We start from the raw sequence: 113,681 nt of genomic DNA on the forward strand, positions 1-113,681 counted from the left end.
CGCATGTCGGGAAATCCGGATCGGCATGACGCTTTCATGCCAGCGCGCGCCGCTCTTCCTGAAGACCTGGCGGCCGACCCATTTGATGGGACGGGTGCTCCCGTCCGGAAGGGCAACGCGATCGCCGACGCGCAGGTCCTCGACGGGCTTTTCACCGCAATCCGTGAGGATCGCCGTCCCACGCAGGAAACACTGCGGGCCGCTGCCGCCGCCACCGCTTCCGCCAGAGCCTCCGTGCCCACCGGCGCCGCCGTGTCCGCCAGAGCCTCCATGTCCACCGGAGCCGCCCCGCCCCCACCGGCGCCCCAACGCATTCGCGGGAGAGGTGGAAATTGCCGTCGCCAATGCCGCAACGCCGGCAAGCCGGGCACCGGCCGCAGCGGCAACACCTAGAAAATGTCTGCGCGCGGTATTGCGTGGCAGCTTAGGATCTTGCGTGGATGACATGCTGGTGTCCTTCGATAACATTAACACCGGCCTATGTTACAAAAGGTTGTATCGCATTCAATTTCGCTAAATAGCGTTGAGGCCTACCGAAAAGGGAGTAGGCACGGTATGTTGGCCTGCCGAAATATGCTGTCGCCTGTACCAAAAAGCTGAGGAATTATCTGCTACTAAAACGCGAAATATTCAATCGGGCTGCTATCAGTACCGGTTGAGTTGTCAGAAAAAAGCAGTGTAGACAAGCCGCAAAGCGAGCCGGAAACGCCAGCCGTCCAAAGCCTGGAACGCGTCAGATCGTTCGACGGCGGACAGGGAAGCTTCAGCTGTGCGGCAGGCGGCGCATCGCCTCGTCGATCAGCAGGTTGGCGATCATCATGCGTCTGTTGGCATTGGCGCGGAAAGGCTCTGCGACACCATCAGGATGATTGGCCTTGGCGAAAGCGCGCCGTTTCTCGTTCAGCGTCTGTTGCGTATCGGCAGATGAAATCGACAGATCCGCGGCAATCTCTTCCGGCGCGATGCGGGCGAGGTGATCGGGCATGATCGGTTCGGGCGCCAGCGGGGGAGACTCCGCAATCGCGGGCTCGGGGCCGAGATTGTCGAAATAGGCTTGCCCGACCCGCTGCGAGGCAGCCGAAACACCCTCCATCACATCGAAGGCGAGGCCTGTCGGAAAGCCGGGAACGCGATGGGCGGCCGGCTCTTCCGCTTCTCCGGCCTCTTCCTCTTTCAACCGTTCGAGAACGGATTGGAATATCGATTGTCCGAACAGCATGCGCCTTCCTTTGCGAGCGGCGCATTAGACGGCGCCAAGTTGGCGCCGGGCTGGATTTCGATACACGATCCTGAGCCTGTCCCGGTCAGATTGAAGCATTCTGGTGGCCAGAGTAAATCTTGGCGTGGTGCCAGCCTGGTGGAATCCCATGCCTGGCGAACTGTCCGTTATGTATTGTGTCCAGAGCCGGTCGCCGCGACAGGGGCAGCATTGTGGACAAGGAAATGGGGGCGCGCATGATAGCGTGGAAGCGGACAGTAGAATGGACCGATTGGAACGGAGACGGACTTGAGCGTCTTTCCATCCTCCACAATGATGAGGGTGTGCTTGCGGAAGGTGTGGTGACCGGACAGTTCGAAGCCGGCAAATATGATCTGACCTACCGGTTGGTGATCGACCCGCATTGGCGGGTGCGCGAAGTCGGGGTTCAGATCGCCAAGGGTCCAAGACTGCACATTCTGTCTGACGGCCGCGGTCGTTGGGTCAACGGGAATGGCTCGGAGATTTCCGATTTGGCCGGGTGCATCGATGTCGATATTGCAGCAACACCCTTCACCAACACCCTGCCAATTCGGCGGCTTGAACAAAGAATAGGTGTCTCCGAGGACATCAACGCTGCCTATGTTTCCTTGCCGGACCTGATCGTCGAACCCGTCAAACAGCGCTATACCAAACTTGCCGAGCACCGCTTTCTCTATGAGGGCATATCAACCGGATTTTCCGCCGAACTCGAGGTCGACGGCGACGGCATCGTGCTGGACTACCCAGGCGTTTTCAGAAGATTGTCGTAGCATGTGCGTCGTTCAGTCCGGGTATCTTGAAGGCCCTAGTTCTCGGCCTGCCGGATGCTCTCTTCCAGAATGAGATCGTAGAGCAGCCGGGCGCTCGGCGGCAGGGCGCGCTCGCGGACGGTGATCAGGCTGTAAGGCTTGACGTTGATCTCGAAGTCGATCGGTAGGATGCGCACGTCGGAGGCGTTCGAGCTCTGCGAGGCGAGAAACTGGGCGACATCGACGGCGACGGGGGCAATGGCATCCGTCTCGCAGATGATCGCGCAAGTCAGCAGCAGCGAAGAGGTGTTGACGATGTTTTCCGGAAGCCGAACGGCGCGCGACAGGAAGATATCCTCTATCGTGCGGCGTAGCAGCGTGCCCGGCGGCTGGAACACCCAATCGTAATCCTTGATCTCCGACAGGCTGCTTGGGCTCTTCTTCTTTAAGAGGGGATGGCGGCTGCGCACGATCAGGCAGGCTTTCTCGACGCCGATCTCGCGGACCTCGAAAAGGCGCGGGTTGAGGTCATCGGGGATGCGGCTGATGATGAAGTCGTGGCGGGCGGCGAGAAGTTCGCGCGCCAGCACATTGCTGGTCTCGACCTGGATATTGACCTCGATGCCTGGAAAGGTCTTGCGCACCGTGTTGATGGCGGGAACGACGAGGCTCATGGCGGGCGCAGTGACCGCACCGATGAAGACCGAGCCGCCCTTGCCGCTCTTCAATTCGCCGATCTCGCGGCTTGCCTCACGCAGCTCCAGAAGGATCTTGCGCGCACGCCTGGCGAGAGCTTCGCCGAAGGTGGTCAGCACCACGCCGCGGGCAACCCGCTCATAGAGCGGAGTCTTCACAATCGACTCCATTTCGGACAGCATTCGGGAGGCCGCCGGCTGCGATATGTTCAGCACCTCTGCGGCAGCCGAAATCTGCCCGCTATCTTCGATTGCGACAATCATACGCAGGTGATTCAGCTTAAGTCCTGCACGTAGAAGGCCGTCATCGCCAAAATTGTCGCTGTTAATGTCGACATGTTCCAAAGAAAATGGCTCGGAGATAATCGTCATGGTTGCATCCTCCCCACTGCGCTCCATCAAAAGTAATACTTTTTAACGATATACCAAATTTGTTATGCACATTACCAGTTATTCTATTTGACAGTTATAGGAATCCATACCAGTTTGCCGCCGTGTGCTGGTTGGCACTCAACACGTGTGAGATCGTGGAGGAGACCTACTTCGTTTCTCACCATCTGAAGTAACTATCCAATACGGAACCTGCCACAGTTTCGGGGCGGGCGATTTTTCGTCCGCTAATCTTTAACAAGGGAGAGAGAAATGAAATCCATTATCTCATTGATGGCTGCGGCTGCTTTCGGCGTCGCATCGTTCGTTATGCCGGCTATGGCACAGGACAAGGGTCTGGTTGGCATCGCAATGCCGACGAAGGCTTCGGCTCGCTGGATCGACGACGGTAACAACATCGTCAAGCAGCTCCAGGCTGCCGGCTACCAGACCGACCTGCAGTATGCTGACGACGATATTCCGAACCAGCTTTCGCAGATCGAAAACATGGTCACGAAGGGCGCCAAGGTTCTCGTCGTCGCTTCGATCGACGGCACGACCCTTTCCGACGTTCTCCAGAAGGCTCATGACGCCGGCATCAAGGTCATCGCTTATGACCGCCTGATCCGCGACTCTGCCAACGTCGACTACTACGCCACGTTCGACAACTTCCAGGTTGGCGTTCTGCAGGCTGGTACGATCGTCGACAAGCTCGGCCTCAAGGACGGCAAGGGCCCGTTCAACATCGAACTCTTCGGCGGTTCGCCGGACGACAACAACGCCTTCTTCTTCTATGACGGCGCAATGTCTGTCCTGCAGCCCTACATCGACTCCGGCAAGCTCGTCGTGAAGTCCGGCCAGACCGGCATGGACAAGGTCGGCACGCTGCGTTGGGATCCGGCAACGGCCCAGGCCCGCATGGACAACCTGCTCTCGGCTAACTACACCGACGCCAAGGTTGACGCTGTCCTGTCTCCGTACGACGGTCTGTCGATCGGTATCCTCTCGTCGCTGAAGGGCGTCGGCTACGGTTCGGCTGGGCAGCCGCTGCCTGTCGTCACCGGCCAGGACTCGGAAATCCCGTCGATCAAGTCGATCATCGCTGGCGAACAGTATTCGTCGATCTTCAAGGATACCCGCGATCTGGCGAAGGTCACCGTTTCGATGGTTGATGCCGTCATGTCCGGCAAGGAGCCTGAAGTCAACGACACGAAGACCTACGACAACGGTGTCAAGGTCGTTCCGTCCTACCTGCTGAAGCCGGTCGCCGTGACCAAGGAGAACTACAAGGCAGTTCTCGTTGATGGCGGTTACTACAAGGAAGACCAGCTGAAGTAACATGAATGGCCGGAACCCGCACGATTGCGGGTTCCGGTCTTCGATTCTATGATCGCCGGGTCATTTCTGATCGCGGCGTTGGGTTTTTAGTCATGGAAAATACAATCCTCGAAATGCGGAACATCACCAAGACGTTCCCGGGCGTCAAGGCGCTCGAGAATGTGAACCTCAAGGTTCGTCAGGGTGAGATCCACGCATTGGTGGGCGAAAACGGGGCCGGCAAGTCGACCCTGATGAAGGTGCTCTCCGGCGTCTATCCGGCAGGAAGCTATGATGGCGACATCGTCTATGAAGGCGATGTGCGCAACTTCAGGGTCCTGAAGGATTCCGAAGAAATCGGTATCGTCATCATCCACCAGGAACTGGCGCTGGTACCCCAGCTTTCAATCGGCGAAAACATCTTCCTCGGTAATGAAAACGCCAAGAACGGCGTCATCAGCTGGGGCGATACATTCAATCGCACGAAGCAATTGCTCGCCAAGGTGGGCCTGGCGGAATCTCCGAACACGCTCGTCACCGACATCGGCGTCGGCAAGCAGCAGCTCGTCGAGATCGCCAAGGCACTGTCGAAGAGCGTTAAGCTGCTCATTCTCGACGAGCCTACCGCATCGCTGAACGAAAGCGATTCCGATGCGCTGCTCACCCTGCTGATGGAATTCCGCAAGCAGGGCATTACCTCGATCATCATCTCCCACAAGCTGAACGAGATCCGCAAGGTCGCCGACCAGATCACGGTCCTGCGCGACGGCATGACCGTCAAGACGCTCGACTGTCACAAGGACGAGATCAGCGAAGACATCATCATCAAGAACATGGTGGGCCGAGACCTCGCGGACCGTTATCCGCCGCGCTCCGTACCGATCGGCGAGACGATCTTCGAAGTCAAGAACTGGAATGCCTTCCACCAGCAGCATCGCGACCGCCAGGTCCTGCACGACATCAACGTGAATGTCCGCAAGGGCGAGGTCGTCGGCATCGCGGGCCTGATGGGCGCCGGCCGCACTGAATTTGCCATGAGCGTTTTCGGCAAGTCCTATGGGCACAAGATCACCGGCGACGTCTTCGTCGACGGCAAGAAGGTCGATACGACGACGGTGCGCAAGGCGATCGACGCCGGTCTCGCCTATGTGACCGAAGACCGCAAACACCTTGGCCTCGTGCTGGGCGAAACAATCGTTCACAACACGACGCTTGCCAATCTGGAAGCGGTGTCGAATGCCACCGTTATCGACAGTGTCAGGGAATCGCGCGTCGCCTCCGACTATCGGTCGAAGCTGCGCATTCGTTCCTCCAGCATCTTCCAGGAAGCGGTCAACCTGTCGGGCGGCAACCAGCAAAAGGTCGTTCTGTCGAAATGGTTGTTCTCGGATCCCGAAGTGTTGATCCTGGACGAACCGACGCGCGGCATTGATGTTGGCGCCAAATATGAAATCTATACTATCATCAACCAGCTCGCGGCTGACGGTAAAGGCGTTCTGATGATTTCATCGGAAATGCCTGAGCTTCTTGGTACGTGCGACCGCATCTACGTCATGAACGAAGGACGTATCGTTGCGGAACTGCCGAAGGGAGAAGCGAGCCAGGAAACCATCATGCGCGCCATCATGCGCTCAGGAGAGAAGAAACAATGACGCCGATCAATCAACCCATCACCGAGCAAGGGCGTGTCGTCTCCATCGGCGAATTTGTTCGAGGCAACATCCGTGAATACGGCATGTTCATCGCGCTCATCGCGATCATGGTGTTCTTCCAGATCTCGACCGGCGGCGTTCTCTTCAGGCCGCTCAACCTGACGAACATCATCCTGCAGAACTCGTTCATCGTCGTCATGGCGCTGGGCATGCTGCTGGTGATCGTTGCCGGCCATATCGATCTTTCGGTCGGCTCCGTCGTCGGTTTCATCGGCGCCATCGCCGCCGTCATGACGGTGCAGTGGCATATGAACTATGTGCTCGCGACGGTTATTTGTCTGGCCGTGGGTGCGCTGGTCGGCGGCGTTCAGGGTTATTTCGTCGCCTATCACAAGATCCCGTCCTTCATCGTTACGCTCGCCGGCATGCTGGTCTTCCGCGGCCTGACACTGACCGTGATGACGGGAGCCGGAACGGGCACCAGCATCGGTCCGTTCCCTCCGGCCTTTCAGCTGATCAGCATCGGCTTCCTGCCCAACCTTTTCGATATGGGCGGCATCAACTCGACCTCGATCATCCTGACCGTCATCGGCGCCGTGACCCTCGTCTATCTGGCATGGCGCGCGCGCAAGTCGAACGAAAAGCACGGCAACGACGTCGAGCCTCTGGGCTTCTTCATTGCGCAGAACGGCATCGTCGCTCTCGCCATCCTGGCGCTCGGCTATCAGCTGTCGATCTACAAGGGCTTCCCGAACGTGCTCGTCATCATGCTGGTGCTGATCACGGCTTACGCTTTCATCACGCGTCGCACGACGATCGGCCGCCGTATCTACGCGATGGGCGGTAACGAGAAGGCAACGAAGCTCTCCGGTATCAACACCGAGCGGCTGACCTTCCTCACTTTCGCAAATATGGGTCTGCTTGCCGGTCTGGCTGGTCTGATCGTTGCGCTGCGTCTCAACTCGGCAACGGCGAAGGGCGGCTTCGGCCTCGAGCTCGACGTGATCGCGGCCTGCTTCATCGGCGGCGCATCGGCACAGGGCGGCGTGGGCAAGGTGACCGGCGCTGTCATCGGCGCTCTGATCATGGGTATCATGAACAACGGCATGTCGATCCACGGCCTTGGCACTGACTCCCAGCAGATGGTCAAGGGTGCAGTGCTTCTCGCTGCCGTCTTCTTCGACGTCTATAATAAGAACAAGGGCTGAGTTTAGGCTCAGCCCCCGCATCGCAGTCATATGAAAATTGAATTCCGGCTCCGGATGGAGCCGGAGCGGCGAAGCTTTGTCATCGCCAAACGAAAAGGATGAAGACCGTGCTTATTTCGCAGATCAAGGGCGCAAACGGAGAGATCATCGTCGCCGTGCGCGAACCGGGTGCCGCCGCCAAGGCCGTCAAGGGTGCTGTGAGCGTCTACGCTCTGGCGATGGAAGCCGCAGATAGTGGCAAGTCGCTCGTTTCCGTTATCGAGGCTCGCGGATATGGCGAACCCGTCGATCTTGAAAAGGCCTATGCCGAGGGACGCTTCCTGCCGCCGATCACCCATCCGGATGCCGCGCATCTGCACCTGACCGGCACGGGCCTGACGCATCTCGGCTCCGCCGCGACGCGCGATTCCATGCACAAGAAGACCTCCGAGGCGGCAGAGGAAACGCTGACCGACTCCATGAAGATGTTCAAGATGGGTCTTGAAGGCGGCAAGCCGGCTGCCGGCCAGAAGGGCGTGCAGCCCGAATGGTTCTACAAGGGCAATGGCTATGGCGCTGCTGCTCCGGGCGCCCCGCTTGTTTCGCCGTCCTTCGCGCTCGACGGCGGCGAAGAGCCTGAAATGGCCGGCATCTATGTCATCGCCAAGGACGGCACGCCGTTCCGTATCGGCTTTGCCCTGTCGAACGAGTTTTCCGACCACGTCACCGAGCGGATCAACTATCTCTTCCTCGCCCATTCCAAGCTGCGTCCGGCAAGCTTCGGTCCGGAAATCCGCATCGGTGTGGCTCCAGAGGATATCCGTGGCACCTCGCGCATCAAGCGCGGCAACCAGGTGATCTTCGAGAAGCCGTTCCTGTCGGGCGAAGCGAACATGTCGCACACTTTCGCCAATCTGGAATATCACCATTTCAAATATGGCCTCTTCCGCGTGCCGGGTGATGTGCATGTACATATGTTCGGTACGGCGACGCTTTCCTTTGCCGATGGCATCAAGGCGGAAGAGGGCGATGTCTTTGAAATCGAGGTGGCCGAATTCGGCTTGCCGCTGCGCAACCCGCTGAAGGTTGCTGCCGAAGAAGAGATCGCCGTCAAGCAGCTCTGATTTCCAAGACCGGCCGCCATGCAAGCGGCCGGTCATTTGTCTAGAGGAGGCTCCAAGGCCCATGACCGTCCATCAGAATCTCATCGCCGGCGAATGGACCGGCACCAATGCCGCCGAGAATATCAATCCGTCCGACACGAACGAGGTCGTCGGCCTCTACGCTCAGGCGAGCGCCGAGGATGCCAAGGCTGCGATCGCCGCTGCCAAGGCTGCCTTTCCAGCCTGGTCGCGCTCCGGCATCTGGGAGCGCCACGTCATCCTGAAGAAGGCCGGCGACGAGATCATGGCGCGCAAGGACGAGCTTGGTGCTCTGCTCGCCCGCGAGGAAGGCAAGACGCTTCCCGAAGCGATCGGCGAAACGATCCGCGCATCGCAGATCTTCGAATTCTTCGCAGGCGAAGCACTGCGCCTTGCCGGCGAAGTCGTTCCCTCGGTGCGTCCCAACATTGGCGTCGAGATCACTCGCGAACCGCTCGGTGTCATCGGCATCATCACGCCCTGGAACTTCCCGATCGCCATTCCGGCCTGGAAGATCGCTCCGGCGCTCTGCTACGGCAACACCGTCGTCTTCAAGCCGGCCGATCTGGTTCCTGGCTGTTCCTGGGCGATTGCGGATATCCTGCACCGCGCAGGCCTGCCGAAGGGCGTCCTGAACCTCGTCATGGGCAAGGGCTCGGTCGTGGGGCAGGCCATGCTCGACAGCCCCGACATTGCCGGCATCACCTTTACCGGTTCGACAGGCACGGGCAGGCGCGTCGCCACCTCCTCCATCGAGCATAACCGCAAGTTCCAGCTGGAAATGGGCGGCAAGAACCCGATGGTCGTGCTCGACGACGCCGACCTGACCGTGGCCGTCGAGGCCGCTGCCAATTCCGGCTTCTTCTCCACCGGCCAGCGCTGCACGGCGTCGTCGCGGCTGATCGTCACCGAGGGCATCCACGACAAGTTCGTTGCAGCACTCACCGAAAAGCTGAAGACCGTCGTCGTCGACAATGCCATGAAGCCCGGCACCCACATCGGCCCTGTCGTCGATGCCCGCCAGCTTCAGACCGATACCGATTATATCAAGATCGGCAAGGAAGAGGGCGCCAAGCTTGCCTTCGGTGGCGAGCTCATCTCGCGCGAAACACCCGGCTTCTACCTGCAGCCGACGCTCTTTACCGAAGCGACCAACCAGATGCGCATCTCGCGCGAAGAGATCTTCGGACCCGTCGTTTCCGTGATCCGCGTGAAGGATTACGAAGAGGCGCTGGCAACTGCCAACGACACGCCGTTCGGCCTGTCTGCCGGTATTGCCACGACCAGCCTCAAGCATGCGACGCATTTCAAGCGCAATTCCGAGGCCGGCATGGTGATGGTGAACCTGCCGACTGCCGGCGTCGATTTCCACGTTCCCTTCGGCGGCCGCAAGGGCTCGTCCTACGGCCCGCGCGAGCAGGGCAAGTACGCCGCCGAATTCTACACAACCGTCAAGACCGCCTACACGCTGGCTTGAGACGAAGTGCGATAACCCTGATCGTACGAGGCGATCAGGGGATATCCTGAAGGACAGAAATTATGAAGAAGAAAGCAGAATGGCCGCGCAAGCTGAGGTCGCAGGAATGGTACGGCGGCACGAGCCGCGACGTGATCTACCACCGCGGCTGGCTTAAGAACCAGGGATATCCGCACGACCTGTTCGACGGCCGCCCGGTCATCGGCATCCTCAACACCTGGTCGGATATGACGCCGTGCAACGGTCACCTGCGCGAGCTTGCCGAAAAGGTGAAGGCTGGTGTCTGGGAAGCCGGCGGCTTCCCGCTCGAGGTGCCGGTCTTCTCGGCATCCGAAAATACTTTCCGCCCGACCGCGATGATGTATCGCAACCTTGCCGCACTCGCCGTCGAAGAAGCGATCCGCGGCCAGCCGATGGATGGCTGCGTGCTGCTCGTCGGCTGCGACAAGACCACGCCGTCGCTGCTGATGGGTGCTGCCTCCGTCGACCTGCCATCGATCGTCGTCACCGGCGGTCCGATGCTGAACGGCTATTTCCGCGGCGAACGCGTCGGCTCTGGCACGCATCTGTGGAAGTTCTCCGAAATGGTGAAGGCCGGCGAGATGACGCAGGCCGAATTCCTTGAGGCCGAAGCGTCGATGAGCCGTTCGTCGGGCACCTGCAACACGATGGGCACGGCCTCCACCATGGCATCCATGGCGGAAGCGCTCGGCATGGCACTCTCCGGCAACGCCGCGATCCCGGGTGTCGATTCCCGCCGCAAGGTCATGGCGCAGCTGACCGGCCGCCGCATCGTGCAGATGGTCAAGGACGACCTGAAGCCTTCCGACATCATGACCAAGCAGGCCTTCGAAAACGCCATCCGCACCAATGCGGCCATCGGCGGATCGACCAACGCCGTCATCCACCTGCTGGCCATGGCCGGCCGCGTCGGCGTCGACCTGACGCTCGACGACTGGGACCGCTGCGGTCGCGACGTTCCGACCATCGTCAACCTGATGCCGTCGGGCAAGTACCTGATGGAAGAGTTCTTCTATGCCGGCGGCCTGCCTGTCGTGCTGAAGCGCCTCGGCGAAGCCGGCCTGCTGCACAAGGATGCGGTGACGGTTTCGGGCGAGACTGTCTGGGACGAAGTCAAGGACGTCGTCAACTGGAACGAAGACGTCATCCTGCCGGCTGAAAAGGCGCTGACCTCTTCCGGCGGTATCGTCGTGGTGCGCGGCAACCTCGCGCCGAAGGGTGCGGTGCTGAAGCCTTCGGCCGCCTCGCCGCACCTGATGGTGCACAAGGGCAGGGCAGTCGTCTTCGAGGATATCGACGACTACAAGGCCAAGATCAATGATGACAATCTCGACATCGACGAGACCTGCATCATGGTCATGAAGAACTGTGGTCCGAAGGGCTATCCGGGCATGGCCGAAGTCGGCAATATGGGGCTGCCGCCGAAGGTGCTCAAGAAGGGCATTACCGACATGGTGCGCATTTCCGACGCCCGCATGTCCGGCACCGCCTACGGCACCGTCGTCCTGCATACCTCGCCGGAAGCCGCTGTCGGCGGCCCGCTTGCCGTCGTCAGGAACGGCGACATGATCGAGCTCGATGTGCCGAACCGCCGCCTGCATCTCGACATTTCCGAAGAGGAACTGGCAAAGCGTCTCGCCGAGTGGCAGCCGAACCATGATCTGCCGAAGTCCGGCTACGCCTTCCTGCATCAGCAGCATGTCGAAGGTGCCGATACCGGCGCCGACCTCGACTTCCTCAAGGGATGTCGCGGAAGTGCTGTCGGCAGGGACAGCCACTAACGGACGTATCCGATCGTGGATCGATGGGAGGCGGGGTGAGAACCCCGCCTTTTAGCTGAAATGTTCGCAAATATCTGTCGCGAAACGCCGGCTCTTGCGGGTGGTTTTGCGACAGAAATTTACGAGAAAGTTCGGTGCTGGCGGCTTTGTCTTGAAAGTCAGGAACTCCGCTGGAGGCTGAATGCGCGAAATGCCAACCGTCATTTTGACCGCGCAGCGCAATCGCCGATTTTGTCATCGACAATCGTCAGCCAAGGCCATCGCTGCAGGTACTGATTGCACTTATCCAGAAATAAGCCACGCTGAGGATTGAGAGGGTTCAGGCGCAGGATGCCGTTCCATATGTCATCCAAGCCATCGGGCGCATAAAGACTGCCGTCGCTAAGGCGAATACCGATCCTTGTGCAAAGGGTGAGGTAACGGTCGATGCCATCCTCCGCCTTTTGCAACGTCGGATAGTCCGCTCCAAACTTGTCCTTGTACCAGAGATGGACCCGGGCTTGGTTCTTGATCTCCACCTTTACAGGTAGATCGGCGACGGCCTGCTGCACCCGGCGAATGACGGCATCTTCGGCGTCCCATGACAGGTCGGAGTCGTCGAAGTAGAAGACGTCATAGTCCTTTATCCCGTGCTGAGGATCATAACCCGACTTTAGATTCCAAACCGTCTGCACGAGGCAGCCGGCGGTCAGAATGCCTTGAGGAATCCGGAGGAGGCCCAGCCGGCTTAGCAATTCGGCGTTTATCGGGTTCCGGCGGACCGACTCGATAAATTGCTGCTCGCTAAGCGACATAGCCTCTCCTATTGTCCAATAGCTTCCCCAAATCGGTTATCCCGAACCCCAACTGTGCGGGTTGATTGCTGGGCATTGGTGCGAAACCTTTAAAGCCCGCTGCCTTCGCAAATTCAGGCGCCTCGTCATGGAGCGAACTCTAGATTTGATCCAGAGAAAATCTGAATTCGGACGCTGCTTCGTAAACCAGGGCAGATGGTCTTTGGCCCGTCCGCATCAAGTGGTCGGCGACGAGCTGGAAACCCATTGAATATCCGAGCTGCCCCGGCAGATCGGACGTCCCGAAGAACCACGCCTCGTGGTCATAGCTGCGATTGCCCCACTCCTGCGCGGCACGGGTCACATATCTGCGGATTTCATCGCTGGATAGTTTTTCCCAGGGTTCAGGGGGACCACCGTAAATTTCCTGCGCAAAATGTCCCGCCAGGCCTTCAGAAACCAATGCTTCCCCCAATGAATTTCCGTATCCGGGTCCATTCCATCGGGCAGCGTGATGCAGTTCATGCACAAACATCCGCTCCAACGACGCATCGGCATTTGCAGCAAGAGCTGGATTGGCAGGATCGACCGTCAGATAGATCAAGCCCGGTTCTGGTGCATATCCAAGATGCCCCTTCTCGGACAACACGTGGGTTCCAGCTTTCACCACGACATCGACAGGTGCTGCTCGCAGTAGAGCGCTCCCTTTATCGAATGCATCGGACAGCCGCTCATTCAGCCAATCACGCAGCTCGGAAAGTGCACCGCGTGCGTCAAGAAAATGAAGGTTCATGCGAGACATGACTGTACCATAAGCTCATGCAGGGGATTTCGGCAAATGGCCGCCGGCACCGGATCGCCGGTCTGTGGAAGAAGGCGTCATGGAAGCCGATCGGCTGTCAACCGCTGGAGCGCAGGCGGTCTTCTTCCACCTCAAGCTGTTCGAAGAGCATACGGATCGCCGGCCATTTGCGGTGGAAGGCGGCGACGCAAGCCGGATCGAAATGCGTGCCGCTGCAGGCGATGATTTCCCGGTAGGCCTTGTCGATCGGCCATGCCTGCTTGTAGGGCCGCTCGGAGCAGAGCGCATCGAAGACATCGGCAACGGCGACGATGCGGGCCTCGATCGGTATCTGTTCGCCGGCAAGGCCCTGCGGGTAGCCGGTGCCGTCCCATTTTTCGTGGTGGCCGCCGATGATGGCGGTGGCGACGCGCGAAAGCTCGGCGGAACTGTTGCGCAGGATCGAAACGCCGATCGGCACATGCTCGCGCATCTTTTCGATCTCGTGCGGCTCCAGCTTGCCGGGCTTCTGCAGGATGGCGTCGGGAATGCCGATCTTGCCGATATCGTGCAGGGGCGCGGCGAGATAGATGTTGCGGCGCTGGATGCGGTCCATGCCGAGGCCTTCGGCAATCAGTTCGGCGATGTTGGCGACACGTTCGATGTGATCGCCGGTATTGCCGTCACGCGAGGCCATGGCCTGCGCTAGACACCAGACGATCTCCTGCTCGCGGATATCGGCTCGTTCGGTGGCACGGCGGAAAGCCTGATCGAGCGAGCGGGCACGGTCGACGAGGGCGAGCTGGGCGCTGCGCAGGGCGAGAAGATTGAGGATGCGGGCCTCGAGCTCCAGCGGATCGAAGGGTTTTGCCAGGAAGTCGGTGGCGCCGGCCTCCAGCGCTTCCAGGCGCACCGAGCGTTCCGTTTGGGAGGTTACCATCACGATGGGTACGGTTTCATAGCCGCGCTGGCTGCGCAGGCGGTGAATCACGGTGATACCGTTGAGCTCGGGCATCATGTAATCGACCAGCACGAGATCGAATTCGACTGTTCTCGCGCGCTCGAGGGCTTCCAGCGGATTGGTGAAGCTTTCGATCTCGCAGCTGGCGAAGCGGCGGACGGCGGTTTCAAGGGCAAGCAGGCTGGATTTGCTGTCATCGATAATAAGAAGAGACATAAAACGACCTACTGAAATCTCAAAACAGGCCGGCGCGCTGTGCGCCGGTGCCCACAAATGCGGGCCTTATGAGCGCACAGCTTCCGCCAGCCGGTTTAAGATCGGGTTAGCTCGAAGTAGAGAATTGGTTGCAACAGCAATTATTGCGTGTTTCGGCACGCAGAGAAGCCGCCGCAAATTGGCTGCTTTTGTCAGCTCTGGCTTTGGCTCTGCATCTGGTCGCTGTCCTCGACCTTTACGGTGACCGACAGTTTTTCACCTGGAGTGCCGATGCGCATGCCCGACACGGGAGCCGCATCGCGATAGCAGAGGCCGGAGGCCATGCGGACATAGCGGTCATCCGGGCAGATCTCGTTGGCAGGATCGAAGCCGACCCAGCCGAGGCCTGGAATATGCGCCTCGCCCCAGGCATGGGTGGCAGCCTGATCGACCTTTTCTTCCATCATCAGATAGCCGGAGACGTAGCGCGCCGGAATATCCAGGGCGCGCGCCGCGGTGACGAAGATATGGGCATGGTCCTGGCAGACGCCGGTCTTCCTCTCCAGCGCCTGTTCGGCAGTGGTTTCGGTGCTGCTGGTGCCGGGCTTGTATTCCACTGCCTCGTGGATCGCCGCCATCAACGCATGCATGCGGGCAAGATCGTTCTCACCGCTCACGCCCTTGGTCAGTTCCTTTACCAGTTTGCCTGCCTTGGTGAGCGGCGTATCGCGCAGGAAGAGCCAGAGCGGGGAGAAGCCGGTATGGGGGCCGGTCACGCCGTTGCGGTCTTCGGTCTCGATCTCGCCTTCGGCGACAATGCGCGTCACCTGCTGTTCGCCTTCCAGCGAGACGAGGTTCACATGGTTGCCGAACTGGTCGTCATATTCGACTTCCGGCTTGGCGCCTTCGACATGGAGGGACCAGTTGAGCACGGTCTGGCCGATCGCGGTCGGTGGTGTCAGGCGCAGCCGCTGCAGGGAAAACTGCGCCGGTTCGTCGTAGCGGTATTCGGTGAGGTGGCTGATCTTCAGTTTCATGATCTGACCCGCTTAAGCATAGAACCGGTAGCCATCGGAGATTTCGCTGCCGAGCTTGTTGTTTTGAGCGACGAAATCCTCGAGAAACTCATGCAGGCCCTGATCCATGACATCCTTTATCTTCAATGTCTGCAGCGTGGCGCGAATGGCATCCGCCGTATCATGTGCGGCCAGCCGCTCGCCGTAATCCTTGGCGATGTAACCGAGGTTGCTGACGATCTTCTCGTAGCTATAGGCGAGCGAACGCGGCATCTGACCGTTCAGGATCAGGAAGTCGGCAATGTTCATGGCGCGGTATTCGCCGTCATAGGCCCAGCTATAGGAACGGTGGGCGGAGACCGAACGCAGGATCGACTCCCACTGAACGTTGTCGACCGAAGAGCCTACCTGCGAGATCGAGGGCAGCAGCACGTAATATTTCACGTCGAGGATGCGGCTCGTATTGTCCGCACGTTCGATGAAGGTGCCGATGCGGGCGAAATTATAGAGCTCGTTGCGCAGCATCGAACCATGGAAGGCGCCGCGGATGAGGCCGGCGCGATGCTTGATGACATCGATGACCTCGGGCAGTTCTGCTGCCTTCAGTTTTTTCGACAGCAGTTCCTTGAGATCGATCCAGCATTCGTTGGTCGCTTCCCAGGTCTCCCGCGTCAGCGCGGTGCGCACCATGCGGGCGTTGTTGCGGCCGAAATCAATGCAGGACATGACGCTCGACGCGTTCTGGCGGTCGCGCAACATGTAGTCGATGACATCAGGACCGGTCAGCTTCGAATGGGTCTCGTCATAGAGTTCGCGCACGCCGGCGCTTTGCAGCACGCCGTCCCAATTGTCATCACCGGCGTCGCTGCGCGTCAGCGACATGCGCAGGCCGGCATCCACGAGACGTGCAATATTCTCGGCGCGCTCGATATACCGGAACATCCAGTAGAGCCCGTTTGCAGTTCTTCCGAGCATCAGTCCTCCAATACCCAGGTGTCTTTGGTGCCGCCGCCCTGGCTGGAATTGACCACCAGCGAGCCTTGCTTCAGCGCCACGCGGGTGAGCCCGCCCGGAATGATCTGCACCTTGTCGGAGACCAGCACGTAAGGGCGCAGGTCGACATGGCGGGGTGCGATACCCTTGTTGACGAGGATCGGAACGGTGGACAGCGAAAGTGTCGGCTGGGCAATGTAGTTGCTGGGTTTTGCCTTCAGCTTCTCGGCGAAATCGGCGCGTTCCTTCTTGGAAGCGGTCGGGCCGACGAGCATGCCGTAGCCGCCGGAGCCGTGCACTTCCTTGACGACCAGTTCTTCCAGGTGCTCCAGCACATATTTCAGGCTTGATGCTTCCGAACAGCGCCAGGTCGGCACGTTCTCGAGGATCGGCTTGCGGCCCGTATAGAACTCGACGATCTCGGGCATGTAGGAATAGATCGCCTTGTCGTCGGAAATACCGGTGCCGGGTGCATTGGCGATGGTGATATTGCCGGAGCGGTAGACATCCATGATGCCGGGAATGCCGAGGGCCGATTCCGGGCGGAAGGTGAGGGGATCGAGGAAGTCGTCGTCGACCCGGCGATAGAGCACGTCGATCGCCTCATAGCCGCGCGTCGTGCGCATCTTCACCTTGCCGTCGATGACGCGCAGATCCGAGCCTTCGACGAGCTCGACACCCATCGTGTCGGCAAGGAAGGAATGTTCGTAATAGGCGGAATTATAGATACCGGGCGTCAGAACGGCGACGCGCGGCTTGCCCTTGCAGCCGGGAGGTGCCAGCGAAGCCAGGCTCTGGCGCAGGAGATAGGGATAGTCCTCGACGCGCTGCACCTTGTTCTCATGGAAGAGCTCCGGGAACATCTGCATCATGGTTTCCCGGTTTTCCAGCATGTAGCTGACGCCTGAGGGCGTGCGGGCATTATCCTCCAGCACATAGAACTGGTCTTCGCCGGTGCGCACGATATCCGTGCCGACGATATGAGTGTAGACGCCGCCGGGCGGCCGGAAGCCGATCATCTCGGGCAGGAATGCAACGTTCTTTTCGATCAACTCGCGCGGGATGCGGCCTGCGCGGATGATTTCCTGCTTGTGGTAGATATCATCGAGGAAAGCGTTGAGCGCGATCACCCGCTGCTCGATACCCTGAGCGAGCTTTCGCCATTCGCGGGCAGAGATGATGCGCGGGATGATGTCGAAGGGGATAAGCTTTTCGGAACTGTCGGCGTGGCCGTAAACCGCGAAGGTGATGCCGGTTTTGCGGAAGATGTTTTCAGCGTCGCGGGACTTTGAAATCAGATGTGCCCGGTCTTGGCTGTTGTACCACTCAAAGTATTTTTCATATGGCGTACGGGGACTTTCGTCTCCGGTGATCATTTCATCAAATGCCAAAGGTGTGGCTCCCCTTTTTTCTTCATTTGAATACAACGCAAAAGGCAATGCAAGAACCATGCACAGTTCGCATGGAAGGTTCATAAAATCTTCTGCAGTGCGAAAAACCGGTGAAAAACTGGGCATTTATCAAGATCTGGCGCGAGGCGGATTCCTGTCAATCCTGGCGTCGCGCACAAAAGATGAGCAGGTGATTATTTCCTGCCCGGGCGACGGATCAAACTCTGCCCGTGCCGGTGACCGAAGGACGGCCAAAAGAAAAGGGCCGGATCGCTCCGGCCCTCACTGATATCACTAGCTTAAGCGCGTTCGCGACGCGGGCCGCCGCCATTGCGGCCCTTGCGGCGCAGGCCGCCATTGCCTTCGCGGCGCTGTTCGCCCTGCGGCTGCTGGTCGCCGTGATTGCGCGGCGGGCGGCCATGGACGTGCTGCTTGTTACCGCGATGATGACCGGTTGCCTCAGCCGGCTGAGCCGGGCGCTGCTGCTGATTGCGGGCAGGGCGGAAATCCGAGGTCGAAACCAGATCATTGTCCGGGCCGTGATCCGGCGCCTGCTCATTGCGGCGCTGGCCACGGAAATCCTGATTGCGGTTGTTGTGCTGAGGGCGGGCGCGGCGCTCTTCGCCGGCGCGCACTTCTGTGACGTCGCCATCGTTACGCGGACGGCGGTCACCATGGCCGGCGGGCCGGCCGCTGCCATTGCGGGTTTCGCTGCGTCCGCCTTCACGACGGCCACCTTCGCGACGCTCGCCACCTTCACCACGGCCACCTTCACCACGACCACCTGGGCCGCGCTGCTGGTTCTGGCCGCGGCCGCGATTGTTGCTACGGGGCGCGGCACGCATGTCAGCCGGCGGTTCGCCGCTGGCAACGGCAATGTCGATACCCATCAGCTTTTCGATGTCGCGCAGCAGGCGGGCTTCGTCGGGTGCGCAGAAGGCAATCGCAATGCCGTCGCGGCCGGCACGGGCCGTGCGGCCGATGCGGTGGACGTAGGCTTCCGCCACTTCCGGCAGGTCGTAGTTGAAGACGTGGCTGACGGCAGGGATATCGATGCCGCGAGCGGCGACGTCGGTTGCGATCAGCGTCTTGATGGCGCCGTCGCGGAAGCCCTTCAGCGCACGTTCGCGCTGGCCCTGGCTCTTGTTGCCATGGATGGAGGCGACGGAATAGCCGACCTGCTCCAGATGCTTGGCGAGCTTTTCAGCGCCGTGCTTGGTGCGCAGGAAGACGATGGCGCGGCCATCAGGGTTTTCGGTCAGCGACTTCTTCAAGAGAACCGTCTTGTCGTTCTTGCCGGGAACGAAGTGCACATACTGCTCGACCTTGTCGGCAGCCTTGCCCGGAGGCGTCACTTGGACCGTAACCGGATCGGTCAGGTAGTCGCCGGCGAGATCGGCAATCGCCTTCGGCATGGTTGCCGAGAAGAGCATGGTCTGGCGGCGCTTCGGCACCATCTTGGCGATCTTGCGCAGGTCATGCACGAAGCCGAGATCGAGCATCTGGTCGGCTTCATCGAGCACGAGGTAGCGCACAGCCGTCAGTGTAATGGCATTGCGGTTGCAGAGATCGAGCAGGCGGCCGGGAGTGGCGACGAGGATATCGGAGCCGCGCTCGAGTTGAAGCTGCTGCTTGTTGATGGAGACACCGCCGACGACGACGTTGATGCGCAGCGGCGACTTGCGGATGAATTTTCTGAGACTGTCGGCGATCTGGTTCACCAGTTCGCGTGTCGGAGCCAGGATCAGCGTGCGGACCGAGCGGTTGTCGGGACGCTTTTCTTCCTTGAGCAGGCGCTCGATGAGCGGCAGGCCGAAGGCGGCCGTCTTGCCGGTGCCGGTCTGGGCAAGGCCGATCAGGTCACGGCCCTGAATGAGGAGCGGGATAGCCTGTTCCTGGATGGGCGTCGGCGTTTCGATGCCGAGCTGGAACAGAGTGGCGACGACCGGCTTGGAGACACCGAGCGATTCAAAATTGGTCAAGTCATAACCTTTTAGGGCGCGCCAAACAAAAACGCCGGATCGCCGAATGCGGTCCGGTGTTAATCTGGCGTCAAGAACCCCGCGTGAAATGGGAACTTGTAAGTTGGAAAAAGCTTCCAGCGCGTCTTGCCGCTCTTGGGTGCGGCATTATCAGAATGCGCTCTATCCTTCTTCAGCGTCTATCGCAGTGGCACGCTCACGCGGCGGCCGGAAGGTGAAAGCTGAGCGCCATGTGGTCTATTTCCCACTGAAAGTCAAGGGGATCGGCCGACAATGACCTCTGAGGGCATGGAAAGGACGAAATTTCCCGAGGCCGTCTCGGTGCCGTTGACGAGAATGACGATGCGATGTTCGCCGGGATAGTAGCGCCGCGTCGTGATCGGCCGCATGGCGTGGCGGCGCTGCACGATATGGTCTTCGCCCGCTTCCAGCGTGACGGTCTTCCATTTGAAGACCTTGGGGGAGAGCGAGCCGTCGGCCTTCACGTGGTGGATGGCGTAGTCGATCATCAGGGATTGCGCGATATCGCCGGCATTACGCAGGCGGATTTCGAAATCCAGCCCTTCGCCGAAAAGCACCGCCGGGTTCGCGAGCAGCAAGTTGCACTCCAGCGATGCGGCCGCGCCGAAGCCAAAGTTGGCGAGCGCCCGGGCATGGCCCTTTTTCAGAAGGGTGCGGGAAGCATGTTTCAGCAGCCAGCGGCGCTCGGCAGACGCGCCTTCGATATGTTCGGCGATAAAGGCCGCGACGAGATCCGGATGATCCTTGGCGATATCGTTCAGGCTGTTTGCCACTGAACGGCGCACATAGTCTTCAGGATCGTCCATCAGCGCAGTCAGAATCGGCAGGATGGGAGAAGGGTCCTTAATCAGCTGCGGCAGTCGCATCGCCCACGGCAGGCGCGGGCGGGTGCCTTCGCTCGACAGCCGGCGGACATGGTGGTTGGCGTCATCGACCCAGCGAGCGATCGTCGCCAGCGCTCGTTGTTGATCCTGATGGATGAACTGGCGGATGCCGAACTCCGCCGTGAAATGCGGCGTCAGCGCTTTCAGAAGATCAAGAGCGATATCGAAATCTCTGATGCCGCGCGCGGCGATGAACTGGTTGACGGGCAGCAGCATCCAGCCTGTCAACCCAGTCTTGCCGGCCGCCGGCAGGCTTGCAGCGAGAATGGTTGCCGCCTCGGGGAAGTTTTCGGGCAGGGTCGCAAAGAGCGCGTCGCGGATCAGTGCTGCGCGCTCCATGAGCTCCAGCGATTCGATGCCATCAGTTGCAAGTGCGGTGAAGCGGTCGCGGTCGAAGAAGGGCGCGTTGGCGGCGATGATCTCAGCCATCGCGCGTACGAGCGCCGGGTGGAGAAGGTTCTTGAGTGGTTCCGGCATCATATTCCTCCCTCGGGTCATGCGATGCATGGCCCGATGCTGGTGGGAGGTCAAGCAGCGCCGGGAAAGCCCTCAGCGCCTGCAGACTTCAATGCGATAGGGCTGGCCCCAGCGATCGTAACGCCATTCGGGATGGCAGTAGCGCGGACCGTAATAGGCGGGATAGGCCGGATAGTAGGCATAAGGTTGTGGATAATACGCATAGGGTCCAGGGTAAGCGGGCCGCGAGGCGATCGCCCCACCCACAACGCCGCCGACGACACCACCGGCAAGGCCGCCCCAGAAGGCATTGCCGGAATGGGCGTTTGCGGTCCCGGCCGTTGCCAGCGAAGCGCCGGCAAATGTCAGTGCAATCAGGCCCGCCGCCATTGTCTTATGAAGAACGGACATGTCGAATTCCTTTCGTGGTAGGCTCGTCATTGAAGCCATTGCCAGAATCGGCTCCGATCGCGGCGCGCTGATGGTCGCGCAAGCCGCGTCGGGATTAAATTTTCTCCATGCTTGACCATTGCCGGGCCGGGATCTTCCCCGTGGCCCGGTGGGGTTATCCCCATAAATCTTCGAATAATTTCAGTTTCGTGCAAGCCTTGCCTGCCACTCTGATTCATCAACTTCATGAGCCGGCTTGGAATTTTTGCCAGTGGAATTTTATGGTTAACAGCTTGTTAAAAGCCTTGGCGTTATAGTTGTTCTAGGAGATATTTCGTTCATTGCGGGAGTGAAGATTTTTTGAATTTTACCGGGGAACTCTTGGAGCTGGCCTGCCGCCGGATCGCTGATCTGGATACCCCGGCCTATGTCAAAAACAGCGAACTCCGCTATGTCGCCGTCAACGAGGCCTATGCCCGCTTCTTCGGCCGCGAGATTTCCGATTTCATCGGGCGGCGCAGCCGCGAACTCTTCGACCGGCCGGAAGAAGAGGAGCGCGAGGATCGCGAACGCCGTGCGCTGGTGTTCGGTACGGAAGAGAGCGCCATTTCATTCGATGCCGCAGGCCTCAGCCATGAGCGCGTGCTGATCGAGAGCTTTTCGCCTTCCCAGGACCGGGCCTATGTGCTCGGCATTTTCGATGCACGCGAACCGCGCCGCGCCATTCCAGAGGTGGCGGATACGATGGCGACCGATCTCGGCCGCATCCGCGAGGCGCTCGAAAATCTCGATCATCCGATCGGCATCTTTGCCGATGACGGCCGGCCGCTGATCGTTAATGCCGCCTATCGGAGTGGCAGCAGGTATGCGCCTGATGGCAGCAGGTATGCGCCTGGTGGCAGCAAGCCTGCGCCTGTGGGTGAGACTGCCTGGCATGAAAGTGTGCGGGAGCGCGATCTGCTGCGCACCATCATGGAGGATCTTCCGGTCGCCGCCTTCGTGCGAGACGAGGACCACCGGCTGGTCTATGCGAACCAATATTACGAGACCTTCACCGGCCATGCCCGCTCCAAGGTACTCGGCCTGACCGAGCATGACATGTTCGGGCAGGAGGCGGGTGAGGCGATCTACCGGGAAAACCTGCGGGCGCTGAAAAACGGCGCGCTGACCGAGGTCGAGAGCTACCTGCCGAATACAGACGGCGAAATCTTCCAGGTCATCTCCCGTGTCAATCGGGTCGTAACACCTGATGGCAAGCACTATGTCGTCGGCTCCTTCTCCGACATCACGCCGCTGAAGGCGCGCGAGAAGGAACTGATCGAGGCGCGCAAGCATGAGGAAGTGCTGCATCAGGAAATCGAGAGCATCCTGCGCTCGCTTCCGGTCGGCGTGCTCATCCTCGACAACGACCACACCATTCTCTACGTCAATGACGAGTTCTACAGCATCTGGGAGCTGCCGCTCGACGACCGTTTCGATGGGCGGCCGTTCATCGATGTCATCAAGCGCAATTACGAACTCGGCCGCTATGGTGAGACGCAGACACCGGAAGAGATCTACGGATTTCGCAAGGGGCTTTTCGAGGCTGATAATCCGGAGCCGATCGAGCTTGACTGGGCCGCGGGCAAATCGGTCATTTTCGACAGCCGGCGCATTTCCAGCAACCGTATCCTGCTGACCTATTCCGATATTTCCTCGGTGCGTGAGCGCGAGAGGGAAATCCACGAGGCGCGTGCGGCGCTGGAAAACCTCGGCGAGATGATGCGCGATGCGACGCATGCCATGCCGCAGGGGCTTGCGATCGTCCAGGACGGCCTGATCAAGCTTTCCAATGACGGGCTAGCCGAGGTGCTGCGCATTCCGGCCGAACTGACGGAAGTTGGCCGGGAATGGATCGATCTCTTCCACTTCTGCGCCAATCGCGGCGATTTCCACGACCAGGCGGTCGAAACGCTGGAGGGGTGGCGTGCCAATATCGCCGCGCGTCAGCCGATCTCCACTGTCTTCCACGTCGGCGGCGAGCGCTGGGTGAACATGGAAGCCACCATCAGCGAACGGCAGCACTGGGTGGCGCTGTTTACTGACGTTACCGAGCTCAAGCGGCGCGAGGAGGAACTGACGCAGCTTCTGTCGCGCGCCGAGGCCGCAGACCGCGCCAAGTCGGAATTCCTTGCCAATATGAGCCATGAGATCCGCACGCCGATGAACGGCGTGCTCGGCATGGCGGAACTGCTTGCCAAGACCAATCTCGATACCCGCCAGAAGACCTTCGTCGACATCATCGTCAAGTCGGGCAATGCGCTGCTCACGATCATCAACGACATCCTTGATTTCTCGAAGATCGATGCCGGGCAGATGAAGCTGCGCAAGGCGGCCTTCGATCTGATCGAGGCTGTCGAGGATGTGGCGACGCTGCTTTCCTCGCCCGCTGCCGAGAAGGATATCGAGCTTCTGGTGCGCGCGGCACCCGATCTGCCTGCGGCCGTCATCGGCGATGCCGGGCGTTTCCGCCAGATCGTTACGAACCTCGTTGGTAATGCGGTGAAATTTACGGAGCGCGGCCATGTCTTCGTCGATATCGGCTCGGAGCAATCCGCCGGCGGCGAGATCATGATCAGCATCCGCATCGAGGATACCGGCATCGGCATTCCGCCCGAGAAGGTGGAAACGGTCTTCGACAAATTCTCGCAGGTCGATGCCTCATCGACCCGGCGGCATGAAGGCACGGGCCTAGGCTTGGCAATCACCGCCGGTCTCGTCGATCTCTTCGGCGGTTACATCGATGTTGAAAGCGAATGGGGCAAGGGTTCGGTCTTTACCGTCAAGCTGCCCTTCGCCATCGCCGCCGCCCGCATCGAGCCGAAGCCTTTGCCGATCAACGTGCAGGGTGCGCGCGTCCTCGTCGTCGACGACAATGAGGTCAATCGCCGGATCCTCACCGAACAGCTCGGCCTCTGGGGCTTTGACGGCGTTGCCGCAGAGGGCGGCGCCACAGGCTTTGCCATTCTGGAGGCTGCCGCTGATCTCGGCATCAAGGTCGATGCCGTCGTGCTCGATTATCATATGCCCGACATGAACGGCGCCGAAGTCGCCCGCCGCCTTCGCGCTGACAGCCGTTTCGTGGAGCTGCCGATCATCTTCCTGACCTCGATGGATATTTCCGGGACGGAGAAGGAGTTTGCGGCGCTGAACGGCCATGCGCATCTGATGAAACCGGCGCGCGCCAACTTGTTGCGCAATACGGTCGTCGAGGTGGTGCGGGCAAGCCGCGTCAAACAGGCCTCCGAGGCCGAGATTGCGCGGCTGCAGAAAGAGATCGAGGTGCCGCCGCCGGCACCCGCACCTGCTCCGCAAAGACGAGCGGCCGATTTCGTCGATGTGCTCGTCGCCGAGGACAATGAGGTCAACCAGATCGTCTTCACGCAGATCCTGCAGGGAACCGGGCTTTCCTTCCTCGTCGTCAACAATGGCGAGGAGGCTGTGGAGGCTTGGGAGCGTCATACTCCGCGGCTGATCATGATGGATGTCTCGATGCCTGTCATGAACGGCCATCAGGCGACCAGGCTGATCCGCGAGAAGGAACAGGGGCAGGGGCATCGCGTGCCTGTCATCGGGGTCACCGCACATGCGCTGGAAAGCGACCGCGAGCTTTGCCTCGATGCCGGCATGGACGATTATATGTCCAAGCCGATCAGCCCGGAACTTCTGGAAGACAAGATCCGCCAGTGGCTTGGTGGCGGCGAATTGCAGCCGGGTCGCTCCGGCTACTGAGGCTTTACCCCGCAGAGCATTTCCCGCTTGCCGGCAAACCCCTTGCGACGCTCCACGTCGAAGCCGGCGGCCGTGAGATTGCGGCGCACGAAACCCGCGGCCGCATAGGTCGCAAAGCTTCCGCCAGCAGCAGTCTTTTCGCAGACGAGACGCATCAGTTCTTCCGACCACATATCGCTGTTGCGCGATGGGGCGAAGCCGTCGAGATACCAGGCGTCGAATCCGGGAGCGGCTTCAGAAACCCCATCGATTGCACGGCCGCAGACGACGCTGAGCCTCGTCTGCTCATCCAGATCGAGCGAGACGATGCCTTTGGGAATATCCGGCCAGATGGCGGCGAGCGCCTGCCGCTCGGCATCGATTTCCGGCCAATGTGCAAGCGCGCGGTCGATTTCCGCGCGGCGCATCGGATAGAGCTCGAAGGACATAAAATGCAGATGCTGTCCGGGCTGGCGGTAGAGTTTCCATTGCCGCCAGGTCTCGGAAAAATTCAGCCCGGTGCCGAAGCCGAGTTCGCCAATGAGAAACGTTGGGTGGCCGCTCCATCGATCAGGCAGGCCGTTTCCCGAGAGGAAGACGTGGCCGCATTCCAGCCTTCCATCGGTCTGGCAATAAAAATGGTCGCCAAAGGCGGTCGAATAGGGCATATCGCCGTCGCGCCATTCGAGGGGCTGCGGCTTGCCCGCGCCGATCTGATCGGGATTGATGTCTGTCATGGAAAAAGCCGATAATCCCGCCCCGGCCTCGGGTCAATCATCGATCGATCTCCTCATTGTCGGCGGCGGCATTATGGGCCTGTGGGCAGCCGTGCATGCGGAGCGCAGTGGCATCAGCACTCTGCTTGTCGATGCAGGTCGGCTCGGCGGTGGCGCAAGCGGCGGACTGCTCGGTGCGCTGATGCCGCATATGCCGGATCGCTGGTCGGAAAAGAAGCAGTTTCAGTTCGATGCGCTGGTTTCGCTGGAGGCCGAGATTGCGACCATTGAGGCGGAAACCGGGCTCTCGGCCGGCTATCGGCGCTCCGGCCGGCTCATCCCGCTGCCGAAGCCGCATCTGCGCGAGATCGCCCTTGGCCATTCCAAGGATGCGGAGGCTCACTGGAGAGCGGGAGAGCGGCGTTTCCATTGGCATGTGCTGGATAGACCACCCGGTGAAGGCTGGATCGATCCGGCCGCTGGCGAAAGCGGTTTCGTGCATGACACGCTTGCCGCCCGCGTTGCGCCGCGTTCGCTGGTCGCCGCGCTCGAAGCCTTTCTGCGTCGCGCACGGCATGTGCGGGTGCTGGAGAATACGGAAATAGCAGAGATCGATGCAGCGCAGGGAACGGCCTCTATCGACGGCGGGACGATCGCCTTCGGCCGCTGCATCCTCGCAGCGGGATATCGCTCGTTTCCCTTTCTGGAAAAACTGACGCCCGGGTTGCGGAAACCTCTCGGGCAAGCCGTGAAAGGCCAGGCGGCCCTGCTTGCCGCCGATATCGATCCCGCCTTGCCGACAATCTTCCGCGATGGGCTTTATGTGGTCGCGCATGAGGGAGGGCACGTGGCTGTTGGTAGCACCAGCGAGAACAGCTTTGCCGATCCGCTTTCCACCGATGAGCAACTCGACGCGCTGATCGACGCCGCCCGTGATATGGCGCCAGTGCTGCGCGATGCGCCTGTCATCGAGCGCTGGGCCGGATTGCGTCCCAAGGCGATCGACCGCGATCCGATGGTCGGCGCGCATCCGGAGAATCACAATCTCATCGCCCTGACGGGTGGTTTCAAGGTCAGTTTCGGGCTCGCGCATCGGCTGGCGGAAGCGGCGATATGCATTGCAAGCGATGCAAATGCAGAATTTTTGTTGCCGGAAAGCTTTGCAATTTCAAACCACATCACAATCTCTTCACGTTAAACGTGAATTAGAAGCCGCTCCGCTTCGTTATTCTGTCATGCAAATCACCTATCTGCTTGCGCATCGACGGCGCGGGACGGGATCCCGCGCTCATTTCATCCGATGGAGGAAATCGCATGCGCTATGCCATTTGCTTCACGCCCCCCGCGAGCGATCCGCTCTCGCATGTGGCGGCCAATTGGCTTGGCCGCAACGTATTTTCAGGCGATATGGTCGAGCCCCCGGCAATCCGCGGCCTCGGGATCCATGAGATCGCCTTTCATACGGCAGTGCCGCGTCGCTATGGGTTTCACGGCGTGCTGAAGGCCCCTTTCCACCTCTCGCCCGAGGTTTCCGAATCGCAACTGCTGCGCGATCTGATGCGCTTTTGCGGGACGCTTTCGCCCTTCCAGATTCCGCGTCTGGAAGTTGCGCGCCTCGGCACTTTCTACAGCCTGTCACCGATCCGTCCTTGCGATCAGGTTCACTACCTCGCATCTGCTATCGTCCAGGAGTTCGACCGGTTTCGTGCGCCGCTCTCCGAGGCGGATATCGAGCGCAGCGATCCGGATGGACTGTCGGCCGCGCAATTCACGAACCTGCATCGCTGGGGTAATCCCTACGTGATGGACGAGTTCCGCTTTCATATGCCGGTCACAGGTCCGGTCAACGCGGTCGACATGCCGCGTATCGAGCAGGCACTGCGGTCACTGTTCGATCCGGTGCTTGCCGAACCGGTGACGGTCTCGAATGTCGCGCTGATGATCGAGGAGGGCACCGGCGGCCCGTTCCGTGTGCACTCGCTGCATCCGATGGGCAAGGTCAGCGCGCGCAAAATCGCCTGAGGCGGGCGCCTCGGGCCGAAGGCCAGTTACGCACTTTTACGGCTCGACATTCCGCTCACGGATGCTACCGTTTCACCTGTCTTTTCAAAAGGTGATTTGATGGTATCCGAGACCTATCCGCGCAATCTCATCGGCTACGGGCGCAATACGCCCGATCCGAAGTGGCCCGGCGAGGCACGCGTCGCAGTGCAGTTCGTCATCAATTACGAGGAGGGCGGCGAGAGCTCCATCCTCGACGGCGATCCGGCTTCGGAAAACCTGCTGTCTGAAATCGTCGGCGCGCAACCCTGGCCGAACCAGCGCAATCTCAACATGGAGTCGATCTACGAATACGGCTCCCGCGCCGGCTTCTGGCGGCTCTGGCGTCTTTTCACCGATCTCAAGGTGCAGGCGACCGTCTATGGCGTGACGCTTGCCATGGCCCGCAATCCGGAAGCGGTGGCCGCCATGAAGGAAGCGGGCTGGGAGATTGCCAGCCACGGCTACCGCTGGCTGGAATACAAGGATTTCCCCGAGGATCTGGAGCGCAAGCATATTCTCGAAGCCGTGCGCCTGCATACCGAGCTGACCGGTGAGCGGCCCTATGGCATGTATCAGGGCAAGCCCTCCGACAATACGCTGAAGCTGGTGCAGGAGGAGGGCGGGTTCCTTTATTCGTCGGACTCTTATGCAGACGATCTGCCCTATTGGGTGAAGGGCATCGACGAAAATCCCTTCCTCATCATTCCCTATACGCTCGAAACCAACGACATGCGCTTTGCCACGCCGCAGGGCTTCAATTCCGGTGACCAGTTCTTCACCTACCTCAAGGACGCCTTCGATACGCTCTACGAGGAAGGCAAGGAAGGCAGTCCGAAGATGATGTCGGTCGGTCTGCACTGCCGTCTCGTCGGCCGGCCGGGACGCGTGGCGTCGCTGAGGCGCTTCATGGAATATGTGCTGAAGCACGACAAGGTCTGGATCCCTCGCCGTATCGAGATCGCGCGGCACTGGCATGCGAACCACAAGCCGGAAACAGTCTGATGATTTCGCGCAACGAATTTGTGTCCCGCTTCGGTGGGGTGTTCGAGCATTCACCCTTCATCGCAGAACGGGCCTATGACGATGGTTTCGTCGGCGACAAGCTGACGGTGGATCGTGTGCACACGGAGCTCGTCGCCATTTTCCGCGCCGCGAGCAGGGAGGAGCGCCTCGGTGTCTTGCGTGCTCATCCCGATCTTGCCGGGCGGCTGGCGATATCGGGCGAACTGACTGAAGACAGCAAAAAGGAACAGGCCGGTGCCGGTCTCGACCGCTTGAGCCCTGCCGAGCATGCGCGTTTCACCGAGCTCAATTCCGCCTATACGCAGAAATTCGGCTTTCCCTTCATCATCGCGGTGAAGGGGCTGAACAAGGACGATATCCTTGCCGCTTTCGAAAAGCGGATCGACAATACCAGCGACGAAGAATTCGTGACTGCGGCAGCTGAGGTCGAAAAGATCGCGTTGCTGCGCCTGACATCCATGCTTCCGGAGACCTGAATGACCGCTACGACCGATACCAGCCTGCCAGCTTTCGCCACGGGCGCCATCAATCTTGCCTCGGCCCGTCTCGGCGCCAAAGGTCTCTACGCCACGGACGAATTCTTCGCGCCGCTGGAGCGCATGCTGCAGGATGTGCCGGCAAGCTTCGATCCGGATCTCTATGACGATAACGGCAAGTACATGGACGGCTGGGAAAGCCGCCGCAAGCGCGTGCCGGGCCATGACTGGGCGATCGTGAAGCTCGCCATGCCGGGCCGCATCTTCGGCTTCGATGTCGATACCAGCTATTTCACCGGCAACTATCCGCCGCATTGCTCGATCGAGGCGGCCTTCGTCGAGAGCGGCGATCCGACTGACGCGACCGCATGGACGGAAATCCTGCCCAAATCGCCGCTCGGCTCCAGCGCCCACCACTTCTTCGAGAATGCCGACAAGGAGAAGATCTGGACGCATCTTCGCCTGCATATTTACCCGGACGGTGGCGTGGCGCGTCTGCGCGTCTATGGCTCGGCCTATTTCGATTGGTCTAAGGTCGGCGCGGGCGAGGAGATCGACCTTGCCTATATCTTCAATGGCGCGAAGTCGCTTGCCTGGTCGGATGCGCATTACGGCCATCCCGACAAGCTGCTCGGCCCCGGCCGCGGCCTCAACATGGGCGACGGCTGGGAAACCAAGCGTCGTCGCGGCCCGGGTCACGACTGGGCGATCATCCGCCTCGGTCATGCCGGCACGATCAAGCGCGTGATCGTCGACACCGCCTTCTACAAGGGCAATTTCCCCGACACTTGCGAACTGTTCGGCGCCTATCTGCCTGATCTCGGCGATACGCTCTCGGAGGCCGATATTGCCGCTTCGGAAAACTGGAAGCCGATCCTTCCGCGCAGCAAGCTGCAGATGGATCACATCCATGAATATGGCAGCGATACGATCGCCGATATCGGCCCCATCACGCATGTGCGCTACGCCATGCATCCGGATGGCGGCACGATGCGCCTCAGGCTCTATGGGGTGAAGGCTTGAGTTCTTTCCTCTTTCAGCCACGTCCCTTATATTCGCGGCATCAGGGTTGACGCCGCGATGAGACCGTCGGAAGTGCTGGAAAAGAACAGGCAGGCGATCCGCGAAGCGACCAAACGCTTCAACGCGGCGAACCCGCGTGTCTTCGGCTCCGTTGCCCGCGGCGAGGATCGGCCGGATCTGGATATTCTGGTGGATGCGCTGCCAGGCAGCACATTGCTGACGCTTGGTGGTTTGCAGGATGCTTTGGAGCAGATGATGATTGGCACGTCGATCCACTTGCTGACCCCCGGCGATTTTCCTGAATCGATCCGGACCCGGGTTCTTTCCGAGGCCAAGCCCATATGAACGAGAGCCGTATCCCGTATCTTCTGGAGCGGATGCGCTCGGCGGCGGCCGATGCTCAAGCAATGATCGCAGATGTCAGCAAGCAGCGGTTTCTTGAGGATATCATTTTGCAGCGTGCCGTCGGGATGAGCCTCCTAATGGCATCGGAGACGGCTGCTCAATTGATGAGGATCCATCCTGAATTCGCTGTCGAGCACCCCGAGTTTCCCTGGGGTGCGATGCGCGGCATGCGTAACCGCATTGCCGATGGCTATTTCGACATTGATCTGGAGAAGGTCTGGGCGACAGCCAAAGACGACGTGCCTGATCTGCTCGACAGGCTTGATCTTGTCCGCCACTGGCGTGCGCAAGGCGAGTAGTCCCAATGTCCCGCTTTATTGACGTCTCTCGCCTTACCAAATCTGCCTTCGCCCCGTTCGGTGAGGTGATCGAAGCCGATCCCACAAGCATGCGGCTGATCAATGGCGGCAACACCGAGCGTTTCCATGCGCTTGCCACGCCTGAAGCTGCAGGCGAGGGCGCTCGTATCATCATCAATCTCTTCCGTGGCCAGCCGCGCGGTTTTCCCTACGAGCTCGGCATGATGGAACGGCACCCGTTCGGAAGCCAGAGCTTCTCGCCGATATCAGGCCGTCCCTTCCTCGTCGTCGTTTCGGAAGATGAGGGCGGTCGTCCCGGTCGTCCGCAGGCCTTTCTCGCGCGCGGCGATCAGGGCGTCAATTACAGGCGCAATGTCTGGCACCATCCGCTGATGGCGCTCGGCGAGCCGAGCGATTTTCTCGTTGTCGATCGTGACGGGCCGGGCAACAATCTGGAAGAATTCTTTTTCGACGAACCCTTCATCATCAAAGAGCCAGGCCTATGACCGGACTGACCACTCATGTTCTCGATACAGCACTCGGCAAGCCGGCACAGGGGTTGAGGATCGATCTCTTTCACATCGAGGGTGAGCTTCGCCACCTTATCAAGACGGTCGAGACCAATGCCGATGGCCGCGTCGATGGCGGGCCGATCCTCACCGGCGAGAGCTTTCGCGCCGGTACCTATGAACTGCTTTTTCACGCCGGAGATTATCTGAGGGCAAACGGGACGCCTCTGCCGCATCCTGCCTTCCTCGATCTCGTGCCGATCCGCTTTGGCATTGCCGATATCGCGGCGCATTATCATGTGCCGCTGCTGATCTCGCCCTATGGCTATTCCACCTATCGCGGGAGCTGACATGCGCTTTGCCGCTATCGCCGATATCCATGGAAACTACCCCGCACTGGACGCTGTGCTGGCTGACATCGCTGCTCAAGGGATTACAGATATCGTCAATCTCGGCGATTGTTTCAGTGGCCCACTGGAGGCGGGCAGGGTGGCCGACCGGCTGCTATCGCTCTCCATTCCGACCGTGCGCGGCAATCACGACCGCTATCTGATCGAAGGACCGCCGGAGGAGATGCATATCTCGGATGCTGCAGCCTATGCGCAGCTAGATGCAGCTCATTTCGATTGGCTACGGTCGCTGCCGGTCGACCTGATCTACAGGGATGAGGTCTATCTCTGCCACGCCACGCCCGAGGATGACAACCTCTATTGGTTGGACATGGCCGTTGCCGACGGCAGCGTGGTGCTGCGGCCGCAGGCAGAGATCGAAGCGCTGGCGGAAGGTATCGAAAGGCCATTGATCCTGTGTGGTCACACGCATATTCCGCGCATGGCAGCACTTTCAGGCGGCCGTCTTATAGTCAATCCCGGCAGCGTCGGCGGCCCGGCCTATGACGATGACAAGCCCTATCCGCACAAGGTCGAAACCGGCCACGCGATGGCGAGTTATGCGGTGCTGGAAAAATCGGCCAGTGGATGGACGGCACAATTCCGCAATGTCCGATACGACAACATGGCGATGTCGGTGCTGGCAGAAGCCAATGGACGCCCGGAATGGGCATCTGCGCTCGCGACAGGCCGAATGCCGTAACCTTACTGTCGTCCGGCGATGATGGAGGAATCGACGTCCTTGATGTCGCGCTTGCCGCACAGCGCCATGGTCATGTCCATCTCCTTGCGAATGATGTCTAGCGCCAGTGTCACGCCCTCTTTGCCCATGGCGCCGAGGCCATAGAGGAAAGGCCGGCCGATATAGGTGCCGCGCGCACCGAGCGCCACGGCTTTCAACACATCCTGACCGGAGCGTATGCCGCCATCCAAATGCACCTCGATGCGGTCGGCGACAGCATCGACGATCCTCGGCAACATGCTGATCGAGGAGGGGGCGCCATCGAGCTGGCGGCCACCGTGGTTGGACACGATAATGGCGTCGGCCCCAGTATCTACGGCCTGTTTTGCATCCTCGACATCGAGGATGCCCTTGATGATCAACGGGCCGCCCCACTGTTCCTTGATCCAGGCGACATCCTTCCATGACAGCTGTGGATCGAACTGTTCATGCGTGAAAGTCGAGATCGATGAGAGGTCGGTGACACCCTTGGCGTGGCCGAGAATATTGCCGAAGCTGCGTCGCTTCGTCTTCATCATGTCCATGCACCAGAAGGGGCGCGTCGCCATCTGCCAGATATGTTTCGGCGTGAATTTCGGCGGCGCTGAGAGGCCGTTGCGCAGGTCCTTGTGGCGCTGACCGAGGATCTGCAGGTCGGCGGTCAGCACCAGGGCGGAGCATTTGGCGGCCTTGGCGCGATTGATGAGATCGATCACGAAGCCCCTGTCGCGCATGACATAGAGCTGGAACCAGAAGGGTTTGGTCGTAACCGAAGCGACATCCTCGATCGAGCAGATGCTCATCGTCGAGAGCGTGAAGGGCACGCCGAATTCTTCCGCCGCACGCGCCGCCAGCATTTCACCGTCGGCATGCTGCATGCCGGTCATGCCGGTGGGCGCAAGCGCCACCGGCATCGACACCTTCTGGCCGATCATCGTCGTCTCAAGCGTGCGGTTGGTCATGTCGACCAACACCCGCTGGCGCAGCTTGATGTCCCGAAAATCGGCTTCGTTGGCGGCATAGGTCGATTCCGTCCAGGCGCCGGAATCCGCGTAGTCAAAGAACATCTTCGGGACGCGGCGCTGAGCCATTTTCTTGAGATCGGCGATGGTCAGCGGCTTGGCCATGAGCGAACTTTCACATCTGATGATGTGGTCGAATACCACGCTTTCTCAGTCTTTGGTATTTGATTTCAGAGGAGTTTTACCATCAGGCCATCGCCTTGCTAAAGCCCGCTTTTCATTGCGACGCCCGCCACATAAGTCTCCGCCACAGCGCGGTCGTCGCCCATGGTTTGCAGCAGGAACAGTTCCTCCGGAAGCGTCTTCACCACTTCCATCTTCAAAGCCATAGCAGGTGTCGCTGCGGCGTTGAGAACGACGAGGTCGGCGTCCGTGCCGGGCTCCAGTGAGCCGATTTTGTCAGCCAGCGACAGCGCCTCGGCATTGCCGAGCGTCATGTAGTAATAGCTGTCCAGCGGGTTCAGTCGTTCGCCCAGCAATTGCTGGATCTTGTAGGCCTCATCCATGGTCCGCAGCATAGAATAGCTGGAGCCGCCGCCAATATCCGTGGCAACGCCGATGCGAACGGGCTTCTCGCGGCGGGCGAATGCCTTCAGCGGGAAGAGGCCGGAGCCGAGGAAGAGGTTGGAGGTCGGGCAATGGACGGCGACCGCGCCGGTCTCGCTCATGGCATCCGCCTCACGCTCCGAAAGATGGATGGCATGGCCGAAGAGACTTTTTGGTCCGAGCAGGCCATAGCGGGCGTAGATGTCGGTGTAGTCGATCGCTTCCGGATAGAGCTCGCAGCTGAATTTGATCTCGTCGTGGTTTTCCGACAGATGCGTCTGGATGTGCAGATCGGGGAATTCGCGGGCGAGTGCTGCCGTCGCCTCCATCTGGGCGGGCGTCGAGGTGATCGCGAAGCGCGGTGTGATGGCGACGTGGTTGCGGCCCTTGCCGTGCCAGTCGGCAATCACCTGCCGGGTCTCGTCATAACCCATCTCCGGCGTATCGAGCAGGCCTTGCGGAGCATTGCGGTCCATCATCACCTTACCGCCGACCATGCGCATGTTGCGGCGCATGGCCTCCGCGAAATAGGCATCGGCCGAGGTCTTATGAACAGAGCAATAGGCAACGGCCGTCGTCGTGCCGTGGCGGATCAGCTCGTCGTAGAAATGCGTCGCGATCCTCTGCGCATGGGCGCTTTCGACGAAGCGGCATTCCTCCGGGAATGTGTAGGTATTCAGCCATTCCAGAAGGTTTGCGGCATAGGAGGCAATGACCTGCATCTGGGGAAAGTGAAGGTGCATGTCGATGAGGCCAGGCATGATCAGATGCGGATGGTGATCGATTTCGGCGACCTCGGCAGGTGCCTTGGCCCTGACGTCAGCATAGGTGCCGACAGCGGCGATGATGCCATCCTCAATCAACAGACCGCCGTCTGTCTCGTAGAGATAGCTCTCGCTATCGGCAAGGCTGAGCGGGGCACGGCGAAAGGAGAGCAGGCGCCCGCGCAGGAGTATCGTGGTCATTCTTGTTTGCCTTCGACTGCGCTTTCGAACCAGGCGACGAGCAGCTTGCGCTCATCGGGCGTAATGTCGGTCACGTTGCCCGGCGGCATGGCATGGCTTCGACCGGCCTGTATATAGATTTCGCGCGCATGTGCGGCAATTTCCGCGTCATTTTCCAGAATCACGCCGTTTGGTGGCCGGGCGATGCCCTCATAGACCGGTTCTGCCGCATGGCACATGGAACAGCGCGTGCCGATCAGCTGCTTCACGGCGGGAAAATGCGGATCGCCGGCAAATTGCTGGAAGGCGGGAGCGACGGAGGCATTCTGATCCTCGCCAGTCAGCAATTTGGGCACGGTCGACAGCCACATGATGAGGATGAAGAGCACGACCGTGACGATCCAGGTCCAGGTCGGTCGGCCCTTGCGAGCATGGGTGGTGTTGAACCAGTGGCGGATCGTCACGCCCATCAGGAAGACGAGTGCGGCGATCACCCAGTTGAAGGCAGTGCCGAAAGCCAGCGGATAGTGGTTCGACAGCATGAAGAAGATGACGGGCAGCGTCAGGTAGTTGTTGTGGAGCGAGCGCTGCTTGGCCATGTAGCCATATTTGGCATCCGGCGTGCGACCGGCGATCAGGTCGGCAACGACGATCTTCTGGTTGGGGATGATGATCATGAAGACGTTGGCCGACATGATCGTGGCGGTGAAGGCGCCGAGATGCAGGAAGGCGGCTCGGCCGGTGAAGACCTGCGTATAGCCCCAGGCCATGAAGACCAGCACGACGTAGAGGACCGCCATCAGGCCCCAGGTGTTCTTGCCGAGCGGCGACTTGCAGAGCAGATCGTAGATGATCCAGCCGCCGGCGAGAGACGCGAGCGAGATCAGGATCGCCACCGGCTTCGAGATATCGAGCACGTGGCGATCGATGAGGAACAGGTCGGCGCCGCCATAATAGACGATGCAGAGCATCAGGAAGCCGGAGAGCCAGGTGAAATAGCTCTCATATTTGAACCAGGTCAGGTGTTCCGGCATTTCAGCCGGCGCCACCAGATATTTCTGGATATGGTAGAAACCGCCGCCATGCACCTGCCATTCCTCGCCGTGAACACCGGCGGGTAGATGCGGACGTTTCACCAGGCCGAGGTCGAGCGCGATGAAATAGAAGGACGACCCGATCCAGGCGATCGCGGTGACGACATGGAACCAGCGCGCCGCAAAGGCCAGCCACTCCCAGGCTATTGCATATTCATACATTCAGTTCCCCTGTTCTTCTTCCCGACTCGTGAGATTGCGAGAAATTCCGGCGCGAGGAAAGGGGGCACGTGGGGTTTCTTGCCGCAGTGGAGATTGCAGGAAGAGCTTGCCGGGTGCGGCATTTGTGCTAAGGCATCGGCGACGACGCTAATAAGGAGCCGCTGAAACATGCAGATCGAAGTCCCTTGCCCGAAGTGCCGCAACACGCGCATGAAGTTTCCGCGCCCGCAGCCGATCGACAGCGACATCATCACCTGTTTCAGCTGCAATTTCGAACTTGGCACCTACGGATCGATCAAGACGAAAATGGTCGCGATGCTGAACCGCGTCACGGCTGCCGAACAGCAGCAGAAGAAGCACTAGTTTACGGTTTAGGCCGGTGCAGCTGTGCCGGCCGCGGCACGGGCCAGTTCACAGAGCGTGCCGGCCAGAACATCAGTCTCTTGCGGATGAAGGCCATTAGTCCGGCGGTCTGCGAATCGGCTGCGGCTGGGACTTTGGGCTCAGCGATACAATCGGCGACGTCTTCCAGCAGGCGGGCATCGAATGGACCGACAGACCGTGGGGCAGGAGCGAGTTTGCCCTGGTCGAGCGACAGGATCATCAAGGGCGATAACATCGGGACCTCCCAGAGTGCTGCGCTGTTTGCGCAATGAGAGGAGATTGCTCCGCCTGTATGCGTCGGGTCCTTTAGCGACAGCCTAAAAGATCCAAAGAATGACGAAAGATTCCTAAGCTTCCGGCAGGCCTGCCTTGCGAAGGCCGGTCAGGACAAGGGCCAGGCGCTCCGGGACTTTGGTTACCTGCCCGGCCGCGATGCTTGCCAGCGTGCTACCGGGCGCGATGCGCAACAGATGCTGCAGGAAGCGTTTTGCTTCTTCCTGCCGCCCGAGAAACATGTTGTCGGTGATCAGAATCCAGACTGTTGGATCGAAATTCGGGTTTAGCGCCAGTGAGCGCGACGCCCAGAGAAGCGATTGCTCGTAGTTGCCGCGGATCATCTCGATGTCGGCGAGACCGCAAAAGGTGATATGGGCGTAGGGATCAAGCGGGCTCAGGCGGTGGGCACGCATGAGATATTGCTGCCCCTGATCGAGATTGCCGCAATGAACGTGGGCAATTCCGGCTCTTACGACAACGCTAAGGCTATTGGGATTGAGATCGACAGCGGCCTGCATGATCGCCAGACCCCAATCATATTCGCGTCCGACCTGAATGAGCGACATGCCGCAGGTGGCCATGATCGTAGCGTCGCCTCTCGCCAGTTCGATGCCACGGCGCGCGAGCGCGACGCATTTTTCTGCATCATCCCGCCCAAAAGGCGGCCAGCCCATCGTTCTGCGATGTTCGAGCGTATAGGACGCGAGCGCCAGGATACGCGCATTGTCCGGCTCGCGCTCGAGCGCTGCAGTCAATAGCTCGTGGGCCTCGGCATTCTGAGTGGAGGTTTCTGCAAGAATCTTCGGCAGGGTCTGCAGACAGATGTCATAGACGGAAATGCTGCCCGGCCGTTCCCGACGTGCGCGTTCCAGCTCGGCTCGCTGGAGATGGGGCTCGATCCCTATGGCGACAGATTCGGTAATGCGGTCCTGAAATTCGAAGACGTCTTCGAGATTGCCGTCAAAGCTTTGCGCCCAGAGCTGAACATTGGCCGAGGCATCCACCAGCCGGGCATAGATGCGCAGTCTGTTGCCGGATTTGCGCAGGCTGCCTTCCAGCACATATTTGACGCCGAGTTCGATTGCGATTTTTCTGATATCGCCCACGTCCCGATAAACGAAGCTGGTATTGCGGGCGATGACGGCAAAGGATTTGAAGCGGCTGAGCGCCGTAATGATGTCATCGACGACGCCATCGGCAAAATATTGCTGCTCGGGATCTCCGCTCAGGTTTTCGAATGGCAGCACCGCGAGCGATGGGACGACCTGTTCCCCGATGTTCGCGAGCGGAGCCTGGTTCCTGAAAAGGCGATAGCCGAGGCGCGGCAGTGTCACGATCCATTCCTGCCCGTCCGGCCGCGGCCCGAGCGCCTTGCGCAGATGGGCGATCTGGACGGAAAGATTGCCTTCCTCGACCATCAGTCCCGGCCAGCCCGCTTCGATCAAAGCGTCTTTTCCGACCGGGCGTCCGTCGGCGTCGAGCAGCGCCTTGAGCAATGAAATCGCGCGCTGGCCGAGCGGGACTGGCTGGCCATCCCGCCGCAGCACGCCGCTGCCGGGGTCAAGCATGAAACGGCCGAAAGCATAGCGCTGCTCTTCCATCACAATACTTATATCCGCGCAATTTGAGGTGGCAATCTGGTTGATTGCTGTGCTGTCGGGCGGATGTGGCATTCGCATGCCTTAAAAAACATCAGATTTCTGCGACATTTTATCCACCGCGGGTGTTCCGATGTGGAGCAGCCGATTCCTTGAAATGTGAAGATCGGGTTACAGTTTTGAAACACAGGCCGCCGGGAAAGGGTGGAAACCGCTAAAGACCGGCGGCGCATTCATCGACGGAGAAGATGCCCATGCGCAGCATTCTGACATGTGTGATGATTGCCTATGCGTCGTTCGCGACAGCCCACGACGCCGGTACGGGGTGGAGTTACGACCCCTATTGTTGCAATGGAAATGCCGAAAACGGCGATTGCCAAATGATCCCGTCCAAGACTGTGGCCATCACGCCGGATGGCTATCGCGTGACGCTGAGGCCCGGCGATCACCGGCTGGTGACGCGGAGCCATGTCTTCCTGCTGCCGATGACCAGGGCGATGCATTCAGGCGATAGCGATTACCATATCTGCCTATTCCCGAACGAGGACACGCCGCGATGTTTCTATGCGCCCGAAATGGGCTACTGAGAGGATTTTAAGCCCTGTCGTCTTTGCGTGACATGTTCAGTCCTGCTCCACATCGAATTTCTGCAGCAGCCATTTCCGGAAATTCCTGATTTTCGGCACGTTCCGCCTGTTTTCCGGATAGGCGAGCCAATAGTCGCGTCCGTCATTGCCGGTCAGTTCGAAGGGTTGGTAAAGCCTGCCGGCGGCGACATCGTCCTGGAAATGGCCGGGATTGAGCATGGCGACACCGCCGCCGGCAATCGCGATGCTGGCATCGAGGATCTGGGTGCCGAATTCGCTTTTCGGATAGCGGGAAAGATCGGCATCCTTGACGCCGGCCGCGGCGAACCATTCTGCCCACCAGGAATCGCCGGCGCTGATCAGGAACAGTTTCAGAAGATCGGCGGGCTCGTGGATGCCGCCGATTTCGGCCGCGAGCTTGGGGCTCAGCATGGGGGAGTAGTCAAGTTTCATCAGCCGATGACTGATCAGGCCGGGCCAATCGCCGCGTCCCCAACGGATCGCCACGTCGGCAGCCTCTTTCTGGAAGTCGACGATCGTGCCTGAGGTGACGAGCCTGACGGCAATGTCCGGAAACTGCAGTTGGAAAGCGCCGATGTAACGCGAGAGCCATTGCTGGGCGAAGGTCGCCGTCGAATGGATCGTCAGCGTTTCCCCGGTCGTCTTGCGCATCGAGGCCATGGCTTCGATCAGAATGTTGAATGCTTCGGAGACCCTGGGGGCCAGATGTTTACCTGCTTCTGTCAGCTCGATCTGGCGGGGCAAGCGCAGGAAGAGCGGCTCGCCGATATTCTCCTCCAGAAGCTTGATCTGGTAGCTGACGGCCGTCTGCGTCATGCCGAGCTCATCGCCGGCCCGGGTGAAACTGCCGAGCCGGGCCACGGCTTCGAAGACGCGCAGCGCATTCAGCGGGAACTGCTTCGACAGTTTCATGGATAAGTTCTCTTTATGGATGCAGACGGTTGTTCGATTGGAATTGCAGCATTTTTCCCGGCAAACTGCAATCATCTCATCAAACCATCAAGGTGATGTCATGGATTGCCAAGCTATCGAAGAGAGCCGTTCTCCTGCAAGAGAGGCATTGTTCACTGTCATCATTCGCCGGCTCGCCCGGGGGATTGGCAGCCGGAGGCCGCGGCTGGATATCGACGTCACACCCGATCGCATCAAGCGCGATCTCGGTTTCCTGGATGGACGCGACCCGCGTTACGAGGATGACCGGTCGCGGTAGGCGACAAGTGCGGTCAGGATTTCGGCCGCTGTCATGGCGGCGATCACTTCGGGGCGTTTGTCCTTCACGAAGGAACCGCCAATCGGCAAGGTAAGGCGCTCCAGCCAGGAGCGTTCGCCGCCTGCCTCGCGGGAAAGCCAGCTCGCAAAGGTCGCTCGTTTGGTCGCCGAACCGATCATGCCGGTATAGGCAAGGTCGGTGCGGGCAAGTGCTTCACGGGCTATCAGGAAATCAAGGGCATGATCGTGGGTCAGGATGACGAGTGCTGCGCCGGCGGGCATGTCCTTCACCAATGCCTCGGGCATCGGCACCAATAGGCTCTTCGTCGAGACCGGAAGATTGGCGAGTTCATCCCGCCGGGTCTCGACGACGGTGATGGAAAGCGGTAGTGGCGCGAGCGCCGCTGCAAGGGCGCGGCCGACATGGCCTGCGCCGAAGACATAGACTTCCGGCAGGTGTTCGGCTTCACTTTCCTGCTTTTTCTCCAGGTCATCCCTGACGGCATCGGTCACACGGCGGAAACGCAGTTGGGTGCGGCCGCCGCAGCATTGGCCGATTTCCGGCCCGAGCGGAATATCCATGAGGTCATTGCCGCCGGTGCCGGCGAGCAATTCGCGGGCATTGCCGATGGCGATGAATTCGAATTGGCCGCCGCCGATGGTGCCCCAGAGGCTGCTTGCCGAAACCAGCATGAAGGTGCCGGTCTCGCGCGGTGTCGAGCCCTGCGTGCCTGATATCTCGATCAGGACCGCTTCCGGCTGGAGGGCCAGAAAGGCACCGAAGTCGCTGCCGGGCACAAAACCGGAAAGGATTTCGCGCCGCGTCATAGCTATACCCTCTTCATCCTCTCGACCGCCATCAGCACGCGTTCAGGCGTTGCGGGCGCATCGAGGTGGGGGCAGACGCGATAGTTGGCGACACTGGCGATGGCCATGGAGAGCGCTTCCAGCACTGAAATCGCCAGCATGAAGGGCGGTTCGCCGACGGCCTTGGAGCGGCCGATGGTGGCTTCCGCATTCTCGGACCATTCGGCGAGCCGCACATTGAAGATCTTCGGCCGGTCGGAAGCGAGCGGGATCTTGTAGGTGGAAGGCGCATGCGTGCGCAGGCGGCCCTTGTCATCCCACCAGAGCTCCTCGGTCGTCAGCCAGCCCATGCCCTGGACGAAGGCGCCTTCGACCTGGCCGATATCGATTGCCGGGTTCAACGAGCGGCCGACATCGTGGAGAATGTCGGTGCGGTCGATCAGATATTCGCCGGTCAGCGTATCGATCGTGACCTCGGTGCAGGCGGCGCCATAGGCGAAATAGTAAAAGGGCGTGCCGCGGCCGGCCTGGCGATCCCAGTGGATCTTCGGCGTCTTGTAGAAGCCGGCGGCGGACAGCTGAACGCGAGCGAAGTAAGCCTGCTTTATGAAATCGGGGAAGGGGATTTCAATCTCGCCGACCCGCACCCGGTTCGGCAGGAAGATGACTTCAGAGGCCGGAATGTTCCATTTCTCTGCCGCAAAGGCGACCAGCCGTTCCTTCAACTGGCGCGCCGCATCGTAGGCGGCCATGCCGTTCAGGTCCGAGCCGGAGGAGGCGGCGGTCGCCGAAGTGTTCGGCACCTTGCCCGTCGTTGTCGCTGTGATCTTCACGCGGTCGATATCGACCTGGAAGCTGTCTGCCAGCACCTGCGCCACCTTGGTATAGAGGCCCTGGCCCATTTCAGTCCCGCCATGGTTCAGGTGGATCGAGCCATCCTGATAGATATGGACGAGGGCGCCGGCCTGGTTGAAGGCGGTCATGGTGAAGGAGATGCCGAATTTCACCGGCGTCAGGGCGATGCCCTTGCGGATATAGCGGCTGTCGCGGTTGAATGAGACGATGGTGTTGCGTCGGGCGCGGTAGTCGGCGCTGTCCTCCAGCTCCTCGACCACGCGGGCGATGATATTGTCCTCGACTTCCTGATGATAGGGCGTGGTCGTGCGCCCCGAGCCTGGCTGGCCGTAGAAATTCAGCTTGCGGATATCGAGCGGATCCTTGCCGACGGCATAGGCGATCTCTTCGATGAAGCGCTCGGCGCCGAGCATGCCCTGCGGGCCGCCGAAACCGCGGAAGGCGGTGTTGGAGACGGTATGCGTCTTCAGCGGCTGCGAGGTCAGATGCACATGCGGATAGAAATAGCTGGAATCGGCGTGGAAGAGCGCACGGTCGGTCACCGGGCCCGACAGGTCCGACGAGAAGCCGCAGCGCGCCGAATAGGTGGCGTCGACAGCGTGGATGCGGCCTTCGTCATCGAAGCCGAGTTCATAATCGACGCGGAAATCATGGCGTTTGCCGGTGGCGCTCATGTCCTCGTCGCGATCGGGACGGAACTTGATGGCGCGCTTAAGCTTCTTGGCCGCGACCGCGGCGAGGGCTGCGAACTGGTTGCCCTGCGTTTCCTTGCCGCCAAAGCCGCCGCCCATGCGGCGCACATTCACGGTGACGGCATTCGAGGGAATATGCAGCACATGGCCGACGATATGCTGGATTTCGCTCGGATGCTGGGTCGAAGACCAGACGGTGACCTCGTCGTCCTCGCCTGGGATCGCCATGGCGATATGGCTTTCGAGGTAGAAATGCTCCTGACCGCCGATGCGCATACGGCCTGTCAGCCGGCGAGGGGCGTTTTCCATTTCGGTTTTCGCCTCACCGCGTTTCAGCGTCATCGGGGTGATCACAAGCGGGCTGCCGTTTTCGACGGCGCCGTCGATGTCGCTCCAGTGCGGCAAGTCGCGATATTCGATTTTTGCCATGCGGGCCGCACGACGAGCAGCCTCGCGGGTTTCGGCTATGACGGCGAAGATCGGCTGGCCGTGGAATTGAACCAGGGTTTCGGCAAGCAGCGGCTCGTCATGGCTGCCATTCGAGCTGACGTCGTTGATGCCGGGGATGTCCTTGCCGGTGAAGACCCAGACCACGCCGGGATGGGCCGCGACCTCCGACAGGTCCATCGAGATGATCTCGGCATGGGCGCGATCGGACATGCCGATAGCGCCGTGCAGGAGATCGGCGGGTTCGGGAATATCGTCGATATAGTCGGCACTTCCGGTGACATGCTTATGCGCTGAATCATGGCGCAAGGACACATGCATCTGGCCGTTGATGAGCTTGCGGTCTTCGAAGGTGGATTTGTCCATCAGGCAACCTCCTCGAACCGCTTCAGTTCGGCAGGTGCGCCGACGGTTTCGAGATAGAAGCGCGTCAGCAGGTTCTTGGCCGTCAACTGGCGGTATTCCGCCGTAGCGCGCCAGTCCGTCAGCGGCTGGAAATCGGCATCAAAGGCAGGGCGTGCGGCCTCTATGGTCGCTTCCGTCCAGGGTTTGCCGATCAACTCGGCTTCGACGCTGCGGGCGCGCTTCGGCGTTGCCGCCATGCCGCCGAAGGCGATGTGGATCTCGGTCACGCGCTCGTCCTCACCAAGCACCAGATAGAAGGCGCCGAGCACGGCGGTGATATCCTCGTCGCGGCGCTTGCTGATCTTGTAGACGGCGAATTTGGCGTCCGCGACCGGGTGGGGCACGAAGACGCTTTCGACGAATTCGCCCGGCCGGCGATCCTGCTTGCCATAGGCGATGAAGTAATCTTCCAGCGGCAGAGTACGGGCGCCTCCGGCCGAGCGCAGCGTCAGCTGCGCGCCAAGCGCAATCAGCGGCGGTGGGCTGTCGCCGATCGGCGAGCCATTGGCGATATTACCGCCGATCGTGCCCATGTTGCGCACCTGATCGCCACCGATGCGGGTGATGAGGCGGGCAAAGGCGGGGATCTTCCGGGCGATGGTGTCGAGCGCGCGGGTGTAGGTGACGCCGGCGCCGATCGCGATGCCATATTCACCTGCAGTGATCGTCTGAAGCTCCGCCAGATGATTGATGAAGACCACGGGGTTCAGGTGCTGCATCTGCTTGGTGACCCAGAGGCCGACATCGGTGGAGCCGGCAATGACGGTTGCGGTCGGCTCGGCCGCCAGCACCCGCGCAAGCGCATCGACGGAGCGCGGCACGATGAGGCGGCCTTCTTCTGACACAATCGAAATCGTATCGGATGCTTGCATGGCCCAGAGGCGAGAGATGATTTCGGCACGGGTCTTCTCGAGCGGATCGAAGAGGGTGCTCGGCCGCTGCAGGCTCACCTGTTCGGCGGCCTTGACGATCGGCTCATAGCCGGTGCAGCGACAGAGATTGCCTTGCAGCGCCTTTTCGATCTCGGCACGGTCCGGCTTCTCGTTGGAGAGCCAGAGGCCATAAAGGGACATGATGAAGCCCGGTGTGCAGAAGCCGCATTGCGAACTATGGCAATCGACCATGGCCTGTTGCACCGGATGCAACGTGCCGTCCTTGGCTGCCAGGTGCTCGATCGTCACCACATGGGTCGCGTGCAGCGAGCCGATGAAGCGGATGCAGGCATTGACGGATTCGTAGAAAAGCTTGCCGTCGATGAGCCGGCCGACCAGCACGGTGCAGGCACCGCAATCGCCTTCGGCGCAGCCTTCCTTGGTGCCCGTCAGCCGCCGCTTCAGCCGGAGAAAATCGAGAAGAGTCTCCGTCGGCCGGACCTTACTCAAGGAAACGTCCTCGCCATTGAGGATGAAGCGGATGCTGTCGTTCATGATATTCCCGGTTGTTTTTCTTAAAATGGTTATGCCGCCGTCCAGCCCCCGTCAATCGAGATATGCGTACCGGTTACCTGCCGGGCTTCCTCGCTTGCGAGGTAAAGCGCCAGCGCGCCGATCTCCTCGGCCTTGACGAATTCATGCGTCGGCTGCGCCTTGAGGATGACCTCGGTCTTGACCTGCTCCTCGGTCATGCCGCGCGCCTTGGCGGTATCGGGGATCTGCTTTTCGACCAGCGGGGTCAATACATAGCCCGGGCAGATGGCGTTTACCGTCACGCCGAATTCGGCAAGCTCCAGGGCAGCCGTCTTCGTCAGGCCTAATATACCATGCTTTGCCGCTACATAGGCAGATTTGAAGGGCGAGGCGACCAGGCCATGGGCCGAGGCGATATTGATGATGCGGCCATATTTCCTCGCCTTCATCAGCGGGATCGCAGCCCGCATCGTATGGAAGGAGCTGGAGAGATTGATGGCGATGATCTGGTCCCACTTCTCGATCGGGAAATCCTCGATCTTTTCGACATGCTGGATGCCGGCATTGTTGACGAGTACATCGACCGTTCCGAAGGTCTTGCCGGCAGTCTCGATCAGATCGGCAATCTCTGAGGGTTTCGTCATGTCGGCCGGATGATAGAGGGCCTTCGCTTTCGACGATGATTCAAGGCGTTCGATTATCGCCTTGATTTCGTCGTCCTTTCCGAAGCCGTTGATGACGACGTTGTCGCCGCTGGCAGCAAAGGCAGTGGCGATCGCAAGCCCGATGCCGCTGGTGGAGCCGGTGACGACGACTGATCTGCTCATGCTTCTTCCTCCCTGACTATGAGATGCTGCATTGCAGCGTCAAGGCGAGGTTATGCCCAAAGGCGGCGAGCTGGCAATCGGGAAGTGACTGAGGGGCCTGGCTGCCACTTACGCCCTTCCAAGCCAGGCGGACCTGCCCTATTGATTGCCACGACAACAGCATGCAGCGGGAGGAATCGCATGGGTGGATATGTTCTGGCGGTCGATCAGGGAACGACCTCGACGCGGGCGATCGTCTTCGACGGCGACATGAAGATCGCCGGCATGGGCCAGAAGGAATTCACACAGATCTATCCGCGCTCCGGCTGGGTGGAGCACGATCCCGAGGAGATCTGGGACTCGGTCGTTTCCACGATCCACATGGCGCTGCGCGAAGCCAAGGTGACGGCCAAGGATATTGCCGCACTCGGCATCACCAACCAGCGTGAGACCGTCGTCGTCTGGGAGCGCGAAACCGGCAAGCCGATCCAGAACGCCATCGTCTGGCAGGACCGGCGCACGGCAAGCTATTGTGACAATCTCAAGCGGCAGGATCTCGAGCGCACCTTCACGAAGAAGACCGGCCTTATCCTCGATCCCTATTTCTCGGGAACGAAGCTCTCCTGGATGCTCGCCAATGTGAAGGGCGCAAGGGCGAGGGCAGCGCGGGGCGATCTCTGCTTCGGCACGATCGACACGTTCCTCATCTGGCGGCTGACTGGCGGCAAAAGCTTCGTGACCGACGCGACCAATGCATCGCGCACGCTGATGTTCAATATCGCGACCAATGAGTGGGACGAGGATCTGCTCGATATCCTGCGCGTGCCGGCCGCCATGCTGCCAGAGGTGAAGGATTGCGCCGATGATTTCGGCACCGTCGATCCCGAACTCTTTGGTGCGGCCATCCCGATCCTCGGTGTTGCCGGCGACCAGCAGGCGGCGACGATCGGCCAGGCCTGCTTCGAGCCGGGCATGCTGAAATCGACCTATGGCACCGGCTGCTTCGCGCTGCTCAATACCGGCAGCGATATGGTGCGGTCGAAGAACCGGCTGCTGACGACCATCGCCTATCGCCTTGATGGTGAGACGACCTATGCGCTGGAGGGTTCGATCTTCATTGCCGGGGCAGCCGTGCAGTGGCTGCGCGACGGCCTCGGCATCATCGACAGGGCGTCCGATACGAACGACCTAGCGGAGAAGGCTGATCCGACACAGGACGTCTATCTCGTGCCGGCCTTTACCGGCCTCGGCGCCCCGCATTGGGATGCCAAGGCACGCGGTGCGATTTACGGCCTGACTCGCAACAGCGGCCCGGCGGAGCTTTCCCGCGCGGCACTGGAGGCCGTCTGCTACCAGACGCGCGACCTCTTGGAAGCGATGCAGAAGGACTGGAAGAACGGAACCGACGATACGGTGCTGCGCGTCGATGGCGGCATGGTGGCCTCGGACTGGACGATGCAGCGGCTTGCCGATCTGCTTGAGGCGCCGGTCGATCGTCCTGTCATTCTCGAGACGACGGCGCTCGGTGCGGCCTGGCTGGCCGGCAGCAGGGCTGGGGTGTGGCCGGACAGGGAGAAGTTTTCGGCGACCTGGAAGCGTGACCGGCGCTTCGAGCCCTCGATGGACGAGAAGACCCGTGCCGCTAAGCTCAAGGGTTGGAAGAATGCGGTGAAGCGGACGCTGAACGAGCTTTGATTGCTCAGTTTGGCGAGCTCATATGAGCATACTGCTTGCGGTATTCCGCCGGCGTCACGCCAAGATGGCGCGTGAAGGCGCGGCGTAGCGTATCGTCATCGGCAAAGCCGCATTCGCTTGCCACCTGTTTCGGCGCGTGGCCGCTTTCGAGCAGGCGACGGGCAGCCGTGATACGAGTGGATTCGACCCAGCTTGCGGGTGTCATCCCGACCTCTTCGCGAAAAAGGCGGGCGAAATGGCGGGGGCTCAGCTCCATCCGGCGGGCCAGTTCCGCCACACTGTGATCGGCAGCCGGATTGGCGGCGATCCAGCGCTGCACCTCCTGCAATGCCGAGCGTCCGGCGGGGGCGGCTTCACCCTTACGGCTGAATTGCATCTGGCCGCCGGGGCGCTTGAAGAACATGACGAGCTGGGCTGCGGTGCGCATCGCCACATCGCGACCGAGATCCTCTTCGACGAGGGAGAGGGCAAGATCCAGTCCTGCAGTGACGCCAGCCGCTGTCCTCAATTCTCCATCGGCTACATGGATGGCATCTTCCTCGACAGTCACCGAAGGGTAGGCCTCCCTCAGCCTCTCGGTGACGGCCCAATGGGTCGTTACTCGCCGGTCGTCGAGCAATCCTGCAGCGGCGAGCAGAAATGCGCCGCTGCAGACTGAACCGTAGCGCCGGGCGCGAGGTGCGGTCTCGCGGAGCCAATCCAGCAACCTTGCATCGGGTCTGATCTCAGCCGCATTCGGGCAGCCGGCGACGAGAAGCGTATCCAGCGGACCGATCTCATCTTCGATCGTGTAATCGGCAACCAGCCGCACGCCGGAGGAACTGCGGATATGGCCGTGGCTGCTGGCGATGACGACGGGGCGATAGGCTTCCATGCCGCTTTGCAGATTAGCTTCGGCAAAGACGTCGAGCGGGCCGGAGACATCCAGAAGCTGGACGCCGGGAATGGCGAGGATGGCGATGTTTCTGAGTTTCATCTGATGGCCTCATGTCCGCAGTAGAATGGTTTTGGCAGAAAATGACGGATATCGTTCATTCCAGCCATCGTTGGCAGCTTTTACTCTCCCTGACATCCACCAGCAAGGAGAAAGACGATGACATTGACGATTGGCGATATCAGTATTCCCGACAGCAAGCTGGCACGCGACATTACCGAACTGGTTCGGGACACCGAGTCGCCGCTGCTCTTCCACCACTCCAGCCGTGTCTTCTATTTTGGTGCGCTTGCGGGCAAGCGCCGCGGACTGCGCTTCGATCCCGAACTGCTTTATGCCGGCGCCATGTTCCACGATATGGGGCTGACGCATCAGCACAGTTCGGAGCGTGAGCGTTTCGAGGTCGATGGCGCCAATGCCGCTCGTGATTTCTTGAAGAGTTACGGTATCGCGCATGCCGATATCGATACGGTCTGGACGGCGATTGCGCTGCATACGACGCCCGGCATTCCGCAGCACATGCATCCGGTCGTAGCGCTCGTGACGGCGGGCGTGGAGATGGATGTGCTCGGCATCGATTATCATGGGTTCGGTGATGCCGATCGAGACGCAGTCGTCCATGCCCATCCGCGCACGCTGCATTTCAAGGAAGATATCCTCCAGACCTTCTATGACGGCATCAAGCACAAGCCGGAAACGACTTTTGGCAATGTGAAGGCGGATGTACTGGCTGATAAGGATCCGCATTTCCACAGAGGCAATTTCTGCAGCGTGATCCGCAATTCAGCCTGGATCGGCTAGAGTATTCGAAAAGTCCAGGCAGGCGGCTTCGGCGCCGCCTGCCTGCTCTCGTTACTTTTTCAGCCAGGGTGTCGCCGTGCTCCAGAAGATCACGTTGGCGCCGAGATAGTCCTGGGCGAAGGCGGTGAACTCTTCCTTGGTGAAGGGCTTCTTGGTGGCCGGGTTCTTGTAGGTCAGCGTCGGCTCCTGCACGGCGAAGCCGACATAGGAGAGCTTGCCCTTGTACTTGTTGAAGAAGGGATAAGAGTTCTTCATCTGCGCCTTGCGGTTCGGCACGATATCGGGGCCGCCGAGGCCGACATTGTTCTTGGCGGCGTAATCGAAGAGACGGCCGATGTAATTATGGTCGTTCTCCCATTCGCAGGGCCAGAAGTTCACGTACTGGACAACCAGCGACTTCTCGAAGGCCTTGCGGGCAAAGGCGAGGTTTTCCATCTCGGCGGAGAAATAGGCGTCGCACGAGAAACCCTTCGGCTCATGCTTCGGATCGAGGTCGATGGAGGTTTCCGGCAGGTTGATGCCGTAGACCTGGCCGTCGAACTTTTCAGCAAGCGCCTTCAGCAGCGCCTGGTAACGTTCGCGAACGGCCGGGTTCCACTGCTGGGCGACCCAGCCGGAACCGACCGGCTTGTTCTCGCCGGGATTGTCGAATTGTGGGGTCAGGCCGCCGTCATATTCCGGCTCGGTCAGCATGTAGTCTGGAATGTTGCGCGCCTTCGGATTGAAAAAGCGGTCCTGCACCTGGATAAACATCTTCTTGTTGAGGCTTTTGGCAATGGCCAGGTCCTGCTCGATTGCCGAAAAATCATACTGGCCCTTCGCCGTTTCCAGGCTCCTCCAGTTATAGACGACCTGTACGCCACTGATATCGGGCCGGGCGAGCCTCGCCTTTGCGGCCGCGAGGTCGCCGGAGCCCATATAGAGGAAGTTTTCCGGGGCGGAGGCGGCATGGGCAGCCCGCGTCGACAAGACGAGGGTGGCAAGCGCAACGAGAAGTCTCTGAGATTTGTTCATGGGTTCTCGAATGGAAAGGTGATGGAAAGCGCGCAGAGCTCTCTGGACCAAATTGGGCAACTCAATGGCGGCGATTGCAGAGCCCTTGTGGATAGTTAACCGCGCTGCATTCATCAGATTTACCAATTTTCCCATTCGTAATTTTTTGATGCGGCCTGTCGGCCAAACGGTTACTCATTCGTCATTCGGAAAGAGGAGCTACCGATGCTTTACGCAATCCTTTGCTACGCCAATGAGGAAACCGTTTTCGCCTGGACCGAGGAGGAAGAGGCTGCCGTCATGGGAAATCTCCATGCCGTGATCGAGCCGCTCGCCGCTGCCGGCAAGCTCGGCCCGACCGGCCGGCTGATGCCGACGACGACTGCAACGACTGTGCGCAAGGGCAGGGACGAGGCCTTCGTTGTCGATGGTCCGTTTGCGGAAACGAAGGAGGCGCTTCTCGGCTTCTATACGGTTGATTTCGAAACGCTGGATGAGGCGATCGGCTTCACGAAACAGCTTTCGGCGGTCAATCCTGGTTCCACCTCTTACGAAATACGGCCGTTCTACACCTTCAGGCCGGGAGAGACCGCATCATGACAGACATTGCCTGGATCGACCTCGCGCTTGCCTCGGCCCGGCCGAAGGCGCTCGGCGCGCTGCTGCGCTACTTTCGTAATCTCGATACGGCGGAAGAAGCGTTTCAGGAGGCGTGCCTGAGGGCGATCCGGACCTGGCCGGAAAAGGGGCCGCCGCGCGATCCGACCGCGTGGCTGATCTTCGTCGGCCGCAACAGCGGCATCGATGCGGTGCGCAAGCGGGCGAAGATCCAGGCGCTGCCGGACGAGGACCAGATTTCAGATAAAGAGGACGCTGAAAGCGACATCGCCGACCGGCTGGACGATTCCCATTATCGCGACGATATCCTGCGATTGCTTTTCATCTGCTGCCATCCGGACCTGCCGGCCACCCAGCAGATCGCGCTGGCCCTGCGCATCGTCTCCGGCCTGTCGGTGACGCAGATTGCCCGTGCCTTCCTCGTCTCCGAAAGCGCCATGGAGCAGCGCATCACTCGCGCCAAGGCGCGGGTGGCAAAGGCTGGCGTGCCGTTCGAGACGCCGAGCCCGCAGGAGAGGGCCGAGCGACTGATAATCGTCAGCACGATGATCTATCTGATCTTCAATGAGGGCTACAGCCAGGCTGATCCGGAGCAGGAGGCGGCAGCCTTCAGCGATGAGGCGATCCGGCTGGCGCGGCTGATACTGCATATCTTCCCCGCCGAACCGGAACTGATGGGGCTGCTTTCCCTGATGCTGCTGCAGATTTCCCGCCGGCAGGCGCGCTTCAGTGCCGAAGACGAGATCGTGCTGCTCGAGGATCAGGACCGCTCCCTCTGGAACCAGCCGTTCATCAACGAGGCGTTGGCGCTGCTCGACAAGGCGTTACGTCACCGAAAGCCCGGTCCCTACCAGCTGCAGGCGGCGATTGCCGTCGTCCATTCCCGCGCAAAACGCGCCGAAGATACCGACTGGGTGGAAATCGATCTGCTTTATCGCGCGCTCGAACGTGTCCAGCCTTCACCTGTCGTGACGCTGAACCGCGCTGTCGTCATTTCCAAACTTCATGGCCCGCAGGCGGCGCTCGACCTCATGGAGCCGCTCGGCGAAAAGCTCGACGGTTACTTCTATTATCACGGCCTGCACGGCAATCTCTTGAAGCAGCTCGGCCGAATCGCCCAGGCACGGATCGCCTTCGACCGCGCGATTGCACTTGCCCATTCGGCTGCGGAAGCGGCCCATATCCGCCGGCAGATCGACAAGATGCAGGAAGACGCGGGGCGGTCGGTGGTAAAGTAAGCCGTGTGTCCATGGGATACCGCGTCTTGCGACTCTCAGTGAATGGGCATCGAAATCATCGATACCCGGGTGTCGTCCGCCTGACGCGGCTATCAACTTTATCGAACGATCCGTTCCAGAATTTCCGTTTGCTCCAAGCCCTGCCGGACCTTATCTCAGGGGCAAGTCAAACAGGATGCCGACCATGGAATTGGGCCTTTATACATTCGCAGACGTCAATCCCAACCCGTCCCGCAGCAAGGGAGTGGAGGGGGCCGAGCGGATCAAGCATCTGATCGAAGAGATCGAGCTTGCCGATCAGGTCGGCCTCGATGTCTTCGGGCTCGGCGAACATCATCGGCCTGATTATGTGGCCTCGGCTCCGGTGGTTGTGCTTGCTGCTGCGGCGGCGAAGACGAAGAATATTCGTCTCAGCAGCGCCGTCACGGTTCTTTCCTCCGACGATCCGGTGCGGGTGTTCCAGCAATTTGCAACACTCGACCTGATCTCAAACGGCCGTGCTGAAATCATGGCGGGGCGCGGCTCCTTCATCGAATCCTTCCCGCTCTTCGGCTACAATCTCGAAGATTACGACCAGCTCTTTGAGGAGAAGCTCGATCTTCTTCTGGCGCTGCGCGATAACGAGGTCGTCACCTGGAAAGGCGAGCTTCGTGCGCCGATCCAGGGACGCGGCGTCTATCCGCGGCCGCTGCAGGATCCGTTGCCGCTGTGGATCGCGGTGGGCGGTACGCCGCAATCCGTTGCTCGCGCCGGTGCGCTCGGCTTGCCGGTGGCACTTGCCATTATCGGCGGTGAATATCCGCGCTTTGCGCCATTGTTGGATCTCTATCGGGAAGCTGCCCGCCGGGCAGGGCAGGATGCCGCGAAGCTGAAGACCAGCATCAACGTGCATGGCTTCATTGCCGATACGACTGAGGCTGCAGCAGACCAGTTTTACGGTCCGCAGGCCGAAGTGATGAACCGCATCGGCCGCGAGCGCGGATGGGGTCCGACGAGCCGGGCGCAGTTCGACATGTCACGCGGCCCGACCGGCAATCTCTTCCTCGGCGATCCCGAACTCGTGGCCGGGAAGATCATTGCCGCGCACAAGGTTTTCCGCAACGACCGCTTCCTGCTGCAGATGGCGATCGGCCTGATGCCGCATGACCAGATCATGCGCGGCATCGAACTCTACGGTACAAAAGTGGCGCCGATCGTCAGAAAGGCATTGACTGGGGCTCCCGAAGGCGCGAAAGCCACCGCTTGACGCAGAGCCTGTCGCTCTCGGGTAAAATCCGGAACGGTCTATGGTTATCGAGAACGACGAAGAACTTACTAAGCTCAAGGATATCGGCCGCATCTGTGCCAATGCCATACAGGTGATGGCGGCGGCCATGGAGCCGGGCATGACGACGCTGGAACTCGACCAGATCGGCCGCAAGGTGCTGGAAGATGCCGGCGCGCGTTCCGCTCCGGAATTCTGCTACCAGTTTCCGGGCGCGACCTGTATCAGCGTCAACGAGGAAATCGCCCACGGCATTCCCGGGCCGCGGGTCATTCGCCCTGGCGATCTCGTCAATATCGATGTCTCGGCGGAAAAGGACGGCTTCTTTGCCGATACCGGCGCTTCCTTCGCCGTGCCGCCGGTCAAATCGAGGATCGAGAGGCTCTGCCGGGACGGCAAGCGGGCGCTCTGGGTCGGTCTCAACCAGATCAAGGCTGGCGAGCCGCTAGCGAAGATCGGCAATGCCGTCGGTGCCTTCGCGCAGAAGAACCGCTATACGCTCGTCGCCAATCTTGCGAGCCACGGCGTCGGCCGCTCGCTGCATGAAGAGCCGGCCGAGCTTTCCACCTGGCCGGATCCCTCCGAACGGCGCATGATGACGGAAGGCCTCGTCTTTACCGTCGAACCCTTCCTGTCGCTCGGTGCCACCTGGGCGGAAGGCGGCGACGATGCCTGGACGCTTTATGCCGATCCCAAGGCCCCAACGGTGCAGTACGAACATACTGTCGTTGCAACCCGCAACGGGCCGATTATTCTGACATTGGCGGCTTGAGGGTTTTCCCCTCGCTGCCGGAGGCCGAGATGGCTGTTGCTTTTACCAAGGAAGAAAGTGCCGAAACCGCAGCGGAAACGCTGCTGCCCGATCGGCCAATCTCGTCTCATCCCAACCTCGTGACGGAGGTCGGGCTGAAGGCGCTTGAACTGCAGGTGCAGGAAGCGCGGCAGGCCTACGAGGCAGCAGGCGTGTTCGAAGATGTGAATGAGCGTCGGCGGCAGCAGGCAAATCCATTGCGCGACCTGCGCTATTTCGTCGAACGTGTCCGCACGGCGCAACTGGTTGCGGACCCGGCTTCGACCGAGGTCGTGGCCTTCGGAAGCACCGTTACCTTCAGCCGCGACGACGGACGGGTGCAGACATATCGCATCGTTGGAGAGGATGAGGCCGATCCGAAAGCCGGGTCGATTTCCTATGTCTCGCCTGTTGCCCGGATTCTCATGGGCAAGGGTGTCGGCGATGTCGTGACTGTCGGTCAGCAGGAACTCGAAATCGTCGAGATCGCGTAGAGCGCCGCGCGCTTTCGAGACGCGGCGCTCATCTCTGCGTCAGGCGGCCTGCGGCAGGCGGGCGATGACCTTGATCTCGAAATCGAACCCGGCAAGCCAGTTCACGCCGACTGCCGTCCAGTTCGGGTAGGGCGCTTCGCCGATTTCCTTCATTCTGATACCCGAAATTGCCGGCCACTGCGCCTCGGGATCGGTGTGGAAGGTCGTGACATCGATGACATCGTCGAAGGTGGCGCCGGCAGCGGCCAGCACGGCTTTCAGATTGTCGAAGGCAAGCTGGACCTGCTTCGCGAAATCGGGCTCCGGCGAGCCATCTTCACGGCTGCCGACCTGGCCGGAGACGAAGAGAAGGTCGCCGGAGCGGATCGCTGCCGAATAGCGGTTGATTTCATACAGTGCCTGCCTGCCGGCGGGGAAGATCGCGTCACGCTTGGTCATTGTTTTTCTCCTGTAGACAAAAGAGTACCTATCGCCGGACTCGCGTCCGTCGTGGGAGGTGAAGCATTCGTGGGTACGGGTCTCGTCCGTTATGCGGAACCGTAATTGATATACGCTCCGTATGTGGATATATTGGGGGATACGCCGCGTATGTCAATACGCATACGGTGCGTATGTTAACTTGGAGATGACGATGGCCGCAAAAAACCGGGCGCAGATGATGGAGGAGACGAGGGCGAAGCTCATTCAGGCCGCCCGGAAAGCCTTCGCGGTCAAAGGTTATGCGGCGGCGTCCATGGACGATCTGACTGCCGATGTCGGCCTGACACGGGGCGCTCTCTATCATAATTTCGGGGACAAGAAGGGGCTGTTGCAGGCCGTCATCGACCAGATCGACGGCGAGATGGTGGAGCGGCTGCGCATGGAGCGCGATCGTGCGGAGACGAGCTGGCTCGGGCTATTGGCGGAATATACAGCCTATATCGAGATGTCGCTGGAGCCGGAGATCCAGCGCATTATGATGCTCGACGGGCCGGCGGTGCTGGGCGATCCCTCGCAATGGCCAAGCCAGAATGCTTGCCTTCGTACGACGACCCAGACCATCCAGGCGCTGATCGATGAAGGTACTGTCAGATCCGTCGATGCGGAAGCCGCCGCCCGGCTGCTCAATGGAGCGTCGCTCAGCGCGGCGCTCTGGGTTGCCGCGGAGGATGATCCTCATGCTGTTCTGGCAAAGGTCGTCGATGCGTTCCGACGTCTGGCAAGCGGTCTTTTGAAAACTGACAACTGACGAGGGCGGCCACTTGAGCCGCCACTCGTTCAAGCGGAATTAGTCCTGCTGCGGGTCGGTCTTGCCGCCCTGCAGGATTTCCATGGCCGCTCGTTCCAATATCCCGGAAATCCTGGCAGCTTCGCTTGCCGACCAGGGATGGCGCATGCGTAGCGCCGAGCGCAGCAACTGGCGTGCGGCATGGACATTGCTGTGGTCGCGGCCGAAATCGTCGTCCTCTTGATCACGACGGCGGTGGCCGCGGCCACCACCACCATTTCCGCCGTGGGGCTGGTCAGGGTCGAACATACGATTGACGAAGGCCATGCCTTCGGCAATGCGCTCCAGCTTGGCAAGCGTCTCGTCGATCGCGGCGCGGTTATCTTCCACCTTCTGGCGGCCGGCCTCGGTGATCTTGTAGAGCTTTTTTGCGCCGTCGTTTTCGACTTCCGCCAGGCCGGTTTCTTCCAGATAGGTCAGCGCCGGATAGATGACGCCCGGGCTCGGCACGTAGAAGCCGCCGGAGCGCTCTTCCAGCGTCTTAATCAGTTCATAGCCGTGGCTGGGACGTTCTTCCAGAAGCGCCAGCAGGATCGTCTGCAATTCGCCTGCGGAAAACCTGCGGCCCATTCCCATGCGCATCGCCTCACCGACGAAACCACCTCGAAAACCTCTCATGACATGCTCCTTTATATCTGATGTATCGCTCACTATGTCGTAAAACATATATCGTAAGATATGTCGTTCAAGAGGTGAGCGCGAAAAATCTATTCGCGAAATTGAAGCACCCATCAGAATTACTCACTTGTGACACCTATGTTGCAGCGCGATAAACGGGCCATGTTGGCTCCAAATAACGACCGGCCGGTCAATCTCCTCACCACAGCGCTTGCAGGCGCCGTCGCCATGGCGGCGGCCATGGGCTTCGGGCGCTTTTCCTTCACGCCGATCCTGCCCGGCATGATGGTCGGGGTGCCGCTTTCGGCCGCCGATGCGGGCTTCATCGCTTCCGCCAATTTCGTCGGTTATCTCGTCGGCGCCGTTCTTGCCGCCTATGGCTGGGCGGCGGGGCGCGAGCGGCTGGTGGCGCTTCTTTCCTTGCTTGCGACTGCAATCCTGCTGGCCGCCATGGCGGCGACGGATTCAGTCTTGCTCTTTGCCATCATCCGCTTCCTGGCGGGCGTGGCGAGCGCCTTCACGCTGGTCTTCAGTTCGGCAATCGTGCTGAGTCACGGCGCTGCTGCAGGCAATGATCACGTTCAGGCGACGCATTTTGGCGGGCCGGGGGCGGGGATTGCGATTTCATCCGTCATGGTGCTTGCGCTCGGCTACGTTTTTGACGATGCGGCCGGCGGCTGGCGCGCAGACTGGATCGGTGGAGCGCTTTTCTGCCTGGTCAGCCTCGGCATCGTCTGGGCGTTGCTGCCGAAGGCGCCGGTGCACAACGGGCAGGTGAAGGAGCCGGCGCTGACCTGGAGCCGGCCGATGGTGCTGCTGACGCTGTCCTATGGTCTGTTCGGCTTCGGCTATGTCATTACCGCCACGTTCCTCGTCGCCATCGCCCGCGCGAGCGCGTCCGGGCCGATCGTCGAGTTCCTCTGCTGGTTCATAGCGGGGCTGATGGCGACGGTCGCGCTGTTCATCTGGAAGCCGTTCGTGCGCTTGCTCGGTCTTGGCGGCGTCTATGTTGCGGCGCTCATCATCGAGGCTATCGGTGTGCTCGCAACGGTCGAACTGCCGCATTCGGTGGCACCATTGATCGGTGGCGCGCTGTTCGGCGCCACTTTCCTTGCCATCACCGCCTATGGATTGCAGATCGGCCGCCGGCTCTCACCCGAAAGCCCGCGCCGCATCCTGGCGCTGATGACGGCGGCTTTCGGTGTCGGCCAGATTATCGGCCCAGTCGTTGCTGGATGGATCGCCGAGGCAACCGGAAATTTCGTGCTGCCGACCATTATTGCTGCCATCGTGCTGGTTTTCTGCGCACTACTTGTCATGCCTGTGATGAAGAAAATCCCTTAAGTGGTTACAAGTGCGTAACAATGGGCTGAACCCATTGCCGCTTTCTTCGAACTGCCTTAATTTCCGGGCAATCAGTGGTTCGCCACTCTTCCGTGACTCCAGTTCAGGAAAGCAAATCCTCCCGTGTTTCATTCCTTCTTTCCCCAGCCAAAGGCGTTCTTTATTTCGCTCACAATTTGGACGCTGGCTGCGATTTTAGGCTGGTATTTCTTCGCCGCCGATCTTGGTGTTTCGCTTGGATTTGCGCCGGTTCCTGAAGAGCAGCAGCCGATCGATCTCTCGTTCTTCCTGCTGCCAGAAAATCTTTGGTTTTACGGCTACTTCCTGGCGAGCGCTTTGATCTTTTGCGGTGCTTGGCATCTCAAGGCGATGAGCCATCCCTGGAAGATATGGTCGATATGGGGATCGGCGCTGATCATTTTCGTGACCTATTTTAGTGTGCAGATCTCGGTCGTGATCAACAATTGGCGTCGGCCATTTGGCGATCTGCTGCAGAACGCGCTGGCGAAGAAGCCGGGTATTACCGTCGAGAACTTCTATGATCTGTTTCTGATCTTTGCACAGATCGCCTTCCTCGCCATGTTCGTATCGATCATGACCGACTTTTTCACCAGCCATTACATCTTCCGCTGGCGAACCGCGATGAACAATTTCTACATGGCGAATTGGGAAAAGCTTCGTCACATCGAAGGCGCATCGCAGCGTGTGCAGGAAGACACGATGCGTTTTTCCACGACGCTGGAAGGGCTCGGCATCAACCTGATCAATTCGGTGATGACGCTGGTCGTCTTCCTGCCGATCATGCTGGCGCTATCGCATTATGTAACGACCCTGCCGTTTCTTGGTGAAGTGCCGAACTCTCTCTTCTGGCTGGCTATCTTCTGGTCGGCCTTCGGTACGGTCCTGCTCGCTGTGGCGGGTATCAAGCTGCCTGGTCTGAACTTCAAGAACCAGCGCGTGGAAGCCGCATACCGCAAGGAACTGGTTTATGGCGAGGACCACGCCGACCGGGCGCAGCCGCCGACCGTCCAAGAACTGTTTTCAAGGGTGCGGAAAAACTATTTCACGCTCTACTTTCACTACATGTATTTTAACGTTGCCCGCTCGTTTTATCTGCAGGCAGACAATCTTTTCGTCTATTTCTTTATGGCGCCCACCCTCGTTGCCGGCGCCATCACGTACGGTATCTTCCAACAGATCGCGACCGCTTTCGGCCAGGTCAGCAATTCTTTCCAATACCTGGTGAACTCCTGGTCGACGATCATCGAGCTGCTCTCCATCCACAAGCGTCTCAAGGCCTTCGAGGCGGCAATCGACAACGAGCCGCTGCCTGATATCGACCAGCGCTACCTGGAGCGCGAGGCCGGTGTCGTCCACGTTGATGGCTGACCACAAGAATAAGGGCCACCGCTTCGGTGGCCCTTTTCTTTTGGGGATCCGACGAGGATCGTCAGTTCGAGCGCGTACAGCCCGTATTTTTCCGGTCCATATCCATCAATGCCTCCAGAATATGGTCGGCGACGGCCCTGTTGCCTTCCCTGATGGCAATATCGTAGGCCGCCAAACAATGGTCGAGCAGCGGTGTAGCCACCGGCGCTTCATCGGGAAGAGGAAAGACAATGCCGCCGTAAAGAGACGGAATGCCGTTCTTGTCGCGGAAGCATCGCCCAAATGCCATGACCTGATGGAAGGTGCCGTTGGCGCGACGTACGCGGTAGCTCTGTTGCTCTGGCTCCTGCGTCAGGATTGTATCATGGATGATCTTGGCGGCCGCCGGCTGATCCTCCGGATGGATACGGGCGACATAGGCTTCGAGTGGAAGGCCACTTGCCGTTTCCGCGGAATCAAGCCCGAACATCTCAGCGACCGCTCCGTCGCCATAGAGGAGGTTCGCAACGATATCCCAAGTGAAAAAGCCAGTTTCACAAGCGGGAAATTCGTCTTTGTCAGCCAGGCACTCCGGGTTCTCAATAAATGTCATGACGTTACCTCCCATGCTTGCTGCGCATTTGTGAGGTAATGCTTATCGAAGTGCAGGCTCGATGCAATCAATAGGTGCAGGTGGTTTTTGATATCCAACAGTTTGAGCGGTAAGTGCGCCTCACAACCCGGAGGTCTCCTGCAGCTTGCCGCGGGCCTCGATCATGGGGATCGCTTCGGAATAGCTGACGCAGGCAACATCTGATCTGTGGCAAACGTCGCTGACCAACCTGTCGAGCGCGCGCCAATAGGCGCCGCCGTTCATTTCCACGAAGTGGAAGCCGAGCTGCAGGGGAATGCGGCTACCGGTATATTGCTTGTCGAAGGCTTCCTTAAAGGCGGCATAGGCGCGCTCTTCGAAAGCGGCGCTGTCAGCTGCATCCTCCTCGCCCTTGGAGTGGCGAACGAAGAGATTGTAATCCATGCCGATGATTGGCTTTTCGCCCGGGCCTTCGGGAATGAGCGGTAGGCCGAAGCGGATGACGCCGTCTTCCTCGACGGGCATGGCCGGCCCCCTGGTGACGAGGCTTGCATCGTAGGTAAAGCCGGCCTTCTTCTCGGCTGCGATCATGTCCGCGCCGCCGCCGGTGGAAAGGTAAGGGGCGCGAAACCCCTTGATGCCGTGATCGACGAGATCCTGCCAGCCGGCTGGCTCTTCCAGGCCGACACTTTTCCAGGCGTTCCTCAGCGTGGTCTTGAAAGTCGCATATTCGGCTGACCAGTCCGCTTCGCCCCATTGCCGGCCGTCGAAATGGCCGCAGGCATGGCTGGAAATATCATGGCCCTCGAGGTGAGCGTGCCAGATATTGCCGAGGCGTTCACGGATTTCGTCGTCGCTCTGTGCGAAGCCGACATTGGATTTTCCACGTTTCTGATGAGGGGCCTGGTAAGCCTGCTTGGCTTCCTGATTCATCAGAAAGGTGCAGGAGAGGAAATAGGTGAAATGTGCGTCGTTCTTCGCCGCCATCTCGCGGCTCTTCTGCCAGAGCGCATTGTCGTGCGCGCCGTCAAAGGAAATGATGACAAGCTGTTTCGGCTTGTCGGCGGCGTCCGCAACAGCAGGAAAAATCGAGGAGAGAGCGAGGGACGCAGAAAAAATAAAACGAAACATGGGCACCGCGACAATTTGCATTGCGGTTTTCCTGTTACAGAAATGCGGCGAAGCTGCGGTCTTGCTGGCATTTTTCGCCGTCTGCCGGTAATTCATGGCTGACCGTCAAAATAGGAAAACCAGATCATCATGGCTCTGCTCGTCCTCAGCCTCATTCTCTTCCTCGGCCTGCATCTGATCCGTGTCGTCGTTCCGGGCTTCCGGCAGGCGATGATTGACAGGGTGGGCAAGCCCGCCTGGATCGCCTTCCACTCGATTGCCAGCATTCTGACGCTGATCTTCGTGGTCTATGCCTTTGGCGTCGCCCGTAGCGAGCCGATCGGCATGCTTTACAATCCACCCATGGGCATGGCGCATCTCACCGTCACTCTGATGTTGATTGCAGTGATCTGTCTCGTCGCCGGTTTCCTGCCAGCCGGTTATATCAAGACGAAGACGAAACATCCGATCGTTCTGTCGGTGAAGATCTGGGCGCTTGCTCATCTTCTGTCGAATGGCGAGGCCTATTCGGTGCTGCTCTTTGCTGCATTCCTTGCCTGGGGCGTGGTGGTGCGCATTTCGCTGAAGCGGCGCCAGCGCCGGGGCGAGATCACGCTGCCGATCTTCGTTTCGGCCAAATATGACATCTATGCCGTCATCATCGGCGTAGTCGTCTGGGCGCTGATGATCTGGCGTGTTCACGAATGGCTGATCGGTGTCGCGCCGCTACCGATGCTTGCTTCGTGACGATTCTGCGATATCCCCCTTACAACTGCTGCAAAATGGAGTAGAAGGCCCGACAATGTGCGTTTTGCATTGTATATGGGTATCCGCGGCCGGAGACGAGAATGGCATTCAACGACGATAGCTTCATTCGTGAAGTCAATGAGGAACTGCGTTCCGACCAGATGAAGGGCGCGGTGCGCCGGTTTGGCCGCTATATCATTGCCATTGCCGTTCTCATCGTGCTCGGAACCATCGGCAAGGTCGCCTACGAATATTGGGACAATACCCGTTCCTCCGGCGCCGGCGACCAGTTCCTGGCGGCGATGAAGCTTGCCGACGAGAACAAGACTGACGAGGCGCTCGCCGCTCTCGACAAGCTGGAGAAGGAAGGCCACGGCGCTTACCCGGTCCTGGCGCGCATGCGCGCCGCGACCGTCCAGTCGCAGAAGGGCGACAATGCCGGTGCGATTGCATCCTTCCAGTCCATTGCCAAGGACACGTCCGTTCCGGCTGCCGTGCAGGACGCCGCCAAGATGCGCGCCGGCTGGCTGCTGATCGAAAACGGCACCTATGAGCAGGTTTCTGCCGCCGTCGAGGAAATGGCCGTTCCGGGCAATGCCTTCCGCCACTCGGCGCGCGAGGCTCTCGGTCTTGCAGCCTACAAGGCCGGCAACATGGCGCAGGCGCGTCAGTGGTTCCAGTCGATCGTCGACGATGTGGACAGCCCGCGCGGTGTTGCCAATCGTGCCCATATGATGCTTGATCTCATCACCGCATCCGGCAAGGCGCCCGCCGCGCAGGGCTGAGCTTAAGGGAAAATAATGAGTTTTACGGTCGCCATCGTCGGACGCCCGAATGTCGGCAAGTCGACGCTTTTCAACCGGCTGGTGGGGAAGAAGCTTGCGCTTGTCGATGACACGCCGGGCGTGACCCGCGACCGCCGTCCGGGTGAAGCGCGGCTAATCGACCTGCGTTTTACAATTGTCGATACGGCAGGCCTCGAAGAGATGACGGATGAGAGCCTGCAGGGCCGCATGCGCCAGCAGACGGAAACGGCAATCGACGAGGCCGATCTATCGCTCTTCGTCGTCGATGCCAAAACCGGTCTGACGCCGGTCGATACGGCGCTCGGCGAAATGCTGCGCCGTCGCGGCAAGCCGGTTGTGCTCGTTGCCAACAAGTCTGAGGCGCGCGGTTCCGACAGCGGTTTCTACGATGCCTATTCGCTGGGGCTTGGCGAACCCGTGCCGATTTCGGCCGAACATGGGCAGGGCATGCTCGATCTGCGCGACGCCATCGTTGCTGCGCTCGGCGAGGATGTCGCTTATCCATCGAAAGACGACGTTGCCGTCACCGACGTCGATCTGCCGCAGCCGACCGGTGAAGAGGGCGAAGAAGACGAAGAGCCTGCCTATGACGACACCAAGCCGCTGCGCGTGGCAATTGTCGGCCGTCCTAATGCCGGCAAATCGACGCTGATCAATCGCTTCCTCGGCGAAGACCGGCTGCTGACGGGGCCGGAAGCCGGCATCACCCGCGATTCCATCTCCGTTGAATGGGATTGGCGCGGACGTACCATCAAGATGTTCGATACGGCCGGCATGCGCCGCAAGGCCAAGGTGATCGAGAAGCTGGAAAAGCTTTCCGTTGCCGATGGGCTGCGCGCCATCCGCTTTGCCGAGACCGTCGTCATCGTCTTCGACGCGACGATCCCCTTCGAGAAGCAGGATCTGCATATCGTCGATCTCGTGCTGCGCGAAGGCCGCGCGGCCGTGCTTGCTTTCAACAAGTGGGATATGATCGAGGATCGCCAGGCCGTGCTTGCTGACCTGCGCGAAAAGACCGACCGGCTGCTGCCGCAGGCGCGCGGCATCCGCGCCGTGCCGATCTCTGGCCAGACAGGCTGGGGGCTCGACAAGCTCATGCAGTCGATCATCGATACGGACCGTGTCTGGAACAAGCGCATCTCCACCGCCAAGCTCAATCGCTGGCTGGAGCAGCAGCAGGTCCAGCATCCGCCACCGGCCGTTTCCGGTCGCCGCATCAAGCTCAAATATATGACGCAGGTAAAGGCGCGCCCGCCGGCCTTCATGGTGTCCTGTACCCGTTCCGATGCCCTGCCTGAATCCTATACACGCTATCTGATCAACGGGTTGCGGGCGGATTTCGATATGCCGAGCGTACCGATCCGGATCCACTACCGGTCGCCGGACAATCCGTTTGAGGGCAAGAAGAGGCGGACTTAGTCCGCTTCTGTCGCTTGCTGATATAGCGGAGCAGTCAATGCTCGGCGTAGGCTTGAGCAAAGGAAGATGGTGCAGGGCGTACTGGGTACAGTCTGCCGATCTGCTGTGTCGTGCCATCTGCAAAGCTGATCGCAAAAGAGCGTATCGACCGTGTATCGACTGTGATCTTGTCAGTAGAGCCGGCGAGAGTGATCGTTGTCTTATCGCCAGATACCGAGATGATGGTATTGGCGGCCGCGAGACCCGGACCAAGCGCTATGGTGTTGTTTTCACCCCGAAGCTTGATGCTATCCTCACCATCCCCTGCAGAAAAACGGATGGTTGAATCCGCTGTCGCAGTAATGGTGTCATTGCCCTTGCCGCCTTCGATCGTGCTTTCGTAGTCGCTACTAATGATATCGTTGCCCGAGCCGCCTTTGGCCGAGCTTTTGTCCCCTGTCTCGATCCTGTCGTCGCCCGTACCGCCATCCACAGCGCTGTAATATTTAGTGGTGATGATGTCGTTACCTGCGCCGCCGCTGATAAGTCGCTCATAGATCGTCGCATTGCTGCCGGCGATTATGATATCGTCGCCGTCGCCACCATCGGCGCTGGTATCATTGCCGACAGTTAGCACGTCGTTGCCTTTCCCTCCGCGCATAGGGCTGTCGGCCACGCCGTAGTCGGGGCCGCTAACGAGGATATCGTCACCGTCGCCGCCATCAATCGTGGTTTCTGTGTCGCCAAGAATTATGTCCCTGCCGGCCCCGCCCTTAACGACGCTGTTGTGCCCCGCATGTATGGAGTCGTCGCCCGCACCACCGTTGACCGTGCTCCGCGAACCCGAGCGAATCTTATCGCTGTTGTTGCTGCCGTTGATCGTTGAACCATCTTCGCCGGCGGACGTGTTTCCGCTGCCAAAGAGCGTCTCGCTGATCGTTTTGAGGGCGTTCGCCAATGCTTCATCATTGACCGTATAAGATGCAAGAATACGTCGCGCCGTGTCTTGAGCTGCGTCTTCATATCCCGGCTGACGCGAGTCACGCAAAATGGTGAGAGCTGAGAGGTTAAGGGGAGGGATGGTCGTCATTGAACGGTTTCCTTTCAGCCCGGCCATCACATTGATGTCGGGACTAGGCGAGCGTTTGGCTTCATGCCCAGAAAGGTAACCAACTGTTAACAATTTCGACCTGAAATTGCAACTTCTATATGCAATGAAAAATTGTTCTTTTATGTGGTGCTCTTATTCAGCGCTTCCCGCAGAGCGATGATTTCCGCCTGCAGCCGTGCAAGTTGATCCGTGTCGCGGCCGCTTGCGTCGATGATGCAACCCGGCACGGTCTCAGCTCTTTCCTTCAGACGCTTGCCTTCCTCCGTCAGGCGAAGCACGACGACGCGCTCGTCCTGCCTGCTGCGTTCGCGGCGGATGTAGCCTGCCGTTTCCAAGCGTTTGAGGAGAGGGGTCAGCGTGCTCGATTCCAGGAAGAGCTTTTCGCCGAGGCCGCCGACTGTCTGGCCGTCTCCTTCCCAAAGGGAAACCATCGCCAGATATTGCGGATAGGTGAGACCGAGTTCGTCCAGCAGAGGCTTGTAGACGCGGTTAAAGGCGTGGCTTGCGGTATAGACGGCAAAGCAGATGAAACTGTCGAGTTTCAGTTGGTTCGACATGGCACGATCTCCAAAACCGCCGGATATTATATCGCGCGATAAATAATCGTAGCCGCTTTTAATGCATGGCAGCTATGTAATAATTTATATCGTGCGATAATTAGTCGTGTGCGATATAAATGTCGTGTTCAGGACGAACGCAACAAACCCGAAGAGGACACGACCATGTCGACGATCAAGACCGCAGTTTCCGCAGCAGCAATCCTGGCAGCTTCCGCCATTGGAGCGTTTGCCGATCCGGTACTGGAACCGACAACGCAGAAATTCATCGATAGCCTGGCCGGCTCCAAGCCGATCTACACGTTCTCGCCCGCCGATGCCCGCAACATTCTCGCCGGCGCCCAGAAGGGCGACGTCAAGAAGTTGGCGGCCCAGGAAGAGGACAAGGTGATCAAGGTCGGCCCGACGGGCAGTGTCAAGCTGCGCGTCGTCCGCCCTGAGGGCGCTAAGGGCACATTGCCTGTGATTATGTATTTCCATGGCGGCGGCTGGGTATTGGGCGATGCCGATACACATGACAGGCTGGTGCGCGAAATTGCCAATGGCGCGAAAGCCGCTGTCGTCTTTGTCGACTATGATCGTTCGCCGGAAGCGCGTTACCCGATCGCCATCGAACAGGCTTATGCCGCCACCAAATATGTCGCCGATCATGCCAAGGAATTCCACGTGGATGCAAGCCGTCTTGCCGTTGCCGGCGATAGCGTCGGAGGCAATATGGCGGCTGTCGTGACGCTGCTTGCCCAGGAACGTGGCGGTCCTGCTATCGACCAGCAGGTGCTGTTCTACCCTGTCACCGACGCTAATTTCGACACTGGCTCCTACAACCAGTTCGCCAATGGCCCGTGGCTGACCAGGGAGGCCATGAAGTGGTTCTGGAACGCTTACCTGCCGGACGAAGCCAAGCGCAAGGATCCGACCGCTTCGCCGCTGCAGGCCTCACTCGAGCAGCTGAACGGCCTGCCGCCGGCCCTCATCATCACCGATGAAAACGACGTGCTGCGCGATGAAGGCGAAGCCTATGGCCGCAAGCTCACTCAGGCCGGCGTGAAGGTCACATCGATCCGCTACAACGGCACGATCCACGATTTCGTGCTCTTGAATGCGATTGCCGAAACGCCGGCCGTGCGTGGCGCCATCTCCGTCGCCAACGATACGCTGCGCGCCGCCCTTCACAAGTAAGGGTCAATCAGCTGAAGAGAGAGGCCCGGCGGTATCGCCGGGCTTTCTGCTTCTTGGAAGGGATTTGGTGGCATATTGCCACGCCTTCTTCCATTTCGGCGTGATGACGCCGTTGGCGGCGCGGATATTGTTGATGAATTGCAGCGTTGCTGCTTCCCAGGAATATTGCAGGGCAAGCTCGCGTGCCTTCTCCCGCGAGCTGGAGAGGGCAGCAATGCAGGCAGCCTGCAGGTTCTCGTCCAGCGCGCCGACAAGGCTTTCTTCGCCGATGATATCCAGCGGGCCGGTAACGGGATAGGCCGCGACCGGGACGCCTGATGCAAGCGCCTCCAGAATGGTGTTGCCGAACGTATCCGTCAGCGACGGGAAGACGAAGACATCGGCCTGCGCATAGGCATTTGCCAGTTCTTCGCCGAATTTCACGCCGGTGAAATGCACATCCGGATAGCGTTCTTCGAGTTCGGCGCGTGCGGGGCCGTCGCCGACCACCACTTTCGAGCCTGGCAGATCGAGATCCAGAAAGGCCGGCAGGTTCTTTTCCAATGCCACGCGGCCGACTGTCATGAAAATCGGCCGGGGAAGGCCAAAGGGCTTTTCCTCCTGCGGCATCGGATGAAATTGCGTGGCATCGATGCCGCGGCTCCAGGGCATCAGGTTCTTGAGCCCCTTGGCAGCCAGTTCGCGGGCAAGGCTGGGCGTCGCCACCATGCAGCCGGCGCCGCCATTATGGAACCAGCGCACGAAGGCGTAGAGCCAGCTCTCGGGGATCGGCAGCCGAGCCGACACATATTCCGGAAAGCGGGTGTGGTAGCTGGTGGAAAAGGGCATGCGCTTGCGGATGCACCACCGCCGCGCCGACAGGCCGAGCGGGCCTTCCGTCGCGATGTGGACGTAGGAAGGATTGTGCTTTTCGATCTCGCGGGCGACGCGGCGGTACCAGGCGATCGACAGGCGGATCTCAGGGTAGGTGGGGCAGGGGATGCTGGCGAAACGCTCGGGCGTCACCATCGAGACTTCGACGCCCATCCTGGCCAGTTCGCGATTGGTGTTTTCGATCGAGCGGACGACGCCATTGACCTGCGGATGCCAGGCATCGGTGACGATCACAAGCCGCTCCGGCACGGCCCCAGCGGCTGCGGCACTAGCCCAGCTTTCGCCGCTATATGAATTTGACGGACGTTGCAGCATGTTTCCATTTCCATCAGCGTCGCTTAGTTTTGGCAACGCACAACCCCTGGCGGGGTTTCCGGAATGGCGATTCCCGCATTCTTATTTTGGCGGAAGTGCATGATGAAAATATTACAGCCCTGTACGAGTATTTACAGGAACTTGCGGCAGCCGGGGCCAGCAATTATGTCGGCGATGAATGGCCGAAAGGCGTTTGCGCCTTGAAAAGGAACGGCGCCGACGGGAAGTCGGCGCCGTAGTAAAACTTAGGCTGCAGCCGAAGCGAAACCGGAAGTCGGGACTTCCGAGATGGTCTTCAGAACCTGCGAAGCGATCTGGTAGGGGTCGCCCTGGGAGTTCGGGCGGCGATCTTCGAGGTAGCCCTTGTAGTCGTTCTTGACGAAGGAATGCGGAACACGGATCGAGGCGCCACGGTCAGCAACGCCGTAGGAGAACTTGTTCCACGGAGCCGTCTCATGCTTGCCGGTCAGACGCTTGTCGTTGTCGGGGCCGTAAACGTTGATGTGGTCCATCAGGTTCTTGTCGAACTGCGCCATCAGCGCTTCGAAATAGGCCTTGCCGCCGACTTCGCGCATGAACTTGGTCGAGAAGTTGCAATGCATGCCCGAACCGTTCCAGTCGGTGTCGCCGAGCGGCTTGCAGTGATACTCGATGTCGATGCCGTATTTTTCGGTCAGGCGCTGCAGGAGGTAGCGCGCCATCCAGATCTGGTCGGCGGCCTTCTTGGAGCCCTTGCCGAAAATCTGGAATTCCCACTGGCCCTTGGCCACTTCGGCGTTGATGCCTTCGTGGTTGATGCCGGCAGCGAGGCAGAGGTCGAGGTGCTCTTCAACGATTTCGCGGGCAACCGAACCGACATTCGAGTAGCCGACGCCGGTGTAGTAAGGACCCTGCGGAGCCGGGTAGCCGCTCTCCGGGAAGCCGAGCGGACGGCCGTTTTCGTAGAAGAAATATTCCTGCTCGAAGCCGAACCAGGCATCTTCGTCGTCGAGGATGGTCGCACGAGCGTTGCTTGCATGCGGTGTCACGCCATCCGGCATCATGACTTCGCACATGACGAGCACACCGTTGGTGCGGGCCGGATCGGGATAGATGGCAACCGGCTTCAGCACGCAGTCAGAGCTGCGGCCTTCAGCCTGCATCGTCGACGAACCATCGAAGCCCCAGAGCGGGAGCTGTTCGAGCGTCGGGAAACTATCGAATTCCTTGATCTGCGTCTTGCCACGCAGGTTCGGTACCGGGGTGTACCCATCGAGCCAAATATACTCGAGCTTATACTTTGTCATCGCGACTCTCTCTGCTGCGAACTTGAGCAAATCCTGAGGCAGTAGACGCAAGGGTGCGCTCTCCCGCCAGGGGATGCCTCTTGTGAAGCACGTAGCGTGCCAGATCGGGCGGTCGACATAAAAAATTTACGAATCATCCCGCGATCGCAATTTCGGAGCGGACGCGGCAGGAGGCGGATGGAGCCGGTATATGGCTATCCCGCTTAGAGATGAGCATTTTCCGCGTTGGAACCAGATGAAAATTCTGGCGTTGAGGCTGACGGATGAAGTTTTAAACAAATCAGCGCAAGCTTAATCAGGAAATGCTGCATCGATCGTTTATAATTGCAACAATGCTGTTATTTTGTGCAATTTGCATAAACTATGTGCATTGTGCTATTATACAGACCGTGAATGTTGATAGGCCGAACTGAAGAAAGGCTATCTCATGGCAATCGGTTTCCATCGTGAATCCGCGACAATCTACCAGTTTCCCGTCAAGGCCGTTCAGGCACAGAACCGCTTCGAGCGCTTTCGCATGATGGAGCGGGAGGCCGCTGATGTGTGTGACGCTGCGCTCGACAGCTGCTGGTATCACGACGAAGCCGTTCGCGCCGACGACAAGAAGCCCAATTCCTGATCTGACGATCGATGATGAATGACCGCTTAGGCGGGGGCCGGCCTGCGCGTGGCCGCGCGATAAGCGACATGCGCAGGCTTCATCATGATATCAGAGGCCGAGCTTTTCCTTCGGCACGAGTGCGCCATGTTCGCTGACCACGCGGGCGGCGATTTTAGCCCCGAAGCGAGCGGCTGCCGGGGCGTCCCGGTTTTCCAGATAATGAGCAAGGAATGCGCCGTTGAAACTGTCGCCCGCGCTCGTCGTGTCGACGACCTTTTTGACCTTTTCCGCCGGCACGTAAGCTTTCTCGTTGGCGAAGCTCAGCGTTGCACCTTCGGCGCCGTTCTTGACGACGACATGCGAGGCACCAAGCGCAAGATAGCGCGCAATGGTGGCGTCGATGGAAGCGTCTCCGAAATGGGCGGCCTCATCATCGAAGCTCGGCATGACCAGCGAGGAGGAACGTGCGCCTTCATTGATTGTGATGTGCATCACGTCGTAGCTCGACCATAGGCGCGGGCGAATGTTGGGATCGAAGACGACGAATTTGCCGATGGCCTTAGCACGGCGGATTTCCGCGAGCAGCGTCTCGGCATCGTCTTGGGAGAGGATGGCGAGCGTGATGCCGGAGAAATAGACGACATCGGCACTTTCCACTGCTTCGCGCAGGCGGTCGGGATCGGTCGCGAGGCTGCGGGCGGCCGAACTGTCGCGCCAGTAGCTGAAGGAGCGCTCGCCGTTCCTCAGATTGATCATGTAAAGGCCGGGCGTCTTGCCCTTGATGCGGCGGATGAGATCCGTGCCGATGCCGGCCTTGCCCATGAAGGCGACCATCTCGTCGGACATCGGATCATCGCCGAGCGCGGTGAAGTAATCGACCGACCAGGCGGGGGGCAGGCAGGCGCGGGCATACCATGCGGTGTTGAAAGTATCGCCGGCAAAGCCTTTCCGCAGCAGGCCTTCACCCGCCTGCGAGAGCTCCACCATGCATTCGCCGATCGACAGAAACCGTCCGCTCAAGCCATCCTCCCGGATTTTTTCTGCTCTTGCGGATACGCGAAGAGGCGGGATGAGACAAGTCAACGAAAGCGGAAAGTCCATCGCCCCGATGCCGGGGCGATGGGGAATTCAGGTCAGGGCCTGTCCATATGATAGCAGGCAGCCGTCTGGCCGGGACGAACCAGTTCCGTCGGCGGCATCTCGGTGCGGCAGATATCCGTCGCCTTCCAGCAGCGGGGCGAAAAGACGCAGCCCTTCGGCGGATTGAGCGGCGAGGGCGGGTCCCCCTGCAGTCGGATGCGGCTGCGCAGGCGCGCAAGTTTAGGATCCGGGATCGGAGCTGCCGAGAAGAGCGCCTGCGTGTAGGGATGGGCCGGGTGCTCGAAGACGGTCGCGCAATCACCGGCTTCCACGACCTTGCCAAGATAGAGCACCAGCACGTCATCCGAGATCAGACGTACGACCGAGAGGTCGTGGCTGATGAAGATCAGCGTCAGGCCGAACTCCTTGCGCAGCTTGCGAAGCAGCGTGATGACCTGGCCCTGGATCGACACGTCGAGAGCGGAGACCGGTTCGTCGCAGATGATGAGCTTCGGCCGGGTGACGACAGCGCGGGCGATGCCGATGCGCTGCGCCTGACCGCCCGAGAATTCGTGCGGATAACGGTTGATCATTTCCGGCACCAGACCGACGGCGGTCATGATCTCCCGCACGCGCTCAAGACGCTGAGACCTTGTCAGCTTCGGCTCGAAGACGGTGAGCGGCTCGGCAATGATATCGCCGACCGTCATGCGCGGATCGAGCGAGGCGATCGGATCCTGGAAGATAATCTGCATGTCGCGGCGTGCGGCACGCATTTCCTCATCCGTCAGATCGAGCAGGTTGCGGCCCTGCCAGAGGATACGGCCCTTCTGTGCCTTCAGAAGACGCAGGATAGAGCGGCCGAGCGTCGACTTGCCGCAGCCGGATTCACCGACAATGCCAAGCGTGCGGCCTTCGGCGAGATCGAAGCTGACATTGTTGACGGCCGTCAGCATCAGCGGCGGTTTGAAGAAGGATTTCGAGGGGATCTCGAACTGGGTTGTCAGGTTCTCGACCCTCAGAAGCGAGCGTTCAGCCATGGATCAGCAACTCCTCGCGGCGGGGGAAGGGATGGAAACAGGCGGCGCAATGATTTGCGCCCTGCTGTTGAAGCTGCGGCGGGCGGTCGATGCAATCGTCCTGGACCTGCGAACAGCGCGGCGAGAAATTGCAGCCCTTCGGCAGGTGCTGCAGGTTCGGCGGGCGGCCGGGAATGACGACGAGGTCGTCGACGTCCTGGTCCGGGCGCGGGATCGAAGCATGGAGCGCGGCCGTATAGGGGTGGGCCGGGTTTTCGAAGATCTCATCGACCGGAGCTTCCTCGACGATGCGGCCGGCATACATGACGGCAACCCTATCCGCGAGACCGGCCACGACGCCGAGGTCGTGGGTGATCATCAGAAGCGCTGTGTTCATCTCGGCCGTCAGATCATTGAAGAGATCGAGGATCTGGGCCTGGATGGTTACATCGAGCGCCGTGGTCGGCTCGTCGGCGATCAGCAGTTTCGGCTTGGTGAGCAGCGCCATGGCGATGACGATGCGCTGGCGCATGCCGCCCGAAAGCTCATGTGGATAGAGGTTGAAGCGGCGTGTCGGATCGGGAATGCCGACGCGCTTCAACATCTCCAGAGCCGCGGCAGAGGCCGCCTTGGCGGTAAAGCCGCGATGAATCTCAAGCTGTTCCGTCAACTGCCGGGAAATCCGGAGCGACGGGTTCAGCGCCGTCATCGGGTCCTGGAAGACCATGGCCATATCCTTGCCGCGGACATGGTCGAGCTCACGGGGTTTAAGCGCCAGCACGTCCTTGCCTTCGAGCAGAGCCTGACCGGTCGTTTTACCGTTCTTGGCGAGCAGGCCCATGATGCCGAGGAAGGTCTGGCTCTTGCCCGAACCGGATTCGCCGACGATGGCGATGCGCTCACCGCGGCGCACCGTCAGGTTCATGTTGGAAACCGCCTTCACCTGCCCCTCGGGCGTTTCGAAGGTGATCGAATAGTCCTTCAGTTCGAGAACGATATCGTTCTGTTTTTCTTTTTGATTTTCTGGGGTCATCCTATCGATCCTTCGGGTCGAACGCATCGCGCAGGCCGTCGCCGATGAAGAGCAGGCTCAGCAGCAGGGCCACGAGGAAGCTTGCCGGGAAAATCAGCAGCCAGGGCATGCTTTCCATGGCGTCGGTGCCTTCGGCAATCAGTGTGCCGAGCGAGGTCAGCGGTTCCTGAACGCCGAAACCGAGATAGGAAAGGAAGCTCTCGGTCGCGATGATCTCAGGCACGGTCAGGGCGGCGAAGATGACGACGGGGCCGACGAGGTTCGGGATGATGTGCTTGGTGATGATCTTGAAGGGCTTCTGACCCGAAGCGCGGGCAGCCTCCACGAATTCGCGGTGCTTGAGCGACAGGGTCTGGCCGCGCACGATACGGGCCATGGTCAGCCATTCGAGCGCGCCGATCGCCGCAAAGAGCAGGTAGACGTTGCGGCCGAAGATGACCATCAGCAGGATGACGAAGAGGATGTAGGGGAGCGCATACATGATGTCGACGAAGCGCATCATGATGGAGTCCAGCCTGCCGCCGATGTAGCCGGAGACCGCACCGTAGAGCACGCCGATGACGACGGAGACGAGAGTTGCCGTCAGCGCCACGGCCAGCGAAACGCGCGTGCCATAGAGCACGCGGGCGAGCAGGTCGCGGCCGTTCGGGTCGGTGCCGAAGTAGTGGCCGCTTTCGAAGGAGGGCGGAGTGCGGAAGGCGGCCCAGTCCGGGTCTTCATAGTTGAAGGGGATGAAGTTCGGGCCGAGGAAGGCGGCGAGGATCAGCAGCACCAGCACGCCGATCGATATGACGGCCGCCTTGTTGCGGGAGAGACGGCGCAGGGCGTCTTTCGTCAGCGAGCGACCTTCCGGAGCCAGGCCTTCCGCTTCCAGCAATTCGGCTGCGAGCAGCTCTCTTTTTGCAGGATTGAGGATCATCTGTTTCTCACTTTCGGGTCCAGCCAGGCATAGGCGATGTCGACCAGAAGGTTCAGGAACACGATCAGCACCATGTAGAAGATGACCGTACCGAGAACCATGCCGTAATCGCGGTTCAGCGCGGCGTTGACGAAATAGCGGCCGATGCCGGGCAATCCGAAGATACTTTCGACGACCAGCGAGCCGGTGAGAAGGTAGCTTGCCGCCGGGCCCAGATAGGAGACGACGGGCATCATGGCGGGCTTCAGCGCGTGGCGCATGACCGTCAGGCGCGGACCGATGCCCTTTGCCTTGGCGGTGCGGATGAAGTTCTGGTTCATCACCTCGATCATCGAACCGCGGGTGATGCGCGAGATGCGGCCGGCATGCGGCAGGGACAGAACGACAATCGGCAGGACGAGATATTTGATCGAACCGTCACCCCAGCCACCGACCGGAAACCACGCGAGGTGGATGCCGAAGACGAGCTGCATGATGGGCGCGATCAGGAAGTTCGGGAGAACGACGCCTACGAGAATAAGGGCACCCAGAATATAATCCGGTGCCTTGTTCTGATAGAGCGCCCCAAGACAGCCGACACCCACGCCGACGATGATGGCGATCAGGAAGGCAGCCGTACCGATGGTGAAGGTGTAGGGCAGGCCGATCATGATCTGCTGGGTGACGGTGAAGTCCTCGCTCGCGAAGGAGGGGCCGAGGTCACCTTTCAGCAGGTCGCCGACATAGATCAGGTACTGCTGAATGAGCGGCTTATCCAGATTGTAGTGGGCCGCAAGGTTTTTCAGGATCACCGGCGGCAATGGCCTTTCGCCATCGAAGGGGCCGCCGGGGGCAAGGCGCAAAACGAAAAAGCAAGCTGTGACGGCGATCCACAGAACGGGGATCGTCGACAGCAATCGACGGAGTGCATATTTGATCATGGGCGTGGAGCGGCTCTTCCCGGGAGAACCGGGAAGAGCCTTTCATCCTTATTCCTTGATGGACAGCCAGCGGGTGCGGTGGATGTCCTGAACGTTGTCGACGAAGCCTTCGATCTTGGGCGAGACGACGTTCTTGGAGACGTAGTAGTAGATCGGAAGTGCTGCGGAATCGTCCAGCGCGAGCTGTTCGGCCTTCTTGAAGATTTCGGCGCGCTTCGTCAGATCAGTCTGAGCGTTGCCGTCCTTGATCAGCTTGTCATAGTCGGCATTCGACCAGCGGCCGTAGTTCATCTGAACGCCCGTGACGAGCAGGTTCAGGAAGTTGTCCGGATCGTTGTAGTCGGCGAGCCAGCCGGCACGGCCGATCTGCACTTCACCACGCTGCAGCTGGTCGTAGTGGACCTTCGTCTCAGCGTTGACGAGCTCGACATTGACGCCAAGCGGCTTCCACATGGAGGCGATCGCGACGGCGATGCGCTTGTGGTTGTCGTTGGTGTTGTACTTGAGCTCGGTGGTCAGCGGATGATCCGGGCCGAAACCGGCTTCCTTCAGCAGCTTCTTGGCTTCTTCGACCTTGTCCTTGTAAGGAAGGTCCTTCCAAGAGACATAGGCCGGTTCGCCGTAATTTGCCGTGCCCGGCGGAACCCAGGAGTAAGCCGGCAGTTCGCCGGTGCCGAGGATCTGCGGGCCGATGACTTCGCGGTTGATCGCCATCGAGAGAGCCTGACGGACGCGCTTGTCGCTGAAGGGCGGCTTGGTCGAGTTGATGACGTAGTAGTAGAGGCCGGAGAAGGGGGCGACATGCGCCTGGCCCGGCAGGTTCTTCTTCATCCACTCGTACTGGTCGGTCGGGAAGTCGGTGAGAATGTCGAATTCGCCGGCACGGTAACGCTTCAGCGCGGCTTCCTGATCCTCAAGCACGAAGAACTTCGCGCCGTCGATCTTGATATCCTTAGCACCGTAATATTGGTCGTTCTTGACGGTCGTGACGTGCGAACCGGGGACCCATTCGGTCGGCTTGTACGGACCGTTGGTGACGATGTTGCCAATCTTGACCCAGTCCTGACCCTTGGCCTCGACGACATGCTTCGGCAGCGGATAGGCCGTGTAGTGCATCAGGGCGTTAATGAAATAGGGGGTCGGGTTTTCAAGGGTGATCTCGAGCGTCTTGTCGTCGATCGCCTTGACGCCGAGCTCGTTCAGATCGGTGATCTCGCCCTTATTGATCTTCTCTGCGTTCTTGATGGTGAACTGCAGATAGGCGTAGTCGGCCGCATTTTTCGGATCGATGAGGCGCTGGAAGGCGAACACAAAGTCGCCGGCCGTTACCGGTTGGCCATCGGACCACTTGATGCCGTCACGGAGCTTGAAAGTGTAGACCTTGCCATCAGGGGAAATGGTCCAGCTTTCGGCCTGGCCGGGAACCGGGTTGTCCTTGGCGTCTTCGGTGACGAGGCCTTCGAAGATGTCGCCGGCAATACGGTTTTCCCAGTCGCCGGAGAGTTTTTGCGGATCCAGCGAGGTGGGGTCGCCACCATTATGGATATTCAGCGTGGCCGCGTGGGCCGAAAATGCGAGCAATGAGCCAACCATTGCAGACGCGAGAAATTTTTTCGTGAAAAAGGACATACTGGGTCCACCTTTCTAGGCTTTTCGCCTTTTCTTTAGTCATTTGTTCCCGATTTGACCTGTTACGTGCAGGTCAACGGCACCTTAACGCAAAGGTTTGGCGTTGCAACCCCTAAACCGGTGGGTAGCATTCGGGTGTGGACAAGCTTATAAGCGTCTCCCTTTTGTCTGATCGCGACCGTCCATCATTCAAGTCCAAATGCGCCATTGCGCTGTTGTTTTTTTGCTTCGCCGCTTAAAGCGCGCCGCGATCTTTCAGATCCGCTTGCCACGCTTTAAGTCTTTGTTTTACGCATGTCGTTATCGCAAAACCGCTGCGCACTTTTGCGCGACATGCTTTAGTGTTGCGGGCGAAATGAAGCAGGAGGCGGTGGTCAATGGTGCTGCAGACAGGCGGGAATGCGGATTGGTGGCGCGGTGCGGTGATCTATCAGGTCTATCCGCGATCGTTTCAGGATACGAATGGCGACGGGCTCGGCGATCTCAAGGGGATAACCCGGCGCCTCTCCCATATCGCAAGCCTTGGCGTCGATGCCATCTGGCTCTCTCCCTTCTTCAAATCACCCATGGCCGACATGGGTTATGACGTCTCCGACTATTGTGACGTCGACCCGATTTTCGGCACGCTCGACGATTTCGATGCGATGATGGCAGAAGCTCACAGGCTCGGCATAAGGGTCATTATCGATCAGGTGATCTCTCATACATCAGACCGGCATCCGTGGTTTGTGGAAAGCCGTTCCAGCCGCACGAACGACAAGGCCGACTGGTATGTATGGGCCGACCCGAAGCCGGATGGGACAGCGCCGAACAACTGGCTGTCGATCTTCGGCGGGCCTGGCTGGGAATGGGACGGCGTGCGCCGGCAATATTACCAGCATAACTTCCTGACCTCGCAGCCCGACCTGAATTTTCACAGCAAGCCGGTTCAGGATGCGCTGCTGCAGACGGTGAGGTTCTGGCTGGACCGCGGCGTGGACGGTTTTCGGCTGGATACGGTGAATTATTACTTCTGCGACAAGCAGCTCCGAGACAATCCGCCGCATGTGCCAGACCCGGATCAGCCCGGCCTCGATGCGCCCGACAGCAATCCCTATGGCATGCAGAACCACCTTTACGACAAGACGCAGCCGGAAAACCTTGAATTCCTCAAGCGCTTTCGGGCTTTGCTCGACCAGTATGAGGGGCGCACGACCGTCGGTGAAGTCGGCGACGGTGCGCGCTCGCTGAAGACCGTTGCGGCCTATACGACCGGCGGCGACAAGCTGCATATGTGCTACACCTTCGACCTGCTTGGTCCGGACTTCACGGCAGATCATATCCGCGGCTGTGTCGAGAGCTTCCAGCGTATGGTGAAGGACGGCTGGGTCTGCTGGGCCTTCTCCAATCACGACGTCAACCGCCACGTCAGCCGTTTCGCGCTGACGGAGGAGGAGCGTCCTGTTATCGCCAAGCTGGCGATTTCGGTTCTGGCAGCACTTCGCGGTTCGATCTGCCTCTATCAGGGCGAGGAGCTGGGGCTGCCGGAGGCGGAGCTTGCCTTCGAAGACCTGCGCGACCCCTATGGCATCCGCTTCTGGCCGGCCTTCAAGGGCCGCGACGGGTGCCGCACCCCGATGCCATGGGAGGCTGGCAAGGCGCATGCCGGCTTCACCAGCGCGGAGAAGAGCTGGCTGCCGGTGCCCTACGAACAGGCGGCGCTTTCCGTGGATACCCAGGAAAACAATGACAGTTCCGTGCTGCACCATTACCGGCGCGCGCTGGAATTCCGCAAAAGCCAGCCGGTGTTGATCGACGGCAGCATGGAATTCGTCGGCACCAACCAGGAGCTGCTCGCCTTCGTCCGCGAGAAAGGCGGCGAGAAGCTGCTCTTCGTCTTCAACCTGACGCGCAAGCCCGCGGAGTTCCGTTTTCCAGCCGGCATGTCGCTCGGTGAACCCCTGGCGATGCCGGGGTTCAAGGCCGTTGCGCGCGATCATGCGGTGAAGCTCGACGCGCTCGACGCTTTCTGCGCCCGTATCAGCTGATCAGCGCGAAGCGATCGACGTCCACCATTCCCTTGTCCGAGATCTTCAAATGCGGGATCACGGGCAGGGGCAGAAATGCGACCTGCAGGAAGGGTTCTTCCAGCGTCGTGCCGAGGGCATAGGCAGCCTTGCGCAGATGGTGCAGCGTGTCGCGCACCGCCTCATAGGGTTCCAGGCTCATCAGGCCGGCGACCGGCAGGGCAATCTCGCCGGTGACCTTGCCGTCTTCGACGACGACGAAGCCGCCCTTGATCTCGCCGAGACGATTGGCCGCAAGCGCCATGTCATCCTCGCTGACGCCGACGACGCAGATATTGTGGCTATCATGGCCGACTGTCGAGGCGATGGCGCCTTTCTTCAATCCAAAACCCTGAACGAAGCCGTTGGCGTGATTGCCGTTCTTGCCGTGACGCTCGATGACGGCGACCTTGATGATGTCATTGCCGAGATCGACGGTGGTCTGGTTGCCCCTGGCCGGCAGGCGGTAGCGACGATGCTCGGTGATGATCTTGCCGGGCATGACGCCGATGACAGGCGTTTCGCCTTCCGAAACGGGTACGCCGAAGTGGGCCGCATTGACCGGCCGCGCCTTGACGCTGTCGAGGCCGACAGGCGAGACAGGCTTGCGGGTGGCAAAGAGCGCATCGGTGACGCGGCGGCCGGCCGAAAAGACCATCTCTGCCTTGCAATTCTCCAGGCTGTCGATAACGACGAGGTCTGCCTTCCAGCCGGGGGCAACGAGGCCGCGGTCACGCAGACCGAAGGCGCGGGCGGCGGAGATCGATGCGGCCCGGTAGATCGCCAGCGGTTCGACGCCAGCAGCGATCGCCGTGCGGATCATGTAGTCGAGATGGCCCTGCTCGGCGATGTCGAGCGGGTTGCGGTCATCGGTGCAGAGCGCGAGGTATGGCGAGAGGCGTTCGGTGATGATGGGCATCAGGGCGTACAGGTCCTTGGAGACGGAGCCCTCGCGCACGAGGATATGCATGCCCTTGCGGATTTTCTCCAGCGCTTCGACTGCACTCGTGCATTCATGCTCGGTGCGAATGCCGGTGGAGAGATAGCCGTTGAGATCGTTGCCTGAGAGCAGCGGTGCATGCCCATCGATATGGCCGCCCTGGAAAGCATCGAGCTTTGCCATGCAGACGGGATCCTTGTGGATCACACCGGGGAAATTCATGAGTTCGGCAAGGCCGATGACCTTGGGATGGTCGCGATAGGGCAGGAGGCTTTCGACCGGCAGATCGGCGCCTGATGTTTCCAGATGCGTGGCCGGCACACAGGAGGAAAGCTGAACACGAATGTCCATGATCGTTTCGAGCGCTGAAGCCAGGAAGAACTCGATGCCTTCCTTACCAAGTACATTGGCGATCTCGTGGGGGTCGCAGATCACGGTCGTCACACCATAGGGCAGCACGCAGCGGTCGAACTCATGCGGTGTGACCAGCGAGGATTCGATGTGCAGATGTGTGTCGATGAAGCCTGGAACGACGATCTTGCCGGAAATATCGATCTCGGTCTCGCCGCTATAGTTGCCGCAGGTGCCGACGAAGCGGTCGCCGCCGATGGCGATGTCCGATTGGACGAGTTCACCCGTCACGAGATCGAAGAAGCGTCCACCTTTCAAGACGATATCGGCCGGTATGCGACCCACACCCTGATCGATGAGACGTTCGAGCTTGGCGGTCATGACTATCCTCGCGATACAATCGATTCCGCGAGTTATAGCGCATCTGTCTGCGGATTGGATGCCCGCAAACGAAACCGGACGCCAATGGCGCCCGGTCCCGTGTCTCATTCGTTTCGATTACTCGGCAGCAACGATCTTGCCGCCTTCCCACTTGTAGAGCGAGAAGCTCTGCGAGGTGAGGTCGCCGGTTTCGCCGTAGGTGAGCTTGCCGATGACGGTCGAGATCGGCTCACCGCCCTTCAGGGCAGCAGCAACGGCTTCCGCATCCTCGGCGCTACCGGCCTTCTCTACGCCGGCCTTCAGCACTTCGACGGCAGCATAGGCGTTGAGCGTGAAGGCTTCGGCCGGGATGTTCTTGGCGGCCAGCGCATCGGCAGCAGCCTTGGAGTCCGGGCTCTTGGTGGCGTCGGAGGCGTTGGTAAACAACGTGCCGGCTGCCGCATCCGTGCCGATCGACCAGAACTCGGTGTTGGAGAGGCCGTCGCCGCCGATGATCTGAGCGTTGACCGAGAGGTCATGCAACTGGCGGGCAAGCAGGCCGCCTTCCGGGTGGTAGCCGCCGAAATAGACGAGATCGACCTTCTCGGCCTTGATACGGGTCGTGAGTGCGGAGAAGTCCTTGTCGCCGGGCGTGATGGAGTCATTGATGACTTCGGTGACGCCGCCTGCGTTCAGCGTTGCCTTGAAGGCGTCGGCAAGGCCCTTACCGTAAGCGCCCTTGTCGTTGATGATGGCGACGCGCTTGTCCTTGAAGTGTTCCAGAGCATATTTGGCGGCGACTTCGGCCTGCTGGTCGTCACGGCCGCAGGTGCGCAGAACGTTGGTCAGGCCACGCTTCGTGAGGTCAGGCGCGGTTGCCGTTGGCGTGACCATCAGCACGCCGTTTTCGGCCAGAACGTCGGAAACCGGGATTGCAACGCCGGAGGTGACCGGACCGACGACGAAGCGGATGCCGTCGGCGACAACCTTGTTTGCGGCGGAAACGCCCTGCTTCGGTTCGCCGGCGTCGTCTGCAAGCTCGAGCACGACCTTCTCACCGAGAATGCCGCCGCTTTTGTTGATTTCATCGACGGCGGTCTGCGCGCCGTTCTTTACCTGGTCACCATAGGCAGCCACCGGGCCGGTCAGCGGCGCGATGAGGCCGATGACGATATCCGCATGCGCGAGCGGCACAAATGCCAGCGAGGCGACGAGCGTCGCCGTCAGAGTCTTCAGGGTCATGTTCTCTCTCCTTGGGTAGGGTCGTCTTCGACCACCGGTTGCTTGCCGCGAAAGCCGTTTCTTTTGTCAGCGATCCTTTTGGGAGCGTGCCAAGGACGAGGAAAAGCTGCGCGATCAATGAGCCCCGCGGCCATATTTGGCTCGCGCGGCGCATGGCAAGATTTCTAGGAATTTCGGTGAGATTCCGCAAGATGATAACAAGATCAGGTTCGTTTTCGCCAAATCTGGAAAGATTGCGCCCGATTTTTTGATTTTTCAGTCCATTTCCCGCAATTTTCGGTCTGCCTTGTCTCGACCATTCCTCGCACTTGCCGCGGCCGCATCGGGGCAGTCTAATCTGCGACCGTCAGACGATGTTTTTTGATCGCGTGCTTTCAGTCGTGCATGACTTGCAACCTTTGCAGAAAGTCGAGGCGAAGCTTCCCCGACAGAGCATATCGACGGCCGCGGATAAGCAGATATCCGGTAATGGCGCCGTTGACCACTGTTTTGGTTTTACTGTTTTAGCAAGTTAACAATTGATTCTAAGAATCCCAGTATACTACTATTCCCTAGTATATTGTTGCGGCGCAAAAAATATTCGATTTGTCGATACAGGCATATAGCGGGAACAGATATCTGGATGCTCAAGCGTATTGAAGCCAGGCAGGTGCGGACTGGGATGTTTATCGAGATGGTCGAGGGCATCTGGCACGATCCTCTTCTATCTCGGCGGCGGTTCTTACTGCGACGTGAGAGCGATACGCTGAAGCTTAACGAGTGCGCGGATGCGGGCGTCGTGATCAACACGACCAAGGGCCTCGATGTCAGGAACACCTCACGTAAGATCGAGGTCGACGTCAAGGCGGCGCGTGAGACCATTCAGAAATCCGTGGAGGTGCTGGAAAATGTCTTCGGTCGGCTGCAGGGCGGAGATGGGATCGCCGTCGATCAGGTCGAGCCGGTGATTTCCTCCGTTTCCAAATCGATGGATGACCACCCCGCCGTCTTCATCAGCGTTACCCGGCTGAAGTCCAAGGACGAAGTGACCTTTCTGCATTCCCTTTCGGTCAGTGCCTTGATGATCCTTTTCAGCCGCCATCTCGGACTGGATGAGGAAGTGGTGCAGACACTCGGCACGGCTGGGCTGTTGCACGACGTCGGCAAGCTCGAAATTCCGCTCGAAGTACTCAACAAGGAAGGGCGCCTGAACGAAGACGAGATCCAGTTGATCCGTGATCATCCGGAAAAAGGGCATGCGATCCTGTCGCGTCAGGAGGGCATGTCGGAAATCGTTCTCGACGTTTGCCTCAATCATCATGAACGGATCGACGGCAAGGGTTATCCGCGCAAGCTGTCCCACGGCGAGATCAGCCTTCACGCACGTCTTGCCGCGATTTGCGATGTCTATGACGCCGTTACTTCGGTGCGCCCCTACAAGGCTCCGTGGAGCGCGAAGGAGGCGCTGAGCTGGATGCTGGCCAATGAAGGGCATTTCGACCGCCGGCTCGTCAAAAAATTCGCCCTCTGCCTGTCGATCGCCTCCGTTTCCTGAGGGTATCTATTTCATCACATAAGGCCTGCGGGGATCTGATCCGCCGCAGGCCTTATGTCTTCGTGATCCGTGACTCCCCGAAAGCGCGCAGGATGAGGAAGCTGCTCTATTGATCAGCGAGCGCCTTTCCCAGGAAATCCGTGACCATGCTGGAAACCTGCTGGTGAATCGTTCCGCGATCCGCGCCAACACCATCCCGGCAGACGATGCTCTCCCCTGGCGCTTCCTTCTCGATCAGTTCGGCGGCGCCCGGTTTGCAGGGTTGCATGAAGCTGAAATGCAGCGATCCGGGGATAAGGCCGTAGGTGGTGGTCGCAGGCGGCAGATAGCGGGCAAGGTAACCGGAATCCTTGTTGGTGGCGGCTATGTCCGCCTCGGTTGCCGTGTCCGCATCGACATCCACCGCGGCACCCAGCACCATCAGGGGGATATGGATTGCCGCAAGGCTCTCCGGTGTCAGCCCGCGGCCAGGTCCGAGATCGAGTGTCGCGACGGCACGAATCCTCGCATCACCGAGATCCGCGGCCATCGCCGCATTGGAGGCCGCATCGCGCCCGATGCCGAGCGCCTCGAATATTTTGCAATAGATCGGGCTGAATTCAGCCACGCAATTCGTCGTCACCTTGGCTGCATCGAAGCGGCCGCCCGCCAGTTCGACGACCGTCCAGCCGCCGAGCGAATGGCCGATGGCGGCAATCCGATCGGATGCCACGCCGCCCGTCAGATCGGGATTGTCGAGCAGAGCATCGATCGTGCGGCTGAGGTCGCCGGGGCGCTTCCACAGTTCGACGGTATCGGGCTTTCGCATGTCGAATGTGGTCGTGCCGGGATGATCGGGTGCGGCGACGACATAGCCTGCGTCAACGAGGTCGGCCGCAAGCCAGGCGAGGTTGCGCCAGCTGCCGCCATAACCATGGGAGAGGACGACCAGCGGATGCGGGCCGGCTATGGGTTCGGCATCCTTGATTACAGGTTGGCCGATGAAGGCCGGTGTTTCGCCGAGAAGGACCGGTGTGGCGTCAGACGCGGTCGGATACCAGATGCTGACATGCATCGGGCGATCGGCGTTTTTGCCGGGCAGGGTGGTTTGGCGGAAACCGGTTCCGGCATGTGCTGCCGATACCAGCAGCAGGAGCAGAGGGAGGACAAAGGCAAGTCTTGGCATGGGATCTCCATTGGGTTGATTTGCCCTGTCTGGAGGAAATCCCTGAGGCCGGAGACCGATAACGCGATTGAGGTCGCCGATATCAAAAGAAAGGGCGAGGCCGGAGCCTCGCCCTTGAATTCACTTGGGACGATTGAGCTCAGATGTTGTTCTGCAGGATCGTACGCAGCTTGCCGAAGAGTTCGTCGATGTGCTTCTTCTCGATGATCAGCGGCGGGGAGAGCGCGATGATGTCGCCTGTCGTGCGGATCAGCAGGCCGCTTTCGTAAGCCTTGAGGAAGGCCGTGAAGGCGCGTTTGGTCGGCTCACCGGCGATCGGGTCGAGTTCGATGGCGCCGATAAGGCCGGTATTTCTGATGTCGATGACGTTGGGGCAATCCTTCAGCGAATGCAGCGCATCAGCCCAGTAGTCCGAGAGTTCGGCTGCACGGGTCAGCAGGCCCTCTTCCTTGTAGGTGTCGAGCGTTGCAAGTGCTGCGGCCGAGGCGATCGGGTTACCGGAATAGGTATAGCCATGGAAGAACTCGATCATGTGCTCGGGGCCATTCATGAAGGCATCATGGATTTCCGAGGTCACAAAGACCGCGCCCATCGGGATGACGCCGTTGGTCAAGCCCTTGGCGGTGGTGATGATATCGGGCTTCACATCGTAGTATTGAGCAGCGAAGGGTGCGCCCAGGCGGCCGAAGCCCGTGATGACTTCGTCGAAGATCAGCAGGATGCCGTGCTTGGTGCAGATCTCGCGCAGCTTCTGCAGATAGCCCTTCGGCGGAATGAGAACGCCGGTGGAGCCAGCGACCGGTTCGACGATCACGGCGGCGATCGTGGACGCGTCATGCAGGGTAACGATGCGCTCGAGTTCGGTGGCGATATCGCCGCCATGCTCGGGTTCGCCGCGGGTGAAGTTGTTCTTGCCGGGCAGGTGGGTGTGCGGCATGTGGTCGACGCCGGTCAGCAGGGTACCGAACATCTTGCGGTTGGTGACGATGCCGCCGACCGAGATGCCTCCAAAGTTGACGCCATGATAGCCACGCTCGCGGCCGATCAGGCGGAAGCGTGAGCCGTTGCCCTTCACGCGGTGATAGGCGAGCGCCACCTTGAGCGCCGTTTCCACCGATTCAGAACCGGAATTGGTGAACAGGACGTGGTCCAATCCTTCCGGCGCGATGTCGACCAGGCGGTTGGCGAGCTCGAAAGCCTTGGGATGGCCGAGCTGAAAGGCCGGGGCGTAATCGAGTTCGCCGGCCTGTTCGCTGATCGCCTCGGTGATCTTCGGACGGCAATGTCCGGCATTCACGCACCAGAGGCCAGCCGTACCGTCCAGAACCTGACGCCCGTCATGGGTCTGGTAGTACATATCCTTGGCGCTCACGAAGAGGCGCGGTTCCTTCTTGAACTGACGGTTTGCGGTAAAGGGCATCCAAAAGGCGCGAAGGTCGTTTGGCGTTGCATTCAGGCGGTTGGACATGCTGTTCTCCTGGCCGTTGGGGAGGCCGTTCCCGTTCAAGGCTTGGCGCCGTTTATTTTTACTGCCCGGTCAAATTATCAGCGCCCGGCAAGGCGTCAAGCCGAAGAAGCGCCGCTGTCTGCCGTTGCCGGACACTTCGGGCGTCATCAATCCTTCGCCCGGCATTGCTACAAAAATCGATGGCCGCAATGGCTGAGGGCATTTCATTCATTTCCTTGAAATTCAACCATTTTTACCGGAGGTAGTCATGACGGACCGCCAGAAAACCAGACCGCGTCCCAATCCGCGGCGTGCATTTGCGCCGAGCTACGGCACCATTCTCGAAGAAGGCGTTCGTCGCCGTACCGTTCTCAAGGGCTTTATCGCCGCCATGGGTGCGGCTGCTTTTGCGCCGGCGCTCGAAGCAACGAGGGCAGAAGCTGCCGCGTCGACCCTTACTTTCCCCGAACTGAAGCGCGTGCGCGACACCGCCGACCATTGGCCTGATGGTTACGAGCGCCAGATCCTCATTCGCTGGGGCGACGCTCTCTTTACCGACAGCCCGGAATTCGATGTCGCCAAGCTGAATGGCAAGGCGGCCGAGCGCCAGTTTGGCTACAACAATGACTTCACGCAGTTCCTGCCGCTGCCGTGGGGCGAAAAGAGCTCCGATCACGGCCTGATGGTCGTCAGCCATGAATATGCGACGCCCTTTCTGATGTTCCCGGGCCTGACCGCTGACAACTACCGCGAGAAGATGACCGAGGATCAGATCCGCGCCGTCATGGCTGCTGTCGGCGTATCCGTTTTCGAAGTGCGCAAGGATGGCAATCAATGGCACGTGGTCAAGGACGGCAAGTATAACCGCCGCATCCACATGAGTACGGAGATCGGCATTTCCGGCCCGGCTGCCGGCGACGACCGGCTCAAGACCAAGGCCGATCCGACCGGCACGGTTGTCTTCGGCACGATCTCGAACTGCAATGGCGGCGTCACACCCTGGGGCACGATGCTCTCAGGCGAAGAAGGCGCGATGGATGTTTTTGCCGGCGACTATACCAAGTTGCCGAACCAGGAACTGGTCGAGCGCCAGGGCTGGGACGAGGATGAGAACGACATCTATTCCGTCAGCCGCGTCGAGCCGCGCTTCAAGTTCGAGGAAGAGCCGAACGAGTGGATGCGTTTCGACTGGGTCGTCGAAATCGATCCCTTCGATCCGACTGCAAAGCCGGTCAAGCGCACCTCGCTCGGCCGCATGACGCATGAAGGCGCGCAATGTTGCGTCGCGCCTGACGGCCGCGTCGTGGTCTTCATGGGCGATGACGACGATTTCGAATATATCTACCGCTTCGTCACCCGCGATCCGTGGAACCCCAACGATCGCGCCGCCAACAAGGATCTGCTCGATCACGGCACCCTGTCTGTCGCCAAGTTCGAAAGCGACGGCACGATGCGCTGGATCCCGCTCGTTGCTGGCGAAGGCCCGTTGACGGCGGAAGCCGGCTTCAAGACGCAGGCAGACGTGGTTCTCGCCACCCGCACTGCCGCCGACCTCGTTGGTGCGACGCCAATGGACGGGCCGGAGGGCTTCATCCCGCATCTCGGCACCGGCAAGCTCTATGTGGCCATGACCGAAAACGAGGATCGCCTGCCGAAGGGCCAGGGTGACGACGAGAAGGAACAGGTCAACGTTGCCAATCCACGTGGCCCCAATCCGCATGGGCATCTGCTGGAGCTTGTAACGCCAGGCGGTCCTGACAAGCCCGATTACGCCGCTGAGAGCTTCAAGTGGGACGTCTTCGTGCTCTGCGGCGATCCGGCCAAGCCCGAAGACCAGGCGATGTTCCATCCAGCGACCACCTCGGCCGGCTGGTTCACCGACCCCGATAACCTTGCCGTGGATCCAGCAGGCCGCCTTTGGGTGACCACCGACGGCCCGCCGCCGGAAGGCATCGCCGATTCCGTCTATGTAATGGATACGGAGGGTTCGGGCCGCGCTTTGCCGAAGCTCATCTATATCGCGCCTGTCGGTTCGGAGACCTGCTCGCCGACCTTTACCTCGGACGGCTCCAGCGTCTTCCTCTCGGTCCAGCATCCGGGCGAATTGCGCATGGCCGATAACGAGGATGCGACCTCAATGGAAGATGCCGGCACTAACTGGCCGGACTTCAAGCCGGGTGTGCCGGCGCGTCCGTCGCTCGTCGTGCTGACGCGCGCTAGCAACGGAGTGGTGGGCAGCTAACCTGTCGTTCTGACACAGACGGGACCGGCAATTCTTGCGAATTGCCGGTCCCAAAGGTTTTACGTGCTGAAAATCGTTAAGCGGCGCCCGCGGAAGCATTTCCCTGGAACGCTGCTCAGACTGACATCATGTCAGCGCTGACATCAGGCTGCAGACCTGCTCCGGTTCTGAGCCACGTAGATATCCTCCAGCGTCGCGAGGATCTTCATGACCGGCTCGGAGTTGCTGGAATAGTAGATCGTCTGTGCATCACGACGGGTCTTGACCAGCTTCTGAGCGCGCAATTTCGACAGATGCTGGGAGAGGGCCGACTGGCTCAGGCCGACCTGGGTGGCGAGAACGCCGACAGGCACTTCTCCCTTTACCAGGCTGGTGAGGATCAGCAAACGCTTGGGGTTGGCCATGGCCGATAATAAAGCTGCCGCCACATTGGTGTGCTCGGCCAAATCAGAGGTTTCCATATTTTTTCTTCCTAATGCGAAACGTACATCATCCGTACAGGCACAGGCCGTCAGACGGTTCTTTGACTGACAGCGAAAACTAGCAATTGGGCTCGAAGATTGTATATACCTAAATTTAAGGTATCAGGTATGCTATTTTAGATATGTTTGAACAAATGTGATCTAAGTCCTCAGCGGGTATGTCGAACTCGCAACGCATCAATAAGTCACCTGAAATCATATCAAAACCTTCGGAATCGACCCCACATATGCGCCAGGGACCCGCTTCAGGTGCCTTCAGCCTGGATGTCAGCGCTAACATGAGGTCCGGATGGCGCGCTACTAAATCTTGCACTGCGGCGTCAGCTTTTTCAGCGATGTGATCATTTGCCTCGGAGTGAATCACGAGATCGCTGCCGTCCAAAATGTAAGCACGGCCGAATCCGCCATTAAGGCTGGCCGATTGCGGGATGAGCCGGAAGAAACGGAAATCCGGGAAATCGATATAGAGTTTCGCCTTGGCGTGACGGTTGAGGAAACGAGCGCGGATGCGCGCGTGGAGAGGCGTATCCCGCTCCACCTGTTCCGCACGGCATTGGGTCGTCAGGCGGGCATGGGCAAGCGGATCGCCCTTGCCGGGCTCGCCGGTCAGGAGCGAGGCCCTGGCATCGGCAGCGAGCGCTTTCGTGTGGGTCGAGAGCGCGGAAACGAGAATGACCGGCACGCCGTCTATGTCGGTGCCGAGGAGAACCCGGCTTGCGAAGGGAAAGCCGGTTTCGGGATCGAGAACGGCGAGGGCAGCATAGCGGGCGGAGCGCAAGAGAATGCGCGCCAGCTTGCGGGCCTCGTCGTCGGTTTCGCGGAGCGTGGAGGACGGTTCTTTCATATCCGCGTTGTCGCAAAGCGGAGTGAAAGGATCAAGTCTAAAGCGTGTCGCGATCTCCAGGATTCGCTTGCCACGCTTTAGGTTTTTGTTTTCGCATGTCGTTACCGCAAAACCGCTGCACACTTTTGCGCGACATGCTTTATTCCTTCCGCTTGTGCCGTGTAAGGCCGGTGACGACATCCTGAGCCGAGATCGTGCCGACGATCTGGCCGTTGTCGACCACGCCGATACTGCCGGGCTGCCGGGAGAGGGCATCGAGGATATCGACAAGCGGCGTCGTGGGGCGGGCGGTGGCGCTGACCGACATGCCGATTGCTGCGTCGCCAAGCCCAGGCTGCATGATGTCAGAGGCCATCAGCATGTTGATCGGATTCATGTTCTGCACGAAGTCGGCGACATATTGATCGGCCGGGTTCTTGACGATCTCCTGTGGCGTTCCGCACTGGATGATGCGTCCGCCCTCCATGATGGCGATGCGATTGCCGATGCGGAAGGCCTCGTCGAGATCGTGGCTGACGAAGAGGATGGTCTTCTTCAGCCGCCGCTGGAATTCCAGCAACTCGTCCTGCAGGCGCGTACGGATCAGCGGATCGAGCGCGGAGAACGGCTCGTCCATGAGGAGGATCGGCGCGCCGGTGGCGAATGCACGGGCAAGGCCGACGCGCTGCTGCATGCCGCCGGAGAGCTCGTTGACCTTGCGGTCCGCCCATTTCGTCAGGTTGACGAGTTCGAGCTGCTCGCCGACCCGGCTCTTGCGCTCGGCTTCCCGCACGCCCGAGAGCTCAAGGCCGAAACCGACATTCTCGGCAACGGTGCGCCAGGGCAGGAGAGCGAACTGCTGGAACACCATAGAGACCGTATGCGTGCGCAGGTCGCGCAGCGCCTTGGCACTGCATTTGTAGGGGTTTACCGACCCCGTTGCCGTCGAAACGGCGACGTCGCCGCGCACGACGGGCGCAAGCCCGTTGACGGCGCGCAGGAGCGTCGACTTGCCGGAACCCGAAAGGCCCATCAGCACGAGGATTTCGCCTTCCTCGATGGTCAGCGAGGCATTGGCGACGCCGAGAACGAGGCCGGTCTCGGCGCCGATCTCGTCACGTGAGCGACCCTGGTCGACCATGGCGAGTCCGATTTCCGGCCGGTCGCCGAAGATGATGTTGACGTCTCTGAAACTGACCGCGGTCATGCGCCGTCTCCTTCGCCTGCGGTGCGGAACATGCGGTCCAGAATGATTGCCAGAATGACGATACAGAAACCGGCCTCAAAACCCTTGGCGATGTTGACGGTGTTCAAGGCACGCACGACCGGTACGCCGAGACCGGGAGCGCCAACGAGGGCGGCGATCACGACCATCGAGAGGGAGAGCATGATGGTCTGTGTCAGGCCGGCCATGATCTGCGGTGTTGCAAAGGGCAGTTCGACCTTGCGCAGAACCTGGATCGGCGTCGCGCCGAACGCGACGGCGGCTTCGACGAGGGAAGGGGGCGTCGAGATGATGCCGAGGCGGGTAAGGCGGATGGGGGCGGGGATGGCGAAGATGACGGTTGCGATCAGGCCCGGCACCATGCCGAGGCCGAAAAGGATAAGTGCTGGAATCAGATAAACGAAGGTCGGAATGGTCTGCATGAGGTCCAGAACGGGCCGCATCGCGGCATAGATCCAGGCGCGGCGGGCAGCGGCAATGCCGAGCGGAATGCCGATCACCATGCTGACGAAGGTCGCGGCGAGTACGAGCGCCAGCGTTTCCGTCGTCTCCTTCCAATAGCCCTGGTTCATGATGAGCAGCAGCCCAAGACAGGTGAAGACCGCCACTGTTATCGATCGGCGCAGCCACCAGGCGATGAGGCTTATGGCGAGGACGGCAATCAGCGGATTGGGCGTCTGCAGCACGAAAAGCAAGGCATTGATGACGTGGGACAGCAGCGCGGAGAGTTGGTTGAAGAACCATTCGCCGTTTGTCGTCAGCCAGTCAACGAAGGACTTGGCCCAGGGGCCAATGGGAATTTTAGCGTCGGTGATCCAATTCACGAGGCGCGCCTGTCTTTTAAGAACGAAGATCGGGATGAAAACGAAAACGGGGCGGCAGATCCGCCCCGTTCATTTCATCAGAGGCCGAGGCCGGACTTGACGGCTGCGAGGCCATCGCTGCTGCCATCGCGCGTCTTGACGCCGGCAAGCCAGGGATCAACCGTGGACGGATTGGCCTTCAGCCATTCGCCCGCTGCCTTTTCCGGATCTTCGCCGTCGTTCAGGATCTTGTTCATGATCTCGTTCTCCATCTTCAGGGAGAACTTCAGATTCTTGACCAGCGTCCCGACGTTCGGGCACTCATCGAGATAGCCGGCACGCACGTTGGTATAGACTTCGGCGCCGCCGAAATTCGGTCCGAACGTGTCGTCGCCACCCGACAGATATGTCATCTTGAAGTTGGTGTTCATCGGATGCGGTTCCCAGCCGAGGAAGACGATGGGCTTGCCTTCCTTCTCGGCGCGGGCGACCTGCGCCAGCATGCCCTGCTCGGAGGATTCGACCAGTTCCATTTCCTTCATGCCGAAGGTGTTCTTATCGATCATGTCGATGACGTGGCGGTTGCCGTCATTGCCGGGCTCGATGCCGTAGATCTTGCCGTCGAGATCGCTCTTGTGAGCAGCGATATCCTTGAAGTCCTTGATGCCGAGTTCGGCACCCTTGGCATTGGTCGCCAGCGTGTACTTGGCGCCGACGAGGTTCGGACCGTAGGACTCGACCGACTTGTCGTCGAGGTAGGGCTGGATATCTGCCTTCTGGGACTGCATCCAGTTGCCGAGGAAGACGTCGATGTCCTTGTTCTTCATCGACGTATAGGTGACCGGCAAGGAGAGAACCTTGATGTCGGTCTCATAGCCGAGCTTCTTGAGGAGCAGGGAGGCGGTCGCCGTAGTCGACGTGACGTCCGTCCAGCCGATGTCCGAAAGATGGACGGTGGAGCAGCTTTCAGGGTCTGCGGAGAAGGCGGCGGTCGCAACGGAGAGAGCTGCGACGGCAGTTGCAGTAATGAGTTTGAATGCGCTTGTTGTTTTCATTTTAGACTCCCAGTCTTACGTTCCCAAGCCAACCATCAATAGACCAGTTTTACAAGCGATCTCGGCGCGTTTGCGGCGTTCCGGACTATATGATTGCGACGCTCCAGCGTTTTTTGGGAAAGCTTGAATTTCAGGGCTTTTGGCGATTTCGCCGCCTGGATTTCCTGTGATTATCGATTTGTCGGGGCTTTTCTTTGCGTTCTCCAGCTTTCAAGAAGCCAGATAAGGAGAATCCGATGGCAAAACTCTATTTCAACTACTCGACGATGAACGCCGGCAAGTCGACCATGCTGCTGCAGGCCTCCTACAATTACCAGGAGCGCGGCATGCGCACGGTTCTGTTGATCGCGGCCTTCGACGATCGGGTGGGGCGCGGCATCATCGGTTCGCGTATCGGGCTCGAAGCGGAGGCCATCCCCTTCGAAAGCGACAGCGATCTCTATGCGCTGGTCCGGAAACTCAGCAGCGAAGGACAGCCGATATCCTGCGTCTTCGTCGATGAAGCGCATTTCATGACGCGCGATCATATCTGGCAGCTTGCCCGCGTCGTCGACAGGCTCGGCATTCCCGTGATGGTCTACGGCCTGAGAACGGATTTCCAGGGCAAGCTCTTCCCGGCCTCGCAGGAGCTGCTGGCGATTGCCGACGAGATGAGGGAGGTGCGTACCATCTGCCATTGCGGGCGCAAGGCCACCATGGTCGTGCGGCTCGATGCCGAGGGCAAGGTGCTGCACGAAGGCGCACAGATCGATGTCGGCGGGAACGAGAAATATGTTTCATTGTGTCGCCGCCATTGGGATGATGCAATGAATGGCGAATGGATTGCCGAGCCGGTCTGAACGGATCAACATCTGTTTTCTTTAGCGCGGCAAGTGAATAATCTGGAAGACGGAGATTCCCTGGGAGTGCCCGGTGCGCAAAAGCCCGCCTTTCGATAGCCAGTATGATGCTGCCCGTGACCTTGCCGAGGCCATGGCCGGCGAGGCCGATTATTGCGCCGCCTGCATCAAGGGGTTCGATGGCGATGAGTCGCGCTCATCCGACGAGATTTTCCTGGAGCAGAATGCGCGCTTCCAGGCCTTTTTAAACGACAGTGCCACGCTCGATGTGCTGCTTGCGGAACTCGTCTTCTCCCTCGACCGGCTGACGGCCAAGGTTTCGGCCGATCTCGACAGTTTTCGCGGGCTGACGCGGCGCGAAAAGATGGCCGGATGGTTTTCCCGACAGCGCATGTGGCGCATGCATAGCGCGCGGGTGCGCGAGGCGCCGGTCGTGGAACAACTACTCGATCTTCTAACGAAATCCGATCTGCTGGCGACGCTGCTTAAAGGCCAGAGGCTGTCCCTTGTCGAGCGTCACAAGAGCGCCGAATTGAGCCTCATCGACATTGTCGAGCATCGGCGGCGGCTTGTTGACGAGATCGACATTGCGCGGATGCGAATGAAGGAGCTCAACGCCAAGGCATTGAACACGCAGGGGCGCATCGGCGTCTATGGCAACAAGGCGCACTGGGAGCAGATGGAAGCGGAGCGTCTGGCGTTGAAGGCGGAGGCCGAGCGCATTTCCGTCGAGGAACATGCGATGCGCGACGAGAGCCAGCGGCGCGAACGCTTCATCGGCATGTTCCAGGCCTTCGTCGACAGGCTTAATGGCCGTATCGCCGGCTGCAACGTGCTCGTCCGCAAGCTTTCGGTCGATACCGAGGAGCGGCTCATCATCTATCAGGCACAGGTCGATACCGACCGTCCGGGCATGAAGGTGAGGATCAAGCCGGAGCTTTTCCCGAATATTGCCGCATCTATTGCGCTTTTCGAAAAGGGCATGCTGGTGCCTCAGGATCTGGTCCAGCGAAAGAGCCGTGCAGATCAGGAATTTGCCCGGAAATTTCCCGCCTATGCCGAGGAGCCCTCGGAGGCGCCGCTGATCGATGTGGTGCGAAAATCTCCGATGTTCGGCCTCGGATTCCTCCGTTCGCTGCGCTCCTAACGGGGCGGCGAGGGAAGGCGTATCCGATCTGTCGCGTCTGGCTCGCACTCCGTTGGCCGAAATATCCTTGTCTGTTGTTGTACTTGGGCGATCAAGCGCATATGTGGATGGAAAGGATATCCCTGTTTTCGCCGCCTGACAGGAGACGACGATGCTCGACCGGATTGCCGGTTTTTTCAGACTGATCGGCCAGACGATCAGCCGCTGGGTTCGCCTTTTTGCCGCCTGGGCGATCTGGCCATTCATGGCCGCGCACGGATGGTATGCGCGGCGGACCTGGATGATCCGGCTGCCGATCATCGCGTTTCTCGCACTTCTCGTCGTCCTTTACGGCTATTTCATCTGGCAGACGCAGGCCTGGTCGAATTTCAATACGAACTTCGTCGATCAATATCGCCTTTCGGATCGCAAGGTGCCGGCAGGACAGGAAATTCCGGCGGCCGACGGAACTGCTGCCAAGACCTGCCAGCGCTCGGCGATCGTCGATGTCGCGGCCGATCTGACGGATTTCAACGTCAACCAGAATGCCTGGATATCGTCGATGGTGCTCTACAAGATGGGCCTGTTCGGCATCGATTGGGATCACACGCCCTTCCTGGACAACAAGGCATCCTTCCAGCGCGGCATCAACCAGGCGGTCCGGCGAACTTCGGCGGAGCTTGTTGATACGCTCGGGCGCGTGCGAGGCACGTCCGGCATCAACAACGATCTGCAGAGCGCGCGCGGCAATCTGCAGTTCGATGAACACAGCTGGTATTTCGGGCTCGATCCCTTCGGACTGAAGACGCCGACGCCTGCCTATTATCGCACGGCCATCAAAGACTTGCGCAAGTTCAACACTGATCTCGCCGCCTGCAACGCAGTTTTCGACGGTCGCGCGGACAACCTGATGCAGTTCATCGACCGCATCGCCAACGATCTCGGCAGCACCTCCGACATGCTGGCGGAGCGCTCGGAAAACCATAATCGCGGCTGGTTTGACACGCGGGCGGACGATCGATTCTGGTTCGCCTATGGCCAGCTATACGCTTATTACGCGATTCTGACGGCCGCGCAGTCGGACTTCTCTCAGGTTGTGGCAGAACGGAACCTCGGAGCAATCTGGGCGGGCACGACCAAACAGTTTCAGGCAGCACTTCGCATCCAGCCGGCAATCATTTCCAACGGACGGGAGGATGGCTGGATCATGCCGAGCCATCTCGCCACGATGGGCTTTTATATGCTGAGAGTGCGGTCGAACCTGGTTGAAATCCGCTCGGTGCTGGACCGTTAAGCCGGAGTGCCGCCGTCCTCGAAGCCAAGGATGCGCAGCTTCTCGACGAATTCATAGGTGATACCGACGATACCGCCGCCGCTGGCGTCGTCGCGGAACTTGCCGACGGAGCGCACCATCTTGTAGCCGCCGAGCCCGTTGTCGACGCGATAGACATAGTGGAATCCGACCCGGTAGAGGCTTGCCTGCTCGAAGGTTTCGGCAATCAGCAGCCGGTCTTCCGCATGGATGCGCGACATGAGTTCGGTCAGGTTGACCGGACCTTCGCTGTAAGGAAGATCGAAGATCTGGTGTACGTCTTCGCTGGCGAAGAAATGCCCGGTCTCGAGGTTCATCCGCCAGAAGCCGAAGAGGCGGTAGGCAGCGAACATGGTCAGCGCTTCTGCATCGGTAATTCCGATGTGGGCACGGGATTGCAGCCGATGTTCGACGGCTGACTGTTCGAAACGAAGAGGCACGGTTTCCCCCTAATTCGGGATGGCGCGCTGATTCTCTTCTGATTCCTCAGTTGATCAGCTTCAATCGGATGGCTTTTGCTACCAACTGGGTGCGGTTGACGCAATCGAGTTTTTTAATTGCGTTGGTCATATAGGCATTTACCGTGTGATCCGAGAGCGCCAGGATCTGGCCGATCTCGATCGAGGTCTTGCCCTGCGCCGTCCACCGCACAACCTCGAGCTCGCGGGCCGAGAGCGCGCTATGGGGGCTCTCCTCATTGCGCTTGACGCTGTTGTAGGTGTCGACGGCGTGGAGAACGATCATCGCGAGTTCGTTGATCTCGCTCTGGCCGAGGGATGCGCGTTCGCCGCCGAACCAGAAGACGAGGCGCTGTCCATCGGCCGAATTGATCGGCATGGCAATGCCGGCGCTCATGCCGTGCTGCAGCATCAAGTTTCTGGTGCCGGCAGGGAAAGATTGGGCATGGCCGGGATCGTTAAGATGCCATACCTGCGGTACGGCTGATTCCCTCATGCGTGCGGCAAAGGGACAGGCGCGCAGCATATGCGCACGATCGAAATCCCTGATGTAGGAAACCGGCAGCGAGCTCTCGATGATCAGCGGCTTGAGCAGCAAATCTTCTATCGTCGGCGCGTTGAGCAGAGTGGCGTGCTCAAAACCGAATGCCGCCGCCACCCTTCCAAGCGCCTGTGCGAACAGGCCGCGCGTGCGCGCCACTGCCAGTTCGCTCGATAGTAATGACTGCCTTTCAGAGGTAGTCATGTAAGACATTATATGCCCCCGCAAGTCCCTATGTTACCGCTATCAAATACATAAATCCGCCTGCATGCTAGCCCTAATTGACTTAGCACACGCTGATTAATTCATTTTGTGAAAAATTAACCAGATGAAAAACGCGCTTAAGTTGATTTTCGAGCTATACGGGTAGAAGGGCTGTGCCTTTTACCTCCTCCATGACCGCATAGGTGTGTGTTTCGCGTACGCCGGGGAGGGAAAGAATCACCTCCGAGAGGAATTGGCGATAAGCCTCCATCCCCGCCATGCGCGCCTTCACAAGATAGTCGAAACCTCCTGCGACCATATGACATTCCATGACGTCGTCGCTGCGTTTTACTGCCGCAGCAAAGGCATCGAAAACGTCAGGCGTGGTGCGGTCAAGTTTCACCTGTACGAAAACGAGGAGGTTGCGGCCGAGTTTTTCCGGCGAGAGGATTGCCATATAGCCCGTGATATAACCGTCTCGGGTCAGCCGCTTGACGCGCTCGGCAGTGGCCGTGGGAGACAGGTTGACGCGTTCGGCGAGCTCTATGTTGGAAAGTCGTCCTTCCTTCTGCAGCGCACGGAGAATCTTGCGGTCGAGACGGTCGAGCTCTTTCATTTTTCGCGGCCTTTCAGGCGGTCGGTAGGCGAAGATCGTGTTGGTCGGCCTCAGTTTAGTGAAAAACACCACGAATGAACAGCTATGTTGCCGAAATCACGGAGAACACTTCATGCCGACCCAGATTTCCACGCCTTTTGCCCTGTTCAACGCTCCATTTGCCGGTGATGATGATCGCCTGCTGCATGGTTTCGCCGAAGGCTTGCGCTTTTCGGCCTCCCAGGATGTTGCGATCGACAAGCGTGCCGGGGGCATGATCGAGGCGATCCGCAGCAATTCGGGATCGATCGGCGGCGTGGAGGATTTCCTCAGGGAATACGGGCTTTCCACCAAGGAGGGCCTGGCGCTGATGGTGCTTGCCGAGGCGCTGCTGCGCGTGCCCGACGCGTTGACGCAGGACAAGCTGATCGAGGACAAGCTGAAGGAAGGCGGCTGGAGCGAGCATGAGGGCAAGGCCGACAGCTGGTTTGTCTCGGCATCCGCCTGGGCGCTCGGCGTTTCAGCCCGCATCATCCGCCCCGGTGAGACGCCCGAGGGCGTGCTTCGCGGCCTTGTCAAACGCATGGGCCTGCCGACCGTTCGCAATGCCACCAAGCAGGCCATGCGCTTCCTTGGCCATCACTTCGTGCTCGGCGAAACCATTAAGGACGCTCTCAACCGCGCGGCCAAGAGCGAGGAGAAGGGCTATCGCCATTCCTTCGACATGTTGGGCGAGGGCGCACGGACGGCCGAAGATGCCAAACGTTACTGGCAATCCTACGCCATGGCGATCGAAGCGATCGGCGGCTGGATGGCGAAGAACGCCAAGGGCAAGGATCTGCCCGATCGCATGGGTATTTCTGTCAAGCTTTCGGCGCTGCATCCGCGTTATCTCGCCACTCACCGCGATCGCGTGATGAGGGAACTCGTGCCCGACCTCCTGAAGCTTGCGCAGATGGCTAAGGCACATCAGCTCAATTTCACCATCGATGCCGAAGAAGCCGACCGGCTGGAACTTTCGCTCGACGTGATCGCCGCGGTCTTTTCCGATCCGTCGCTTGCCGGCTGGGATGGTTTTGGCCTTGCAATCCAGGCCTATCAGAAGCGCGCGGTCGCCGTGATCGATTATATTGATGAACTCTGCGCAAAGCTTGGCCGCCGCATGATGGTGCGCCTCGTCAAGGGCGCCTACTGGGATACCGAGGTCAAGCGGGCGCAGGAACGCGGGCTTGACGATTATCCGGTCTGGACGCGCAAGCAGGCGACAGACCTTTCCTATCTCGCCTGCGCGCAGCACATGCTCGCCAAGCGGGCGCGTATTTTCCCGCAATTTGCCACCCATAATGCACTGACGGTTTCCACCATTCTGGAGCTTGCCGGCAATGATCGATCCGGCTTCGAGTTCCAGCGCCTGCATGGTATGGGCGAGAGCCTCTACAATCATCTGCTTGATACCAACGACCGGATCGCCTGCCGGATCTATGCGCCTGTTGGAGGCTACCGCGATCTGCTCGCCTATCTTGTCCGCCGTCTTCTCGAAAACGGCGCCAATTCCTCCTTCGTCGCCATGGCCGGCGATAAGAACGTGCCGATCAAGGCATTGCTGGAACGCCCGGCGGACAAACTGCAATTCGATGTCGGCGCGAGTGCCCGCAACAGCAAGATTCCGATGCCGCTGCAGCTCTACGGCAAGCGCAAGAACAGCGCCGGACTGGAATTCGGTCATCGTGCAACGCTTGAAAAACTGGTGGAGGCGATCCGGAAGGGGCTTCCCGCCATCGCGGCCGCGCCCCTCATTCCGGGCGTGGCTGCCAGCGGTTCGGAAGCGCCCGTCCTTTCACCGTCCGATCGCTCCAGGACCGTCGGCTCGGTTCGCAATGCCACCGCTGCCGATATCGACAAGGCCTTTGCCGTTGCCGCCAAAGGCTACAAAGCATGGTCGCGCCGTTCGGTCGAAGAACGTGCATCTGCGCTGGAGCGCATGGCCGACCTTATGGAAGAAAATCGCGATAGGCTGCTTGTGCTCCTGGCCGCAGAAGCCGGCAAGACGCTCGACGACGGCATTGCGGAAATACGCGAGGCGGTGGATTTCTGCCGCTATTACGCCAGCGAGGCGCGCCGGCTCTTCGGTACCGCGACCAAGATGCCGGGGCCGACCGGAGAGGATAATCGGTACCTGTGGCGTGGTCGCGGGGTTTTTACCTGCATCTCGCCCTGGAACTTCCCGCTGGCGATCTTCCTTGGGCAGGTTTCGGCCGCCCTCGTTTCCGGCAACGCCGTGCTCGCAAAGCCTGCACCGCAGACGCCGCTGATTGCCTATGAAGCAGTGAAGCTTTTCCACAAGGCCGGCGTGCCGGAAGACGCGCTGCTCTTCGTGCCTGGCGGTCCCGACGTCGGTGCCGCTATCACGGCGCATGCAGCGCTTGCCGGCGTTGCCTTCACCGGTTCGACGAAGACGGCATGGGCAATCAACCGGACGCTTGCCGCCAAGGACGGACCGATCGTGCCGCTGATTGCCGAAACGGGCGGCCTCAACGCCATGGTGGTCGATGCGACGGCTCTCGGCGAACAGGTGGCCGATGACGTGATCCTGTCGGCCTTCCGTTCGGCCGGCCAGCGCTGTTCCGCACTCCGACTGCTTTTCCTGCAGGAGGACGTGGCCGAGCACATGACGCAGATGATCGAGGGGGCTGCGCGCGAACTGCAGCTCGGCGATCCCGCATTGGAAACGACCGATGTCGGCCCGATCATCGACGAGAAGCAGAAGGCGATGTTGGAAGCCCATATCGCCGACATGCAGAAAACGCAGAAGGTTCGCTATGCCGGCAAGGCGCCTGATGGCGGAAGCTTCTTCGCGCCGCATATCATCGAGCTCGACAAGCCTGCGGCACTGACCAAGGAAGTCTTCGGGCCGGTGCTGCACATCGTGAGATGGAAGGCGAAGGAATTGCCCAGGGTGCTGCAGGATATCCAGGCCTCCGGCTACGGCCTGACGCTTGGTGTTCACAGCCGCATCGAATCCACGATCCGCACCGTCACCGATGCGCTCGATACTGGCAATGTCTATGTGAACCGCAACATGATCGGCGCCGTCGTCGGCACCCAGCCCTTCGGCGGTTCGAGTCTATCCGGCACGGGATTCAAGGCCGGTGGGCCGGCCTATCTGCAGCGTTTTGCGCTGGAACAGGTGATCTCCGTGAACACGGCAGCTGCGGGTGGTAATGCCAGCCTGATTGCGATGGGAGAATAAGATAAGGGTACGGCGGCAGGCGTCAAAATCCAGCTTGCTGCCGTTCAATCCTATTGCTAAGCGTATCGTTAGATGCAGCTGAGGCGATTTAATCGTGCGATTTGCAGTTTGCTTTTTCGTGAAGTGTCTATTTTCCCGTACAATACTTGTTTTTCTTCTTTCCAGCTTGCCGATAGTGGCTGTGTCTTCGCAGGCTGCAGAGCAAAAGCAGTCAGAACACCCGGCCATGAGCTTCATCATCGTGCGCAGTTCTGTTTGTAAAGAAGACTGTCCGGAATGGGTTTCGGCTGAGGGACGCATTACTTCCGATACACCTGCCCAAATGAGAAAAATTCTCAAAAAAATCGGCCAACGGAAATTGCCGATCGTGTTCCGTTCGGAAGGTGGGGATGTGAACGCCGCATATGCCATGGGACGAATGATTCGCAAGGCTGGTCTGGAAACCGCGGTCGGTGGTACACGGCTGGAGGGCTGCCCGACCGAGGATCTGCGGTGTACCACTGCCATCGTCAAGAATGACGCTTCAGTAGGATCTACCTATTCGTATGGAGCATATTGCGTTTCGGCGTGCCCTCTGGCTTTGGCCGGTGGCACGACGCGGGTTTCATCTCAATGGGCCTATATCGGCGTTCATCAGATCACGACTGTCTACAACAAGATGCGAGTGTCCTACCGCATTGAATACAAGATCGTGAACGGGAAAAAGCAAGAAGTCTCACGCAAGGAAGTTGGCCGCAAGGTTACCGGGCAAAGCAGCTCCACCAAGCTGGGTAAAAAAGCTACGGCGACCCTAAATGCATATCTGAGAGAGATGGGCGTCAGCGACGATATCGTTGACCTGATGATGAGCGCCGCACCTGACAGCATGACAATGGTCGCGCCCACGGAAGCGCTTCGGATAGGTCTGATCACGGATATGCTAGCCTATGACGAATGGCCCGGCATGCCGCTCTGCGCACAGGATGCAGTGCCGGAGGCCGTCTGTTATCGCCATCCGGCGGCTAAGGTCGGGGCATCTCAGGCACCAGCGCCGCAGGCGACCGTGGACACAACAAGCCAGGGGCTGCCGAAAACTCATCCGATGGACTTCCTCGTGACGTACAATGGCAATTGCCAGGAAGAGTGTACGCAGTGGATTTCAGCCGATGGCGACATCACACCGGATACGCCGGCTCAACTGGACGCGATCTTGAAGACGCTTGGCGAAAGAAAGCTGCCGGTTGTCTTTCAGTCCTCTGGTGGGGACACGGATGCGGCTTTCGCAATAGGACGTATGATCCGGGCTGCAGGTCTGGAGACTTCAGTCGGCGGAACGCGGTTGCCCAATTGCCCAGAGACTGATCCGCGTTGCACGGCGAGCATGGCCAAAAGCGGGCCGACCGAAGGCGAAGTCTCTGCCGCCGGTGCTTATTGCTTTTCAAGCTGTACCATTGCCTTCATGGGAGGAACGCCGCGCCTCCTGAAAAATTCCGATATCGGGCTCAATCAACCGGCGACGGAACTGACACAGGCCGACCGTGACAAATTTGACGCCTATTTCAATGAGATGGGCATCAGCCCTGAGACGTTCGACAGAATGATGATCGCGCCACCAAACCGCAGAGGGCTCATATACCCTTACCAGGCGCTCAAGCTCGGCATCATCGATGGTGTCATCCCATATGACGAAGAGCCGGGTTTTCATCTCTGCGGACCGAATGCCAAGGAAAGCGTCCGATGCCCCAGAAAATCCGAGGCTGCGATTATCCCGGCTTCCGCCCAGGTGAATTGACGCCGAGATAGGAAAAGGCATCTGCAAGGAAGCGGCGCACTTGCTTCGCACCGCTATCCTTCGCCGGATGTTTCTGGCCTGGTGCCGCTTTTATTCCTTGTCCTTCAAATCATTCTTTGAGGTCACGCTCATCAGCTTCTCGAGGAAGCCGAGCATGACCGCTGAAACCACGAAGGCGAGATGCATGAAGGTCAGCCACATGATCTTCCCGTCGGTATATTGATTGACGTTGAGGAAGACCTGCAGGAGGTGGATGGAGGAGATGGCGACAATAGAGGAGGCGACCTTGATCTTCAGGCTGCCGGAATCGAGCTTGCCGAGGAAGGAGACTTCGCCTTCTTTTTCGGCCTCGTCGAAACGGCTGACGAAATTCTCGTAGCCGGAGATCATCACCATGACGATGAGGCTTGCGACGAGTGCCGCATCGATAAGCCCGAGCATGGCGAGGATCATTTCCGCCTCGCCGAGCTCGAATACGCTTCCTGCGACCTTCAGGAACTTGAAGGCGAAAGATACGGCATAAACGGCCAACGCAAGCACAAGGCCGATATAGAAGACCACCAGCAGCCAGCGGCTGGAAAGAATGATGCGCTCGACCAGAAGTTCGAGTGATTTCATGGTCTACCCCGTAAATCTCAGAATCGTTGGCCCCTAATAAACAATGGAATAGGCGGACTGCAAGGCGCAGTACTATTCACAGGTTCGGGATATTTCGCTATCCGATTGAAATAAACGCCGAGTCCGTTGTGCTGAGAGAATGAGGACACGATCCATGGCTGCCATCAAATCCGATATCGAAATCGCACGCGCGGCGACGAAGAAGCCGATTTTCGAAATCGGCGCCGCGCTTGGCATCCCCCCGGAACAGCTCGTTCCCTATGGACATGACAAGGCGAAGATCAGTGCCGAGTTCATCGCCGCCCAGGAGGGCAAGAAGGACGGCAAGCTCATCCTTGTTACCGCCATCAACCCGACGCCGGCGGGCGAGGGCAAGACGACGACCACCGTCGGTCTCGGCGACGGGCTGAACCGCATCGGCAAGAAAGCGATCGTCTGCGTGCGCGAGGCCTCGCTTGGTCCCTGTTTCGGTGTGAAGGGCGGGGCGGCAGGGGGCGGATATGCCCAGGTCGTGCCGATGGAAGACATCAACCTGCATTTCACGGGCGATTTCCACGCGATCACCTCGGCACACAATCTGCTCGCGGCGATGATCGACAATCATATCTACTGGGGCAACGAAGAGAATATCGACCTGCGCCGCATCACATGGCGGCGGGTGATGGACATGAACGACCGGGCGCTACGCAGCATGGTGTCTTCACTCGGTGGGGTTTCCAACGGTTTTCCGCGGCAGAACGGCTTCGATATCACCGTCGCCTCTGAAGTGATGGCAATCCTGTGCCTTGCGACCGATCTCAGGGATTTGGAACGTCGCCTTGGCGATATCATCATCGGCTATCGCTTCGACAAGACGCCGGTCTATGCCCGCGATCTCAAGGCGGATGGGGCCATGGCCGTGCTCCTGAAAGACGCCATGCAGCCGAACCTCGTGCAGACCCTGGAGAACAATCCTGCCTTCGTTCACGGCGGTCCTTTCGCCAATATTGCTCACGGCTGCAATTCGGTGATTGCGACGAAGACCGCGCTGAAGCTCGGCGAATATGTCGTGACGGAAGCGGGCTTCGGGGCCGATCTCGGCGCAGAGAAATTCTTCAACATCAAGTGCCGAAAGGCAGGGTTGAAGCCGAGTGCTGCCGTGATCGTGGCGACAGTCCGGGCGCTGAAGATGAACGGCGGCGTGAAGAAGGACGATCTCGGCGCGGAGAATGTTCAGGCGCTGGTTCGCGGCTGCTCCAATCTTGGCCGCCATATCGCCAATGTGCGCCGGTTCGGCGTGCCTGTCGTGGTGGCGATCAACCATTTCACCTCGGATACGGATGCGGAAATCGCTGCTGTCAAAGATTTCGTCGCGCGTCACGGAGCGGAAGCCATCCTCTGCCGTCACTGGGCGGAAGGGTCTGAAGGCATCGAGGACCTCGCCTATAAGGTTGTGGAACTTGCCGAATCCGGACAGGCGAAGTTCGAGCCGCTCTATGGCGACGACCTCCCGCTGCTCGAAAAGATCGAGATCGTCGCCTCGAAGATCTATCACGCCGGCGAGGTGACGGCTGACAAGGCTGTACGCGACCAGCTAGCAGCCTGGGAGGAACAGGGCTACGGCAACCTGCCGGTCTGCATGGCGAAGACGCAATATTCCTTCTCCACCGATCCGAACCTGCGCGGTGCGCCCGAGGGGCATATCGTAACGGTGCGCGAGGTGCGCTTGTCAGCCGGCGCCGGTTTCGTCGTGGTCATCACCGGCGAGATCATGACGATGCCCGGTCTGCCGAAGTCGCCGTCGGCGGAGCGGATTTACCTCAATGATCAGGGTTATATCGAAGGACTATTCTAGGCCGCCGCCACTTCACAAGCCGATTCAAGGCTTTCGCAACCGGGTTCCGATCTCGCGATCAAACCATTGATCTGTCTCGTATTTCAGTGACAGTAACGAAAGCCGCCCTTTCTCTCGATCACATCGAGATGGAAGTGGGTTTCGTGGGCAGCATCGCTCTCGGGATCGAGCACGGTGGTGAAATAGAGGCAGCCTGCGGCGCTGACGGTGCGCTGGAATGCCCCTGTCAGCGTCGAATCCTCGCGGCGCGAGCGGACGGCAACATCCTCGCCCTTCTTGAAGCTGAAGCTTGCGATATCGATGGCATTGCCGCGGGCATGTTCGGAGATCTTGCCGGTGTCAGCGCCGTTGCGCAGGCGGCAAATGTAGGCGGAGGCCTGATTGATGGTGGTGATATCGCCGCTTTCCGGCAAGGCGACCGAGGCTGTGGGAATGACGCTTCCCTTCATCCATCGTGCGAGCGCCAGTGCCGTCGGGCAGCGTAGTGTGGCTTCAGGCTTCAGCGTGATGCCGGGCAACGCTTGGGAGACGATGATCGGCTTGTCGATGCCGCAGCCGTTGCCGTCGTCGATGCGGGGTGTCTCTCGGAAGACGACGCCGAGGCTCTGCAGTTCTTTCGTGCATTCGGCATGGTCCGCGTCGCTTTCCGGTTCGATGGTCAGATGCTGCTCTTCGAGCGTCTGTTCAGTCGGGGGCTTCGGTGCCTGGTCTTCCGGTGCGGGGGAGGGCGGACCAAATTTTTCGCCGGCTGGCGCGGCCGGGGTCTCGCTCGGTTTGGGCTGCGGTGTCGGAACCTCGGAGGCGGCCGGCGGTGTTTCGGGGTTTTGCGCAGGCGCAGGTTCGGGCTGAGGCTTGGGAACCTGCTCTTCTTCCTGTTTCTTTTCTGGCTGAGGGGCCGCAGGCGCTTCGATTGCTGCTTCTGGCTTTGCCTGAGGCACCGGGCCGGTTCGCGGCAGTCCTGCGCCGGGGAGCAGGGCGAGTGCGGCCAGAATGACCGCCATCTTCCGAAATTCTCTCACACGTCGTTTCCCGTTGATCGAGCGGAGGGGAAACGCAAGAACGGCGAATTCGTTGCAATTGCGCAACGTTTCCTGAGATCCTTAAAACTTGACGTTATTATTCAACATAAATCGGCGGAATATATTGACAATAACACTCATGTTTTTTATGCGGCAAAAAGAAGGCGGAAATCTCCGCAGTCGTCCGCAAGCCTAGCCAGCCCCTCGAGCGTCTGAAACGCCACGACAGCCAGCCCGGTAATTTTCATTTGAGGGTAGGTTATGATCGTCCGGCATTGGCGCTCGGTTCTAATGGTCTGCACAGCAGCCGCACTTGTTCTTCCCGTTTCACAGTCTTTCGCTCAGAGCGCTCCGGCGACCACGCCGGCCACGAATGCCGAAGGCGCAACCGTCCTTCAGAAAATCGTCGTCAAGGGAAACCGTGCCGCCCCCGGCAGTGTTGCCGACACGCCGCTTGCGACCCAGATCGACAAGAAGGAGCTGGAACAGAAGCAGGTCACAAATTACGACGATATCGGCCGCAGCGTCGATGCAACCGTGAATTATTCGCGCGCCGATGCCGGTTTCAATCTGCGTGGCCTCTCCGGCCCGCGTATCCTGACGACGATCGATGGCATCCCGATCCCCTATGTTTCCAACAGTTCGCGTCAGGGCGCCTTTGCGACCAGCAACGCCAATGGCGGCGGCGATACTTTCGATTTCGACTCGCTCTCCTCTCTCGACATCGTGCGTGGAGCGGATTCGAGCAAGGGCGGTTCGGGCATGCTCGGCGGTGCCTTCGTTCTCAATACGCTCGAGCCGGAAGACCTGATCCCGGAAGATCGCGACTGGGGTGCGATCGTCAAGTCGACCTATGACAGCGAAGACCGCAGCATTGCCGGCTCCGCTGCTGCCGCCAAAAGGGTCGGCAACACGTCGATCCTTTTCCAGGGTGCCTATCGCAAGGGCCATGAGCGTGACAGCAAGGGCGACATCGACGTCTACGGCAAGCAGAGGACCGAGCCGGATCCGGCCGATTTCGACCAGCACAACCTGCTGTTCAAGGTGCGTCAGGATCTCGAAGGCGGCCATCGCATCGGTTTGACGGCTGAACGCTTCCGGCGCGACCTGAAGACCGATCTGCGGGACCTGCAGGGCACGCCTCCGATCCGCAGCTATCTCGTCGGTAACTATGACGGTCGGGAACTGCGCGACCGTGACCGTGTTTCACTGGATTATGATTACGAGGCGCAGTCTTCCGATGCATTCTTCAGCACTGCCAGAGCCACCCTCTACTGGCAGGATCTGAAAAAGGAATCCGGCAGCCAGGGCCGGACCGCAGCCAATGTCGTTTCTGGCCGCAATAACAGCATCGAAAACGAAACCTGGGGCTTTAGCGGTACGGCGACGAAGGGCTTTGAATATTCCGGCCTCAGCCACTCCGTTCGTGTCGGCCTCGACGTCGGGGTATCGAAATGGACGCAGTACAGTTCGGCGCTTTGCCCGACGCCGACAACCTGCCCGGCACTCAACAACCAGTCTGAAGTGCCCGATGTCGACAGCACGAACCTCGGCGTGACATTCGAAGACAAGATCGAGATCGGCAATAGCGGCTTCGCGCTAACGCCCGGCTTCCGCTTCGATTGGTTCAACTACCGGCCGTCGACGGGTGGCGGTTTCGAGAGCAACCCGGCGCTTCCCCGCTTCGGTGCGGTTTATGATCGTACGGAAGCCGGCATGTCGCCGAAGTTGCTCGCGACCTACGATCTGACGCCTGATGTTCAGCTCTATGCCCAGCTTGCCGTCGGCTTCCGTGCCCCGACCGTCGATGAACTCTACAGCCGCTTCTACAACGCGACGCAGGGTTATGCCCAGCTTGGCAATCCAAACCTGGATCCGGAAATCGGCCGCGGCATTGAGATCGGCGCTAACTTCGATACTGGCGGTCTGCAGGGTCGCGTAGCGGCATTCCATACCCGGTATCAGAACTTCATCGAAACCGTGACGACAAGAGATCCCACCACCGGCTTCATGACGTTCGCCTACACGAACGTATCCTCGGCTTCCATCTCCGGTCTCGAAGCGAATGTGATCAAGACGTTCGACAACGGTATCAATCTTCACACCTCGCTTGCCTATACCTATGGCCGGAACGACGATACGCAGGAGCGGCTGCGCTCAGTCGCGCCGTTTAAGGCCATTGTCGGCGGCGGCTGGAGCAATGACGAATACGGTTTCGACCTCTCCTCCACGCTCTCGTCGCAGATGACCGGCAACGACAATGCTCTGACGTCGTTCGATGCGCCCGGCTACGGCATCGTCGATCTGACCGCATGGTGGACACCAGAACAAGTCAAGGGTCTGCGTATCCAGGGCGGGATCTACAACATCTTCGATCAGGAGTATTACAACGCGCTCGCTGTTCGCGAGGTCAATCTGAGTGCAACCGCTTCGCAGCCGAAGGAATGGTATTCGGAGCCGGGCCGTACCTTCAAGATCTCCGTTACCAAGACCTTCTGATTGACAATTGCCTGTTCAAGGCTGGGGTAGGGGCGGCTTTCGGGCCGCCCTTTTTCGTGGGCCAATGGCCTCTTGCGCTTGGCTTCATCTCAGGCTAACAATTTCGCCCATGAAGAAGTCTGTGAACATTGCAGTTTGGTGGTGGGCTCGCTGAGGCGGCCTCGACCAATCGTGTCCAAAGACGACGAACGAGCCGCCCGAAACTTCGAGGCGGCTTTTTTGTTTCAAGGCCGCCTTTCGTCCGGGCCCGATAACGGAGTGGAACTATGGTAACGATCCTGCGGGATGATGGTGCGGAAATCTACGAGACCAAGGGCGGTATTACCGTCACCCGGCAGAGGCGGGCCATTCCCTATGCCGATGCTGTTTCGTCCTATGTCGACAAGCTTGATGAGCGGCGCGGCGCCGTCTTCTCGTCGAACTACGAATATCCGGGCCGCTATACGCGTTGGGATACGGCTGTCGTCGATCCGCCGCTCGGCGTTTCCTCCTTCGGCCGCAATGTCTGGATCGAAGCCTATAACGAGCGCGGCGAAGTCATCCTTGATTTCATCGTCGAGCGGCTGAAGACGGTCAGCGAACTTGAACTCGGCTCATCGACCGCGCGCCGGCTCGACCTGACGGTCAAGTTGCCCGACCGTGTCTTCACCGAAGAAGAGCGCTCGAAGATGCCGACGGTCTTTACCGTCCTTCGCGCCATCACCGATCTTTTCCATTCGCAGGCGGATGCCAGCATCGGTTTCTATGGCGCCTTCGGCTACGATCTCGCTTTCCAGTTCGATGCGATCAATCTGAAGCTGGAGCGTCCTTCCGACCAGCGCGATATGGTGCTCTACCTGCCGGACGAAATTCTCGTCGTCGACAACTACGCCGCCAAGGCGTGGGTCGATCGCTACGACTTCGCCAAGGACGGCAAGACGACGGAAGGCAAGGCGGGCGATATCGCTGCCGAGCCGTTTATCCGCACGGATACCATTCCGCCGAAGAGCGATCACCGCCCGGGCGAATATGCCGAGCTCGTCGTCAAGGCGAAGGAGAGCTTCCGCAAGGGCGATCTTTTCGAAGTGGTGCCCGGCCAGAAGTTCATGGAGCGCTGCGAAAGCAAACCTTCGGACATTTCCAAGCGATTGAAGGCGATCAATCCGTCGCCCTATTCCTTCTTCATCAATCTCGGAAACCAGGAATATCTGGTCGGCGCCTCGCCGGAAATGTTTGTGCGTGTTTCCGGTCGCCGCATCGAGACCTGCCCGATCTCCGGCACGATCAAGCGTGGCGACGATCCGATTGCCGACAGCGAGCAGATCCTGAAGCTCCTGAATTCCAAGAAGGACGAATCCGAACTCACCATGTGCTCGGATGTCGATCGCAACGACAAGAGCCGCGTCTGCGAGCCGGGGTCGGTCAAGGTCATCGGCCGCCGGCAGATCGAAATGTATTCGCGTCTCATCCACACGGTCGACCATATCGAAGGTCGCCTGCGGGATGACATGGATGCCTTCGACGGCTTCCTCAGCCATGCATGGGCTGTCACCGTCACAGGCGCGCCGAAGCTCTGGGCCATGCGTTTCATCGAATCCCATGAGAAGAGCCCGCGCGCGTGGTATGGTGGGGCAATCGGCATGGTCGGCTTCAATGGCGACATGAATACCGGCCTGACGCTGCGCACCGTGCGCATCAAGGATGGCATTGCCGAGGTGCGCGCCGGCGCGACATTGCTGAACGACTCCATTCCCGAGGAAGAAGAAGCCGAAACCGAACTGAAGGCCTCTGCCATGCTTTCCGCAATCCGCGATGCCAAAACGGGCAATTCCGGCAAGACCCAGCGCGATGTCGCCTCCGTCGGCAAGGGCGTCAACATTCTGCTGATCGACCATGAAGACAGTTTCGTGCACACGCTGGCAAACTACTTCCGCCAGACGGGCGCCACGGTTTCGACCGTCCGTACGCCGGTGCCCGAGGAAGTTTTCGATCGGCTGAACCCGGATCTCGTCGTGCTCTCGCCTGGTCCCGGCAATCCTAAGGATTTCGACTGCAAGGCGACGATCAAGAAGGCGCGCGCGCGCAATCTGCCGATCTTCGGTGTTTGCCTCGGTCTGCAGGCGCTGGCGGAAGCCTACGGCGGCGAGCTTCGTCATCTGGCGCTGCCGATGCATGGCAAACCGTCGCGCATCCGCGTACTGGAGCCGGGTATCGTGTTCTCCGGCCTTGCCAAGGAAGTGACGGTCGGTCGTTATCACTCGATCTTTGCCGACCCTTCGACGCTGCCGCGGGAGTTCATTATTACCGCAGAGAGCGAGGATGGCACCATCATGGGTATCGAGCATGCCAAGGAGCCGATCGCAGCGGTACAGTTCCATCCGGAATCGATCATGACGCTCGGCGGCGATGCCGGCATGCGGATGATCGAGAATGTGGTGGCGCACCTTGCCCGCCGGGCCAAGACCAAGGCGGCCTAATGCCAAAGGCATAAGCAATAAAAAACCCGCCGGAATGGCGGGTTTTTTATGTGTGTTGGTTTGTTCGTCTATACGCGCCGCATGAGCCGGGCGACGATGGATACGACGAACAGCACCAGGAAGATGAAGAACAGGACCTGGGCGATCGAAGCGGATGCGCCGGCAATGCCGCCAAATCCAAGGACGCCTGCAATCAGGGCTACGACGAGAAATACCAGAGCATAGTACAGCATCGCGATCTCCTTTGTCGGTTGCTGGCAATATAACGGAAGCGTGAGCCGTTCGTTCCATTGTCGCTGCGACAATTGAATTGTGTGCTGATTTAAATCTGCTCAGCCGAATTGCAGATCGGTATTGAAGGAGCGGTCGCCATCGCGCGGCATGGGCGGTTCTGCTGCTGCCAGATAGGATCTCGCCGGGCCGGTCAGCACGAACCAGAGGCTGGCGCCGATCATGAAATAGGCGGCCGTCGGATCATCCGAGCGTGAGACGAAGGGAAGGCCGATGGCGGTGAAGAGGATGGCGAGCCGCACGGCCCATTCCCCCTCGCGTTTCATGAAAGCCCTGGTTCTCAGCTTCTTGTAGGCGGCGACGTTATAGCTGTCTGTCTTGCGACTGGATGTGAAGAGCATCCAGACCGAGGGGAGGGTCAGCATCACGAGACCGCCGTAACACAGAAGCAGGGCCGGTCCGGAGAGGAAGTGTCCGGCGGCAAAGAACAGAAAGCCTGTCACGGCAATGTTCCAGAGCGGCTCCAGCCGTTCCGGCGAAAGGCCGGTTCGGATATGCCAGGCCCGCAAGGAACTGGCCGCACCGTCGAGCAACGGTTGGTCGATGTAACGATTGATCCAATGCATGTCTGCGCGGTCCCCAATTGACTGCAGGGCCGTCAACACCATGCAATTGGGACGCTATCATGGCGCAAATGGGCAAAAGCGTGAGCCTGCGGCGTTTTGGTCAGCTTATGCGTTGCGCTTGACGACGCGCAGGTTCATTTCCGACCGCAGCTTGAAGCCGAGTGCCTTGTAGAGCGTTATGGCTGAAGTGTTGGTGTAATAGGCATGAAGGAAGACGGTGTCCCCCCTGGCGGAAATTTCGCCGGCGACGAAGCGGAAGAGCAGGGTGCCGAGGCCTTGCCCCTGAAAATCAGGATGGGTGCAAAGGCCGCTGAGCTCGCCAAATCGGGGATGTCGCAGGCGCTGCCCGGCCATGGCGACAAGCCGGCCGTCGATCTTGACGCCCCAGAAGGTGCCAAGTTTTTGAGCACCAAGTGTGAAGGGCCCGGGTTTGGTCAGCATGGCGAGTGCCAGCATCTCATCCGCATCGTCGGGGGTCAGCGGCTGCAGCCGGCTGTCGGAAATACGCTCGTAAGGCCGCTCGGCGATCATCTGTACCAGCTTTCCCTCGGAGACGACCGTCAGTCCCTGCGGGATGGTGACGGGTCCGGCTTCGACAATCGCCATGACCTCATCAGCGGCGGGGAGGTTTTCGAGTGCTTCGAGGCTTTCGCGGCTATCATCGGCGGTCGCTGCGAAGGGGACGATCGAGGGCGGGTAGCGCATCGCGTATTCGCCGCCTTCGGCAAGCTCGGCATGCGCTGTTTGCAGCGCGTTCCAGATCGGTCGGTCGAGAATATGGCTCATGGTGTCTTCTCCTGTACGGCGCTACAGCATCGGCCCGAAAATCGGGACCGATTTTCGGAAGGCCTGATGTGTAGATTCAAAAAATTAGAGCGTCCTTTGTGCGTCCGAATGGACGCACGGCGATCTAACGCGGCGGATCAGCGGTGATTCGGCGAGCCCGTCCTCCATCGCGGCAAGCTGCTCGAGCAGCGGGCCGTCAAGATCCCGGCAGAGATCGGCAACGGCGGCTGCGATGAGCGGCCAGACCTGTTGCTTCGAATAGTCAACGAGTTCCTGTCCTTTTGGTGTCAGCGAAACGACTCTGCGCCGCTGATCTTCGGCAGATGGTTGCATATCAAGGAATCCCAGCCCCATCAGCTGGGAAGCGGTGCGCGTTGCGCCGGGCTGGGTGATGCCCACTGCCTGTGCCAATTCCCCGATGGTCAGCGGGCCGAGCCTGTCGATGGCGCCGAGGAAGGGATATTGCGCGGCCTGGATCGAGACGCCCAGTTCCTCGATCACCTGTTGCGTGTCGGCCTGCAGACGTTCGCCGATCCGGCGGAAGCGGCTGCCGAGGCAAAGGTAGCCCAGCGATTTCACGACATCTTCGACCAAGGCATGTTCTCTATTCTTGTTGCATAACAAATTATATAACTGCTTATGTATTTATCGTCAATTGCACAAGCGGATTGGGGCCGTTCACATGGAGATGACCTCGCCTTTGTCCTGTCAAAACCTTTGACATTTTGGGCCTGATTGCCCATATCACCCGCATTGGCCGCCTGCGCGATTCCCGCGCGGGCGGTTTTGCGTTTCAATGGCTTAAATGCTGCAATTCATTCGCATCCGCAGGGGGATGATATGAACGAAGAAGGCAATCTCACGGTTCGGAAACTGGCGTTCTGGGGCATTCCCCTGTCGCTCGGCGTTCTAGGGCTCAAGATGGTCGCCTGGTGGGTGACGGGCTCCGTGGCGCTGCTCTCGGACGGGCTGGAATCCTTCGTCAATGTCGTGGCGGCCTTCATCGCCTTTTTCGTCATCCGCTACGCGCAGAAGCCCGCCGACCACGACCATCCCTTCGGCCACCATAAGGCGGAATATCTTTCCGCCGTCACCGAAGGGGTGATGATCGTCGT

Annotated in this window: 107 protein-coding genes (1 of these 107 running past the window's edge); 50 read left to right on the forward strand and 57 right to left on the reverse strand. The window is 59.8% G+C overall.

What is annotated here, in order from left to right; genetic code table 11:
• Positions 1-447, reverse strand: a 447-nt coding sequence (locus tag J2X71_RS26275) for a Hint domain-containing protein (RefSeq protein ID WP_310386711.1), incomplete at its 3' end; no start/stop codon positions are given.
• 316 nt (positions 448-763) lie between these two features.
• Positions 764-1,219: a hypothetical protein gene (locus J2X71_RS26280; protein WP_310386713.1), complete on the reverse strand. Its 456-nt coding sequence runs from the start codon at positions 1,217-1,219 to the stop codon at positions 764-766.
• A gap of 212 nt (positions 1,220-1,431) precedes the next feature.
• On the opposite strand from J2X71_RS26280, the gene J2X71_RS26285 reads away from it, so the two are divergent.
• Positions 1,432-2,010 (forward strand): putative glycolipid-binding domain-containing protein, encoded by a 579-nt coding sequence (locus tag J2X71_RS26285; RefSeq protein WP_310386716.1) that lies wholly within the window; start codon positions 1,432-1,434, stop codon positions 2,008-2,010.
• Between the two features lie 35 nt (positions 2,011-2,045).
• On the opposite strand, the gene J2X71_RS26290 is transcribed toward J2X71_RS26285, so the two are convergent.
• Entirely contained in the window at positions 2,046-3,056 is a 1,011-nt protein-coding gene (locus J2X71_RS26290) for a LysR family transcriptional regulator (protein ID WP_310386717.1), read from the reverse strand.
• 270 nt (positions 3,057-3,326) lie between these two features.
• On the opposite strand from J2X71_RS26290, the gene chvE reads away from it, so the two are divergent.
• From chvE to araD, 6 genes are all read left to right on the forward strand, one after another.
• Complete coding sequence (gene chvE, locus J2X71_RS26295; protein WP_310386719.1) at positions 3,327-4,391, forward strand: multiple monosaccharide ABC transporter substrate-binding protein; 1,065 nt, start codon at positions 3,327-3,329, stop codon at positions 4,389-4,391.
• 92 nt (positions 4,392-4,483) lie between these two features.
• On the forward strand, positions 4,484-6,022 hold the full coding sequence (gene mmsA, locus J2X71_RS26300) for a multiple monosaccharide ABC transporter ATP-binding protein (RefSeq protein ID WP_310386720.1): 1,539 nt from the start codon (positions 4,484-4,486) through the stop codon (positions 6,020-6,022).
• Positions 6,019-7,230, forward strand: coding sequence for a multiple monosaccharide ABC transporter permease (gene mmsB, locus J2X71_RS26305; protein ID WP_113325148.1), 1,212 nt, complete (start codon positions 6,019-6,021; stop codon positions 7,228-7,230). The genes mmsA and mmsB overlap by 4 nt, the downstream gene beginning before the upstream one ends.
• Before the next feature lie 107 nt (positions 7,231-7,337).
• Complete coding sequence (gene araD1 / locus J2X71_RS26310; protein ID WP_310386724.1) at positions 7,338-8,333, forward strand: AraD1 family protein; 996 nt, start codon at positions 7,338-7,340, stop codon at positions 8,331-8,333.
• A 61-nt stretch (positions 8,334-8,394) separates the two neighbouring features.
• Positions 8,395-9,828 carry an aldehyde dehydrogenase family protein gene (locus J2X71_RS26315; protein ID WP_007824693.1) on the forward strand — a complete coding sequence of 478 codons (1,434 nt, stop codon included), beginning with the start codon at positions 8,395-8,397 and terminating at the stop codon, positions 9,826-9,828.
• A gap of 62 nt (positions 9,829-9,890) precedes the next feature.
• Positions 9,891-11,630 (forward strand): L-arabinonate dehydratase, encoded by a 1,740-nt coding sequence (araD, locus tag J2X71_RS26320; RefSeq protein WP_113325151.1) that lies wholly within the window; start codon positions 9,891-9,893, stop codon positions 11,628-11,630.
• A gap of 200 nt (positions 11,631-11,830) precedes the next feature.
• On the opposite strand, the gene J2X71_RS26325 is transcribed toward araD, so the two are convergent.
• The 6 genes from J2X71_RS26325 to J2X71_RS26350 form a co-directional block, all read right to left on the reverse strand.
• Complete coding sequence (locus J2X71_RS26325; protein ID WP_310386728.1) at positions 11,831-12,424, reverse strand: nucleotidyltransferase family protein; 594 nt, start codon at positions 12,422-12,424, stop codon at positions 11,831-11,833.
• 139 nt (positions 12,425-12,563) lie between these two features.
• Positions 12,564-13,205, reverse strand: coding sequence for a DUF2268 domain-containing putative Zn-dependent protease (locus tag J2X71_RS26330; protein WP_310386729.1), 642 nt, complete (start codon positions 13,203-13,205; stop codon positions 12,564-12,566).
• Positions 13,206-13,302: 97 nt separating this feature from the next.
• A complete protein-coding gene (locus J2X71_RS26335) occupies positions 13,303-14,361 on the reverse strand; it encodes an HD domain-containing phosphohydrolase (RefSeq protein ID WP_310386731.1) in 1,059 nt (352 codons plus the stop codon).
• 191 nt (positions 14,362-14,552) lie between these two features.
• Positions 14,553-15,377, reverse strand: a complete 825-nt coding sequence (locus tag J2X71_RS26340; RefSeq protein ID WP_310386733.1) for a transglutaminase family protein — start codon at positions 15,375-15,377, stop codon at positions 14,553-14,555.
• Positions 15,378-15,389: 12 nt separating this feature from the next.
• Entirely contained in the window at positions 15,390-16,331 is a 942-nt protein-coding gene (locus J2X71_RS26345) for an alpha-E domain-containing protein (protein WP_113185317.1), read from the reverse strand.
• Positions 16,331-17,740, reverse strand: a complete 1,410-nt coding sequence (locus tag J2X71_RS26350; protein ID WP_310386735.1) for a circularly permuted type 2 ATP-grasp protein — start codon at positions 17,738-17,740, stop codon at positions 16,331-16,333. Before J2X71_RS26350 ends, J2X71_RS26345 begins: the two co-directional genes overlap by 1 nt.
• Between J2X71_RS26350 and J2X71_RS26355 the strand changes: the two genes are divergently transcribed.
• Positions 17,718-18,029: a hypothetical protein gene (locus J2X71_RS26355; RefSeq protein ID WP_310386737.1), complete on the forward strand. Its 312-nt coding sequence runs from the start codon at positions 17,718-17,720 to the stop codon at positions 18,027-18,029. The genes J2X71_RS26350 and J2X71_RS26355 overlap by 23 nt on opposite strands.
• A 10-nt stretch (positions 18,030-18,039) precedes the next feature.
• Here J2X71_RS26355 and J2X71_RS26360 read toward each other — a convergent pair whose 3' ends face one another.
• From J2X71_RS26360 to J2X71_RS26370, 3 genes are all read right to left on the reverse strand, one after another.
• On the reverse strand, positions 18,040-19,770 hold the full coding sequence (locus tag J2X71_RS26360; protein WP_113325158.1) for a DEAD/DEAH box helicase: 1,731 nt from the start codon (positions 19,768-19,770) through the stop codon (positions 18,040-18,042).
• A gap of 206 nt (positions 19,771-19,976) precedes the next feature.
• Positions 19,977-21,104 (reverse strand): DNA alkylation repair protein, encoded by a 1,128-nt coding sequence (locus tag J2X71_RS26365; protein WP_310387127.1) that lies wholly within the window; start codon positions 21,102-21,104, stop codon positions 19,977-19,979.
• A 72-nt stretch (positions 21,105-21,176) separates the two neighbouring features.
• Entirely contained in the window at positions 21,177-21,494 is a 318-nt protein-coding gene (locus J2X71_RS26370) for a hypothetical protein (RefSeq protein WP_310386741.1), read from the reverse strand.
• Positions 21,495-21,833: 339 nt separating this feature from the next.
• Between J2X71_RS26370 and J2X71_RS26375 the strand changes: the two genes are divergently transcribed.
• Entirely contained in the window at positions 21,834-25,244 is a 3,411-nt protein-coding gene (locus tag J2X71_RS26375; protein ID WP_310386743.1) for a response regulator, read from the forward strand.
• Here J2X71_RS26375 and mnmD read toward each other — a convergent pair.
• Positions 25,238-25,960, reverse strand: a complete 723-nt coding sequence (gene mnmD, locus J2X71_RS26380; protein WP_310386745.1) for a tRNA (5-methylaminomethyl-2-thiouridine)(34)-methyltransferase MnmD — start codon at positions 25,958-25,960, stop codon at positions 25,238-25,240. The genes J2X71_RS26375 and mnmD overlap by 7 nt on opposite strands.
• Here mnmD and J2X71_RS26385 point away from each other — a divergent pair.
• The 10 genes from J2X71_RS26385 to J2X71_RS26430 all read left to right on the forward strand — a co-directional run bounded on the left by J2X71_RS26385 (position 25,959) and on the right by J2X71_RS26430 (position 32,809).
• A complete protein-coding gene (locus J2X71_RS26385; RefSeq protein WP_310386747.1) occupies positions 25,959-27,137 on the forward strand; it encodes an FAD-binding oxidoreductase in 1,179 nt (392 codons plus the stop codon). The two genes, mnmD and J2X71_RS26385, sit on opposite strands and share 2 nt — an antisense overlap.
• Before the next feature lie 116 nt (positions 27,138-27,253).
• On the forward strand, positions 27,254-27,961 hold the full coding sequence (locus J2X71_RS26390; RefSeq protein WP_310386749.1) for a DUF1045 domain-containing protein: 708 nt from the start codon (positions 27,254-27,256) through the stop codon (positions 27,959-27,961).
• 99 nt (positions 27,962-28,060) lie between these two features.
• A complete protein-coding gene (gene puuE, locus J2X71_RS26395) occupies positions 28,061-28,984 on the forward strand; it encodes an allantoinase PuuE (RefSeq protein ID WP_310386751.1) in 924 nt (307 codons plus the stop codon).
• Complete coding sequence (uraD, locus tag J2X71_RS26400) at positions 28,984-29,481, forward strand: 2-oxo-4-hydroxy-4-carboxy-5-ureidoimidazoline decarboxylase (RefSeq protein WP_310386753.1); 498 nt, start codon at positions 28,984-28,986, stop codon at positions 29,479-29,481. Before puuE ends, uraD begins: the two co-directional genes overlap by 1 nt.
• A complete protein-coding gene (gene alc, locus J2X71_RS26405; RefSeq protein ID WP_310386754.1) occupies positions 29,482-30,504 on the forward strand; it encodes an allantoicase in 1,023 nt (340 codons plus the stop codon).
• Between the two features lie 57 nt (positions 30,505-30,561).
• Complete coding sequence (locus J2X71_RS26410; RefSeq protein ID WP_310386756.1) at positions 30,562-30,849, forward strand: nucleotidyltransferase family protein; 288 nt, start codon at positions 30,562-30,564, stop codon at positions 30,847-30,849.
• A gap of 32 nt (positions 30,850-30,881) precedes the next feature.
• Positions 30,882-31,208 carry a HepT-like ribonuclease domain-containing protein gene (locus J2X71_RS26415; protein WP_310386758.1) on the forward strand — a complete coding sequence of 109 codons (327 nt, stop codon included), beginning with the start codon at positions 30,882-30,884 and terminating at the stop codon, positions 31,206-31,208.
• A 5-nt stretch (positions 31,209-31,213) separates the two neighbouring features.
• On the forward strand, positions 31,214-31,714 hold the full coding sequence (locus J2X71_RS26420) for an ureidoglycolate lyase (RefSeq protein ID WP_310386760.1): 501 nt from the start codon (positions 31,214-31,216) through the stop codon (positions 31,712-31,714).
• Positions 31,711-32,067, forward strand: coding sequence for a hydroxyisourate hydrolase (gene uraH, locus J2X71_RS26425; RefSeq protein ID WP_113323246.1), 357 nt, complete (start codon positions 31,711-31,713; stop codon positions 32,065-32,067). Before J2X71_RS26420 ends, uraH begins: the two co-directional genes overlap by 4 nt.
• 1 nt (position 32,068) lies before the next feature.
• On the forward strand, positions 32,069-32,809 hold the full coding sequence (locus J2X71_RS26430; protein ID WP_310386763.1) for a metallophosphoesterase family protein: 741 nt from the start codon (positions 32,069-32,071) through the stop codon (positions 32,807-32,809).
• 2 nt (positions 32,810-32,811) lie between these two features.
• Here J2X71_RS26430 and J2X71_RS26435 read toward each other — a convergent pair whose 3' ends face one another.
• The 3 genes from J2X71_RS26435 to J2X71_RS26445 all read right to left on the reverse strand — a co-directional run bounded on the left by J2X71_RS26435 (position 32,812) and on the right by J2X71_RS26445 (position 36,595).
• Entirely contained in the window at positions 32,812-33,954 is a 1,143-nt protein-coding gene (locus tag J2X71_RS26435; protein ID WP_310386764.1) for an alpha-hydroxy acid oxidase, read from the reverse strand.
• A gap of 98 nt (positions 33,955-34,052) precedes the next feature.
• Positions 34,053-35,360, reverse strand: a complete 1,308-nt coding sequence (guaD, locus tag J2X71_RS26440; RefSeq protein WP_310386766.1) for a guanine deaminase — start codon at positions 35,358-35,360, stop codon at positions 34,053-34,055.
• On the reverse strand, positions 35,357-36,595 hold the full coding sequence (locus J2X71_RS26445) for a urate hydroxylase PuuD (RefSeq protein ID WP_310386768.1): 1,239 nt from the start codon (positions 36,593-36,595) through the stop codon (positions 35,357-35,359). The genes guaD and J2X71_RS26445 overlap by 4 nt, the downstream gene beginning before the upstream one ends.
• Positions 36,596-36,763: 168 nt before the next feature.
• Between J2X71_RS26445 and J2X71_RS26450 the strand changes: the two genes are divergently transcribed.
• Positions 36,764-36,958 carry a hypothetical protein gene (locus tag J2X71_RS26450; protein WP_310386770.1) on the forward strand — a complete coding sequence of 65 codons (195 nt, stop codon included), beginning with the start codon at positions 36,764-36,766 and terminating at the stop codon, positions 36,956-36,958.
• A gap of 1 nt (position 36,959) precedes the next feature.
• Here J2X71_RS26450 and J2X71_RS26455 read toward each other — a convergent pair whose 3' ends face one another.
• Positions 36,960-37,214 (reverse strand): hypothetical protein, encoded by a 255-nt coding sequence (locus J2X71_RS26455; protein WP_310386772.1) that lies wholly within the window; start codon positions 37,212-37,214, stop codon positions 36,960-36,962.
• A gap of 112 nt (positions 37,215-37,326) precedes the next feature.
• Complete coding sequence (locus J2X71_RS26460) at positions 37,327-38,856, reverse strand: winged helix-turn-helix domain-containing protein (RefSeq protein WP_310386774.1); 1,530 nt, start codon at positions 38,854-38,856, stop codon at positions 37,327-37,329.
• A 251-nt stretch (positions 38,857-39,107) separates the two neighbouring features.
• Between J2X71_RS26460 and J2X71_RS26465 the strand changes: the two genes are divergently transcribed.
• Positions 39,108-39,440 (forward strand): hypothetical protein, encoded by a 333-nt coding sequence (locus J2X71_RS26465; protein ID WP_192729645.1) that lies wholly within the window; start codon positions 39,108-39,110, stop codon positions 39,438-39,440.
• A 36-nt stretch (positions 39,441-39,476) separates the two neighbouring features.
• Here J2X71_RS26465 and J2X71_RS26470 read toward each other — a convergent pair whose 3' ends face one another.
• A complete protein-coding gene (locus J2X71_RS26470) occupies positions 39,477-40,373 on the reverse strand; it encodes a LysR substrate-binding domain-containing protein (protein ID WP_113323239.1) in 897 nt (298 codons plus the stop codon).
• 100 nt (positions 40,374-40,473) lie between these two features.
• Between J2X71_RS26470 and J2X71_RS26475 the strand changes: the two genes are divergently transcribed.
• On the forward strand, positions 40,474-40,671 hold the full coding sequence (locus tag J2X71_RS26475) for a hypothetical protein (protein WP_310387129.1): 198 nt from the start codon (positions 40,474-40,476) through the stop codon (positions 40,669-40,671).
• Here J2X71_RS26475 and xdhC read toward each other — a convergent pair.
• From xdhC to J2X71_RS26495, 4 genes are read right to left on the reverse strand one after another with little or no spacing between them, the layout of a single operon-like run.
• Positions 40,647-41,498, reverse strand: coding sequence for a xanthine dehydrogenase accessory protein XdhC (xdhC, locus tag J2X71_RS26480; protein ID WP_310386777.1), 852 nt, complete (start codon positions 41,496-41,498; stop codon positions 40,647-40,649). The genes J2X71_RS26475 and xdhC overlap by 25 nt on opposite strands.
• 2 nt (positions 41,499-41,500) lie before the next feature.
• Positions 41,501-43,837 carry a xanthine dehydrogenase molybdopterin binding subunit gene (gene xdhB, locus J2X71_RS26485; RefSeq protein ID WP_310386778.1) on the reverse strand — a complete coding sequence of 779 codons (2,337 nt, stop codon included), beginning with the start codon at positions 43,835-43,837 and terminating at the stop codon, positions 41,501-41,503.
• Positions 43,837-45,303, reverse strand: a complete 1,467-nt coding sequence (gene xdhA, locus J2X71_RS26490; RefSeq protein ID WP_310386780.1) for a xanthine dehydrogenase small subunit — start codon at positions 45,301-45,303, stop codon at positions 43,837-43,839. Before xdhA ends, xdhB begins: the two co-directional genes overlap by 1 nt.
• Before the next feature lie 29 nt (positions 45,304-45,332).
• A complete protein-coding gene (locus J2X71_RS26495; RefSeq protein ID WP_310386782.1) occupies positions 45,333-46,109 on the reverse strand; it encodes a 3-hydroxybutyrate dehydrogenase in 777 nt (258 codons plus the stop codon).
• Between the two features lie 180 nt (positions 46,110-46,289).
• Between J2X71_RS26495 and glpK the strand changes: the two genes are divergently transcribed.
• Entirely contained in the window at positions 46,290-47,783 is a 1,494-nt protein-coding gene (glpK, locus tag J2X71_RS26500; protein ID WP_310386784.1) for a glycerol kinase GlpK, read from the forward strand.
• Positions 47,784-47,787: 4 nt separating this feature from the next.
• Here glpK and J2X71_RS26505 read toward each other — a convergent pair whose 3' ends face one another.
• Positions 47,788-48,759, reverse strand: coding sequence for a DJ-1/PfpI family protein (locus tag J2X71_RS26505; protein ID WP_310386786.1), 972 nt, complete (start codon positions 48,757-48,759; stop codon positions 47,788-47,790).
• 117 nt (positions 48,760-48,876) lie between these two features.
• On the opposite strand from J2X71_RS26505, the gene J2X71_RS26510 reads away from it, so the two are divergent.
• Positions 48,877-49,518 carry an HD domain-containing protein gene (locus J2X71_RS26510; protein WP_310386788.1) on the forward strand — a complete coding sequence of 214 codons (642 nt, stop codon included), beginning with the start codon at positions 48,877-48,879 and terminating at the stop codon, positions 49,516-49,518.
• A gap of 51 nt (positions 49,519-49,569) precedes the next feature.
• Here J2X71_RS26510 and J2X71_RS26515 read toward each other — a convergent pair whose 3' ends face one another.
• Entirely contained in the window at positions 49,570-50,532 is a 963-nt protein-coding gene (locus tag J2X71_RS26515) for a hypothetical protein (RefSeq protein ID WP_310386790.1), read from the reverse strand.
• 204 nt (positions 50,533-50,736) lie between these two features.
• On the opposite strand from J2X71_RS26515, the gene J2X71_RS26520 reads away from it, so the two are divergent.
• The 5 genes from J2X71_RS26520 (at position 50,737) to greA (ending at position 54,915) form a co-directional block, all read left to right on the forward strand.
• Complete coding sequence (locus J2X71_RS26520) at positions 50,737-51,111, forward strand: YciI family protein (RefSeq protein ID WP_310386793.1); 375 nt, start codon at positions 50,737-50,739, stop codon at positions 51,109-51,111.
• Complete coding sequence (locus J2X71_RS26525; RefSeq protein WP_310386795.1) at positions 51,108-52,367, forward strand: RNA polymerase sigma factor; 1,260 nt, start codon at positions 51,108-51,110, stop codon at positions 52,365-52,367. Before J2X71_RS26520 ends, J2X71_RS26525 begins: the two co-directional genes overlap by 4 nt.
• A 184-nt stretch (positions 52,368-52,551) precedes the next feature.
• A complete protein-coding gene (locus J2X71_RS26530) occupies positions 52,552-53,613 on the forward strand; it encodes an LLM class flavin-dependent oxidoreductase (RefSeq protein ID WP_310386797.1) in 1,062 nt (353 codons plus the stop codon).
• Positions 53,614-53,653: 40 nt separating this feature from the next.
• Positions 53,654-54,403: a type I methionyl aminopeptidase gene (gene map / locus J2X71_RS26535; RefSeq protein WP_037104909.1), complete on the forward strand. Its 750-nt coding sequence runs from the start codon at positions 53,654-53,656 to the stop codon at positions 54,401-54,403.
• 29 nt (positions 54,404-54,432) lie between these two features.
• Positions 54,433-54,915 (forward strand): transcription elongation factor GreA, encoded by a 483-nt coding sequence (gene greA, locus J2X71_RS26540; protein WP_310386800.1) that lies wholly within the window; start codon positions 54,433-54,435, stop codon positions 54,913-54,915.
• Between the two features lie 39 nt (positions 54,916-54,954).
• On the opposite strand, the gene J2X71_RS26545 is transcribed toward greA, so the two are convergent.
• Entirely contained in the window at positions 54,955-55,353 is a 399-nt protein-coding gene (locus tag J2X71_RS26545; protein ID WP_310386803.1) for a RidA family protein, read from the reverse strand.
• Positions 55,354-55,546: 193 nt separating this feature from the next.
• Between J2X71_RS26545 and J2X71_RS26550 the strand changes: the two genes are divergently transcribed.
• Positions 55,547-56,143 (forward strand): TetR/AcrR family transcriptional regulator, encoded by a 597-nt coding sequence (locus J2X71_RS26550; protein ID WP_310386805.1) that lies wholly within the window; start codon positions 55,547-55,549, stop codon positions 56,141-56,143.
• Between the two features lie 39 nt (positions 56,144-56,182).
• Here J2X71_RS26550 and J2X71_RS26555 read toward each other — a convergent pair whose 3' ends face one another.
• Complete coding sequence (locus J2X71_RS26555; protein ID WP_310386806.1) at positions 56,183-56,800, reverse strand: PadR family transcriptional regulator; 618 nt, start codon at positions 56,798-56,800, stop codon at positions 56,183-56,185.
• A 138-nt stretch (positions 56,801-56,938) separates the two neighbouring features.
• Between J2X71_RS26555 and J2X71_RS26560 the strand changes: the two genes are divergently transcribed.
• The gene (locus tag J2X71_RS26560) at positions 56,939-58,144 is read left to right on the forward strand and encodes a YbfB/YjiJ family MFS transporter (RefSeq protein WP_405049759.1); all 1,206 of its coding nucleotides are present in this window, start codon (positions 56,939-56,941) and stop codon (positions 58,142-58,144) included.
• Positions 58,145-58,267: 123 nt separating this feature from the next.
• Positions 58,268-59,533, forward strand: a complete 1,266-nt coding sequence (gene sbmA / locus J2X71_RS26565) for a peptide antibiotic transporter SbmA (RefSeq protein WP_310386810.1) — start codon at positions 58,268-58,270, stop codon at positions 59,531-59,533.
• 61 nt (positions 59,534-59,594) lie between these two features.
• Here the strand turns inward: sbmA and J2X71_RS26570 are convergent, their stop codons facing one another.
• Complete coding sequence (locus J2X71_RS26570) at positions 59,595-60,125, reverse strand: PAS domain-containing protein (RefSeq protein ID WP_310386811.1); 531 nt, start codon at positions 60,123-60,125, stop codon at positions 59,595-59,597.
• Positions 60,126-60,245: 120 nt separating this feature from the next.
• Positions 60,246-61,235: a polysaccharide deacetylase gene (locus J2X71_RS26575; protein WP_310387131.1), complete on the reverse strand. Its 990-nt coding sequence runs from the start codon at positions 61,233-61,235 to the stop codon at positions 60,246-60,248.
• Between the two features lie 129 nt (positions 61,236-61,364).
• On the opposite strand from J2X71_RS26575, the gene J2X71_RS26580 reads away from it, so the two are divergent.
• The 3 genes from J2X71_RS26580 (at position 61,365) to der (ending at position 64,186) form a co-directional block, all read left to right on the forward strand.
• On the forward strand, positions 61,365-61,961 hold the full coding sequence (locus tag J2X71_RS26580; protein ID WP_310386813.1) for an NnrU family protein: 597 nt from the start codon (positions 61,365-61,367) through the stop codon (positions 61,959-61,961).
• Positions 61,962-62,062: 101 nt separating this feature from the next.
• Positions 62,063-62,746 (forward strand): tetratricopeptide repeat protein, encoded by a 684-nt coding sequence (locus J2X71_RS26585; RefSeq protein ID WP_310386815.1) that lies wholly within the window; start codon positions 62,063-62,065, stop codon positions 62,744-62,746.
• Between the two features lie 15 nt (positions 62,747-62,761).
• Positions 62,762-64,186 (forward strand): ribosome biogenesis GTPase Der, encoded by a 1,425-nt coding sequence (gene der, locus J2X71_RS26590; RefSeq protein WP_310386816.1) that lies wholly within the window; start codon positions 62,762-62,764, stop codon positions 64,184-64,186.
• 34 nt (positions 64,187-64,220) lie between these two features.
• Here the strand turns inward: der and J2X71_RS26595 are convergent, their stop codons facing one another.
• Complete coding sequence (locus tag J2X71_RS26595) at positions 64,221-65,255, reverse strand: hypothetical protein (RefSeq protein ID WP_310386818.1); 1,035 nt, start codon at positions 65,253-65,255, stop codon at positions 64,221-64,223.
• A 140-nt stretch (positions 65,256-65,395) separates the two neighbouring features.
• The gene (locus J2X71_RS26600) at positions 65,396-65,833 is read right to left on the reverse strand and encodes a MarR family transcriptional regulator (RefSeq protein WP_310386820.1); all 438 of its coding nucleotides are present in this window, start codon (positions 65,831-65,833) and stop codon (positions 65,396-65,398) included.
• 165 nt (positions 65,834-65,998) lie between these two features.
• On the opposite strand from J2X71_RS26600, the gene J2X71_RS26605 reads away from it, so the two are divergent.
• Entirely contained in the window at positions 65,999-67,012 is a 1,014-nt protein-coding gene (locus J2X71_RS26605) for an alpha/beta hydrolase (protein WP_310386822.1), read from the forward strand.
• 3 nt (positions 67,013-67,015) lie between these two features.
• Here the strand turns inward: J2X71_RS26605 and J2X71_RS26610 are convergent, their stop codons facing one another.
• Positions 67,016-68,200 (reverse strand): glycosyltransferase family 1 protein, encoded by a 1,185-nt coding sequence (locus J2X71_RS26610; RefSeq protein ID WP_113321962.1) that lies wholly within the window; start codon positions 68,198-68,200, stop codon positions 67,016-67,018.
• 245 nt (positions 68,201-68,445) lie between these two features.
• Complete coding sequence (locus tag J2X71_RS26615) at positions 68,446-69,486, reverse strand: glutamine synthetase beta-grasp domain-containing protein (protein WP_113322021.1); 1,041 nt, start codon at positions 69,484-69,486, stop codon at positions 68,446-68,448.
• A 427-nt stretch (positions 69,487-69,913) separates the two neighbouring features.
• Here J2X71_RS26615 and gstI point away from each other — a divergent pair, with 427 nt between their 5' ends.
• Complete coding sequence (gene gstI / locus J2X71_RS26620; RefSeq protein ID WP_113321963.1) at positions 69,914-70,105, forward strand: glutamine synthetase translation inhibitor GstI; 192 nt, start codon at positions 69,914-69,916, stop codon at positions 70,103-70,105.
• Positions 70,106-70,195: 90 nt separating this feature from the next.
• On the opposite strand, the gene J2X71_RS26625 is transcribed toward gstI, so the two are convergent.
• From J2X71_RS26625 to J2X71_RS26650, 6 genes are all read right to left on the reverse strand, one after another.
• Positions 70,196-71,107 (reverse strand): sugar kinase, encoded by a 912-nt coding sequence (locus tag J2X71_RS26625; RefSeq protein WP_113321964.1) that lies wholly within the window; start codon positions 71,105-71,107, stop codon positions 70,196-70,198.
• Between the two features lie 113 nt (positions 71,108-71,220).
• Positions 71,221-72,207: an ABC transporter ATP-binding protein gene (locus J2X71_RS26630; RefSeq protein WP_113321965.1), complete on the reverse strand. Its 987-nt coding sequence runs from the start codon at positions 72,205-72,207 to the stop codon at positions 71,221-71,223.
• On the reverse strand, positions 72,200-73,219 hold the full coding sequence (locus J2X71_RS26635; RefSeq protein WP_310386831.1) for an ABC transporter ATP-binding protein: 1,020 nt from the start codon (positions 73,217-73,219) through the stop codon (positions 72,200-72,202). The genes J2X71_RS26630 and J2X71_RS26635 overlap by 8 nt, the downstream gene beginning before the upstream one ends.
• A 1-nt stretch (position 73,220) precedes the next feature.
• The gene (locus J2X71_RS26640; protein ID WP_007824543.1) at positions 73,221-74,138 is read right to left on the reverse strand and encodes an ABC transporter permease; all 918 of its coding nucleotides are present in this window, start codon (positions 74,136-74,138) and stop codon (positions 73,221-73,223) included.
• Complete coding sequence (locus J2X71_RS26645) at positions 74,135-75,058, reverse strand: ABC transporter permease subunit (RefSeq protein ID WP_310386835.1); 924 nt, start codon at positions 75,056-75,058, stop codon at positions 74,135-74,137. The genes J2X71_RS26640 and J2X71_RS26645 overlap by 4 nt, the downstream gene beginning before the upstream one ends.
• 48 nt (positions 75,059-75,106) lie before the next feature.
• The gene (locus J2X71_RS26650) at positions 75,107-76,687 is read right to left on the reverse strand and encodes a peptide ABC transporter substrate-binding protein (RefSeq protein WP_310386837.1); all 1,581 of its coding nucleotides are present in this window, start codon (positions 76,685-76,687) and stop codon (positions 75,107-75,109) included.
• 377 nt (positions 76,688-77,064) lie between these two features.
• Between J2X71_RS26650 and J2X71_RS26655 the strand changes: the two genes are divergently transcribed.
• Positions 77,065-78,714, forward strand: coding sequence for an alpha-glucosidase family protein (locus tag J2X71_RS26655; protein WP_113321969.1), 1,650 nt, complete (start codon positions 77,065-77,067; stop codon positions 78,712-78,714).
• On the opposite strand, the gene ade is transcribed toward J2X71_RS26655, so the two are convergent.
• Positions 78,707-80,404, reverse strand: coding sequence for an adenine deaminase (gene ade / locus J2X71_RS26660; protein WP_310386840.1), 1,698 nt, complete (start codon positions 80,402-80,404; stop codon positions 78,707-78,709). The two genes, J2X71_RS26655 and ade, sit on opposite strands and share 8 nt — an antisense overlap.
• A gap of 117 nt (positions 80,405-80,521) precedes the next feature.
• Positions 80,522-81,625, reverse strand: a complete 1,104-nt coding sequence (locus J2X71_RS26665; RefSeq protein ID WP_310386842.1) for a branched-chain amino acid ABC transporter substrate-binding protein — start codon at positions 81,623-81,625, stop codon at positions 80,522-80,524.
• 622 nt (positions 81,626-82,247) lie between these two features.
• Between J2X71_RS26665 and J2X71_RS26670 the strand changes: the two genes are divergently transcribed.
• Positions 82,248-83,159, forward strand: coding sequence for an HD-GYP domain-containing protein (locus tag J2X71_RS26670; RefSeq protein WP_310386844.1), 912 nt, complete (start codon positions 82,248-82,250; stop codon positions 83,157-83,159).
• 106 nt (positions 83,160-83,265) lie between these two features.
• On the opposite strand, the gene J2X71_RS26675 is transcribed toward J2X71_RS26670, so the two are convergent.
• Complete coding sequence (locus tag J2X71_RS26675; protein WP_310386846.1) at positions 83,266-84,324, reverse strand: alpha/beta fold hydrolase; 1,059 nt, start codon at positions 84,322-84,324, stop codon at positions 83,266-83,268.
• Positions 84,325-84,463: 139 nt separating this feature from the next.
• Complete coding sequence (locus J2X71_RS26680) at positions 84,464-85,792, reverse strand: aspartate aminotransferase family protein (RefSeq protein WP_310386848.1); 1,329 nt, start codon at positions 85,790-85,792, stop codon at positions 84,464-84,466.
• On the opposite strand from J2X71_RS26680, the gene J2X71_RS26685 reads away from it, so the two are divergent.
• Together J2X71_RS26685 and J2X71_RS26690 are read left to right on the forward strand one after the other, a co-directional pair.
• On the forward strand, positions 85,791-85,988 hold the full coding sequence (locus tag J2X71_RS26685; protein WP_310386849.1) for a hypothetical protein: 198 nt from the start codon (positions 85,791-85,793) through the stop codon (positions 85,986-85,988). The two genes, J2X71_RS26680 and J2X71_RS26685, sit on opposite strands and share 2 nt — an antisense overlap.
• Positions 85,989-86,039: 51 nt before the next feature.
• Complete coding sequence (locus tag J2X71_RS26690) at positions 86,040-88,013, forward strand: PhoX family phosphatase (RefSeq protein WP_310386851.1); 1,974 nt, start codon at positions 86,040-86,042, stop codon at positions 88,011-88,013.
• A gap of 143 nt (positions 88,014-88,156) precedes the next feature.
• Here J2X71_RS26690 and J2X71_RS26695 read toward each other — a convergent pair whose 3' ends face one another.
• The 5 genes from J2X71_RS26695 to J2X71_RS26715 form a co-directional block, all read right to left on the reverse strand.
• Positions 88,157-88,474, reverse strand: coding sequence for a helix-turn-helix transcriptional regulator (locus J2X71_RS26695; RefSeq protein ID WP_007824533.1), 318 nt, complete (start codon positions 88,472-88,474; stop codon positions 88,157-88,159).
• 115 nt (positions 88,475-88,589) lie between these two features.
• The gene (locus tag J2X71_RS26700; protein WP_310386853.1) at positions 88,590-89,339 is read right to left on the reverse strand and encodes a pyridoxamine 5'-phosphate oxidase family protein; all 750 of its coding nucleotides are present in this window, start codon (positions 89,337-89,339) and stop codon (positions 88,590-88,592) included.
• Between the two features lie 139 nt (positions 89,340-89,478).
• Complete coding sequence (gene choV / locus J2X71_RS26705) at positions 89,479-90,525, reverse strand: choline ABC transporter ATP-binding protein (protein WP_310386855.1); 1,047 nt, start codon at positions 90,523-90,525, stop codon at positions 89,479-89,481.
• Positions 90,522-91,367, reverse strand: coding sequence for a choline ABC transporter permease subunit (gene choW / locus J2X71_RS26710; RefSeq protein WP_310386857.1), 846 nt, complete (start codon positions 91,365-91,367; stop codon positions 90,522-90,524). Before choW ends, choV begins: the two co-directional genes overlap by 4 nt.
• A gap of 77 nt (positions 91,368-91,444) precedes the next feature.
• Entirely contained in the window at positions 91,445-92,401 is a 957-nt protein-coding gene (locus tag J2X71_RS26715; protein ID WP_113321977.1) for a choline ABC transporter substrate-binding protein, read from the reverse strand.
• 236 nt (positions 92,402-92,637) lie between these two features.
• On the opposite strand from J2X71_RS26715, the gene J2X71_RS26720 reads away from it, so the two are divergent.
• The 3 genes from J2X71_RS26720 (at position 92,638) to J2X71_RS26730 (ending at position 95,660) form a co-directional block, all read left to right on the forward strand.
• Entirely contained in the window at positions 92,638-93,240 is a 603-nt protein-coding gene (locus J2X71_RS26720; protein WP_310386859.1) for a thymidine kinase, read from the forward strand.
• 73 nt (positions 93,241-93,313) lie between these two features.
• On the forward strand, positions 93,314-94,387 hold the full coding sequence (locus J2X71_RS26725) for a hypothetical protein (RefSeq protein ID WP_310386861.1): 1,074 nt from the start codon (positions 93,314-93,316) through the stop codon (positions 94,385-94,387).
• A 151-nt stretch (positions 94,388-94,538) separates the two neighbouring features.
• Complete coding sequence (locus J2X71_RS26730) at positions 94,539-95,660, forward strand: DUF2333 family protein (protein WP_310386863.1); 1,122 nt, start codon at positions 94,539-94,541, stop codon at positions 95,658-95,660.
• Here J2X71_RS26730 and J2X71_RS26735 read toward each other — a convergent pair.
• The 3 genes from J2X71_RS26735 to J2X71_RS26745 all read right to left on the reverse strand — a co-directional run bounded on the left by J2X71_RS26735 (position 95,657) and on the right by J2X71_RS26745 (position 97,497).
• The gene (locus J2X71_RS26735; protein WP_113321981.1) at positions 95,657-96,118 is read right to left on the reverse strand and encodes a diguanylate cyclase; all 462 of its coding nucleotides are present in this window, start codon (positions 96,116-96,118) and stop codon (positions 95,657-95,659) included. The genes J2X71_RS26730 and J2X71_RS26735 overlap by 4 nt on opposite strands.
• A 46-nt stretch (positions 96,119-96,164) precedes the next feature.
• Positions 96,165-96,890 carry a LuxR family transcriptional regulator gene (locus tag J2X71_RS26740; RefSeq protein ID WP_113321982.1) on the reverse strand — a complete coding sequence of 242 codons (726 nt, stop codon included), beginning with the start codon at positions 96,888-96,890 and terminating at the stop codon, positions 96,165-96,167.
• 145 nt (positions 96,891-97,035) lie between these two features.
• Entirely contained in the window at positions 97,036-97,497 is a 462-nt protein-coding gene (locus J2X71_RS26745; protein ID WP_007824522.1) for an Lrp/AsnC ligand binding domain-containing protein, read from the reverse strand.
• A 112-nt stretch (positions 97,498-97,609) separates the two neighbouring features.
• On the opposite strand from J2X71_RS26745, the gene putA reads away from it, so the two are divergent.
• Together putA and J2X71_RS26755 are read left to right on the forward strand one after the other, a co-directional pair.
• Positions 97,610-100,726 (forward strand): bifunctional proline dehydrogenase/L-glutamate gamma-semialdehyde dehydrogenase PutA, encoded by a 3,117-nt coding sequence (putA, locus tag J2X71_RS26750; protein WP_310386868.1) that lies wholly within the window; start codon positions 97,610-97,612, stop codon positions 100,724-100,726.
• Positions 100,727-100,820: 94 nt separating this feature from the next.
• Entirely contained in the window at positions 100,821-102,497 is a 1,677-nt protein-coding gene (locus J2X71_RS26755; protein ID WP_310386870.1) for a hypothetical protein, read from the forward strand.
• Between the two features lie 90 nt (positions 102,498-102,587).
• Here J2X71_RS26755 and J2X71_RS26760 read toward each other — a convergent pair whose 3' ends face one another.
• On the reverse strand, positions 102,588-103,115 hold the full coding sequence (locus J2X71_RS26760; protein WP_310386872.1) for a TIGR00645 family protein: 528 nt from the start codon (positions 103,113-103,115) through the stop codon (positions 102,588-102,590).
• Positions 103,116-103,269: 154 nt separating this feature from the next.
• Between J2X71_RS26760 and J2X71_RS26765 the strand changes: the two genes are divergently transcribed.
• Positions 103,270-104,949 (forward strand): formate--tetrahydrofolate ligase, encoded by a 1,680-nt coding sequence (locus J2X71_RS26765; protein ID WP_310386874.1) that lies wholly within the window; start codon positions 103,270-103,272, stop codon positions 104,947-104,949.
• An 83-nt stretch (positions 104,950-105,032) separates the two neighbouring features.
• Here J2X71_RS26765 and J2X71_RS26770 read toward each other — a convergent pair whose 3' ends face one another.
• A complete protein-coding gene (locus J2X71_RS26770; protein WP_310386877.1) occupies positions 105,033-105,950 on the reverse strand; it encodes an extensin family protein in 918 nt (305 codons plus the stop codon).
• 279 nt (positions 105,951-106,229) lie between these two features.
• Between J2X71_RS26770 and J2X71_RS26775 the strand changes: the two genes are divergently transcribed.
• Positions 106,230-108,467, forward strand: coding sequence for a TonB-dependent hemoglobin/transferrin/lactoferrin family receptor (locus J2X71_RS26775; RefSeq protein ID WP_310386879.1), 2,238 nt, complete (start codon positions 106,230-106,232; stop codon positions 108,465-108,467).
• A gap of 266 nt (positions 108,468-108,733) precedes the next feature.
• Positions 108,734-110,923, forward strand: a complete 2,190-nt coding sequence (locus J2X71_RS26780; protein WP_310386881.1) for an anthranilate synthase — start codon at positions 108,734-108,736, stop codon at positions 110,921-110,923.
• A 68-nt stretch (positions 110,924-110,991) separates the two neighbouring features.
• Here the strand turns inward: J2X71_RS26780 and J2X71_RS26785 are convergent, their stop codons facing one another.
• The 4 genes from J2X71_RS26785 to J2X71_RS26800 form a co-directional block, all read right to left on the reverse strand.
• Positions 110,992-111,156, reverse strand: a complete 165-nt coding sequence (locus J2X71_RS26785; protein WP_007824505.1) for a DUF1328 domain-containing protein — start codon at positions 111,154-111,156, stop codon at positions 110,992-110,994.
• Positions 111,157-111,255: 99 nt separating this feature from the next.
• Positions 111,256-111,780, reverse strand: a complete 525-nt coding sequence (locus J2X71_RS26790; RefSeq protein ID WP_310386885.1) for a hypothetical protein — start codon at positions 111,778-111,780, stop codon at positions 111,256-111,258.
• Between the two features lie 105 nt (positions 111,781-111,885).
• On the reverse strand, positions 111,886-112,566 hold the full coding sequence (locus tag J2X71_RS26795; RefSeq protein WP_310386887.1) for a GNAT family N-acetyltransferase: 681 nt from the start codon (positions 112,564-112,566) through the stop codon (positions 111,886-111,888).
• 84 nt (positions 112,567-112,650) lie between these two features.
• A complete protein-coding gene (locus J2X71_RS26800; protein WP_310386889.1) occupies positions 112,651-113,160 on the reverse strand; it encodes a MarR family transcriptional regulator in 510 nt (169 codons plus the stop codon).
• Between the two features lie 246 nt (positions 113,161-113,406).
• On the opposite strand from J2X71_RS26800, the gene emfA reads away from it, so the two are divergent.
• Positions 113,407-113,681, forward strand: the start of a protein-coding gene (gene emfA / locus J2X71_RS26805) for a CDF family cation efflux transporter EmfA (protein WP_310386891.1). The gene runs 640 nt beyond the window's last position; the window shows 275 of its 915 coding nt (coding positions 1-275); the start codon lies at positions 113,407-113,409; the stop codon falls past the right edge of the window.

This window comes from Rhizobium sp. 1399, from assembly GCF_031455475.1.
Taxonomy (GTDB): domain Bacteria; phylum Pseudomonadota; class Alphaproteobacteria; order Rhizobiales; family Rhizobiaceae; genus Rhizobium.

Bases quoted from the DNA above. Each gene is read 5' to 3' on its own strand.
- J2X71_RS26280 (WP_310386713.1), bottom strand. From the start codon at position 1,219: ATGCTGTTCGGACAATCGATATTCCAATCCGTTCTCGAACGGTTGAAA.
- J2X71_RS26290 (WP_310386717.1), bottom strand. From the start codon at position 3,056: ATGACGATTATCTCCGAGCCATTTTCTTTGGAACATGTCGACATTAAC.
- chvE (WP_310386719.1), top strand. From the start codon at position 3,327: ATGAAATCCATTATCTCATTGATGGCTGCGGCTGCTTTCGGCGTCGCA.
- mmsA (WP_310386720.1), top strand. From the start codon at position 4,484: ATGGAAAATACAATCCTCGAAATGCGGAACATCACCAAGACGTTCCCG.
- mmsB (WP_113325148.1), top strand. From the start codon at position 6,019: ATGACGCCGATCAATCAACCCATCACCGAGCAAGGGCGTGTCGTCTCC.
- J2X71_RS26315 (WP_007824693.1), top strand. From the start codon at position 8,395: ATGACCGTCCATCAGAATCTCATCGCCGGCGAATGGACCGGCACCAAT.
- araD (WP_113325151.1), top strand. From the start codon at position 9,891: ATGAAGAAGAAAGCAGAATGGCCGCGCAAGCTGAGGTCGCAGGAATGG.
- J2X71_RS26325 (WP_310386728.1), bottom strand. From the start codon at position 12,424: ATGTCGCTTAGCGAGCAGCAATTTATCGAGTCGGTCCGCCGGAACCCG.
- J2X71_RS26330 (WP_310386729.1), bottom strand. From the start codon at position 13,205: ATGTCTCGCATGAACCTTCATTTTCTTGACGCACGCGGTGCACTTTCC.
- J2X71_RS26335 (WP_310386731.1), bottom strand. From the start codon at position 14,361: ATGTCTCTTCTTATTATCGATGACAGCAAATCCAGCCTGCTTGCCCTT.
- J2X71_RS26340 (WP_310386733.1), bottom strand. From the start codon at position 15,377: ATGAAACTGAAGATCAGCCACCTCACCGAATACCGCTACGACGAACCG.
- J2X71_RS26345 (WP_113185317.1), bottom strand. From the start codon at position 16,331: ATGCTCGGAAGAACTGCAAACGGGCTCTACTGGATGTTCCGGTATATC.
- J2X71_RS26365 (WP_310387127.1), bottom strand. From the start codon at position 21,104: ATGCCGGAACCACTCAAGAACCTTCTCCACCCGGCGCTCGTACGCGCG.
- J2X71_RS26370 (WP_310386741.1), bottom strand. From the start codon at position 21,494: ATGTCCGTTCTTCATAAGACAATGGCGGCGGGCCTGATTGCACTGACA.
- J2X71_RS26385 (WP_310386747.1), top strand. From the start codon at position 25,959: ATGGAAAAAGCCGATAATCCCGCCCCGGCCTCGGGTCAATCATCGATC.
- mnmD (WP_310386745.1), bottom strand. From the start codon at position 25,960: ATGACAGACATCAATCCCGATCAGATCGGCGCGGGCAAGCCGCAGCCC.
- J2X71_RS26390 (WP_310386749.1), top strand. From the start codon at position 27,254: ATGCGCTATGCCATTTGCTTCACGCCCCCCGCGAGCGATCCGCTCTCG.
- puuE (WP_310386751.1), top strand. From the start codon at position 28,061: ATGGTATCCGAGACCTATCCGCGCAATCTCATCGGCTACGGGCGCAAT.
- uraD (WP_310386753.1), top strand. From the start codon at position 28,984: ATGATTTCGCGCAACGAATTTGTGTCCCGCTTCGGTGGGGTGTTCGAG.
- alc (WP_310386754.1), top strand. From the start codon at position 29,482: ATGACCGCTACGACCGATACCAGCCTGCCAGCTTTCGCCACGGGCGCC.
- J2X71_RS26410 (WP_310386756.1), top strand. From the start codon at position 30,562: ATGAGACCGTCGGAAGTGCTGGAAAAGAACAGGCAGGCGATCCGCGAA.
- J2X71_RS26415 (WP_310386758.1), top strand. From the start codon at position 30,882: ATGCGCTCGGCGGCGGCCGATGCTCAAGCAATGATCGCAGATGTCAGC.
- J2X71_RS26420 (WP_310386760.1), top strand. From the start codon at position 31,214: ATGTCCCGCTTTATTGACGTCTCTCGCCTTACCAAATCTGCCTTCGCC.
- uraH (WP_113323246.1), top strand. From the start codon at position 31,711: ATGACCGGACTGACCACTCATGTTCTCGATACAGCACTCGGCAAGCCG.
- J2X71_RS26430 (WP_310386763.1), top strand. From the start codon at position 32,069: ATGCGCTTTGCCGCTATCGCCGATATCCATGGAAACTACCCCGCACTG.
- J2X71_RS26435 (WP_310386764.1), bottom strand. From the start codon at position 33,954: ATGGCCAAGCCGCTGACCATCGCCGATCTCAAGAAAATGGCTCAGCGC.
- guaD (WP_310386766.1), bottom strand. From the start codon at position 35,360: ATGACCACGATACTCCTGCGCGGGCGCCTGCTCTCCTTTCGCCGTGCC.
- J2X71_RS26445 (WP_310386768.1), bottom strand. From the start codon at position 36,595: ATGTATGAATATGCAATAGCCTGGGAGTGGCTGGCCTTTGCGGCGCGC.
- J2X71_RS26450 (WP_310386770.1), top strand. From the start codon at position 36,764: ATGCAGATCGAAGTCCCTTGCCCGAAGTGCCGCAACACGCGCATGAAG.
- J2X71_RS26455 (WP_310386772.1), bottom strand. From the start codon at position 37,214: ATGTTATCGCCCTTGATGATCCTGTCGCTCGACCAGGGCAAACTCGCT.
- J2X71_RS26460 (WP_310386774.1), bottom strand. From the start codon at position 38,856: ATGGAAGAGCAGCGCTATGCTTTCGGCCGTTTCATGCTTGACCCCGGC.
- J2X71_RS26465 (WP_192729645.1), top strand. From the start codon at position 39,108: ATGCGCAGCATTCTGACATGTGTGATGATTGCCTATGCGTCGTTCGCG.
- J2X71_RS26470 (WP_113323239.1), bottom strand. From the start codon at position 40,373: ATGAAACTGTCGAAGCAGTTCCCGCTGAATGCGCTGCGCGTCTTCGAA.
- J2X71_RS26475 (WP_310387129.1), top strand. From the start codon at position 40,474: ATGGATTGCCAAGCTATCGAAGAGAGCCGTTCTCCTGCAAGAGAGGCA.
- xdhC (WP_310386777.1), bottom strand. From the start codon at position 41,498: ATGACGCGGCGCGAAATCCTTTCCGGTTTTGTGCCCGGCAGCGACTTC.
- xdhB (WP_310386778.1), bottom strand. From the start codon at position 43,837: ATGGACAAATCCACCTTCGAAGACCGCAAGCTCATCAACGGCCAGATG.
- xdhA (WP_310386780.1), bottom strand. From the start codon at position 45,303: ATGAACGACAGCATCCGCTTCATCCTCAATGGCGAGGACGTTTCCTTG.
- J2X71_RS26495 (WP_310386782.1), bottom strand. From the start codon at position 46,109: ATGAGCAGATCAGTCGTCGTCACCGGCTCCACCAGCGGCATCGGGCTT.
- glpK (WP_310386784.1), top strand. From the start codon at position 46,290: ATGGGTGGATATGTTCTGGCGGTCGATCAGGGAACGACCTCGACGCGG.
- J2X71_RS26505 (WP_310386786.1), bottom strand. From the start codon at position 48,759: ATGAAACTCAGAAACATCGCCATCCTCGCCATTCCCGGCGTCCAGCTT.
- J2X71_RS26510 (WP_310386788.1), top strand. From the start codon at position 48,877: ATGACATTGACGATTGGCGATATCAGTATTCCCGACAGCAAGCTGGCA.
- J2X71_RS26515 (WP_310386790.1), bottom strand. From the start codon at position 50,532: ATGAACAAATCTCAGAGACTTCTCGTTGCGCTTGCCACCCTCGTCTTG.
- J2X71_RS26520 (WP_310386793.1), top strand. From the start codon at position 50,737: ATGCTTTACGCAATCCTTTGCTACGCCAATGAGGAAACCGTTTTCGCC.
- J2X71_RS26525 (WP_310386795.1), top strand. From the start codon at position 51,108: ATGACAGACATTGCCTGGATCGACCTCGCGCTTGCCTCGGCCCGGCCG.
- J2X71_RS26530 (WP_310386797.1), top strand. From the start codon at position 52,552: ATGGAATTGGGCCTTTATACATTCGCAGACGTCAATCCCAACCCGTCC.
- map (WP_037104909.1), top strand. From the start codon at position 53,654: ATGGTTATCGAGAACGACGAAGAACTTACTAAGCTCAAGGATATCGGC.
- greA (WP_310386800.1), top strand. From the start codon at position 54,433: ATGGCTGTTGCTTTTACCAAGGAAGAAAGTGCCGAAACCGCAGCGGAA.
- J2X71_RS26545 (WP_310386803.1), bottom strand. From the start codon at position 55,353: ATGACCAAGCGTGACGCGATCTTCCCCGCCGGCAGGCAGGCACTGTAT.
- J2X71_RS26550 (WP_310386805.1), top strand. From the start codon at position 55,547: ATGGCCGCAAAAAACCGGGCGCAGATGATGGAGGAGACGAGGGCGAAG.
- J2X71_RS26555 (WP_310386806.1), bottom strand. From the start codon at position 56,800: ATGAGAGGTTTTCGAGGTGGTTTCGTCGGTGAGGCGATGCGCATGGGA.
- J2X71_RS26560 (WP_405049759.1), top strand. From the start codon at position 56,939: ATGTTGCAGCGCGATAAACGGGCCATGTTGGCTCCAAATAACGACCGG.
- J2X71_RS26570 (WP_310386811.1), bottom strand. From the start codon at position 60,125: ATGACATTTATTGAGAACCCGGAGTGCCTGGCTGACAAAGACGAATTT.
- J2X71_RS26575 (WP_310387131.1), bottom strand. From the start codon at position 61,235: ATGTTTCGTTTTATTTTTTCTGCGTCCCTCGCTCTCTCCTCGATTTTT.
- J2X71_RS26580 (WP_310386813.1), top strand. From the start codon at position 61,365: ATGGCTCTGCTCGTCCTCAGCCTCATTCTCTTCCTCGGCCTGCATCTG.
- J2X71_RS26585 (WP_310386815.1), top strand. From the start codon at position 62,063: ATGGCATTCAACGACGATAGCTTCATTCGTGAAGTCAATGAGGAACTG.
- der (WP_310386816.1), top strand. From the start codon at position 62,762: ATGAGTTTTACGGTCGCCATCGTCGGACGCCCGAATGTCGGCAAGTCG.
- J2X71_RS26595 (WP_310386818.1), bottom strand. From the start codon at position 65,255: ATGACGACCATCCCTCCCCTTAACCTCTCAGCTCTCACCATTTTGCGT.
- J2X71_RS26600 (WP_310386820.1), bottom strand. From the start codon at position 65,833: ATGTCGAACCAACTGAAACTCGACAGTTTCATCTGCTTTGCCGTCTAT.
- J2X71_RS26605 (WP_310386822.1), top strand. From the start codon at position 65,999: ATGTCGACGATCAAGACCGCAGTTTCCGCAGCAGCAATCCTGGCAGCT.
- J2X71_RS26610 (WP_113321962.1), bottom strand. From the start codon at position 68,200: ATGCTGCAACGTCCGTCAAATTCATATAGCGGCGAAAGCTGGGCTAGT.
- J2X71_RS26615 (WP_113322021.1), bottom strand. From the start codon at position 69,486: ATGACAAAGTATAAGCTCGAGTATATTTGGCTCGATGGGTACACCCCG.
- gstI (WP_113321963.1), top strand. From the start codon at position 69,914: ATGGCAATCGGTTTCCATCGTGAATCCGCGACAATCTACCAGTTTCCC.
- J2X71_RS26630 (WP_113321965.1), bottom strand. From the start codon at position 72,207: ATGGCTGAACGCTCGCTTCTGAGGGTCGAGAACCTGACAACCCAGTTC.
- J2X71_RS26635 (WP_310386831.1), bottom strand. From the start codon at position 73,219: ATGACCCCAGAAAATCAAAAAGAAAAACAGAACGATATCGTTCTCGAA.
- J2X71_RS26640 (WP_007824543.1), bottom strand. From the start codon at position 74,138: ATGATCCTCAATCCTGCAAAAAGAGAGCTGCTCGCAGCCGAATTGCTG.
- J2X71_RS26645 (WP_310386835.1), bottom strand. From the start codon at position 75,058: ATGATCAAATATGCACTCCGTCGATTGCTGTCGACGATCCCCGTTCTG.
- J2X71_RS26650 (WP_310386837.1), bottom strand. From the start codon at position 76,687: ATGTCCTTTTTCACGAAAAAATTTCTCGCGTCTGCAATGGTTGGCTCA.
- J2X71_RS26655 (WP_113321969.1), top strand. From the start codon at position 77,065: ATGGTGCTGCAGACAGGCGGGAATGCGGATTGGTGGCGCGGTGCGGTG.
- ade (WP_310386840.1), bottom strand. From the start codon at position 80,404: ATGACCGCCAAGCTCGAACGTCTCATCGATCAGGGTGTGGGTCGCATA.
- J2X71_RS26665 (WP_310386842.1), bottom strand. From the start codon at position 81,625: ATGACCCTGAAGACTCTGACGGCGACGCTCGTCGCCTCGCTGGCATTT.
- J2X71_RS26670 (WP_310386844.1), top strand. From the start codon at position 82,248: ATGCTCAAGCGTATTGAAGCCAGGCAGGTGCGGACTGGGATGTTTATC.
- J2X71_RS26675 (WP_310386846.1), bottom strand. From the start codon at position 84,324: ATGCCAAGACTTGCCTTTGTCCTCCCTCTGCTCCTGCTGCTGGTATCG.
- J2X71_RS26685 (WP_310386849.1), top strand. From the start codon at position 85,791: ATGCTGTTCTCCTGGCCGTTGGGGAGGCCGTTCCCGTTCAAGGCTTGG.
- J2X71_RS26680 (WP_310386848.1), bottom strand. From the start codon at position 85,792: ATGTCCAACCGCCTGAATGCAACGCCAAACGACCTTCGCGCCTTTTGG.
- J2X71_RS26690 (WP_310386851.1), top strand. From the start codon at position 86,040: ATGACGGACCGCCAGAAAACCAGACCGCGTCCCAATCCGCGGCGTGCA.
- J2X71_RS26695 (WP_007824533.1), bottom strand. From the start codon at position 88,474: ATGGAAACCTCTGATTTGGCCGAGCACACCAATGTGGCGGCAGCTTTA.
- J2X71_RS26700 (WP_310386853.1), bottom strand. From the start codon at position 89,339: ATGAAAGAACCGTCCTCCACGCTCCGCGAAACCGACGACGAGGCCCGC.
- choV (WP_310386855.1), bottom strand. From the start codon at position 90,525: ATGACCGCGGTCAGTTTCAGAGACGTCAACATCATCTTCGGCGACCGG.
- J2X71_RS26715 (WP_113321977.1), bottom strand. From the start codon at position 92,401: ATGAAAACAACAAGCGCATTCAAACTCATTACTGCAACTGCCGTCGCA.
- J2X71_RS26720 (WP_310386859.1), top strand. From the start codon at position 92,638: ATGGCAAAACTCTATTTCAACTACTCGACGATGAACGCCGGCAAGTCG.
- J2X71_RS26730 (WP_310386863.1), top strand. From the start codon at position 94,539: ATGCTCGACCGGATTGCCGGTTTTTTCAGACTGATCGGCCAGACGATC.
- J2X71_RS26740 (WP_113321982.1), bottom strand. From the start codon at position 96,890: ATGTCTTACATGACTACCTCTGAAAGGCAGTCATTACTATCGAGCGAA.
- J2X71_RS26745 (WP_007824522.1), bottom strand. From the start codon at position 97,497: ATGAAAGAGCTCGACCGTCTCGACCGCAAGATTCTCCGTGCGCTGCAG.
- putA (WP_310386868.1), top strand. From the start codon at position 97,610: ATGCCGACCCAGATTTCCACGCCTTTTGCCCTGTTCAACGCTCCATTT.
- J2X71_RS26760 (WP_310386872.1), bottom strand. From the start codon at position 103,115: ATGAAATCACTCGAACTTCTGGTCGAGCGCATCATTCTTTCCAGCCGC.
- J2X71_RS26765 (WP_310386874.1), top strand. From the start codon at position 103,270: ATGGCTGCCATCAAATCCGATATCGAAATCGCACGCGCGGCGACGAAG.
- J2X71_RS26770 (WP_310386877.1), bottom strand. From the start codon at position 105,950: ATGGCGGTCATTCTGGCCGCACTCGCCCTGCTCCCCGGCGCAGGACTG.
- J2X71_RS26775 (WP_310386879.1), top strand. From the start codon at position 106,230: ATGATCGTCCGGCATTGGCGCTCGGTTCTAATGGTCTGCACAGCAGCC.
- J2X71_RS26780 (WP_310386881.1), top strand. From the start codon at position 108,734: ATGGTAACGATCCTGCGGGATGATGGTGCGGAAATCTACGAGACCAAG.
- J2X71_RS26785 (WP_007824505.1), bottom strand. From the start codon at position 111,156: ATGCTGTACTATGCTCTGGTATTTCTCGTCGTAGCCCTGATTGCAGGC.
- J2X71_RS26790 (WP_310386885.1), bottom strand. From the start codon at position 111,780: ATGCATTGGATCAATCGTTACATCGACCAACCGTTGCTCGACGGTGCG.
- J2X71_RS26795 (WP_310386887.1), bottom strand. From the start codon at position 112,566: ATGAGCCATATTCTCGACCGACCGATCTGGAACGCGCTGCAAACAGCG.